The organism is Streptomyces sp. NPDC093598 (assembly GCF_044764825.1).
Classification (GTDB): domain Bacteria; phylum Actinomycetota; class Actinomycetes; order Streptomycetales; family Streptomycetaceae; genus Streptomyces.
This window is the reverse complement of record NZ_JBIWIV010000005.1, coordinates 95,528-210,095: the sequence shown is the minus strand read 5'-3', so window position 1 is coordinate 210,095 and position 114,568 is coordinate 95,528. Positions and strand designations below refer to the sequence as shown.

At 69.7% G+C, this 114,568-nt stretch carries 97 protein-coding genes and 5 pseudogenes (1 of these 102 only partly in view); 35 read left to right on the top strand and 67 right to left on the bottom strand.

Annotation, left to right across the window (positions count from 1 at the left end; all coding sequences use genetic code 11):
* Nucleotides 1–619: 619 nt before the first annotated feature.
* Complete coding sequence (locus ACIRDU_RS19565; RefSeq protein WP_403581254.1) at nt 620–2,374, top strand: S8 family peptidase; 1,755 nt, start codon at nt 620–622, stop codon at nt 2,372–2,374.
* A gap of 204 nt (nt 2,375–2,578) precedes the next feature.
* Here ACIRDU_RS19565 and ACIRDU_RS19560 read toward each other — a convergent pair whose 3' ends face one another.
* The 3 genes from ACIRDU_RS19560 to ACIRDU_RS19550 are packed head-to-tail and all read right to left on the bottom strand — an operon-like array spanning nt 2,579 to nt 6,314.
* A complete protein-coding gene (locus ACIRDU_RS19560) occupies nt 2,579–3,637 on the bottom strand; it encodes an ABC transporter ATP-binding protein (RefSeq protein WP_403581112.1) in 1,059 nt (352 codons plus the stop codon).
* Nucleotides 3,634–5,229 carry an ABC transporter permease gene (locus ACIRDU_RS19555; RefSeq protein WP_403581111.1) on the bottom strand — a complete coding sequence of 532 codons (1,596 nt, stop codon included), beginning with the start codon at nt 5,227–5,229 and terminating at the stop codon, nt 3,634–3,636. Before ACIRDU_RS19555 ends, ACIRDU_RS19560 begins: the two co-directional genes overlap by 4 nt.
* A 38-nt stretch (nt 5,230–5,267) precedes the next feature.
* On the bottom strand, nt 5,268–6,314 hold the full coding sequence (locus ACIRDU_RS19550) for an iron ABC transporter substrate-binding protein (protein WP_403581109.1): 1,047 nt from the start codon (nt 6,312–6,314) through the stop codon (nt 5,268–5,270).
* Between the two features lie 322 nt (nt 6,315–6,636).
* Between ACIRDU_RS19550 and ACIRDU_RS19545 the strand changes: the two genes are divergently transcribed.
* Both ACIRDU_RS19545 and ACIRDU_RS19540 read left to right on the top strand, forming a co-directional pair.
* Nucleotides 6,637–9,162: an AMP-binding protein gene (locus tag ACIRDU_RS19545; protein WP_403581107.1), complete on the top strand. Its 2,526-nt coding sequence runs from the start codon at nt 6,637–6,639 to the stop codon at nt 9,160–9,162.
* A gap of 150 nt (nt 9,163–9,312) precedes the next feature.
* Nucleotides 9,313–9,771 carry an SRPBCC family protein gene (locus tag ACIRDU_RS19540; protein WP_403581105.1) on the top strand — a complete coding sequence of 153 codons (459 nt, stop codon included), beginning with the start codon at nt 9,313–9,315 and terminating at the stop codon, nt 9,769–9,771.
* Between the two features lie 316 nt (nt 9,772–10,087).
* Here the strand turns inward: ACIRDU_RS19540 and ACIRDU_RS19535 are convergent, their stop codons facing one another.
* Both ACIRDU_RS19535 and ACIRDU_RS19530 read right to left on the bottom strand, forming a co-directional pair.
* Entirely contained in the window at nt 10,088–11,527 is a 1,440-nt protein-coding gene (locus ACIRDU_RS19535) for a serine/threonine-protein kinase (protein ID WP_403581103.1), read from the bottom strand.
* A 362-nt stretch (nt 11,528–11,889) separates the two neighbouring features.
* A complete protein-coding gene (locus ACIRDU_RS19530; protein WP_403581102.1) occupies nt 11,890–12,174 on the bottom strand; it encodes a hypothetical protein in 285 nt (94 codons plus the stop codon).
* Between the two features lie 289 nt (nt 12,175–12,463).
* Here ACIRDU_RS19530 and ACIRDU_RS19525 point away from each other — a divergent pair, with 289 nt between their 5' ends.
* Entirely contained in the window at nt 12,464–13,243 is a 780-nt protein-coding gene (locus ACIRDU_RS19525; RefSeq protein ID WP_403581099.1) for a helix-turn-helix domain-containing protein, read from the top strand.
* A 160-nt stretch (nt 13,244–13,403) separates the two neighbouring features.
* On the opposite strand, the gene ACIRDU_RS19520 is transcribed toward ACIRDU_RS19525, so the two are convergent.
* Both ACIRDU_RS19520 and ACIRDU_RS19515 read right to left on the bottom strand, forming a co-directional pair.
* Complete coding sequence (locus ACIRDU_RS19520) at nt 13,404–14,129, bottom strand: hypothetical protein (protein WP_403581097.1); 726 nt, start codon at nt 14,127–14,129, stop codon at nt 13,404–13,406.
* A 102-nt stretch (nt 14,130–14,231) separates the two neighbouring features.
* A complete protein-coding gene (locus ACIRDU_RS19515) occupies nt 14,232–17,075 on the bottom strand; it encodes a LuxR C-terminal-related transcriptional regulator (protein ID WP_403581094.1) in 2,844 nt (947 codons plus the stop codon).
* A gap of 675 nt (nt 17,076–17,750) precedes the next feature.
* Here ACIRDU_RS19515 and ACIRDU_RS19510 point away from each other — a divergent pair.
* Nucleotides 17,751–18,224 carry a hypothetical protein gene (locus ACIRDU_RS19510; RefSeq protein WP_403581092.1) on the top strand — a complete coding sequence of 158 codons (474 nt, stop codon included), beginning with the start codon at nt 17,751–17,753 and terminating at the stop codon, nt 18,222–18,224.
* A 353-nt stretch (nt 18,225–18,577) separates the two neighbouring features.
* Entirely contained in the window at nt 18,578–19,651 is a 1,074-nt protein-coding gene (locus tag ACIRDU_RS19505; protein WP_403581090.1) for an ABC transporter permease, read from the top strand.
* Nucleotides 19,652–19,846: 195 nt separating this feature from the next.
* On the opposite strand, the gene ACIRDU_RS19500 is transcribed toward ACIRDU_RS19505, so the two are convergent.
* The gene (locus ACIRDU_RS19500) at nt 19,847–20,197 is read right to left on the bottom strand and encodes an HGxxPAAW family protein (protein WP_403581088.1); all 351 of its coding nucleotides are present in this window, start codon (nt 20,195–20,197) and stop codon (nt 19,847–19,849) included.
* A gap of 218 nt (nt 20,198–20,415) precedes the next feature.
* On the opposite strand from ACIRDU_RS19500, the gene ACIRDU_RS19495 reads away from it, so the two are divergent.
* Nucleotides 20,416–21,090, top strand: a complete 675-nt coding sequence (locus ACIRDU_RS19495) for a CBS domain-containing protein (RefSeq protein WP_403581085.1) — start codon at nt 20,416–20,418, stop codon at nt 21,088–21,090.
* Between the two features lie 91 nt (nt 21,091–21,181).
* On the opposite strand, the gene ACIRDU_RS19490 is transcribed toward ACIRDU_RS19495, so the two are convergent.
* From ACIRDU_RS19490 to ACIRDU_RS19475, 4 genes are all read right to left on the bottom strand, one after another.
* Nucleotides 21,182–21,643, bottom strand: a complete 462-nt coding sequence (locus tag ACIRDU_RS19490) for an acyl-CoA thioesterase (protein WP_403581082.1) — start codon at nt 21,641–21,643, stop codon at nt 21,182–21,184.
* The gene (locus ACIRDU_RS19485) at nt 21,640–24,180 is read right to left on the bottom strand and encodes a LuxR C-terminal-related transcriptional regulator (RefSeq protein WP_403581080.1); all 2,541 of its coding nucleotides are present in this window, start codon (nt 24,178–24,180) and stop codon (nt 21,640–21,642) included. The genes ACIRDU_RS19490 and ACIRDU_RS19485 overlap by 4 nt, the downstream gene beginning before the upstream one ends.
* A 203-nt stretch (nt 24,181–24,383) precedes the next feature.
* Entirely contained in the window at nt 24,384–24,584 is a 201-nt protein-coding gene (locus ACIRDU_RS19480) for a hypothetical protein (protein WP_403581077.1), read from the bottom strand.
* 219 nt (nt 24,585–24,803) lie between these two features.
* Nucleotides 24,804–25,115, bottom strand: coding sequence for a WhiB family transcriptional regulator (locus tag ACIRDU_RS19475; protein WP_403581075.1), 312 nt, complete (start codon nt 25,113–25,115; stop codon nt 24,804–24,806).
* Nucleotides 25,116–25,500: 385 nt separating this feature from the next.
* Here ACIRDU_RS19475 and ACIRDU_RS19470 point away from each other — a divergent pair, with 385 nt between their 5' ends.
* On the top strand, nt 25,501–26,676 hold the full coding sequence (locus ACIRDU_RS19470; protein WP_403581072.1) for a spore photoproduct lyase family protein: 1,176 nt from the start codon (nt 25,501–25,503) through the stop codon (nt 26,674–26,676).
* 121 nt (nt 26,677–26,797) lie between these two features.
* Here the strand turns inward: ACIRDU_RS19470 and ACIRDU_RS19465 are convergent, their stop codons facing one another.
* Entirely contained in the window at nt 26,798–28,114 is a 1,317-nt protein-coding gene (locus ACIRDU_RS19465) for a phytase (RefSeq protein ID WP_403581069.1), read from the bottom strand.
* Nucleotides 28,115–28,290: 176 nt separating this feature from the next.
* On the opposite strand from ACIRDU_RS19465, the gene ACIRDU_RS19460 reads away from it, so the two are divergent.
* The gene (locus ACIRDU_RS19460) at nt 28,291–28,860 is read left to right on the top strand and encodes a DUF6328 family protein (RefSeq protein ID WP_403581066.1); all 570 of its coding nucleotides are present in this window, start codon (nt 28,291–28,293) and stop codon (nt 28,858–28,860) included.
* A gap of 96 nt (nt 28,861–28,956) precedes the next feature.
* Here the strand turns inward: ACIRDU_RS19460 and ACIRDU_RS19455 are convergent, their stop codons facing one another.
* Both ACIRDU_RS19455 and ACIRDU_RS19450 read right to left on the bottom strand, forming a co-directional pair.
* Nucleotides 28,957–29,859 carry an aminoglycoside phosphotransferase family protein gene (locus ACIRDU_RS19455; protein ID WP_403581062.1) on the bottom strand — a complete coding sequence of 301 codons (903 nt, stop codon included), beginning with the start codon at nt 29,857–29,859 and terminating at the stop codon, nt 28,957–28,959.
* Nucleotides 29,860–29,979: 120 nt separating this feature from the next.
* Nucleotides 29,980–30,222 carry a DUF5302 domain-containing protein gene (locus tag ACIRDU_RS19450; protein WP_403581059.1) on the bottom strand — a complete coding sequence of 81 codons (243 nt, stop codon included), beginning with the start codon at nt 30,220–30,222 and terminating at the stop codon, nt 29,980–29,982.
* A 184-nt stretch (nt 30,223–30,406) separates the two neighbouring features.
* Between ACIRDU_RS19450 and ACIRDU_RS19445 the strand changes: the two genes are divergently transcribed.
* On the top strand, nt 30,407–30,949 hold the full coding sequence (locus ACIRDU_RS19445; RefSeq protein WP_403581056.1) for a dihydrofolate reductase family protein: 543 nt from the start codon (nt 30,407–30,409) through the stop codon (nt 30,947–30,949).
* 114 nt (nt 30,950–31,063) lie between these two features.
* Nucleotides 31,064–32,311, top strand: a complete 1,248-nt coding sequence (locus tag ACIRDU_RS19440; RefSeq protein ID WP_403581053.1) for an ABC transporter substrate-binding protein — start codon at nt 31,064–31,066, stop codon at nt 32,309–32,311.
* Nucleotides 32,312–32,333: 22 nt separating this feature from the next.
* Here the strand turns inward: ACIRDU_RS19440 and ACIRDU_RS19435 are convergent, their stop codons facing one another.
* Genes ACIRDU_RS19435 through ACIRDU_RS19420 form a run of 4 tightly spaced genes read right to left on the bottom strand, consistent with a single transcriptional unit; the run spans nt 32,334 to nt 35,937 of the window.
* Nucleotides 32,334–33,074, bottom strand: coding sequence for an ABC transporter ATP-binding protein (locus ACIRDU_RS19435; protein WP_403581050.1), 741 nt, complete (start codon nt 33,072–33,074; stop codon nt 32,334–32,336).
* Between the two features lie 2 nt (nt 33,075–33,076).
* Entirely contained in the window at nt 33,077–33,949 is an 873-nt protein-coding gene (locus ACIRDU_RS19430) for an ABC transporter ATP-binding protein (protein ID WP_403581047.1), read from the bottom strand.
* Nucleotides 33,939–34,931, bottom strand: a complete 993-nt coding sequence (locus ACIRDU_RS19425) for a branched-chain amino acid ABC transporter permease (RefSeq protein WP_403581044.1) — start codon at nt 34,929–34,931, stop codon at nt 33,939–33,941. The genes ACIRDU_RS19430 and ACIRDU_RS19425 overlap by 11 nt, the downstream gene beginning before the upstream one ends.
* Nucleotides 34,932–34,941: 10 nt before the next feature.
* A complete protein-coding gene (locus ACIRDU_RS19420) occupies nt 34,942–35,937 on the bottom strand; it encodes a branched-chain amino acid ABC transporter permease (protein WP_403581041.1) in 996 nt (331 codons plus the stop codon).
* A 112-nt stretch (nt 35,938–36,049) separates the two neighbouring features.
* Here ACIRDU_RS19420 and ACIRDU_RS19415 point away from each other — a divergent pair, with 112 nt between their 5' ends.
* Nucleotides 36,050–36,943, top strand: a complete 894-nt coding sequence (locus ACIRDU_RS19415) for a class I SAM-dependent methyltransferase (protein WP_403581038.1) — start codon at nt 36,050–36,052, stop codon at nt 36,941–36,943.
* A 79-nt stretch (nt 36,944–37,022) separates the two neighbouring features.
* Here the strand turns inward: ACIRDU_RS19415 and ACIRDU_RS19410 are convergent, their stop codons facing one another.
* The 28 genes from ACIRDU_RS19410 to ACIRDU_RS19275 form a co-directional block, all read right to left on the bottom strand.
* Nucleotides 37,023–38,009 carry a BtrH N-terminal domain-containing protein gene (locus tag ACIRDU_RS19410; protein WP_403581035.1) on the bottom strand — a complete coding sequence of 329 codons (987 nt, stop codon included), beginning with the start codon at nt 38,007–38,009 and terminating at the stop codon, nt 37,023–37,025.
* 90 nt (nt 38,010–38,099) lie between these two features.
* On the bottom strand, nt 38,100–39,878 hold the full coding sequence (locus ACIRDU_RS19405) for a carbamoyltransferase (RefSeq protein ID WP_403581032.1): 1,779 nt from the start codon (nt 39,876–39,878) through the stop codon (nt 38,100–38,102).
* 15 nt (nt 39,879–39,893) lie between these two features.
* Nucleotides 39,894–40,289, bottom strand: a complete 396-nt coding sequence (locus tag ACIRDU_RS19400; RefSeq protein WP_403581029.1) for a pentapeptide repeat-containing protein — start codon at nt 40,287–40,289, stop codon at nt 39,894–39,896.
* A 15-nt stretch (nt 40,290–40,304) separates the two neighbouring features.
* Nucleotides 40,305–41,342 (bottom strand): DUF4872 domain-containing protein, encoded by a 1,038-nt coding sequence (locus tag ACIRDU_RS19395; protein ID WP_403581026.1) that lies wholly within the window; start codon nt 41,340–41,342, stop codon nt 40,305–40,307.
* Between the two features lie 4 nt (nt 41,343–41,346).
* Nucleotides 41,347–42,099, bottom strand: coding sequence for a DNA alkylation repair protein (locus tag ACIRDU_RS19390; RefSeq protein WP_403581023.1), 753 nt, complete (start codon nt 42,097–42,099; stop codon nt 41,347–41,349).
* Entirely contained in the window at nt 42,096–43,595 is a 1,500-nt protein-coding gene (locus ACIRDU_RS19385) for a B12-binding domain-containing radical SAM protein (protein ID WP_403581020.1), read from the bottom strand. The genes ACIRDU_RS19390 and ACIRDU_RS19385 overlap by 4 nt, the downstream gene beginning before the upstream one ends.
* A 15-nt stretch (nt 43,596–43,610) precedes the next feature.
* Nucleotides 43,611–44,444 (bottom strand): carbon-nitrogen hydrolase family protein, encoded by an 834-nt coding sequence (locus tag ACIRDU_RS19380; RefSeq protein WP_403581017.1) that lies wholly within the window; start codon nt 44,442–44,444, stop codon nt 43,611–43,613.
* Entirely contained in the window at nt 44,444–45,148 is a 705-nt protein-coding gene (locus ACIRDU_RS19375; protein WP_403581014.1) for a class I SAM-dependent methyltransferase, read from the bottom strand. The genes ACIRDU_RS19380 and ACIRDU_RS19375 overlap by 1 nt, the downstream gene beginning before the upstream one ends.
* On the bottom strand, nt 45,138–46,517 hold the full coding sequence (locus ACIRDU_RS19370; protein ID WP_403581011.1) for a coproporphyrinogen-III oxidase family protein: 1,380 nt from the start codon (nt 46,515–46,517) through the stop codon (nt 45,138–45,140). Before ACIRDU_RS19370 ends, ACIRDU_RS19375 begins: the two co-directional genes overlap by 11 nt.
* Nucleotides 46,514–47,488 (bottom strand): ABC transporter ATP-binding protein, encoded by a 975-nt coding sequence (locus ACIRDU_RS19365; protein WP_403581008.1) that lies wholly within the window; start codon nt 47,486–47,488, stop codon nt 46,514–46,516. Before ACIRDU_RS19365 ends, ACIRDU_RS19370 begins: the two co-directional genes overlap by 4 nt.
* On the bottom strand, nt 47,481–48,242 hold the full coding sequence (locus tag ACIRDU_RS19360; protein ID WP_403581005.1) for an ABC transporter permease: 762 nt from the start codon (nt 48,240–48,242) through the stop codon (nt 47,481–47,483). Before ACIRDU_RS19360 ends, ACIRDU_RS19365 begins: the two co-directional genes overlap by 8 nt.
* A gap of 14 nt (nt 48,243–48,256) precedes the next feature.
* On the bottom strand, nt 48,257–49,108 hold the full coding sequence (locus tag ACIRDU_RS19355) for a carbon-nitrogen hydrolase family protein (protein ID WP_403581002.1): 852 nt from the start codon (nt 49,106–49,108) through the stop codon (nt 48,257–48,259).
* A complete protein-coding gene (mfnA, locus tag ACIRDU_RS19350; protein WP_403581000.1) occupies nt 49,105–50,286 on the bottom strand; it encodes a tyrosine decarboxylase MfnA in 1,182 nt (393 codons plus the stop codon). Before mfnA ends, ACIRDU_RS19355 begins: the two co-directional genes overlap by 4 nt.
* Before the next feature lies 1 nt (nt 50,287).
* Nucleotides 50,288–51,076, bottom strand: coding sequence for a carbon-nitrogen hydrolase family protein (locus tag ACIRDU_RS19345; protein ID WP_403580996.1), 789 nt, complete (start codon nt 51,074–51,076; stop codon nt 50,288–50,290).
* Nucleotides 51,073–52,011, bottom strand: a complete 939-nt coding sequence (locus ACIRDU_RS19340; RefSeq protein ID WP_403580994.1) for a carbon-nitrogen hydrolase family protein — start codon at nt 52,009–52,011, stop codon at nt 51,073–51,075. Before ACIRDU_RS19340 ends, ACIRDU_RS19345 begins: the two co-directional genes overlap by 4 nt.
* Nucleotides 52,012–52,080: 69 nt before the next feature.
* Complete coding sequence (locus ACIRDU_RS19335) at nt 52,081–53,124, bottom strand: hypothetical protein (protein ID WP_403580991.1); 1,044 nt, start codon at nt 53,122–53,124, stop codon at nt 52,081–52,083.
* Nucleotides 53,121–56,156, bottom strand: a complete 3,036-nt coding sequence (locus ACIRDU_RS19330; RefSeq protein ID WP_403580988.1) for a flavin reductase — start codon at nt 56,154–56,156, stop codon at nt 53,121–53,123. Before ACIRDU_RS19330 ends, ACIRDU_RS19335 begins: the two co-directional genes overlap by 4 nt.
* Nucleotides 56,153–57,655 (bottom strand): 4-hydroxyphenylacetate 3-hydroxylase N-terminal domain-containing protein, encoded by a 1,503-nt coding sequence (locus tag ACIRDU_RS19325; RefSeq protein ID WP_403580986.1) that lies wholly within the window; start codon nt 57,653–57,655, stop codon nt 56,153–56,155. Before ACIRDU_RS19325 ends, ACIRDU_RS19330 begins: the two co-directional genes overlap by 4 nt.
* A gap of 11 nt (nt 57,656–57,666) precedes the next feature.
* Complete coding sequence (locus ACIRDU_RS19320; RefSeq protein WP_403580983.1) at nt 57,667–59,103, bottom strand: hypothetical protein; 1,437 nt, start codon at nt 59,101–59,103, stop codon at nt 57,667–57,669.
* A gap of 40 nt (nt 59,104–59,143) precedes the next feature.
* Nucleotides 59,144–59,392, bottom strand: coding sequence for a ferredoxin (locus ACIRDU_RS19315; protein ID WP_403580981.1), 249 nt, complete (start codon nt 59,390–59,392; stop codon nt 59,144–59,146).
* Nucleotides 59,382–60,761, bottom strand: coding sequence for a phenylacetate--CoA ligase family protein (locus ACIRDU_RS19310; RefSeq protein WP_403580978.1), 1,380 nt, complete (start codon nt 60,759–60,761; stop codon nt 59,382–59,384). The genes ACIRDU_RS19315 and ACIRDU_RS19310 overlap by 11 nt, the downstream gene beginning before the upstream one ends.
* On the bottom strand, nt 60,758–61,744 hold the full coding sequence (locus tag ACIRDU_RS19305) for a BtrH N-terminal domain-containing protein (RefSeq protein WP_403580975.1): 987 nt from the start codon (nt 61,742–61,744) through the stop codon (nt 60,758–60,760). The genes ACIRDU_RS19310 and ACIRDU_RS19305 overlap by 4 nt, the downstream gene beginning before the upstream one ends.
* Entirely contained in the window at nt 61,731–62,408 is a 678-nt protein-coding gene (locus tag ACIRDU_RS19300) for a hypothetical protein (RefSeq protein WP_403580973.1), read from the bottom strand. Before ACIRDU_RS19300 ends, ACIRDU_RS19305 begins: the two co-directional genes overlap by 14 nt.
* Entirely contained in the window at nt 62,405–63,094 is a 690-nt protein-coding gene (locus ACIRDU_RS19295) for a class I SAM-dependent methyltransferase (RefSeq protein ID WP_403580970.1), read from the bottom strand. Before ACIRDU_RS19295 ends, ACIRDU_RS19300 begins: the two co-directional genes overlap by 4 nt.
* Complete coding sequence (locus ACIRDU_RS19290) at nt 63,087–65,159, bottom strand: molybdopterin-dependent oxidoreductase (RefSeq protein ID WP_403580967.1); 2,073 nt, start codon at nt 65,157–65,159, stop codon at nt 63,087–63,089. The genes ACIRDU_RS19295 and ACIRDU_RS19290 overlap by 8 nt, the downstream gene beginning before the upstream one ends.
* Nucleotides 65,156–66,193, bottom strand: coding sequence for a BtrH N-terminal domain-containing protein (locus tag ACIRDU_RS19285; RefSeq protein WP_403580965.1), 1,038 nt, complete (start codon nt 66,191–66,193; stop codon nt 65,156–65,158). The genes ACIRDU_RS19290 and ACIRDU_RS19285 overlap by 4 nt, the downstream gene beginning before the upstream one ends.
* A gap of 48 nt (nt 66,194–66,241) precedes the next feature.
* Complete coding sequence (locus tag ACIRDU_RS19280) at nt 66,242–67,513, bottom strand: TrpB-like pyridoxal phosphate-dependent enzyme (RefSeq protein ID WP_403580963.1); 1,272 nt, start codon at nt 67,511–67,513, stop codon at nt 66,242–66,244.
* 316 nt (nt 67,514–67,829) lie between these two features.
* Nucleotides 67,830–68,873 (bottom strand): ParB N-terminal domain-containing protein, encoded by a 1,044-nt coding sequence (locus tag ACIRDU_RS19275; protein ID WP_403580960.1) that lies wholly within the window; start codon nt 68,871–68,873, stop codon nt 67,830–67,832.
* 1,039 nt (nt 68,874–69,912) lie between these two features.
* On the opposite strand from ACIRDU_RS19275, the pseudogene ACIRDU_RS19270 reads away from it, so the two are divergent.
* Together ACIRDU_RS19270 and ACIRDU_RS19265 are read left to right on the top strand one after the other, a co-directional pair.
* Nucleotides 69,913–70,175, top strand: a pseudogene (locus ACIRDU_RS19270) (xylosidase); the annotation flags it as partial.
* Between the two features lie 47 nt (nt 70,176–70,222).
* Nucleotides 70,223–72,241 carry a non-reducing end alpha-L-arabinofuranosidase family hydrolase gene (locus ACIRDU_RS19265; RefSeq protein WP_403580958.1) on the top strand — a complete coding sequence of 673 codons (2,019 nt, stop codon included), beginning with the start codon at nt 70,223–70,225 and terminating at the stop codon, nt 72,239–72,241.
* 59 nt (nt 72,242–72,300) lie between these two features.
* Here the strand turns inward: ACIRDU_RS19265 and ACIRDU_RS19260 are convergent, their stop codons facing one another.
* The gene (locus ACIRDU_RS19260) at nt 72,301–73,314 is read right to left on the bottom strand and encodes a LacI family DNA-binding transcriptional regulator (protein WP_403580955.1); all 1,014 of its coding nucleotides are present in this window, start codon (nt 73,312–73,314) and stop codon (nt 72,301–72,303) included.
* A 306-nt stretch (nt 73,315–73,620) separates the two neighbouring features.
* Here ACIRDU_RS19260 and ACIRDU_RS19255 point away from each other — a divergent pair, with 306 nt between their 5' ends.
* From ACIRDU_RS19255 to ACIRDU_RS19235, 5 genes and pseudogenes are all read left to right on the top strand, one after another.
* Nucleotides 73,621–74,586, top strand: coding sequence for a glycoside hydrolase family 6 protein (locus tag ACIRDU_RS19255; RefSeq protein ID WP_403580953.1), 966 nt, complete (start codon nt 73,621–73,623; stop codon nt 74,584–74,586).
* A 120-nt stretch (nt 74,587–74,706) separates the two neighbouring features.
* Nucleotides 74,707–75,234: pseudogene (locus tag ACIRDU_RS19250) on the top strand (non-reducing end alpha-L-arabinofuranosidase family hydrolase); the annotation flags it as partial.
* A 41-nt stretch (nt 75,235–75,275) separates the two neighbouring features.
* Entirely contained in the window at nt 75,276–75,473 is a 198-nt protein-coding gene (locus ACIRDU_RS19245; protein WP_403581252.1) for a hypothetical protein, read from the top strand.
* Nucleotides 75,445–75,885, top strand: a complete 441-nt coding sequence (locus ACIRDU_RS19240) for a non-reducing end alpha-L-arabinofuranosidase family hydrolase (RefSeq protein ID WP_403581251.1) — start codon at nt 75,445–75,447, stop codon at nt 75,883–75,885. Before ACIRDU_RS19245 ends, ACIRDU_RS19240 begins: the two co-directional genes overlap by 29 nt.
* A 284-nt stretch (nt 75,886–76,169) precedes the next feature.
* Nucleotides 76,170–78,599, top strand: a complete 2,430-nt coding sequence (locus ACIRDU_RS19235; RefSeq protein WP_403580950.1) for a SpoIIE family protein phosphatase — start codon at nt 76,170–76,172, stop codon at nt 78,597–78,599.
* 160 nt (nt 78,600–78,759) lie between these two features.
* Here the strand turns inward: ACIRDU_RS19235 and ACIRDU_RS19230 are convergent, their stop codons facing one another.
* Nucleotides 78,760–79,956, bottom strand: coding sequence for a cytochrome P450 (locus tag ACIRDU_RS19230; protein WP_403580947.1), 1,197 nt, complete (start codon nt 79,954–79,956; stop codon nt 78,760–78,762).
* Nucleotides 79,957–80,111: 155 nt separating this feature from the next.
* Here ACIRDU_RS19230 and ACIRDU_RS19225 point away from each other — a divergent pair, with 155 nt between their 5' ends.
* Nucleotides 80,112–81,614, top strand: coding sequence for an FAD-dependent oxidoreductase (locus ACIRDU_RS19225; RefSeq protein ID WP_403580944.1), 1,503 nt, complete (start codon nt 80,112–80,114; stop codon nt 81,612–81,614).
* Nucleotides 81,615–81,665: 51 nt separating this feature from the next.
* Here the strand turns inward: ACIRDU_RS19225 and ACIRDU_RS19220 are convergent, their stop codons facing one another.
* Nucleotides 81,666–82,961 carry an MFS transporter gene (locus ACIRDU_RS19220; protein WP_403580942.1) on the bottom strand — a complete coding sequence of 432 codons (1,296 nt, stop codon included), beginning with the start codon at nt 82,959–82,961 and terminating at the stop codon, nt 81,666–81,668.
* A 254-nt stretch (nt 82,962–83,215) separates the two neighbouring features.
* On the opposite strand from ACIRDU_RS19220, the gene ACIRDU_RS19215 reads away from it, so the two are divergent.
* Nucleotides 83,216–84,367 carry a S1 family peptidase gene (locus ACIRDU_RS19215; RefSeq protein ID WP_403580940.1) on the top strand — a complete coding sequence of 384 codons (1,152 nt, stop codon included), beginning with the start codon at nt 83,216–83,218 and terminating at the stop codon, nt 84,365–84,367.
* A 420-nt stretch (nt 84,368–84,787) separates the two neighbouring features.
* Here the strand turns inward: ACIRDU_RS19215 and ACIRDU_RS19210 are convergent, their stop codons facing one another.
* Nucleotides 84,788–84,997: a DUF2180 family protein gene (locus ACIRDU_RS19210; protein WP_403580937.1), complete on the bottom strand. Its 210-nt coding sequence runs from the start codon at nt 84,995–84,997 to the stop codon at nt 84,788–84,790.
* A gap of 195 nt (nt 84,998–85,192) precedes the next feature.
* Nucleotides 85,193–85,630 (bottom strand): Lrp/AsnC ligand binding domain-containing protein, encoded by a 438-nt coding sequence (locus ACIRDU_RS19205; protein WP_403581249.1) that lies wholly within the window; start codon nt 85,628–85,630, stop codon nt 85,193–85,195.
* On the opposite strand from ACIRDU_RS19205, the pseudogene ACIRDU_RS19200 reads away from it, so the two are divergent.
* Nucleotides 85,548–86,057: pseudogene (locus ACIRDU_RS19200) on the top strand (DinB family protein); the annotation flags it as partial. The gene ACIRDU_RS19205 and the pseudogene ACIRDU_RS19200 overlap by 83 nt on opposite strands.
* Nucleotides 86,058–86,253: 196 nt before the next feature.
* On the opposite strand, the pseudogene ACIRDU_RS19195 reads toward ACIRDU_RS19200, so the two are convergent.
* Nucleotides 86,254–87,180 (bottom strand): annotated as a pseudogene (locus ACIRDU_RS19195) (XdhC family protein); the annotation flags it as partial.
* Between the two features lie 221 nt (nt 87,181–87,401).
* On the opposite strand from ACIRDU_RS19195, the gene ACIRDU_RS19190 reads away from it, so the two are divergent.
* From ACIRDU_RS19190 to ACIRDU_RS19180, 3 genes are all read left to right on the top strand, one after another.
* Nucleotides 87,402–87,776, top strand: coding sequence for a hypothetical protein (locus ACIRDU_RS19190; RefSeq protein ID WP_403580934.1), 375 nt, complete (start codon nt 87,402–87,404; stop codon nt 87,774–87,776).
* The gene (locus ACIRDU_RS19185; RefSeq protein WP_403580931.1) at nt 87,773–87,898 is read left to right on the top strand and encodes a hypothetical protein; all 126 of its coding nucleotides are present in this window, start codon (nt 87,773–87,775) and stop codon (nt 87,896–87,898) included. Before ACIRDU_RS19190 ends, ACIRDU_RS19185 begins: the two co-directional genes overlap by 4 nt.
* Before the next feature lie 91 nt (nt 87,899–87,989).
* Nucleotides 87,990–88,856 (top strand): GNAT family N-acetyltransferase, encoded by an 867-nt coding sequence (locus tag ACIRDU_RS19180; protein WP_403580929.1) that lies wholly within the window; start codon nt 87,990–87,992, stop codon nt 88,854–88,856.
* A gap of 272 nt (nt 88,857–89,128) precedes the next feature.
* On the opposite strand, the gene ACIRDU_RS19175 is transcribed toward ACIRDU_RS19180, so the two are convergent.
* Entirely contained in the window at nt 89,129–89,569 is a 441-nt protein-coding gene (locus ACIRDU_RS19175) for a MarR family winged helix-turn-helix transcriptional regulator (RefSeq protein ID WP_403580926.1), read from the bottom strand.
* 106 nt (nt 89,570–89,675) lie between these two features.
* Here ACIRDU_RS19175 and ACIRDU_RS19170 point away from each other — a divergent pair, with 106 nt between their 5' ends.
* On the top strand, nt 89,676–90,191 hold the full coding sequence (locus ACIRDU_RS19170; protein WP_403580924.1) for a phenolic acid decarboxylase: 516 nt from the start codon (nt 89,676–89,678) through the stop codon (nt 90,189–90,191).
* Nucleotides 90,192–90,489: 298 nt separating this feature from the next.
* Nucleotides 90,490–91,530: a vWA domain-containing protein gene (locus ACIRDU_RS19165; RefSeq protein ID WP_403580922.1), complete on the top strand. Its 1,041-nt coding sequence runs from the start codon at nt 90,490–90,492 to the stop codon at nt 91,528–91,530.
* Nucleotides 91,531–91,772: 242 nt separating this feature from the next.
* Here ACIRDU_RS19165 and ACIRDU_RS19160 read toward each other — a convergent pair whose 3' ends face one another.
* Nucleotides 91,773–92,837, bottom strand: a complete 1,065-nt coding sequence (locus ACIRDU_RS19160; RefSeq protein ID WP_403580920.1) for an enoyl-CoA hydratase/isomerase family protein — start codon at nt 92,835–92,837, stop codon at nt 91,773–91,775.
* A 347-nt stretch (nt 92,838–93,184) separates the two neighbouring features.
* A pseudogene (locus tag ACIRDU_RS19155) lies at nt 93,185–93,677 on the bottom strand (2-phosphosulfolactate phosphatase); the annotation flags it as partial.
* A 174-nt stretch (nt 93,678–93,851) separates the two neighbouring features.
* Between ACIRDU_RS19155 and ACIRDU_RS19150 the strand changes: the two are divergent.
* The 4 genes from ACIRDU_RS19150 (at nt 93,852) to ACIRDU_RS19135 (ending at nt 98,237) form a co-directional block, all read left to right on the top strand.
* Nucleotides 93,852–94,274 (top strand): DUF350 domain-containing protein, encoded by a 423-nt coding sequence (locus ACIRDU_RS19150; protein ID WP_403580917.1) that lies wholly within the window; start codon nt 93,852–93,854, stop codon nt 94,272–94,274.
* A 210-nt stretch (nt 94,275–94,484) separates the two neighbouring features.
* Nucleotides 94,485–96,470 (top strand): protein-arginine deiminase domain-containing protein, encoded by a 1,986-nt coding sequence (locus ACIRDU_RS19145; protein WP_403580914.1) that lies wholly within the window; start codon nt 94,485–94,487, stop codon nt 96,468–96,470.
* 602 nt (nt 96,471–97,072) lie between these two features.
* Complete coding sequence (locus ACIRDU_RS19140; protein WP_403580911.1) at nt 97,073–97,420, top strand: antibiotic biosynthesis monooxygenase family protein; 348 nt, start codon at nt 97,073–97,075, stop codon at nt 97,418–97,420.
* A 70-nt stretch (nt 97,421–97,490) separates the two neighbouring features.
* Nucleotides 97,491–98,237 carry a dienelactone hydrolase family protein gene (locus ACIRDU_RS19135; RefSeq protein WP_403580909.1) on the top strand — a complete coding sequence of 249 codons (747 nt, stop codon included), beginning with the start codon at nt 97,491–97,493 and terminating at the stop codon, nt 98,235–98,237.
* Nucleotides 98,238–98,357: 120 nt separating this feature from the next.
* Here ACIRDU_RS19135 and ACIRDU_RS19130 read toward each other — a convergent pair whose 3' ends face one another.
* The 3 genes from ACIRDU_RS19130 to ACIRDU_RS19120 all read right to left on the bottom strand — a co-directional run bounded on the left by ACIRDU_RS19130 (nt 98,358) and on the right by ACIRDU_RS19120 (nt 102,416).
* On the bottom strand, nt 98,358–98,768 hold the full coding sequence (locus ACIRDU_RS19130; RefSeq protein ID WP_403580906.1) for an MmpS family transport accessory protein: 411 nt from the start codon (nt 98,766–98,768) through the stop codon (nt 98,358–98,360).
* A gap of 347 nt (nt 98,769–99,115) precedes the next feature.
* Nucleotides 99,116–99,967, bottom strand: a complete 852-nt coding sequence (locus ACIRDU_RS19125; RefSeq protein WP_403580904.1) for a phosphotransferase — start codon at nt 99,965–99,967, stop codon at nt 99,116–99,118.
* 367 nt (nt 99,968–100,334) lie between these two features.
* A complete protein-coding gene (locus ACIRDU_RS19120; protein WP_403580902.1) occupies nt 100,335–102,416 on the bottom strand; it encodes a SpoIIE family protein phosphatase in 2,082 nt (693 codons plus the stop codon).
* Between the two features lie 336 nt (nt 102,417–102,752).
* Here ACIRDU_RS19120 and ACIRDU_RS19115 point away from each other — a divergent pair, with 336 nt between their 5' ends.
* On the top strand, nt 102,753–103,856 hold the full coding sequence (locus ACIRDU_RS19115) for a nitrous oxide reductase family maturation protein NosD (protein WP_403580899.1): 1,104 nt from the start codon (nt 102,753–102,755) through the stop codon (nt 103,854–103,856).
* Nucleotides 103,857–103,945: 89 nt separating this feature from the next.
* A complete protein-coding gene (locus tag ACIRDU_RS19110; protein ID WP_403580895.1) occupies nt 103,946–104,974 on the top strand; it encodes a methyltransferase in 1,029 nt (342 codons plus the stop codon).
* A 67-nt stretch (nt 104,975–105,041) separates the two neighbouring features.
* Here ACIRDU_RS19110 and ACIRDU_RS19105 read toward each other — a convergent pair whose 3' ends face one another.
* The 8 genes from ACIRDU_RS19105 to ACIRDU_RS19070 all read right to left on the bottom strand — a co-directional run bounded on the left by ACIRDU_RS19105 (nt 105,042) and on the right by ACIRDU_RS19070 (nt 112,332).
* Nucleotides 105,042–105,374: a TcmI family type II polyketide cyclase gene (locus ACIRDU_RS19105; protein ID WP_403580892.1), complete on the bottom strand. Its 333-nt coding sequence runs from the start codon at nt 105,372–105,374 to the stop codon at nt 105,042–105,044.
* 20 nt (nt 105,375–105,394) lie between these two features.
* Nucleotides 105,395–105,874, bottom strand: coding sequence for an SRPBCC family protein (locus ACIRDU_RS19100; protein ID WP_403580890.1), 480 nt, complete (start codon nt 105,872–105,874; stop codon nt 105,395–105,397).
* Nucleotide 105,875: 1 nt separating this feature from the next.
* On the bottom strand, nt 105,876–106,130 hold the full coding sequence (locus tag ACIRDU_RS19095) for an acyl carrier protein (RefSeq protein ID WP_403580888.1): 255 nt from the start codon (nt 106,128–106,130) through the stop codon (nt 105,876–105,878).
* 34 nt (nt 106,131–106,164) lie between these two features.
* Nucleotides 106,165–107,415 (bottom strand): beta-ketoacyl synthase N-terminal-like domain-containing protein, encoded by a 1,251-nt coding sequence (locus ACIRDU_RS19090; RefSeq protein WP_403580885.1) that lies wholly within the window; start codon nt 107,413–107,415, stop codon nt 106,165–106,167.
* Nucleotides 107,412–108,680 carry a beta-ketoacyl-[acyl-carrier-protein] synthase family protein gene (locus ACIRDU_RS19085; RefSeq protein ID WP_403580883.1) on the bottom strand — a complete coding sequence of 423 codons (1,269 nt, stop codon included), beginning with the start codon at nt 108,678–108,680 and terminating at the stop codon, nt 107,412–107,414. The genes ACIRDU_RS19090 and ACIRDU_RS19085 overlap by 4 nt, the downstream gene beginning before the upstream one ends.
* Nucleotides 108,677–109,090, bottom strand: coding sequence for a cupin domain-containing protein (locus ACIRDU_RS19080; RefSeq protein ID WP_403580880.1), 414 nt, complete (start codon nt 109,088–109,090; stop codon nt 108,677–108,679). The genes ACIRDU_RS19085 and ACIRDU_RS19080 overlap by 4 nt, the downstream gene beginning before the upstream one ends.
* Before the next feature lie 99 nt (nt 109,091–109,189).
* Nucleotides 109,190–110,347: a SchA/CurD-like domain-containing protein gene (locus ACIRDU_RS19075; RefSeq protein WP_403580878.1), complete on the bottom strand. Its 1,158-nt coding sequence runs from the start codon at nt 110,345–110,347 to the stop codon at nt 109,190–109,192.
* Between the two features lie 326 nt (nt 110,348–110,673).
* On the bottom strand, nt 110,674–112,332 hold the full coding sequence (locus ACIRDU_RS19070) for an FAD-dependent oxidoreductase (RefSeq protein ID WP_403580875.1): 1,659 nt from the start codon (nt 112,330–112,332) through the stop codon (nt 110,674–110,676).
* A gap of 229 nt (nt 112,333–112,561) precedes the next feature.
* Here ACIRDU_RS19070 and ACIRDU_RS19065 point away from each other — a divergent pair, with 229 nt between their 5' ends.
* Nucleotides 112,562–113,527, top strand: coding sequence for an ABC transporter ATP-binding protein (locus tag ACIRDU_RS19065; protein ID WP_403580873.1), 966 nt, complete (start codon nt 112,562–112,564; stop codon nt 113,525–113,527).
* Nucleotides 113,524–114,568 carry the 5' portion of an ABC transporter permease gene (locus tag ACIRDU_RS19060; protein WP_403580870.1) on the top strand. Its footprint extends 362 nt past the window's final position, so only the first 1,045 of its 1,407 coding nucleotides appear in the window; its start codon is at nt 113,524–113,526; the stop codon falls past the right edge of the window. Before ACIRDU_RS19065 ends, ACIRDU_RS19060 begins: the two co-directional genes overlap by 4 nt.

Here is a 114,568-nt window from a genome sequence, read left to right as displayed (position 1 = left end):
CGTCGAGCGTCGCCGAGCCCCGATCTCGTGTCGCGCGCGTGACATCGCAGGGCCCGTTGGCATGCAGCCGCACGGGGCACCTCCGCCAGCAGGGCGGCTTCGACGGTGGTCCCTCCGGTAACAGCTTCCTTTCGGCTGAGGAGTAGTCGCGTCCTGCGGGGGCGCACAGGGCACGGAACTGTGGGGGCAGCTGCGGTAGCCACACGGGCTGGACTCGTTGCCCGCCTCGGAGCCAGACGGCGATCTGCCGGCCGAGGTGGCCACTTCGTCGAGCCCCGCTCGGGAGCTGTTCCCCGGGCCACCCTGGAGCCGCTCGTCACCGCCCGGTGACGGTCGGCCAAGGGCGCGTTCGGTTCACCAGCACGGTCGGCGTAGACGCGGTTCGCGCCCCCACACCGTGCCTCGCCCGTCGCAGATCCTGGATCCGGAGCGTGGTCAACTACTTGTCCTGCTGGGTCATTGATGTGCCGAGCCCTCTTCCCTTGTCATGCCCTCATCTGAAATCTTGCGTCGACCCGTTCGACCCACGGCCCGGTCGGCGCCATCCACTTGCCCCGGGCTCTCGGAGGATGCTGTGACCACCCCCCGCATATCCCAGCGCCGTCTCAGACGCTCGCTGCTGCCCGTCGCCGCTGTCGGAGCGGCCCTCGCTCTCGCCACGCCCGCCGGCGCGGCGGACGTGGACACCGGCCTTCCGCCGGGTCCGGCCGCGGCCCGCGCCGCCACGCCCGCCCAGGCCGCCGCCGGCACCCGCTCCTACCTCGTCATCACCGCTCCCGGCGACACCTCGGCCGTACGCAACGCCGTCGCGACGCACGGCGGTTCGGTCTTCGCGCACTACGACGCGATCGGCGTCGTGGTCGCACACTCCTCTTCGGCCGGTTTCGCCGCCACGATGCGCTCCGTCGCGGGGGTTCAGAAGGTGGGCGCGACCCGCACCTCGGACGTTCCCGCGGACGCCTACTCCCCCACCCTGCCGAGTGCTCCCGGGCAGTCGCCGACCACTCTCACGGAGACCGCGCGGTGGGACATGACCAGGATCAACGCGGACAAGGCCTGGGCCGTCAGCACCGGCTCGCCGTCCGTCACGGTGGGCGTGCTCGACACCGGAGTGGACGACCGGCACCAGGACATCGCGCCCAACTTCGACACGGCGGACTCCGTCTCCTGCGCCTACGGCAAGGCCGACACCCGAGCCGGCGCCTGGCGTGACGTCGGCACCCACGGCACACATGTGGCGGGCACCATCGCCGCCGCCAAGAACGGCAAGGGAGTGATCGGCGTCGCCCCGGGCGTGAAGATCGCCTCTGTGCGCATCGCCGAGCCGGGTACCAGCATGTTCTTCGCCGAGAACACCATCTGCGGCTTCATGTGGGCCGGTGACCACGGCTTCGACGTCACCAACAACAGCTATTACACGGACCCGTGGATGTTCAACTGTCCCGACGACCCGGACCAGGCGGCCATCATCGAAGGGGTGCGCCGAGCGCAGGAGTACGCGGAGGGCAAGGGCTCGCTCCAGGTCGCGGCAGCGGGCAACTCCAACTACGACCTGGCGAACAAGCGCACCGACAGCTCCAGCCCGAACGACTCCACCCCCGTCAACCGCACCATCACCAACGCCTGCGTCGACATCCCGACGGAGCTACCGGGCGTCGTGACCGTCGCGGCGATGGGCAACGGGAACATCAAGGCGTCCTACTCCAACTACGGCCGGGACGTCATCGATGTCGCAGCCCCGGGCGGCGACGGGGCCTACGGCGTCTACTCCACGCTCCCCGGCGGCAAGTACGGGAACATGAACGGCACATCGATGGCCTCGCCGCATGTGGCCGGTGTCGCCGCGCTGCTGAAGAGTGCCGATCCGGCCGCCACCCCCGCCGAACTCCGGGCGCGGCTGGGAACCCAGGCCACGGACACCGCGTGCCCGTCCGACAGCCGCTGCACCGGCACCACGGCGAAGAACGCCTTCTTCGGGGAGGGTCAGGTCGACGCGTTGAAGGCCATCGGCGGCAGCGCGCCGCAACCCGGACGGTACTTCGAGAACACCACCGACATCACCGTCGCCGACAACGCCACGGTCGAGTCAGCGATCACCGTGACCGATGTGCCGGGCAATGCCCCGGCCGCGCTGAAGGTCGGTGTGGACGTCAAGCACACGTACCGCGGCGACCTGGTGCTGTCGCTCGTCGCCCCTGACGGTTCGGTCTACTCTCTGGAGGACTTCGCCGACGGCGACAGCGCGGACGACGTGGTGAAGACCTACACGGTCGACGCCTCGTCGGAGACCGCGTCCGGTACGTGGAGACTTCGCGTGCGTGACATCGCGACACAGGACACCGGGCGGATCGACACCTGGAACCTCACCTTCTAGCAGCAAGGTTCCACCGAGTGCGGGTGCTCCTCGCGGCAGGGCGGCATCACCGCCCCACCGCGGGGAGCGAGGCCGCAGACCCGCGCCGTCGTACGGGACGCAGAGTTCATGCCGTCCGGCCGGAACGCTCCGAGGGGTCCGATGGCCGCCCTGGCACCGCCGACGGCGCTGCCCTGAGTCCGCGGAAGGCCGCCGGGGCAGGAACTACGGATGCAGTGTCGCCTCGCCGGTCACGCGGATCGCGGCCTCCTGGCCGGGGACCACCGACAGCGGCCCCGCGACACGAACGTCGACCGGGTCGTCAACGCCCTGTACGGCCAGGGTCACCTTGGCGTCGTGGCCGTAGTAGAAAACGTCCCTGACCGTGCCGCGCACGGCCTCTTCCGTGTCCGCGTCGGTCAGTTGCAGCTGCTCGGGGCGCAGGACGACCGTGCCCGTGCTCCGGCCTTGCGGTGGCGTCGTCAGTGCCACGGTCCCCAGCGGTGTGGTGGCCGTGGAGCCGCCCCCGTGCACCGTTCCGGGGACCAGCACCGCGTCGCCGACGAAGCCGGCGACCCAGGGGTCGGCAGGGCGCCGGTAGAGATCCTGGGGGGCATCGCACTGGGCGACACGGCCCTGCCGCACGACGGCGACGAGGTCGGCGGTGGACAGGGCTTCCTGCTGGTCGTGGGTGACCAGCAGGGCCGTGGCCCCGGTCGCTCGCAGGGCGGATCGCACGTCCGCCCGGACTCCGGCGCGCAGCGCGCTGTCGAGGGCGTTGAACGGTTCGTCCAGCAGGACGAGTGCGGGGCGCGGGGCCAGGGCCCGGGCCAGGGCTATGCGCTGCTGCTGTCCGCCGGACAGTTCATGCGGCATGCGGTCGCCGTACCCGGCGAGTCCGACGAGGTCGAGCATGTCCGCCGTCCTGCGGCGGCGCTCACCGCGGTCGAGACCGGTCAGCCCGAACGCCACGTTGCGGGCCACGGTCAAGTGCGGGAACAGGGCGCCTTCCTGCGGCACGATGCCGATGCGGCGCCGTTCCGGCGGCAGGTGAACCGCAGGGCCCACAAGGGTGCGTCCGTCGAGGGCGATCGTGCCCGCGTCCGCGCGCAGGAACCCGGCGATGATGCGGAGCAGGGTGGTCTTTCCGCAGCCGGAGGGGCCGAGCACAGCGGCAAGTTTCCCGCCCGGCACGGTGAGGTCCAGGCCCCGCAGGACGGGGGCTTGGGGGCCGTAGGACTTGGTGAGCCGCTCGATGCGGAGCTCATTGCCGTGGTCGGTCATGTGCGGTGCCTGCCCAGGAGGTAGGAGGGGACGGCGGCCAGAAGGATGAGGGCTGCGGCGTAGGGCGCGGCGGCCGCGAAGGAGCCGGATCCGGTCTCGGTCCACAGCCGGGTGGCCAGCGTGTCCACGTCGGTGGGGCGCAGCAGCAGCGTGGCGGGCAGTTCCTTCATGCAGACCACGAAGGTGAGAGCGGCACCGGCCGCGACACCCGGTGCGGCCAGCGGCACGGTCACCTCGCGCAGCACCCGCAAGGGCGAGCGGCCCAGCGAGCGGGCCACGTCCTCCAGCACGGGTGGCGCCTGCAGCACGGCGGCCCGGGTGGCGGCGACCGCGACCGGCAGGAACAGCACGGCGTAGGCGCCGATCAGCAGGGGCAGTTGCTGGTAGAGCGGGTAGGCGTAGCGCACCGCGAAGAAGACCAGAGAGAGCGCGACGGTGATGCCGGGCAGTGCGTGGCCGGCGTAGGCGGCCTGTTCCAGCAGCCGGGCTCCGCGTCCCCGGTGCCGTGCGGCGATCACTCCGACGGGCAGCGCCAGCAGCGTGGTCAGGGCGGCTCCCGCCGCGGCGACCCCGAGGGTGGTCCAGGCGGCCTCCGCGAGCGCGACCAGGTCCCACGTCGCCGAGTTGCCCACGGCCAGCCAGTAGCCGAGGGTACCGAGCGGGAACGCCACCGCCGCGGCCACCAGCGTGGTGCACCAGGCCAGGGCGGGGATCCGCCAGCGTCCGAGGGGCACCGGGACGGCCGGGCGGGCGGTACCTCCGCCGGTCCGGGCGTGGCCGGCGCGCCCCCGGGTGCGGGTCTCCGCGGCGACCAGCGCCACGGTCATCACCACCAGTACAACGCTGAGGGCGGCGGCGGGAGTGCGGTCGAAGGAGGCGCGGTAGGACGTGTGGATGGCCCGGGTGAACGTGTCGTAGCGCATCAGCGAGACGGCGCCGAAGTCGGAGAGCACGTACAGCGCGACGAGCAGCGCTCCGCCCGCGGCGGCCGGACGCAGCTGAGGCAGCGTGACCCCCAGGAAGGTGCGCATCGGTCCGTGTCCCAGGGAGCGGGCGGCTTCCTCCTGAGCCGGGTCGATACCGCGCAGTGCGGCGGCGACCGGGAGGTGGACGTAGGGGAAGCTGACCAGGGTCAGGGCGAGCGCGGCCCCGGTGAATCCGGCGGTCCGCGGCGCGGCGGCCAGCCAGGCGAAGGCGGCGACGTAGCTGGGCACGGCGAGCGGCAGGGTGACCAGCACCGACCAGGCGCGGGCCCCGGGCAGGGCCGTGCGTACGGTCAGCCAGGCCAGGGAGACTCCGAGCACCAGGCAGGCTGACACGACGACGGCCGTCAGACCGAGGCTGCGGGTGAGGAGTTGCAGCGTCCGCTCGTCGGCGACGACGTCCCAGGCGTAGCGCGGGCCGCGTTCGAAGGCGCGGACCGCGAGGTAGCCCAGGGGCAGCAAGGCGAACAGGGACGCGACGCAGGCGGGGACGAGCAGGACCCGCGGAGGTCTGCGGCCGGCGGATGCCCCGTCCGCCTTGCGGACGCGCCGGCGCCCGGCGGGAGCGGGTGCTCCGGCCGGGCGGCCTCCGGATGCCGTTGCGGTCACGTCGGGCTCAGGGTTTCTGCCGGTCTTCTCATGCTTCCTCAGACCAGTCCGACGTCCTGGAGCATGGCCAGCGTCTCCTGGAGGGACTCGAGCTCGCCCAGGTCGATGTCCGGGGACTCCAGGGAGTCGAACGACGGCAGGCCGTCGACGTTGCTGGTGACGCCCGCGGCCAGCGGGTACTCCTTGGTCGTGTCGGCGAAGTAGGTCTGCGCCTCCTTGGAGAGCAGGTAGTCGACGGCCTTCTGGGCGGTCCCGGCCTGGCCGCTGTCCTTGAGGATGCCGACGCCGGCGACGTTGATGAGCGCGCCGGGGTCCCCGCCGGGCAGGAACTTGAGCTCGGCGTCGACCTTGTCCTCGCCCTTCTCGGCGACCCGCTCGTACCAGTAGTAGTGGTTGACCAGGCCGAGGGAGACCTCGCCCGACTCGACGGCGTCGAGAGTGGCGAGGTTGTTGGTGTACACCTTGCCGTTGGCCTTCAGGCCCTTGAGCCACTCGCGGGTGGCGTCGTCGCCCTCCAGGACGCGCATGCCGGTGACGAAGGCCTGGAAGGAGGCGTTGGTGGGGGCGAAGCCGACCTTGCCCTTCCACTCGGGTTTCATCACGTCGACCACCCGGTCCGGGACCTTGTCCTCGGCGACCTTGTCCGGGTTGTAGGCGATGACGCGCACCCGCCCCGACAGGCCCACCCAGTCGCCCGCCCCGCCGCGGTAGGCCTCGTCCACCTCGTCGAGGCTCGACTGCGGCAGCTTCGCGAGCATGCCCTCCTTGGACAGGGCGCCCAGGGCGCCGGCGTCCTGCGAGAAGAACAGTCCGGCCTTGGTGCGGTCGCCTTCTTCCAGTATCTGTGCGGCCAGTTCGGCGCTGTCGCCGTAGCGCACCTCGACCTTGGCGCCGACGGCCTTCTCCAGCTTGTCCAGGATCGGCTTGACCAGCTTCTCGTTACGCCCGGAGTAGATGACGAGGGCGGAGTCGCCGCCCTCGGCGGAGCCGCCCTTGTCGTCGCCGGAGCCGCAGGCGGCGAGGACGGGCAGGAGCAGGCCGGCCGCGACGAGCGCGGTGATCCGGCGAGCCGAGGGGCGTCGCATGTGTGTGCCTTCCTTGGTGGCTCGCCGGTACGCCGCGGGGGTCGCGTCGTCGGATCAGCGAGCGGCGAAGCGATGCTTTCAAGCCAACTGTGAACATGCTATGAATAAGGTAAAGCTTGCCTAACCGTCAAGGGATCTGTGCTGATTGCGGACGCTGCCGCAGAAAGGTCGCGCGCCCGTGATCGACTTCCCCCGACCCCTCCAGGTCCCGTTGACCTCGCCACTTCCGCGCTTTGCCCCCAATTCGTCTCCACAGCCGCCCGCGCGCGGACTGGGGGTGCCGTTCGCGCGTGACCTCGCGGCGCACGGTGATCGCACCGCATTGATCACGCCATCGGGCGAGGTCACCTACCGGGCGCTCGCCGAACGGGTCGCCGCCACCGCCGAACGCCTCGGCCCCACGCGCCGCCTCGTACTGCTGGCCGGAGCCAACCGGGCCGACGCCCTCGTGGTCCACCTCGCGGCCCTCGCCTCCGGCCACCCCGTCCTGCTCGTCCCCGGCGACAGCACCGGCACCCTCGACGCCCTGACGGCCGCCTACGACCCGGACGTCATCGCACGCCCGGACGAGCACGGCACCTGGACCCTCGACGAGCGGCGCCGGACCAGCACCCACACCCTCCACCCCGATCTCGCGCTGCTGCTGAGCACCTCCGGTTCGACCGGCTCACCGAAGCTGGTCCGGCTCTCGCACGACAACCTCCAGGCCAACGCCGAGTCCATAGCCACCTACCTGGACATCCGTCAGACCGACCGCGCGGCCACGACCCTGCCCATGCACTACTGCTACGGCCTGTCCGTCATCCACAGCCATCTGCTGCGGGGCGCCGGACTGATCCTCACCGGGCGGTCGGTGGCCGACACCGCCTTCTGGGAGGAGTTCCGCGCGGCCCGCGGCACCTCGCTCGCCGGGGTGCCGTACACCTTCGACCTGCTCGACCGAGTCGGCTTCGCCCGCATGCGACTCCCCCACCTGCGCTGCGTGACCCAGGCCGGAGGCCGCCTGGCACCCGAACGAGTCGCTGCACTCGCCAAGTTGGGCCGACGGTCCGGCTGGGAGCTGTTCGTGATGTACGGGCAGACCGAGGCAACGGCCCGCATGGCCTATCTGCCCCCGGCGCTCGCCCGGGAGCGCCCGGAGGCCATCGGCGTACCGATCCCCGGAGGCTCCTTCCGGCTGCGGCCGGTCGACGGCATCGCATCGCCCGACACCGGGGAACTGGTCTACTCGGGCCCCAACGTCATGCTCGGTTACGCCGAGACCCCGGCGGACCTCGCCCTCGGCCGCACCCTGGAGGAGCTGCCCACCGGGGACATCGCCCGGCGCGCCCCCGACGGGCTGTACGAAATAGTGGGGCGGCGCAGCCGCTTCATCAAGATCCTCGGTCTGCGGATCGACCCGCACCGGGTCGAGGCAGTGCTGGAAAAGCACGGCATCCATGCCGCGTGCGCGGGTGATGACGACGCGTTGGCCGTCGTCGCGGCCCGCACGGCGGATGCCGACGCGGCGGCTGTCCGGCGGCTGGTGACCGAAGGCTGCGGTCTGCCGCCGCGCGCGATACGGGTGCGGCTGGTGTCCGAGCTTCCACGGCTCGCCTCCGGCAAGACCGACTACGAGGCCGTACGACGCCTGGCTCGCCGGGCGCCGTCCTCGCCACCGGCCGCGGGCAACGGCGACCTATGTGCCCTCTACGCCGAGATTCTCGACCGCACCGACGTCACCGAGGACAGCAGCTTCGTGAGTCTGGGCGGCGACTCCCTCTCGTACGTCGAGATGTCGCTGCGGCTGGAGCAAACCCTGGGCACGCTGCCCGACGGCTGGCACACCACGCCGATCCGCCGGCTGCGGGCCCCGGACACCGCACGGCGCACGCCCGAGGTCACCCCGCGGCGCGGGCTGCGGCGCAAACTGGAGACGGGCATCGCCCTGCGGGCGGCCGGCATCGTCCTCGTCGTCGGCTCGCACATCCCCGTCTTCCTCGTCCAAGGCGGCGCCCACGTACTGCTCGGCGTCGCCGGATACAACTTCGCACGCTTCCACCTCTCCGTCGGCGAACGCCGGGAGCGCCTGCGGAGGATGGGGCGGAGCATCGCGCGCATCGCCGTTCCGAGCATGGTGTGGATCGCCTTCGCACTGCTGCTGACCCGCGAATACGACCTGGCCAACGTCGTCCTGGCCAACAGCCTCTTCGAACAGGACAATTCGGACCCGGAGTGGCGCTACTGGTTCGTCGAAGCGCTGGTCTACTTCCTGACCGCGCTGGCGGTTCTGCTGATGATCCCCTGGCTGCACCGGACGGAGCGGCGCAACCCCTTCGGCTTCGCCCTGGCCTTGGTCGCCCTGGGACTCGTCGGCCGCTATGACCCCTGGGGCCTCGCGCATGTCCGCTTCCACCTGAGCCCCACCGTGGTCTTCTTCCTGTTCGCCCTGGGCTGGGCGGCGGCTCAGGCCCGCACGGCGGGACAGCGGCTGGGGCTGACCGCGGTCGCTCTGGTCACCGTGCCCGGCCTCTTCCCCGGGGAGCAGACCCTGCGGACATCGATCGTCCTCGGCGGCCTCGTCCTGCTGCTCTGGGTGCCGACTCTGCCCAGCATCGACCCGGTCAACCGGCTGGCGGGCGTCCTGGCGGGCAGCTCGCTCTACATCTACCTGACGCACTTCCACGTCTATCCCCACCTGCGGGACCACTCCCCGGTGTCGGCCCTGCTCGTCTCCCTGATATGCGGTGTGGCGTACGGAGCAGTGGCCACCCGCCTGGCGGCCAGGCTTCCTTCATCGCTGCAGGCCGTCATGAGGCCCTCCGCTCTCGGCGCGCCCCTCACCCCGGGAGCGGCACGGAACGGTTGAGACGTGGTCCGCCCACCTCGTCCACATCCTGGTGACCCTGCTTGTCGCCTCGCGGGATGTCCGGCGCTCCCGTAGGGTCTCGATGCCGCTATGGCAGGACGGACTGACGGCCCTTCGCGTCCGTGCGGACCAAGTGATCGAGGAGCGCTCATGTCAGGACAGTTCGAAGCGACCGTCGAGATCGACCGGCCCGTCGAGGCAGTGTTCGACTACCTCGCCGACGGGCGCAACGATCCACAGTTCAGCCCCCGTGTGCTGAGGATCGAGCGGGTTCCCGAGACCCCGACCGCCGTGGGAACGGTGTTCCGCAGCACGGTCAAGGACGCCGGGGTGAAGACAGCCAGGGAGTTCCGTATCACCGAACTCCAAGCCCCGGCGCGGATCCGGTGGACCGAGGTGTCCAAGAACAGCGTGGCGGTCGCCGAAGGCGGCTACGACCTGGAGCCGCTGGCCGACGGCAGGACGCGGGTCCGTCTCTACAACGTCCTGGAGGGCCACGGACTCGGCAAGCTGCTCGTCGGCCTGGCGCTCACCGCCGCCCGGAAGGATGCCCCTGCCTTCGGTGCCCGGATCAAGGCAGCGGCCGAAGCGGCGATCCAGCCGCGTTGATCGTACGCCTGACATGATCGCCAACATGTTCGAGCAGAAACTGAATCGTCACCAGCCGCGTGAATGCTGAGCGGTGGCGTTCGGTGCGCCGGCAGGGACCGGCCTGCCGGCGAAGGGCCAGTCGGCTTCGGCACCTGGTCGATGACCCTCACGTAGGGCCTGTGCGGCAGCCCGTGTGAACGAAGGCCGGTGATGGCGTCGGGCTCGTACTCGCTGCGGACGAGGTGGGCGGCGGCTTCTGCCACAGCCTGGCCTCGCGGGCGGTATCGAGGCTGAGCCGCCGAGCGACCTGATCGGCGTCGACCAAGTCCTCCCCCTACTTGGCATGTGCTTTCTGCTTGCCTTTCTGGTTCTTTCGCGCTTGGCCCAACGGTTGGTCGGGGCCCTTTGCCCTGTCTTTCGCGACTGCTTTGGCCGCGGCCCGCTCAGGGGTGCCGGGAGCAGAGGCGGGGTGGGTGGCGGGCTCTGCGCTGCCAGAGGGCGCTTGAACGTTGCGCGTTGGGACGGAATCACTCAGCGGGCGGCCAGAGGCGGAGGGGGTGCGCGAAGGCGGGGTCGCCGATGCGGAAGGCGTGTCGTCGTGGTGAGCGGCGGCGTCCGGGGAAGGGGCAGCCGGTTCGGGGGTGGACGGGGCCGCTTCCGGCGCCGCTTCGTCTGCGGCATCGTGGTGTGAGGAGCCGTCGGTGACCACCAGGCCGGCGGCGAGAAGGGCGGCCAACGCAGCCGCCGCCCCGCGCGTTCGGAGGCGGCCGCGTATCGAGGTGGACCGAGACGCCCCCTCAGGGAGGGCCGTTGAGGTGCTGGAGCTTCGAAGCGCTTTCGCGGCGGGCGTCCAGCTCCGGTGTGTGGTGTCGGGGTGGTCCGCGGCTGTGGGAGGTATGGCACTGAGCGCGGGCCGGGCAACGGACGCAGCAGGGTTCACTGCGCTCGTTCCGGAGAGAAGGGCCAGAGCTCGGACGCAGTCGCACGCCGTGGGGCGAGCTTGTTCTTCCAGGCTGGTCATCTCCCGAAGGAGGGTGGCGAAGCCGTCGGGCAGGAAGTCCGGGAGGGCGGGCCGGCGGTGCAGGCGCGCTATGGCGGCCTCCAAAGGGCCGCCGTCGTATTCGAGTCGACCGGTGAGGCTTTCGAGGAGGACCAAGCCGAGAGCGTAGATGTCGGCGGGCCGGCCGACGGGCCGACCCAGCACCTGTTCGGGGGAGAGATAGGCCGCGGTGCCGGTCAGGGTGCCGGTAGCGGTGCGGGTGGTCGCATCCAGCAGCCGGGAGATGCCGAAGTCCGTCAGATGGGGACGGCCGGAGGCGTCCAGGATGATGTTGGACGGTTTGACGTCCCGGTGGACGATCCCCTCCTCGTGGGCGTGGGCCAATGCCTCGGCCAATGCCGCGCCGAGCGCAGCCGCAGCCTCGCACGACAGGGGACCTTCGGCGATGCGAGATTTCAGGGTACGTCCGTCGATCAGCTGCATGACCAGGAAGGCATCGCCGTCATGGTGTCCGGCGTCGAAGGCGGTCACCAGTCCCGGATGCTGCAACCGGGCCAGGATCACGGCCTCCCTGCGGAAAGCCTCCTCCGTGTCGAAGCCGGTCCCGGCGCGGAAGACTTTCACGGCAACCGGCCGCCGCAGCCGCAGGTCGACACCGCGGTACACGTCAGCCGCGCCACCCGAACCGATCAGCGCATCCAGACGGTAGCGGCCCGCCAGAATCCGGGCACAGCCTCGAAAAGCCCGGGCGCCCCGCACCTCGCGCAATCCCACCCTGATCTCCCCACTCCGCACACTGGCACCGCTCAAAGGCCCGTCGTCGACGGGCCGCCGAACGCAGGTACCCACTCATCCGCCGCTTGCACAACGGTGGGGGGATGTCCTGCCTGACCCGGCCGGCCGGACGGTGAGCACCCGGTGGGACAACGTGTGGAGCTTTGGTCGGCGCCAGGCATCAGAGGGCGGCGGGTGCCGCGAGCGGTTCCGGCTCCTGTTGGGCGAGCGGCGGGCGCATGAGCGGTCCTGGACCTTCGGTGCGACTGCCGCCGAGCGGACGGCTCGGGCGACTTGGCGGCTTGGGCCGTCGGTGGCCTCGACCGGCGTGAGCGGAGGAGGCCACCGGCAGCGCTACGTTCTCAGCGGTTGGTCCACAGGTTCCACTTCCAGGGCCACATGTTGCCCTCGGCGCACTGATAGCGGTCCCAGTGACCGCGGTCGATGCCCTGCTGGCCGGCGGTCTGACAGCCGCTCAGGGTCATGTACTTGCCGCGGTGGATGTCGAGGCCGTCGGCCGCCTGGACAGCGGACACCCGGTGGGATGCCGCGGCGGGTGCGGCGACGGCCGGTGCTGCCGCGCCCAGGCTGCCCAGTCCGACCACGGCGATGGCTGCGAAGGCGGACAGTGCGGTGCGTACACGCATGGTGAAGATCCTTCCGTAGGGGTTGGAGGCGGTCCGTGCGAGATCCATCGGCACGGCCACGAGTGCCGGTGCGCTCACCCTCTGGGGTGATCCGCTCAGCCGGTATGCCGAGTTTGCGCAGGAAACTGCAGCCCTACAACCAGATCCCGGTTGCTTCACCGATGTCGGGATAAATACAGTCCTGACCTGCTGGGACATGCCCGTCCCGGGACATGGGACAGCTGGCGGGACGCTGTTCCCCCCTTGCGGAAAGGCTTGATCGATGACCGGCCGACCACCAGAGTCCCGCGTGGCAGCACGGAAGCTGGGAGACGCCCTGCGCAGCCTGCAGCGGCGATCCGGGCGCCCCCTGCGCAGCCTGGAGGCTCAGGTTCGGATCAGCGACTCGTCCCTCTCCCGCTACTTCCGTGGCGAAACGGTGCCGACCTGGCCCGTGGTGCGGGAGCTGTGCAGGGCGTTGGGGGCAGACCCTGCCGAGTACCGGGCCCTTTGGGAAGCGGCCAACCCCGCCCACCTAGAGACGCCGGCCGCCGCCGACAGCGTCGGAGCCGCCGGTCCCCAACCCCTCCCTCGCCGCGCCCTCTGGCACCGGCTGCACGGGCCGTGGTCCCGGCGTCGGGTCGTCACAGCGGCCGCTGCCGCTGTCGCCGCGGGCGCACTCGCGACGGGACTGCTGCTCCTCCTCCCCCTGCAAGACGGTCCCGGTGCCGTGCCCGCGCAGGGAGCGGCGGCCGGCGCGAGCTCGAGCGGCAGTGCCGGCGTCGTCGTCCACAACGTCGAGAAGGCATGCCAGAAACCCCGCACGCATACATGCGCCCTGTCACTGGCCTACAACCCCTACCGCCCCTACACCACGACCAACTCCGCCGGCCGCGTCTGGCACCGCGACCTCCTCCAAGCCCGCTGCACCATCGCCAACGGCGTCACCGTCACCGACGAGAACCACAAACACACCAGCATCTGGATCCAGGTCACACACAACGGACAGCGCCTCTGGCTCCCCGGAATCCGCGTCCACCCCGACCATCTGACCCAGCTCACCACCGTCCTGCCCTCGTGCGTCGCCTAGGCCCGGCCTCGGCGACAACCGTACGACCCTGCTAGCGCTAGCAGGGCGGCTGGACGGGGCTCTCTCAGGTAGCACCTCGCGTTCGGCTGCGGTGCAGTCGCGCCCTGCGGCGGCGCACAGGAGTCATGGTCCCCCCCCCACACCTTGGCCGGGCGCGGCGTCAGCGGCCGGGCCGGTGGTAGCGGAAGCGGAGCTCGAAGGTTCCCTCGAGCGAGCCGGTCGCCGGGTCGAAGCGTCGCAGGCCCGCGACTTCGATGCCGGTTCCGCGCACCCCCTTGAAGTCCCCGGTGCCGCCGATGATGACCCCCTTGCCGTCCGCCCGCGGCCCCGCCGTGGTCACGGCGTCGAGGGTGCCGGTCCACGGCTCGCCGCTGTCGAGGGCGGGCTTGAACACCTTGGTGGCGACTTCGGAGGAGTCCTCGATCTGGTCGAGGACGAGGGTGCCCCTGCCGGGGAAGAACAGCGTCCACACGGTGTGCGTGAGCAGCTTCCCCGACTCGAAGTCGGTCTCCGGGAGCACCTCCTCGATCTCGGTCGAGAATCCGACCACCTCACCGTGCTTGTCGCGGAGCTTGGCGCCCAGTGCGAAGGCGTTCTGCAAGCGCGGCTCGGTGAACTTGGCAATGCCCTCCGGGAAGACGGCCAACGGCAGGTCGCCGCGGTGCGTCTCGAAGACGCCGTCCTTGGGGACCTCGGCGAAGAAGGACTCCTCGACCCAGCCCCGTCCCGTTTCCTTCTTCCCCTCGTCCCGGCTGGGTGTCTGCGGCCGGGACGTTTCGGTCGCATGGGTCAACGCGGGGACCGTCACCATGACCAGCGCGGCACTCGCCACGCCGATGATGATGCGGCGCCCACGCCTGCGGGGTCGGCCACGCATCGCAGTCATGAACACTTCCTTCGAAGAATCGCTCTTACCGTGCGATCCGAGTGTTCTGGAGGCCCTGTCAGCCGCCGAGAGTGATCGCTACTCCCCTGTGTGGGGGCCCCGTCACGCCCCGGTCTTTTCGGTGAGGTCGGCGATGGACAGCTGACTGCGGTGGTTGATGCCCAACTTGCGGTAGACGGCCGACAAGTGCACTTCCACGGTCTTCGTCGTCACGAACAACTGCTGGGCGATCTGACGGTTGGTGAGCCCCGTCGCCGCCATGCGCGCCACCCTGGTCTCGCTGGGTGTCAACGCCTCGGGTCCTGTTCGCCGGGGCGTACGGGGGCGGGCGCCGGCGGCGCGCAGTTCGGTGCGGGCGTGTTCGACCAGGAGCGGGGCACCGCATCGGTGCGCGAGTTCCATGGCTTCGGCGAGCAGGGTACGTGCCTCGGACCGCTGGTTGGACCGGCGGACGGCTGCCCCGAGTGCCACCAGGGTCTTGGCGTGTTCGAGCCGTGCCGAGGACGGGCGCAGCAGTTGCTCGGCCTCCCGCAGCAGTTGGATCCCTTGGCGGCCGGGGGTGAGCAGGCCGACCGTCCGCAGGGCTCTGCCCTCTGCACGGGGTGAGGCCCATCTGCGTGCCTGGTCGAGTTCGCGTCGCGCGTGGCGGAGGCCTTCATCGGTACGGCCCAGTGCGTGCAGGCACGACGCGGCGAGCGAGCGCCACGGGAGGATGGCCGGGTTCTGTCCGCCGCTGCCGGTGAAGTCCGCGCCGGCCTCGAGGACCGCTTCGAGGGCCGCCTCTGCACTGCCGGCCGCGTACAGGACCGACGCATGGGCATACAGGAGGAACCCGTATGCCTGGTTCTCGCTGTCCTGGGAGGGCTGAAGTGCCTGTTCCACGACGGCTTCCGCCCGCGAGGCCAGCCCCTGTTCGAGCAGTGTCTCGGCGAGCCATGCGGTGACCGCGTACTGCTGCATGGGGGTGTGGGCCGTCATCGCCAGACTCAGCGCCTCCCTCAGGTCGTCGGCGGCCTCCGCGAGGTCCCCGCGCTGGAGCCAGGCCAGCCCTCTGAACCCCTGGAGGGCGGACAGCGACAGCAGCGAACCGGTGGTGCGGGCGTCGGCGACGAGCGCCTCGCACGCTGCCATGCCCTCGTCCGGGTCGTGCACCACCAAGGGGAAGGCCGCGTTCATGAAGAGGAAGGCGCCGCCGGCCGCCGCCTGGCGCACCCGTGGATCGGCGACGACCCGCCGGGAGATGTCCACGCAGCCCGGATCACCGGCGTAGGCGTCGCAGATGGCGATCATGCCGTCGAGAGCGAGGGAACCCAGAGTCCGACCGGGGGTCAGCGCCCGCAGCCGGGGCAGCTGCTCCAGCAGTTCCGTCCAGCCCGGGGTCACCAAGGGGACGGCCAGCAGGATCGCCTCCAGGGTCCTGCGCAGGTCGTCCTCCTCGTCCGGCAGGCCCTCCAGGGCTTCGTGCACACCTGCGACGGTGTGAGCGGGGTCCTGCATCCCCACCAGGTGGACGAGTTCGCGGATCGTGGCCAGCCGCCCCCGGGCCTGGGGGTCCCGGGCGAGCTCCGCCGCCTCGTCCAGGTAGCGCTTGGCGGTGGGCAGATCGGTGAGGAAGGCGGCGGTGCCGGCCTCGGTGAGCACGGCGATACGCTCCTGCCGCGGCGGGGGCTCGTCCAGGGCGCGGCGCAGATAGGTGAGGGCGGCTTCGGCGGCTCCGGTGCCGAGCGCGTGCCGGGCGGCAGCGCGCAGTGCGGTGACGGTCTCCGCGTCCTGAGTGGGAGGAACGTACAGCAGGTGTTCGGCGGCCTGTTCGGGTCTGGCGCCGGCCGCGGTGAGCAGGGCCGCCGCCTGCGCGTGGAGGTCGGCGCGCTGTGCGGGAGGAGTGGTGCGGTAGACGGTGGCGCGGACCAGGGGGTGCACGAAGTCGAGAGGTTCGGTGGGCTCGCTGCGCTGCGGCGGGGACAGCAGATGCGCGGCGTGCAGCTCAGCCAGGTACCGGCCCAGGAGCGCCGGTTCGAGACGCGCGAGCCGCGCCGCGTGTGCCGGGTGCGCCCCGGGACCGAGCACCGCCACGGCCCGGGCGAGGCGCACCGAGTCCGGCTGGAGGCGGCCGAGTTCCCGTGCCACCCGGCGTTGCAGGGCGCGGGAGCCCAGGTTCTCGACCTGGGGCACGGTGTCCGCCACGGGTGGCAGTCCCTCGGCGATCAGGGCGCGGGAGAGTTCGGCGAGGAGCAGCGGGTTGCCCCCGGTGGCCTCGTGGCACGCGCCGGTGAAGGCAGCGTCGGGTTCCCGGCCGAACCAGGCCGCAAGGGCGCGGGCGGCGGTTGCCGCGTTCAGGGGCGCGGGGTGCAGGAGCCTGCATTCCTGATCGGACAGAAGCAGATCGATCAGGTGCTGGGCGGCGCCGGACTCGTCGGGGCGCAATGCGGCGACGATCAGGAGTCTCAGGTCCGCCAGGCGCGGCAGCAGATAGGCAAGGAAGCGAAGGGAAGTCTCGTCGCCCCAGTGCAGGTCGTCCACGACCAGGGCGGCCGGACCGTCCTGGCAGAGGTTCGAGGTGAGCCAGAACAGCCCGTGCAGGACGGCGAACTCCCCCGACATCGCGCTCTCGTCGGTCCCGGGCGCGCCCAGGAGGGATCCGGCCGGTCGGGCAGCATCGGCGAGCCACCGCTCCCGGTCACGAGGGTCGCAGGAGTGCAGCAACGGTTCGTAGAGCTGTCGCACGACGCCCAGCGAGTACTCGCGTTCGAGTTCCGACCCCCTGGCCGACAGCACGCGCAGCCCCGCCTCGCGGGCCAGGGTTTCGGCCTCCTTCAGGAGTCGTGTCTTGCCCATCCCGGCCGGTGCCGAGATCGCGAAGAACCCGTGTCCGCCCGCCGCCGCGTCGCTCACGCCCTGTCGCAGCAGGGCCACGTCCTCGTCCCGGTCCAGCAGGACACCAGCCATGCGCCCATTATGGGCGGGAGCCGGGACCCGGGCTGGGTGGGGCCTTCTCGGGAGGTGGCGTCCTGTGCGATACGCCGCGCCGCGCCGGAACTCTTCGGGTCCTCACCTCGTCGCCCCGGCCGGGGCGACGAGGCTGGGCCACCGGGACGCGCATCTCAAGGGTGACGTCGACGCGAGACGCCTCTGGCCGGCAACTTCACACCTGCCCGCTCAGCCACTGCTCACGGTCCGAGTCGCGCAGCTCTACGACGCCGGCCGGAGCGGCTGGCGCTCGGCGCGCCGGATGGCCGGCCGCCGTCGGCCGCCGCACGTGCCCTGCCGGGACGGCGGCACGGGAAGTCGGCACGTTGAGTAACAGTTGCTGATTTGCCCCCGCTCCCCCGCACCTACGTTGGACTCGACGGACGACAGCCGCCTCGGTCTGGAAGCTCCCAGGCACACACGATTCGCGGCCGTCGGCACACCCGCGGTCCCACAGGAGCAACCCGATGGCCACACACCCCTCGGCATGGCGGAGCATCCCCCTGCCCCGGCGGCACGCCTGGAGCCGGAGGCAGATGTGGCTCACCGCCGCGACCGCCGCGCAGCTGCCCGATCTGGACGGCATGCGACACCGCCACTGCCTCGGCGGCGGCCGAGGCCTGCCTCGAGTGGGGTCCCACCCATGCCCTGGAGATGGGCGCCGACCTCACCTCGGCAGCGGCGGCACGCGGCTACGCCGGGCTCTGCGCCGCCATCGAGGTGACCCGAACCGGCATCACCCGGCTACGCGGAGTGGGCCTGCGGCCTGTCGTCGTCGACCTCGACCGCGTGCCGCTGAAGAACAACGTCCACAACCGGCACGCCGTGGGCATCAGCACCTGGCAGGCGTTCATGAGCCGCACCGACCTCACGCTGCACGGCAGCGTGGTGGTGGTCGTCGGTCACGGCGAGGTCGGTTCGGGCCTCGCGCGCGCCGCCACTTCCCTGGGCACCATCGTGCTCGTCGCGGAGGCATCCGCCGAGCGGCGCCTGATCGCCGCATACGATCGCGCTCGACGTACTCGGCACCGGCACCGAGGTGCTGCCCCGCATCACCAGCCACCGCCCCTTCGGCGGCGAGATCCTGCTCGTCTCCGGCGGCCACCTCGTCAACCTCGCGGCGCGTGACGGCGACAGCCTCAACTCCTTCGACCTGACGGCCGCTTGACGGTCTCCGCCGTCGGCTGGATGCACACCGACGGTGTCGCCCATCCGCCCGGCGTCCACGCCCTGCCGCCCGCCGCGTGGACGTCCTCGATCGAGAACCACTGACTTCGGCGACGGTCACGTCGGCCGGGCCGCGCCCCAGAGTGCAGGGTTGCGCCCGGCGCCGCTCGCATGCCCTTCCCGCTGTGCTGAGCGAAGCGGCTGCCGCGTAGGTGGGAGCAGCGCCTCACGGCGCTCGCCGCCCGCACCGTTCGCCCCTTGCTCCACCTTCCCCCTCCGCACCGGCGGAGGACGCACCACTCCTTGGAGGAACCATGCCCCCTTACGCACCCCTCTCCACGGGCGGCGGCCCCGCTGGGCCGGAGCCCGGTGCCCACGCCGGGAACGGCGACGGCGGCGCAGGCGCGCGGCGCGGCCACGGCCCGTCGGGCCTCAAGCTCGCCGTCGTCATCGCCTTCGCGCTCGCCGTCGTCCAGCTCGTCGTCGTCATCGCCTTCGCCTGGCCGAACGCGAGGACGGCGCCGCATGACGTCCCGGTGGTGCTCGCCGGCCAGAGCCAGGCCGTGGCAGCCGTCGACGACCACATGGCGAAGGCCAAGCCCGGCGCGTTCGACACGACCGTCCTCGAGGACGAGAAGGCCGCCCGGGAGGCCATCCTGGACCGCGACGCGTACGCCGCGATCGTCGCCGACCCGGCCGGACCCAAGGTTCTGGTCTCCTCGGCAGCAAGCGCCGCGGTGACGGCCGCCTTCACGCAGATCGCCGGTGAGATCGAGCAGCGGAGCGGAAAGCCCGTCACCGTCGACGACGTCCGGGCCGCCCCGGAGAGGGACCCGCGCGGCGCGGCCTTCTCCTCCTCGCTGCTGCCCCTGATCCTCACCGGCTTGATCGGCGGCATCCTCATCGCGCTGAAGGTCACCGGCCTGCGCAACCGGCTGGTGGCGGCCGCGACGTTCGCCGTGGCGGCGGGGCTGTGCACCACGGCCGTCGTGCACGGCTGGATCGGCGCCCTGGACGGCGACTACCTGGCCGAGGCGTCGGCCGTAGGCCTGGTCGTGTTCGCCATCACCGTCACCATGGCCGGGCTGGGCACGGCACTGGGTCACCGGGGCACAGGACTGGGCGTCGTCACCGTCCTCCTGCTGGGCAACCCGCTGTCCGGCGTGTCGACGGCACCGGAGATGCTGCCCGAGCCGTGGGGCGCCCTGGGCCAGTGGCTGCCCCCAGGCTCCGGTGCCTCACTGCTGCGGTCGACGAGCTTCTTCGACGGCGCCGGATCGACCGGCCCCCTGGCCGTGCTGCTTGCCTGGGCCTCCCTCGGGCTCACCCTGCTCGTGGTGGCCAACGCCCGGGCCGGGAGGGCGAAGCACCTCACCGCCGTCCGCTGAGCATCTCGTGCCTCCACCCGTGTGCCCGCGTCCGGCCCGGACGCGGGCACACCGCTGACCATGCCATCGCTGCTCCATCGACAGCCTGCTGGTCGTCCTGGCACACGACATGCACCGGCACCCACGAAACGATCGCCGCCCCGCCCGAGGAAAGTCCTCGTGCGGGGCGGCGACGTGTGACCGGGCCGGCGGTCGTCAGACTCGGGCGAGGGCCGATTCCTCGGCATCCGCGGCCGGCACCGGTGCGGCACGACGACGCCCCGCCATCCGGCAACCGAGGCAGTCGTGGTGCTGGGCCATGGAGTCCCTGACCCGCCAGTCCCACTCGGCCCGGGGGCGCGGCCCGGGGGGCTTGCCCCACCCCGTCAGATGCAGGATCCAGGTGAGGAACACGGAGAGCACGATGGTGCCCACACCGCCTCCCAGGACCACCGCCGAGCCCAGACACATGCCCGCGCCCGTGGCGGCACTTCCCAGCACTGCGAGGGCCGTGCCGGTCCATCCCGCGACCGTGTGACCCATGTCGACATCGCCGTGCGCGCTCATGCTCTCGTGCTCTCCTGCTCTGACACCGATTCCTGTACCGGTACACGACGGTTCCAGCCATGAGCGGGCGGTTCATGAGTAATCCGTGCTCTGCGGACGGCGGCTTCGCTCTGCGGCACGCCATGACGTCCGGCTAGGTTGAAGGAGGGGAGTCAGGGGCGTCACAAAGGCGCCCCCGAACACTTCCTTCTGCAACAGTGGTGAGAAAGGAACGCCCGATGAGCCACCAGAAGGTGCGCGATCTGATGAGCGACGCGGTCGTCCGGGTCCAGGGCGGTACGCCGTTCAAGGAGATCGCCCATCTGTTGCAGGAGTACGACATCACAGCTGTTCCCGTGGTGGACGACCAGGAGCGTCCGAGGGGCGTGGTGTCAGAGGCCGACCTCCTGCACAAGATGGGGGGCGGGCCGGAGGACGGCGCGGACGAGGTCGATGGGCTCCTGCGACCGGCCAAGGCCCGGGCCACCGACGCGGCCGGGCTGATGACGTCACCGGCTCTGTGCGCGCGGGAGGACTGGAGCGTGGTCGACGCGGCCCGGGTGATGGCACGGCACGGCGTCAAGCGGCTCCTCGTCGTCGACGACGAAGGCCGCCTGATCGGTGTGGTGAGCAGGAGCGACCTGCTACGGGTGTTCCTGCGCTCGGACCAGGCGATCCGTAGGGAGATCGTCGAGGAGGTCCTCGTCAAGGCGCTGGGCGAGGCTCCCTCCGCCGTGCAGGTGGACGTGACGAACGGCCACGTGGTGCTCAGTGGGCTCCTCTCCTCCCGGACCGAGGCCCCCGTTCTGGAGGAGATGTGCCGCGACGTCGACGGGGTCGTGGCCGTGGAGTTCCGGCCGCTACGAGCAGCTGGCCTCGACGGACCGCTGGAGCCGCCGGCCCGCTCCGCCTGAGCCCTGACGCCCCGGGGAAGATCGTGCAGGGGTCTGTTCCGTGCGGCGTGCGGACGGGCGCTCGCGCCGGTGAGTGCTCGTACCTGCGGCATCACACCCCGGGATCGAAGGCGGTGATCCTCTCACGGGCAGCCGTCAGGTGTTCCCCGGCCAGTGCCACCGCGTGCCTGGCCGTCGTGTCGAGGTGCACCCCGGTCACCACCGTGACCGCGCACACCTCGCCGCTGACGGCGTCCTCCATCACGTGGCAGAACCGCAGGGACGTGGTACCGGTGGACAGCACGCCGGAGCGGACCACGACGACGTCGCCCGCGTGCACCTCGCGCCGGTAGGAGATCCGCTGGTCCACGGCGGCCATCCCGCGTCGGCGCTCCCGGAGGTGGGCAGGGGTCAGGCCGATCCCGGCGAAGAGCTGCCAGGTGGCCTCGTCGAACTTCCCCACGTACCACATGACGTTCATGTGGCCCATGTGGTCGCAGTGCCACGGGTAGACGGTTCCCCGGTAGGTGATCTCCAGGTCGGACACGGTGGTGGACTCCTCGGGTTCGCTCACAGGGACAGCAGGCGACGCAGATGTCTGCGGTCGGAGGCGCCGACCTTCTGGTAGACGCGGTACAGGGTGTTGCTGACGGTGCGCGGCGAGACCACCAGCCGGTGGGCGATCTCCTTGTCGGTGAGCCCCTGCGCCGCCAGCCGCGCCACCGTCCGCTCCCTTGCCGACAGCCCCGCCGGGTCGTCGAGGAAGTGCAGAGCCGGCGTGCTCACGTCGCCGCAGTCGCGGAGCAGCGTGCGTGCCTGGACGGCGGAGGCGGTGGCCGCGCGGTTCTTCCCGGCTCGCCTGTGCAGCCGGGCGAGTTCGGCGTGTCCCTCGGCTGCGTACAGGTGCGCACCGGCGTCCGCCAGGGTCTCGCAGACCTCACCGAGCAGCTTGGCGTCGCCCGAGTCGACGGCCCGCGCGTAGTTCAGGCGGCTACGCAGGTACCCGCCCTGCACCGGCAGTTCCTCGCCGACGGCCGGGTGCGCCGGAAGGCCGAGCCGGGCGGTCTCGTGCAGGACGACGACGGCATCGCCGTGGCTGCCGGCCTCCAGCGCCGCGTCGACGGCGGTGTGCAACAGGAGGCGGGCCTGCTCCTGATCGCCGCGCCGGTGGGCCTGCCAGGCTCGCGCGACGGCGAGTTCGGCGGCGTACGGCCCCTTCGCCACGTCGTCCGGCAGGTCGGCCGAGCGGTCGTGCCAGGCGCCGGGCAGGCAGTGCGCCGCGATCGTGGTGTGGATGGCTGCCCTGATGTGCCACGGCTGCCAGCCCACTTGATAGGCCGGGGTGAAGGAGAAGTAGGACAGGGCCTCGCGGACCCGGCCGCGTTCGAGCAGGACGACGCCCAGGGTGAGGCCCCGCCGGGCGTCGACACCCAGGCGGTTGTTCCGGACTGCCGTACGGTACTCGCGCAGAAGGATGCCTTCGGCCTCGTCCAGGCGCCCGGCGTAGAGCCGGGCGAGCGCGTGGGCCTCCTCCACGGCGTCAGCCTCGAAGAAGCAGCAGGGCTCGTCACCGGGTCCGCATCCGCGGAGATCCTCGTACAGCTTCAGAGCGTCGTGGGGGCGCCCCATCCGGCCCAGGGAGCCCATCGCGAGCAGGGCGGACTCGGCACGGCAGGACGAAGCGGGGTCGCGCAGCACGCTGCGGGCATGGTCCAGCGCTTCGGCGAAACGTCCCCGGAAGGCCGCTGAGAGGGCGGCGAACGCGGAGCGCTGCGTGCCCGTCAGCCGCTGAGCGATGCTGTCCGCCCGTTCCTGCCGGCCCTCGAAGAGGAAGGCACGGGCCTGGATCGGCAGGAGGCGGTGGAGGTGCTCGGGACGGTCGGCCGCCACCTTCTCGACGAAGGCGTGCAGGTCGTCGATGGCGCCACCGGCGAACAGGGCGCGCGCGTGCAGTTCTGCCGCCCGGGAGGTGGGGTGGCCGTCCCACGCGGCCGCGGACAACCGAATCGCCGCGGGGACGTCGTGGTCGAGCAGCGCGCACCGCACACCGTCCCGCAGCAGGCCCTGCTCCGGAAGGTCCCCCACATCCAGGTGCCACTGGGCGAGCCGGACGCGTTCGGCGGGCGTCAGATTCTCCCGTGGCGCCCCCTGCGCCCAGATGCGCAGGTAATGCCTGCGCCGCAGAGGGCCGGCGTCCTGGCGCAACACCTGGCCGACGTAGGGATGGGCGACGGTGACCGAGCGGGCCGACGCCGTCACCGGTTCGATGCGAGGGTCGGAAACCACGACCGCTCCGGCGTCCTCCAGGCCCAGCAGGGTGTCGGCTGAGACGATCCTCTCCAGAACGTCGAGACGTGCCGGTTCGGCCAGTGCTATGAGCTCCAGAGCTCGGCGGTCGCCGTCCGGGAGGCCGGCGAGCTTCCGGGCGACCAGCTCCCGCAGCGAGTTCGAGACCGGCATTCCGCCGCCGAGCCGCCACCGCCGACCGTCGGGTGCGATCAGGTTCTGCGCGAGCGCGGCCTGCACGAGTTCCCGCAGCAGAAGCGGGTTGCCGTTCGACATGGCGGCCAGGCGCACCACACCCGGTTGCGTGAGCCGGTCCCCGAACAGTGCGCTCGTCAGGCGCCGCGTGGACAGCACGTCGAGCGGGCCGAGCTCCAGCCGCGCAAGGCGCTGGTCCTTCCACAGAGACTGCAGCCGCGCATGGCCCTCTGCGCTGTTCATGGCGAGGAGGACCTTGTGCTCGCGCTGATGGGTCAGCTCGCGCAGGCACTCGACGGCCTGGACGGACAGCAGGTGCGCGTCGTCGACCCACACGGTGCGCGGGCGGACCGAGCCGGGTCGCAGCAGGCGCTGCACACTCCTTGTCACCGCCGCCGGGGACAGACGCTGGACGGGCCGCGCCGAGCAGGCACCCGACCGGCCGGGCGGGCGGCCTTCCTCAGTGCCGGTGACGGAGGACAGGGCGGCCACGATCTCCTCCCCGAGGCGGGTCTTGCCGACGCCGGGTGCACCGACGATCAATACCCCGGCCGGCCCAGCGGCGGACCGCAGCACATGGAGCGCCGTGCGCAGCTCACGGTCGCGCCCCACGAGTGCGGGCGGGCTCATCAAGGTGAGCTCTTCGGGGCCTCCGGGGGCGCACGAGGCGGCGTGGGTGACTCGGTACGCGGGTGAGGCCATGGTGATTCCCCAAGCGTCGGATGGTGCTGAGCGTGTCTGGAGTCCGTACGGGCGCCTTCCATCGATGCTCCGGCTCCGGCCACGTCCTTCGCGTTGGGGCGGCACCCCAAGATTTTCCACTCATCGCCTGGTCAGGCGTGGGTCGCCTCGGTGCGCGAGGGCGGTTCGGCGTCGCTGATGCGGGCGGCGATATTGGTTTCGAGGCGTTCGAGGACGGCGAGGGTCTCGCCGCGTTCGGCGTCGGCGAGTTCGCCGGCGACGTAGTCCTCGAGGCGGGCCCAGAGGTCTTCGACCTGTCGGCGCAGGGCCTGGCTGGCGGCGGTGGGTTCCACCAGGACGGAACGCTTACGACCGCTTCCCTGCTGCTGGACTTGACCCCGGCCGGGGAACCGGCCGCGCTGGGCTCGCCGACGGTGGAGGTGGTCCCGGCCGAGCCCTGGCCCGGGTACATCGCAGGCGCGTGGAGCACGGCAAGCGCCGCTCGACGGATCCCTCGCGGTCACCGTGCGGCACGGCGTCGCTCACCACCCGAAGCCGTACGACAGCATCGGCTAGGGCTCCTTTCCCTTGCCGATGGCGCCGTGCATCTCCCGGCTGATGGCGCGGCGCTGTCTCGCTGTGGTCGCCCCCCAGATACCGGCGTCCTCGCCCTGCTCGATGGCCCAGGAGCGGCAGGCGAGCAGGGCGCGGCATCGGCGGCACACCGCGCGGGCCTGGGCAACCTGGGAATCGGTCTCCCGCTCGACCAAGGGGAAAAAGAGCTCCGGGTCCTCGCCGACGCAGGCGGCCTCCCGTAGCCATCCGCGGGCGCTGTTCAGGACGTCGGCGTCGACATGGCGGTGAAGGAAGTGATCATCGGGCACGGCGCACCTCCGCATGGTGCCGGCTGAGTCGGCACGTGGCTGCGGCATGACACGCCGCAGGCCCGGCAGAGGTTGCGGCATCCATGCTAGGTGTGCGGTGCCCGGATGGCGATCGGACGGTCGTGCCGGCGCTGCGCGGAGCCTGGCACTACCGTCCGTCGTAGCAGGTGAGGGGGACGATCGAACTGTCGGCCCAGGCATCCGCCGGCCCGACGGACGGAGTCACCGCGTGGCGAGCGGCCGCATCGCTCCGGCCGAGCCCCTCTCCCCGCGGTCCCTGCCACCCATCGCCCGGCACGCAAGGACGCAGCGGCGATGTGTGCTCCGTACAGTTGAGTGACGGGAACCCTCTCATCCCCTCTCACCGATCCGTACGGGAGCAGTCATGCACCACCCGTCCGGCAGCCCGGACGACGACTCCGACACACTGTTCGGGCTCGACGCCCTCGCCCCTCGACCCGTCGCGACCGACCGGCCCACGTCCTTCCGTGGCGCCGCCGTGGCCCGCCGGCTGCTGCCCGTGCGGGAGATCTACGCCGAGCCCGCGGCTGCCGCGTCCCCGCGCGGGAGGCAGATCAGCGCCCGGTTCCCCGACGCTCGGCTGACCATGGTGGAATCACACTGGCGCATCCCCGGGCTGCACGGCAACGAGGGCAACGTCGAGCGCTGGGTGCGTATCAAGGGGGAGACTCTGGTCCTGGGTGAGAAGAAGACCCTCACCACACGCCCCAACGGCCGGTCGGCGGACTGGATCGCTCCCGGCATCTCCAACGGCTGCGCCATGGCCTGCGCCTACTGCTACGTGCCCCGGCGCAAGGGGTACGCCAACCCCATCACCGTCTTCACCAACATCGACCGGATCATCGCCCACCTCGCCCGGCACGTGGCGCGGCAGGGGCGCAAGCCCGAGCCGAACCAGTGCGACCCCGAGGCATGGGTGTACGACATCGGGGAGAACGGCGACTGCTCGGTGGACGCACTGGTCTGCGACAACACCGCGGATCTGGTGCACGCCTTCCGGCAGTGGCCCACTGCCAAGGCGTCCTTCGCCACCAAGTTCGTCAACCCCGACCTGCTGGCCCTCGACCCGCGTGGCCGCACCCGCATCCGGTTCTCGCTGATGCCGCCGGACGACGCCCGGCTGCTCGACGTGCGCACCTCGCCCGTCGCCGAGCGTATCGACGCCGCCGCGGACTTCCTGGACGCCGGGTACGAGGTCCACTTCAACCTCTCCCCCGTGGTCCTTCGCCCCGGCTGGCAGGACGCCTGGGCCGAACTGCTCATCCGCCTCGACGACGTCCTGCCGCAGCGGGTGAAACAGCAGGCCGCCGCGGAAGTGATCATGCTCACCCACAACCAGGAGCTGCATGAGGTGAACCTCGGCTGGCATCCCCGGGCCGAGGAAGTCCTGTGGCGGCCGGAGCTCCAACAGGCGAAGCGCTCCGAGAACGGCGCCCTGAATGTCCGCTATCGCGACAGGGTCAAGGGAGAAGCGGTGCGGAACCTGCGCAGCCTGATCGACCGCCACGCGCCATGGCTGCGGGTGCGCTACGCCTTCTGAGCACGGGGACCGCGGCGTGGCCGCAGGGCCCGGCGCCGTCGGCAGGCCGCCGCCCGGACGGTGATCACCGTGCCGGCCCGGACGGCAGACCCGCAGCGTCTGCTTCTGCGCCGCGCAGGGCTTACAGGTCGGCGGCGTCCACCACGTCGCCGAGGTCGACGAACTTGAAGCCGGTCGCGGTGCGCGTGCCGCCCTCGCCGTCGGGGACCTCAGGGGTCTCGTGACCGTCCTGGACGACCAGCAGGCCGTTCGGGAAGCGGCTGCCGAGCGGTGCGTTCAGGACGGCGGCGCCGTCGCACTCCTCCGCCCCGTCGAGGGTCGCCGAGGCCGCGCCGACACGGAAGCCGCCCTCGTACTCGTTGTCCTCGCCGACCTCGCGGTCGTACAGGGCGAAGGTGTCGTCGCCCTGGCTGGAGGCGAAGAGGTAGCCGTCGCCGTCCCGCTCCTGGAACAGCGTCAGGCCCTCGACGTCCGCGGCCAGCCGCTCGCCGCCGTAGCCGGGGTCGGCTCCTGCCGTGCACTCCTCGGTCGCCTCGTCGTAGACCCCGGGGACGCCGTACTCGCGGACCTTGTCCACGAGGACCGGCTCGGTGGTGAGGTCGGCACGCATCCGCCAGATGCCGATGTCCTCCTGGCCGGCGTAGAGCGTGCCGGTGGCGGGGTCCACCACCATGCCCTCGACCTGCGGTAGCTCGCCGGGCTCCGCGCAGGGGGACCACGTGGTGCCGTCCGGGAGGCGGAAGGACGCGGGCAGGTCGAGGGTGCGGACCTTCTGGTACGTGACGGTGCCCCTCGCGGTCGGTTTCAGCTCGACCAGTGCGAGGCGGGTCCGCTCCCGCCGGCTGACGAGGGCGTAGGTGCGCCCGGTGGACCGGTCCTGCCAGGTGGCGAGGCCGTAAGCGGTGCGCTGTTCGTTGATCTCGGCCTGGCCGGTGGAGAAGACCGGGGCTGCTGCCGGGTCGGTGATGTCGGTCAGCGGGCCGCCGGGCTTCGACGGGTCGATGCGGTAGATGCGCAGCCGGTCGTTGCCGCGGTCGCTGACCACGGCGACGTCGGCCCGGCCGGTGGAGGTGCGCAAGCCGGTGACGAGGTCGACGTTGTTGTACCGGCCCGGGGCGTCGTCGTCGGCGGGCGGACGGGGCGCGGGCAGCGACTGCACCAGGCGGGCGCCCAGGTCGTACACGCGCAGTCCGCCTTCCTTGGCCGTCGCGATGACGAGGCTGCGTCCCGGGTCGGCCGTGTTGCGCCAGATCGCCGGATCGTCCGCGTCGGAGTTGCCGCCGGACTCGTCGTCGTGGAGGGCGGGGGTCTCGCTGACGGGCGTGACCGTCGGCAGGCTCCCGACATCAGCCCCGGCCTGGGCGGAGGTGAGGAAAACAAGCACGGCGGTGCCGAGGGTGAGGGCGGCGGTTCTGAACGGAGTGCGATGCGTTCTCACAAGCACTTCCTTGGTCGATGTTGAGGGCATGCCAATGATGCGGAGACAACTTTGCGCGCAAGAGGCCGTGATCTGTACCCGTCATGGCCGCCTCAGGTGTACTACGCGCTCGTTTCGCGGCTGCATGGAAGGTGCCCAGGCGGGGCAAGCGGTTCCTCTGAAATGGGGAGGATGCCATGACCATGACCGAGCAGTCCGTCGAGCCGGAAGGCAAGAGCACCGCTTGCTGCGCGCGGCACGACAGTCCGGATACCAGGCCCGGCGACGAGGCGCCCGAAACACCGCATGAACGGGTCAACCGGCGCTGGAACGAGATTCTCCAGGAGACGCGGGTCACCCAGACGGGCGTGCAGATTCTCTTCGGCTTTCTGCTCAGCGTGGCTTTCACGCCGATGTTCAGGGAGCTGGAGGCGCTGGACCGCGGCATCTACGTCGCCACCGTGGTGCTCGGTGCGGCGGCCACCGGATCACTCATAGCACCCGTCTCCATCCACCGGTTCCTGTCCGGTCAGCGCATGAAGGACGAGGTGGTGGAGACCGCCGGCCGCTTGATGATGTGCGGCATGGTCCTCCTCGCCCTGACCATCGGCTGCACGCTCCTGCTGATTCTCCGCTTCGTCGTTCCCGGCGTCCTCGCCGAAGTGCTCGTCGCCGGGGTCATGCTGTGGTTCGGCCTGTGCTGGTACGTGCTGCCGCTGCACCTGCGACGTCGTGCCGATCGGCGTTCCCGGACGCGCGACGCGTGATGCGCCGGGCCGCTGCGGTATGTCTCCGGCATCGCCCGACAGCCTGTCGCCCGGCAGGTACGACACCCACCAGCAGGAGTCGGTCCGTCTGCGGGCCTACGTCGGACCGCCGCTCAGCACACGATCGAGCGCTGCCCGGCCTGCGGGTCCCCATGTCGGCTTGCCGCCGGGAAGACCTCGGTCTCCGTTCTGGCCCATCAGCATGAGGAACAGGCTTTTCAGCGCAGCCAGCCCGCGGGCGCGCCGGATCGTCGCCTCGTCCGCACGCGCGTACACGTCGAAGAAGCGTGAGGCGGCGCCCGCGGGAAGGATCACCCATGCGGCCGCGAGGTCCCATGCCGGGTCGCCGGCGAACATGTCGCCGAAGTCGATCACGCCCGAGAGCGTTCCGTCCGAGACGACGACATTCGCGGGGTGAAGGTCACCGTGCACCCATACCGGCGGGCCCTCCCACTCAGGGGCCGCAACGGCCTCATCCCAGACAGCCCGGACCTCGTCGGCAATGCCGCCGGGGACAACGGCCTGGAAGAAGTGGTCGAAGCCGTCCGTGCACTTCTCGGGGTGCTCGCCACGGTCCGAACTGGTCGGCGCCTCGAGCGGCGCCTCCACATGGAGCGCCCTGAGGAAGTGCGCCAGAGTGTCGGCCGCGTGGGCGCCACGGCTGATCGTGGTGTGGTCCAGTGGCTCGCCGGGGACCCACGTCATGACGGTCCAGGGCCTCGGGAAGCGCGCTGACGGTTCACCGATCCGCACCGGGTTCGGGACCTGGAGCGGCAGGCGCGGGGCCAGGACGGGCAGCCACCGGCGCTCCTTGCGTTGGAGGTCCGGGGCGCGTTCCGTACGCGGCATACGCACGGCCAACTCGTCCCCGAGGCGCCACTGCTGGTTGTCCCATCCGCCCGCTACCTCGCGGATGGTCAGCCCTGCAAGGTCCGGATGCTGTTCCAGCAGCAGGGCGTGGACGAGGTCTGCGGTGATCTCCATGCCGGAGTCGGTCATGCGAAGCACAGTACTGGGGCAGGCGGAGCGGCTCTGGCGCTTCCCTCATCCCCCGTGCAGGACCCAGCTCGACTCATCAGTGACTGCCGAGCCGTGTCCTGCCCAGCGGCCGGCTTGGAGTCAGCCACCGCTCTTGCGTCGGAACGACCGCTGGTGCGCAGCCGGGCCATGCGCGCCGCGGACCTTCGACGTGTCGGTGTTCGCGGCGAGGTCGGCGGCGTCCGCCTGCATGGCACGCTTGCGCGCCAGGGCTTCCCGAAACTTGCGCTTCAGGTCGTACTGGCCGTCCTCGTCGGGCGAGAGGGCGGTGCTCTCGGCGTCAGCCGACTCCGAACCTTCTTGTGATGCGGACTCTGCGGCCATGGTGACCTCCTGGGCTCGGGCGCTGAAGAGCACAGCTTGTCATGCCGGGCACCGCATGAGGCGCCCGCGGCCGGAATCCGTCGAGTGGGGGGGTGTCTGACGGTGTGCCAGGGCGTGGTGGAGTGGGGTTCCGGCTGGGTGTTGGATTGGATGGCGAGGCCCCTTCGTTCCCGGGAGAAGACGCATGAGAGATGTGAGCATCGGCACCGGCAAAGTGGTCGTGAACAGGGCGATGTCGCTGGACGGGTTCATCGCCGGTCCTGGCCACGCGATGGACTGGATCTTCGAGTACCTGGCTGCGGATGCGTTCCCGGAGGTCATGGCGGCCACGGGCGCCATGCTCGTCGGCCGGGGTACCTACGAGGTCGCCCAGCGTATGGCGGACCAGGACACCGCCTACGACGGGGGAACACAGTTCGTCCTCACCCATCAGCCTCCTGACGAGCCCGACCCTGCCGTCACGTTCCTCACCTGTGACATCGAGGAAGCCGTTGCCACGGCACGCAGCGCGGCGGGCGGCAAGAACCTGGAGATCCTCGGTGCTGACGTGGCCGCCCAGTGCCTGAAGCGCGGGCTCGTCGACGAGATCCTGGTGTATGTCCTACCGGTGCTGCTCGGCGACGGTGTCCGCTTTTCGCCCCCAGGCCTCGACCGGATCGACCTGGAACCTCTCGGCAACACCCAGTCGGGCGCCGTCACGATGCTCCGCTTCCGCGTGAGGAAGTAGGAAAAGTGTACATTTCATGCTTTTGTGGACTGTAGATGAGATCTAATCTCAGTACAGATGGCGGGCGGATGGCCGGCCAGTAGACCACCGCCGCCTGTACGAGCGGAGGCGGAGATGAAAACGTCGATACGACGGTCCGCGATCTTCGCGAGCGCGGCCGCTCTCGTGATAGCCGTCTGCGGTACGACGGGCACCGCCCGGGCGGAGCCGGGCGATGGTGAGCTCCAGTTCGGTTACGTCCTGCCGGAGACGGGACAGCTGGCCTACCTCGGCCCGCCGCAGATCGAGTCCCTGAAGTTCGCCATACAGAAGATCAACGACGCCGGCGGGGTCCTGGGCAAGTCCGTGCCGACTGTGGTCTCCAGTGACGAGGCGGGCCAGGAGGCCGTTGCCGCTCAGTCGGCGGACCGGGTCCTCGCGGCAGGCGTGGACGCGATCGTCGGCGCCGCGGCTTCCGGCATGTCGCTGGCGTTCATCGACCGGGTGACCGGAGCGGGCGTCGTGCAGTGCTCGGGGTCGAACACCGCTCCCACCTTCACCGACTACGAGGACGACGGCTTCTACTTCCGTACCGTCCCGAGCGACGCGTTGCAGGGGCCGATCCTGGCGGATGTCGTCCGCGACGACGGCCACAACCGGGTGGCCCTCGTCGCACGGGCGGATGACTACGGGCGCGGCCTGATGGAGTCCACCCGGAAGACGCTGGAGGAGCGCGGCGCGACGGTGACGCTGGCCGAGACCTACGACCCGGAGGCGACCAACTTCGACCAGGTGGTCCAGCAGATGGAGAACTCCAGGCCGGACGCCGCCGTGGTGATCGCCTTCGAGGAAGGCACCCAGATCCTGCAAGGCATGATCGAGTCCGGACTCGGGCCCGACCGGATCGGCGTCTACGGCGCCGACGGACTGCGCAGCGAGGAGTTGCCCTCGCTGGTGGCCCCGGGCCAGCCCGAGAGGCTCTCCGGGATGAAGGGGACCGCTCCGGCATCGGCGTCGAACGAGCAGTACGTGAAGGACCTCGAAAAATTCGCCCCGGACCTCAAGGAGCTTCAGTTCGCACCGCAGGTGTTCGACTGTGTGACGACGATCGCGCTCGCCGCCGAGAAGGCGGAGTCCGACGATCCCGGCGAGTACGTGAAGGAGATGAACGGGATCACCAAGGACGGCGAGAAGTGCAACTCGTTCGCCGCCTGCAAGGAGCTGCTCGCCGACGGCAGGGACATCGACTACGACGGTGTGAGCGGTCCCCTCGACTTCACGGACAAGGGCGAACCCGGCCAGGCGTCGATCGAGGTGTACGGCTACGACGACGAGGGCAAGTTGCAGACCCTGCGTACCGAGACCAGCAGGGCCGAGGAGTGACCGGGAGGACGGACAGCGGGAGTCAACGGACGCGGGCGAGCGTGCCGAGGTAGAGCTCGATCACCTTCTCGTCGTGCAGCAGGGCCGTACCCGTGCCGGTGTACGCGTTGCGGCCCTGGTCGAGGACGTAGCCGCGGTCGCAGAACTGCAGGCACCTGCGGGCGTTCTGCTCGACCATGAGCACGGCGACGCCCGCGCTGTTGATCATTCGGCACCGGTCGAAGACGTGGTCCTGGTGGAGCGGTGACAGGCCGGCCGACGGCTCGTCGAGGAGCAGCAGCTGCGGTTCCATCATCAGGGCGCGGGCCATCGCGAGCATCTGGCGTTCGCCGCCGGACATCGCGCCGGCCTTCTGCTTGCGGCGGTCCGCCAGCACGGGGAAGAGCTCCTCGACCGCCGCGACCCGCCGCGCGTGGTGCTTGGGCCGCAGATACACGCCCATCCGCAGGTTCTCCTCGACGGTCAGCGTGGGGAACACGTTCTGCAGCTGCGGTACGTAGCCCACACCCCGCCGGACCAGTTCGTGCGCGGGCCGGCCGGTCATGTCCTCGCCGTGCAGCCGCACGGTTCCGCCGCGCACCGGCAGAAGCCCGAAGACGGCCTTGACCAGGGTCGACTTACCGGCGCCGTTGGGGCCGATCACGCCGACCACCTCGGCCTGCCGCACCTCGACGCTGCATCCGCGCAGCACATCGACGCCCGGGACGTAGCCGGCGACGATGTCGTCGGCCGCCAGCACCGGTGCCTGCTCCTCGGCGGACATCGCTACTCCTCCTCACCTTTGTCGTCGGTCGCCTCCGGCTCGTCGTGCCGCTTGCCCAGGTAGGCGTCCACCACGGCGGCGTTCCGCCCGATCGTGTGCGGTGGGCCTTCGGCCACCAGGCGGCCGTCGGCCATGACGGCCACCCAGTCGCTGATACCCATCACCACGTCCATGTCGTGCTCGACGAAGCACACCGTCAGCCCCTCGTCCCGCAACTGCGTGATGTGTCCGAGCAGCGACTGGGTCAGCGCGGGGTTCACCCCGGCCATCGGTTCGTCGAGCAGGAGCATGACCGGGCGGGTCATGAGCGCGCGGGCCAGCTCCAGCAGTTTGCGCTGACCGCCGGAGAGGGTGCCGGCATGGTCGTCACGCAGGGGCCCGAGCCGGAACCGGTCCAGCAGTTCGTCGGCCCGGCGCTCGAACTCCCGCTCCTGCCCGCGCCACAGCGGTCGCAGCAGCGCGGGCAGGACCCGCTCGCCGCGTTGCCCGGGCGCGGCGAGCAGCAGGTTCTCCAGCACCGTGAGCCGGGCGAGCGCTCTGGAGAGCTGGAACGTACGGACCAGTCCCCGCCGTGCCACCCGGTGTGCCGGGGAGCCGGTGAGCGGCTGTCCTTCGAACGACCATCGGCCGCCGTCGGCCCGGTCGAAGCCGCTCACCACGTTGAACAGCGTGGTCTTGCCGGCGCCGTTGGGCCCGATGAGCGCCGTGATGGCCCCGCGCTGCACCTCCAGGTGCTCGACCCGCACGGCGACGAGGCCGCCGAAGGTGCGGGTGACGTGGTCCAGGACCAGCAGGGGGTCGGGCTTGCGCACCCCCGGCTCGGGGTCGGTCCCGGAGAGCCGGCCCGGGTGGGGTACGACACGGTCAGCGGCCACTGAGCAGCATCTCCTTCCGGCTGCCGAGGATGCCCTGTGGCCGGAACGCGACCAACAGGATGAGGGCGACCCCGACCAGGGCGAAGCGCACCGCGCCGACCTCCGACGTGCTGATGAGGTCCGGCGAGATGTACTCGGCGTCGATGGCCTGGCGCAGGGCGCTGTCGAGGAAGCTGAGGACGAACCAGAACAGGATCGAGCCGAGAACCGGCCCGAGGATCCGCCCGGCGCCTCCGAGGACGAGCAGGGTGTACAGGAAGAACGTGACGCCCGGATCGTAGTTGTCCGGGTTCACGGACTGCACCTGGATCGCCTGCATCATGCCCGCGACCGCCCCGATGACGCCGCCGAGCACGAGGCTCTGCATCTTGTACGCGTAGACGTTCTTGCCGAGGCTGCGCGCGGCGACCTCGTCCTCACGGATCGACCGGATGACACGGCCCCACGGGCTGTGGATGAGCAGGGCGAGCACCATTCCGGTCACGAGCACCAGCACCCATGCGACGATCATCACCCAGAGGTCGCGGGAGCTGAACCTCACGAGCCACACGCCGTAGGTGCCGGCCTCGATGGGGCTGAGCGCGTAGAAGTCGTTCGCGAACCTCTGGAGCCCGAACACCCCACCGGTGACCGGCTCGGCCCAGCTGGAACGGTAGAACAGCCGTAGCGTCTCCCCCGCCGCGATCGTGGTGATCGCGAGGTAGTCGGAGCGCAGCCGGAGGGTGGGCAGGCCGAGCAGCAGGGCCAGCACGATCGCGGAGGCGATTCCGCCCAGGACGCCGAGCCACATCGGGCCGCCGTACGTCGACACCGTGATGGCGAGCCCGTAGCCGCCGACCAGCATGAAGCCGACCTGGCCGAAGTTCAGCAGCCCGGTGTATCCGAAGTGCAGGTTCAGCCCCATCGCGGCGAGCGCGTAGACGGCGGCGATCGGGCCGATTCCCGAGCGCAGGGCGTCGGAGACGATGGCCGAGAAGTCCATGGCGCACCCCTCACCCGACGCGTTCGGCCCGGCCGAGAATGCCCTGCGGCCGGACGAGGAGGACGAGGATGAGGACGAGCAGCGCCCACGCGTACTGGAGGTCGACCGGGAACCACAGGGTGGACATCTGGGCGACGACGCCGATGACGAGACTGCCGGCCATCGCCCCGTAGGCGGAGCCGAGGCCGCCCAGGATGATCCCCGCGAACATGAGCAGCAGGAGCTTGAAGCCCATGTCCCAGGTGACGATCTCGACGAGGCCGAAGAAGACCCCGCCGAGCGCGGCCAGCCCGCCGCCGAGCATCCAGACGAACAGCACCACTCGCTGCACGTCGATGCCCGACGCCTCCGCGAGGTCACGGTTGGCGGAGACGGCCCGGACAGCCGTGCCGATCCGCGTCTTCTGCAGGAGGGCGGCGGTGCCGAGCAGTACCAGCACGGAGAGCAGGGTGACGGTGAGGTCCCGCGGGGTGATGCCGGCCGGGCCCAGTTCGATCGCGCTCTGGATGTCGTACTGCGCGTAGGAGGCGGGCCGGGTTCCGTACAGCACGAGCACGACGTGGCGCAGCAGCAGCGAGAGCCCGATGGTGACGATGAACATGTTGATCAGCCCGGTGCCCCGAGCCCGCAGCGGGCGCCAGATGCCGCGCTCGACCGCCCCGCCCAGCAGGGCGCCGAACACCACCGCGGCGACGGCGGCGGGGATCAGGTGCCATCCCGGACCGGCCGCGGAGACGTTGAGGAAGAACGCGAAGGTGGCGCCGATCGTGACGAACTCACCGTGCGCGAAGTTGATCAGGTGGATGGTGCCGAAGACCAGCGAGAGTCCGACCGATGTGATCGCGATGATCACCCCGAACTGGATACCGTCGATCAGCGCCTGCAGAGCGCGCGCGGCGAACGTGGGGCCGCGCGGGACTTCCTCGCCCTGTGCCCACGCGGGGATCGCGGGCACCATGGCAAGGACCAGGGCGAGGACCGGTACGAGTATCCGCTGACGACGCATGGCGATTCCGGTACGTCACGAACATCCCTTATGGGCTCAGTGTAGGTACAGGTCGGGGCGGTGACACGGGCGGCGGGCCACAGACGTACCCACGGAAGGCAGGGGATGCGGGATGGGTGACAGCGGGAACCTCGCGAGCGCCTACGGCGACGACAGTGTGCTCTTCCGGGTGCTTCAGCACCTCGGCTGGGACAGCCTGGCCAACATCGGCTACTTCACGTTTCCCACCCTGCCGATCGCGGCCCTGGCCGGGCCGGTGCCCTTTCAGCGCCGTCTGGCCCGCCGGTCGCTGGCGTTGCTGGACGCCCGGCCCGGACAGCTCGTCCTGGATGCCGGATGCGGTCGCGGTGACACCACGGCGCGGCTGGGCGACGCCGGATGCCGGGCACTGGGGGTGGACATCCAGCCCTCGCAGATCCACCAGGCACGTCGCCGCTTCGGCAGTTGCTCCGGCGCGCGCTTCGCCGTCGCCGACGCCACCGCTCTGCCGCGGCAGGCAGCGGACGTCCCGCTGGCAGATGGTTCCTTCGATCGGGTGCACTGCCTGGAAGCCGCCTTCCACTTCGGCCGTGAGGGCCGCAGGTCATTCCTGAGCGAAAGCTTCCGACTGCTCCGCCCCGGTGGGCGGCTCGTCCTCGTGGATGTCACTTCTCGTACGGATCAGCCGATCGGGACCCTCGACCCGAACGGCCTCGTACGCCGGACCTGGCGCTTCGACGACGTCGAACCCTACGAGCGGTACCCGCTGCTGGCATCCGCCGCCGGCTTCACCACGCGCCGGACCCTCGACTGGAGCACCCCCGTACTCCACAGGGCGGCCCAGCTCTCCGCCCTGTTCGCCGGCGCCGCGTCCACCCGGGCCGGCCGGCAGGCCCTGTGCGTGCGGTGGCCAGGCCTGAGAGAACTCGACACCCGCGAGTGGGACGAGGTCATCGCCGTCGTCCGAGCTCACCAGGCCATCGGGCGCGTCACACGCTATGCGGCGTACGTCTTCGACAAGGGCTAGCAGCCGCCCTGCCGCTGTGTCTGATCGGCCCGCAGACCGGTTTCGTGGAACCGCCGGCCTGTCCGGAGTTGAGGGGCGGTCAGCTCGAGAGTTCCATGAGGCGATGCATCAGGCGCTGCTCCTTCTCGGCGGCCTCATGCACGATCTTTGACGCGCTGTGGAGGGATTCCCGGGACGACTCGACTCCCGCCTCGTGCAGAAGTCCGGCCACCTCGGTCCACTTCTTCGATACCTCACGGTACGCGTCCGAGATGTCTCGGAACTCGTCGATGCCGGTGATATCGGCGGTCTCCGCCAGGAACTCCGCCCACATCATGCGGAACAGGCCCCCGCCGGTTCCTGCATCCTCCATGATCGTGCAGATCTCGGGCAGGCTTTCGGCGGGCGAGTCGAGGTCGTCGAGCCACTGCGGCATCAGGTCGGCGACTTTGTGCATGCCCTTGTACCCGAAGTTGGAGATCGGCGGATTCAGAAAGTTCTCCGCCGCCGACTTGATGCCTTTGCGGGCGGCTTTCCCCAGATCAGGAAGGCCGCCCTTCGGGAGATCGAGAGTGAAGGCGCGGTTACGCGAGCTCATCGGGCCCCGGGCGTTTCGCGCGGTCGCGAGGGATTCGCCGGAAGCCCATTGCAGGCCGAGCGGCTGCGTCTCGACCAGAGCGAAACGGTCGTCGTCGTACCCGACGCAGGCGACATAGTGGGCCGCGAAATTGAAATCGTCGGTGGAGTAGTCGAGGAAGTATCGGTCGAGCTTGAGGCCGACGACCGTTCCGGAATCAAGCTCGGCCAGCAGGTGTTCCCTCGCCCGGTTCACCGACGACGTCTCGTGAACGGACAGCCGCAAGTTCAGGGCGTTCGCGAGATTTTCGGACAGCGTGTCGGGCTTGATACGGCCACCGACGAACGGCGTCGGCATCTGTTTCGTCCGCCAATAGATGAACGACAAACCACCGGCGAGCCCGAAGATGAGTGACTCCGACAAGTCGATCTCTCGCTGCCGCAACAGGTTCACGAGGGTGGTCGACTCGCAGTGGTTACCGACGTACGGATCTGCCTCTAAAAGCGACACTTGTTCTCGTCTCCCTTCCTTCGCGTAGAGCGTAGCGCAACCTCTCAAGTGCGATTGCGGGCTCCCCAGATCAGGGAGGCGATCACTCGCTCAGATTCGCGAAACCAGGAAGTTGCCGAGGAACAGATGATCCATCTCCGTCTTGAGGAAGCAGGACAGGGCATCCGCGGGCGAGCAGACGATGGGTTCGCCGGCGACGTTGAACGACGTGTTGATCAGACAGGGAATCCCGGTCAGCTCGTTGAACTCACGCAGCAGCCGGGCGAGCAGGGGATTGCTCTGGTCGGTGACCGTCTGGATCCGCGAGGTGCCGTCGACGTGGCAGGCGCCCTGGATCTTGTCCTGGTACTCGGGCCGCACCGGAACCACGAACGTCATGTAGGGCGAGGACTTCTTCTTTCCGAGCTCGAAGACCTCGGGCGCGAGGTGCTCCAGGACCACGGGGGCGAAGGGCCGGAACTGCTCGCGGTGCTTGATGCGTTCGTTGATGATGTCCTTGATGTCGGGGAACTTCGGGTTGGCCAGGATGCTGCGGTTGCCCAGGGCGCGCGGCCCGTACTCCATACGCCCCTGGAACCACCCGATGACGCATCGCTCCCGCATCAGGGTCGCGGCCTGCCGCGGCACGTCCGCCGGGTCCAGTTCGCGCCAGACGAGCCGGTCGGCGTACGGCTCGAGGGCCGCTTGGATCTCGTGGCCGTCATAGCTCGGGCCCAGGTACGGAGATGTGCTGATCCTCGGCGGTGTGCCGGCCTGCCCGCCGGCGAACAGAGCCGCTCCGATGGCCACGCCGACGTCACTGGCACCGAAGCTGACATCCATCTCGGTGAAGCGCGAACGCTCCAGCAGCTTGCTGTTGTTGACGCAGTTCAGGGCGAGTCCGCCCTCGAAAATGACGCGGGGGAGGTCGCTGCGGGCCTCCAGCGTCCGGATCTGGCCGGCGGTCACCGTTTCGAGCATGTGCTGTGCCGCACTGGCCACGCGTACGCGGTAGTCGAACTCTTCCCGGCATTGCTCGTCTCCGCCGAAGATGCGGTCGAAGAGTTCGTAGTAGGCGGGCACGGCGTTCGCCGGATAGGGAATCTTGTAGGTGCCGTCGACGCACACCTCGACCACGTGCTCGAGGAACGGGTTCGGCTCGGGCGGCGCGCCGTAGCCGGCCAGCCCCATCACCTTGTACTCGTCGTTGTTCGGGACGAATCCGAGGTAGCGCGTCACCACGGAGAAGAGCATCGCCAGTGAGTGCCGCGAGTCGATGGTCATGTCGTCGAAGATCTTCACCTCGCCGTCGCGCACTTCACCCATGATCGACGACAGCCATTCGGCGCGACCGTCACTGACCAGGAATGCCGCGTCTCCGCCGCCCGACAGGTGATAGCCCGTCATCAGATGCGCGATGTGGTGCGGGACCCGGACCAGCTTCTCCGGGTCCAGCCTGTGGCCCGTGTGTTCGAGGAAGTCGGCTCCGGCGGCGGCCTCGCTGAACATCGCCGCGTGCGTCTCCGCCAGGCGCTGCAGACGCGCGAACTTCTGCTCGACGGACGCCGCCGGGTCCTCGGTGATCTCCGCGATCATCTTGTTCACCACGTCCTGGGAGAACTGCCAGGAGAAGGCGAAGGTGTCGACGTCGTCGAAGGATATTCCGGCCGATTCCAGGCACCAGCGCATCGCGTTGACGGGGAAGCTCGACGTCTTCTTCTCCCGGTTGAGCCGTTCTTCCTCGACGGCGGCGACCAGTTCGCCGTCGATGACGAGGGCGGCGGACGAGTCGTGCCCGTACAGCAGGTGACGGTCGATGCCGGTGGCGCGAAAGAGGCGTCCGAAGATTTCCGCAGATTTGCCGAACCCGTTGTAGCCCAGAACGATCATGAGGAGCTCCTTTCGCTATGGCCAGATCGTGAGGTAGTCCGAGATCACGGCAGACCGCCGGAAGCCCGGGTCGAGGACCGCGCCGGTCAGGTCGGCGCCGCTGAGGTCCGCGCCGTCCAGGTTCGCGCCGACGAGGCGGCAACCGTTCAGCTCGGCCAATATGAGGTACGCCTCGCACAGATCGGCGCCTTCGAGATTCGCGCCCCTCAGATCCGCGGAGATCAGGTACGACTCGGTCAGCACGGCGTCGGTGAAGTCCGCGTCGGCGAGTTCGGCGCCCTGGAGGTCGGCGCCGTGCAGTACCGCCTTGCGCAGGTCGGGCCGGAAGGGGCCCTGCGCCCGGCACCGGCGGGCGTGCTCGTTCCAGCGTCGGGGACCCTGGAGCAGTACGGTCTCGTCCTCGGTGGGCATGTCTCGACCTCGCGTCTACAGAGGGGTGAGCGCGGTCAGCGCCCGCTTCTCGACGTCCATCGCGGACCGCGCCGTGTCCGCCACGGCGTCCACGAGCGCTTTGAGATCGCCGCGCGCGGTGACGGTCCCCGCTGCCAGCAGTGCGGATCCCAGGTTCGACCACAGCCGGCCGCTGTCGAGGAACTGCCCGGCCGCCTCGGCATAGCGTGCCTCGCCGGTGCTGTCGGCGACCCTCTCGAGGTAGCGGCCGATCATCGGGCGGAACAGCCCGCCGCCGGTGCCGAAGGACTCGATCTGCCGTCCCAGGTGCAGCAGTTGCCGCGCCAGGGCGTCGGTCCGCACCACGTGGCCGGCCAGGTCCACGTCCTCGACCTCACCGTGCTTGGACTGCGGCCAGGACGGCGCCGTCGTGGCCAGCAGCTTCATTCCGGGGATGCCCAGATTCCGGCTGCCCGGCTTGAGGACCTCGCGGCACAGGGTGCGCACGGCCACCGGACCGACGCGATCCAGCTGCGGAGTTCGCCGCGGCGCGCCGAAGACGTACACCTTCCAGTCCGGGTTCAGCGGCGGCGAGTTGCGGCTGGACCGGGCCGCCTGCAGCTCGGCCGCAGTCACGCAGACGGGTTCGTCGAATGCCGGATCCGACACCTCGAACGCGTCGGCCCCGAGGGGGCGCACGACGTTGACGAAGTACCCGCCGAAGGAGGAGCGCCCCTTCAGACCCCAGTACGGAAGCAGGCCGAGGTCCACGCGGGTCATCACGGCCGGCGCCGACTCGAGCAGCTTGGCCAGGCCCGCCCCGGACTTCGGCGTGTGGAGGACGACCTCGACGCCCATCAGCCGTGACGCCCGAAGGGGCATGACCGCCTGCTTGCCGACGACGATGTCCGGCGCGTTGCCGTTCGCCGGGAAGAACGAGAAGCCGAAACCCCCGTCCAGCCCGAACACGATCTCCTCGTCCACTTCGTATCCGCCGGCCGCGAGGACGGCGCATTGGCAGGCCGATTCACAGTGGATGCCGCGCCGGTGGACGTAGCGGCCGGTCGCGTTCATGACGTCACCCCTGTCCCAGTTCCATCAAGGACCGCCGCAGCCGCGGGTCCATCTTCTCCACCGCGTACCGGAACGTGTCGCGGGGCATCTCCTTGTGCCAGGTGCGCAGGAAGGCGGCCACCTCGTCGGGATGGACCTCGGCGGTGACCTTGAGCAGCCAGCCCGAGCCCTTCTGCACGTAGACGTCGCCGTCGTGCATCAGCCGGACGCAGTTGTCGAAGACGTGCGACGTCGGCAGCTCGAAGACCGTCCGGCCCACCTTGCGCCGCACGAACTTCACGACGGCCACGTTCGCCGCGCGCCTGGCCCACGGAGAGGCCGAGGCGACCCAGTCCCGGGTGCGCGGGATCAGCTCCAGGTGCCCGAGGAAGAACGGGTACAGCAGCTTCAGGCACATGTCGTCGCACTGAGCCCAGTTGGACACGTACGTCTCCAGCCAGTGCTCGCAGCGGTCGAGCAGTTCGCCGCCGAGCCCGGTCCTGGCGACCTTGTGCAGGACCGCGAAGCCCAGCAGCACCTCCTCGTGGTACTCGGCGCGCGCCAGCACTTCCTCCGCCAGGAGCAGCCGCGTCGCCGCGGGCGTGTCGCACCGCTCACGGAAGTAGCCGGTTGCGATCTCGACGACCGCGGCGTTGCTGACCCCCAGGGCCCGGATCTCGTGCGGGAAGTACCGCTGCATGCGCACCGCGAAGTCCGGGTCGGCCCTGGCCGCGAGCGTCTTCGCCAGGTCGTCGGCTGCGGTCGGAACATTGATCACGGGGTGCCGATCGTGAGTTTCAGCGGCTGGGTCGGCAGCGGCTTCGGTGCGCGTTCCAGCCGGGGCTTGCCTTGCATGACGTACTCGTACTCCTGTTGCATGTCGGCCACGGCCTGGACGGTGTCCCTCGAACGGTCCGTCAGGTTCTGCCCGCCCAGGCCCCACCACAGGTACCAGTTCTTGTGGCTCAGGTAGGCGTCGCGGACGAAGTCGAGCGTGTCCCGGTCGGCGAGGATCGCCGGCTCCACGTAGAAGGCGGGGACGAACGTGCCCTGGCCCTCGCGCAGGATCCCGGCCTTGACGGCCTGGCGCTGCAGTTTGGTGCCGCTGAGGATCCGGATGCCGAGGTTGGCGTAGATCTGGGCCGGATTCAGGAACCGCTCGGTGAAGCGGATCGACTCCCTCAGTGCCTGCGGGGTCTCCCCCGGCCCGCCGAGGAAGATGCAGTGGGTGTGCTCGATCGGGCTGGCCGTGAACAGGCGGTCGATCTCCAGGACCCGGGCCATGTCGAAGCCCTTCATCAGATCCGCCAGGGCCTCGTCGGTGAGCGCGTCGGTGCCGAGATCCACCCGGATGCAGCCGGCCGCATGCAGCAGCTTGACGAACTCCGGGGTGACCGCGTTCGGCGTCAACTGGCAGTACCAGGGCACGTCGAGTTTGGCGCGGATCATCTCCTCGCACACCTCGGCCGCGTACTCCATCGGGTAGTTGAAGGTCGCGTCGACGATCTCGAACTCCCGCACGGCCGGGTTCTCCGCCATGGCCCGCTGGATCTCGCCCACGACCTCGGCCGGGTCCTTGAACCGGTCGCCCTTGCCCTCGGTCTTGCGGATGATGCAGTAGGAGCAGAACAGCTTGCAGCCCCGCTTGGTCTGCAGGGTCTCGATGGCCGGCTGGTGATCGCGGGTGAGGTCGGAGGCCGCCGAGACGCCCTCCTCGAAGTACCGGGGGTCGTAGACGGACCGGTCGGGCTCCAGCGCGCCCAGGTCGAACGCCGAACTCGACTGGTTCTGGCAGAACCTCCCGTTCTCGTCGAGGTAGCAGAGTCCGGAGATCGACTCCAGTCGCCCTCCGGACTCCAGGTAGTCCAGCAACTGGACGATGCCGGCCTCGCCCTCACCCGCGATGCCGTAGTCCGGCTGGGCGTACTCGAAGAACGACAACGGCTCGACCGAGAAGCCCGATCCCCCGAGGACGACCTTGGCGCTGGTGTACTTGCGTACGCACTGGACGATCTTCTCGGTCATCGGGCCGAAGAAGACCGGGTCGATGAACGTCAGGTTGTCCAGGTTGCGCACGGCGATGCCGACCACGTCGTACGTCTCGGCGGTCAGCTTCTCCCGGACCGCCTTGAGCTCCCGGGACTCCCAGAGCAGGTCCAGGACGTCGACGTGGTGCCCGGCGTGCTTGAGCGCGGCGCTGATGTAGGCCATGCCGATGGGCAGCGCCGGCCGCGGTACCCGGATCTTGTTGGTGGAGATGAGCAGTACGCGCATGGGCCTTCACTCTCGTCAGGACTGCCAGTACGTCGCCGGCTGCAGATCGCCGCTCAGGGTGGCCTTGGTGCGGTAGCGGCGCATGCGGTCCAGGTCGACCTCGACGACGCCGACGCCGGGCTCCTTGCCGAGGTCCACCATCCGTTCGTCGCCGTCGACGAAGTCGAATCGTTCGGCCTCGAGGAACAGCGGGTCCGCCAGGATCTGACTGCGCCCCATGTAGCCGAATCCGGCGTACAGGTTGGTGCCGATGCCGGAGGCGAACGCGACGATGCATTCGGCGTCCACCGCCCTGACCGGCAGGCGCATGTTCGCCACGTACGCGAACATCTCCGGCACCAGCGCGGAGCAGACGATGATGTCGACTCCGCGGCGGCAGTACTCCCGCGCGACTTCCGGGAAGTTGATGTCGTAGCCCTGCATCAGGCCGATGCGCCCGAACTCGACGTCGAAGACGGGGTACTCGGATCCGCCGGCGAGGTAGCGGGCCTCCAGTTCGTGGCAGTGCACGCGCCGGTAGTGGCCGAGCATCGTTCCCTCGGGGCCGCACAGCACCGATGTGCTGTAGTACTTGCCGTCGCCGCCGCGCTCCAGCAGCCCGGCGACGATGTGGACGCCGGCCTGCTTCGCCTGCTCGCACAGGAACTCGGTCTCCGGCCCCGGGACGGGCACCGACACGTCCGCGACCTCGAGGATGTTGCCGGACGTGGAGAACGCCTCGGGCAGGCAGATCAGGTCGGCTCCCTGCTCGACGGCCTCACCGATGTAGTGCTCGGCGCGGCGCAGGTTCTGGGCCGGTTTGCCGAGCTTGGACTCCATCTGGACGACGGCGATCTTCGTCCCGGGCATCACGTGCTCACCGGTTCGAGGGGACGCGAGGAGATCACCAGGCCGAGATCCTCCTCGACCACCTGCCAGTCCGCGAGGCCGGCCTCCCTGAGCAGCTCGGCCGCCTCGTCCCGGGTGTAGGCGGCCTGCAGCGAGCGCATGAACTCGTCGCCGCCCTCCTTCACGAACTGCAGGATGAAGGTGATGTGCCCTTCCTCGGCGTGCCGGTTCATGTCCTCGATGATCACGACGCCGTCGGGCTTGCAGATGCGGGCGCATTCCTTCAGCGTCTCGACCGGCCGGCGCCAGCGGTGCAGCGAGGAGAACGAGAAGACGATGTCGGCGGAGTCGTCCGGGAAGGGCAGCCGGTTCAGCTTGGCCATCTCGAACTCCACGTCACCGGCGCTGTTCGCCCACACGGCCAGCGTCAGGTTGTCCTCGGCGACGTCCACGAGGTTCTGGTTCTCCTCCACCCCGGACACGGCCAGGTCCGGCAGCTTCCCGGCCACGTGCAGGGACAGCAGCCCGGTGTTGAAGCCGACCTCGACCAGGTCGGTCATCCCGTCGCGGACGTGGGCCAGGATGCGGTCGCTGGGCCGCTTGTACGCCATCAGCGCGGAGCGGCGCATGCCGAGGTCGTAGAAGCGCACCTTGTCGATGTCGTCGTGCGGTGACGCCTGCGGCACGCGCTCGCTCAGGTTCAGCAGTCGGGTCTCAGTGGTCACAGCCGGCCTCCTCGTCCTTGGGCCGCGTGGTGAGTTGCAGGGGGATCGGCCGACTCGAGATGAAGTTGGAGATGTCCGCTCCCAGGTGCTGCGGATAGCGCCGGTACTCCGGCGAGTAGAACGCCTTGGAGATGTTGTCCAGGTAGTACCAGCCCTTCGGGCCGGTCACCTCGATGCCGTTCTCGTCGGCGGTGATGAGTTCCTTCTCGATGAGGTCGTCGATCTCGGCGCGGAACATCTCCATGAAGTCGACGCCGTGGATCCGGCGGAAACGCTCCCGGTTGACCCGCCCGGCCTTGACGCCGAGGACCATCGAGCGTCGGATCGCCTCCGACTTGGTGATGTGCTTGCCCATGGAGATCGGCAGCCGGCCCTCCATCACCGTCTGGATGTAGCGGCCGACGTCGGGCTCGTTGAAGTACCAGTGGTCGCGCAGGTGCCCGGTGGCGGTGGGGCCGAGGGGGATGATGGGGATGTCCTCGCTCCACGACGTCTCGCCGTACTTCGGCTGGTAGCCGGGCTTGGCGAAGCAGTCGCCGTAGTAGCCCAGGAAGCCGTTCTTGGACAGCTTCTCCGCGGCGAACAGGAACATGTCGTCGACCACGGCCTTCTCCGGGACCGGCGGCAGTTTCCTGCGCTTGGTGGAGATCTGCGCGAACTCCATGTAGGTGTAGAACGAGATGCAGGTGACCCCGAGTTCGATGGCGACGTCGAGGCTGTGCTCCCAGCTCTCCATCGTCTGACCGTTGATGCCGTGCATCAGGTCGATGTTGATGTTCTCGAATCCGCACCGGCGCAGCAGCCGGATGCTCTCCTTGAGCATCTCCGGGTCGTTCGGCCGGCCGATGTTCTTGAGTTCCTCCGGAACGAAGGTCTGCACACCGAGGCTGATGCGCCGAATTCCGCGGTCCAGCAGGACGGTGGCCTTGCGCTCGGTGATGTCGACCGGGGTGGTCTCGATGGAGAAGTCCGCGCCCTCCTCGACGTTCAGGCTGCTGAACATGTGGCCCAGCAGGTCGTCGAGCTGGGGGGCGGTCAGCGCGGTCGGGGTGCCGCCGCCGATGTAGCCGAGGGTGATGACGTGGTCCTGGATGTAGGGCCGCTCGGCGTAGTTGGTGATCTCCGTCTTCAGCGCTTCCAGGTAGGTGCGGGTCAGGTCCCGGTCGGTCTGGTGCTTGATGTACGGGCAACTGAAGCAGAGCCGGTTGCAGAACGGGATGTGGACGTACACACCCATCGGCTTGCGGGCGAACACCTCGTCCTCGTTCACCGGCACGTGCTTCGTCGGGTACTGCCTCACCCACTCGCTGTCGCGCTCCGGGTACTCCTTCCAGAACGGCATGCTCGTGGTCGTGGTGGTGATGCTCATGCGATGTCCTCCGGTTCGACTTGGTCGACGATGGAACGGACGACGTCCGCCAGAGTGGGCTGGAAGTAGGACGCGGAGCGCAGTGCGAGGCCGGCGGCGTGGGCCCGGGCGACCACCTCGGCCAGGGTGCCTTGATGGTCACCGTCGGCGAGGTCGAGCCGCACCCCCTGGTCGGCGGTGCGCACGGAACGGATGAGGCCGCCGGCCTGCGCCTGCTGCCCGGCCCAGTCGTGCAGCCGCGCGAGGTGCGCGTCGGTGAAGGCCTCCAGGATCAGGCTGGAGCGCTCGCCCCACCGGGTGACGGCGTCGAGCGAGGCGTCCTTGATCTGCCGTCCCTGGTGGAGCACCACGACGGAGTCGGCCAGCGCGAGCAGTTCGTCGCGGTGATGGCTGGCGAACAACACGCCGACGCCGTCCTTCTTCAGGCTCCCCAGCAGCTCCAGCAGCGTTTCGCGTGCCGTGGGGTCCAGGCCTGTGGTCGGCTCGTCGAGGATCAGCAGGTCGGGCCGGTGGGCGACGGCGCAGATGACGTGCAGTTTGCGCTGGCTGCCGCCGGAGAGGCTGCGCACGTACTGGTGGCGGTACTGGTCCAGTTCGGCCAGGGCGATCAGCTCCTCGTACCGGCTGGGGTCGGCCCGCCGGAGCTTGAGCTGGTGCTTGACGTACGTCTCCACGCTGACGCCGTCCGGGAGGTCCTTGGCCTGCTGGACGTAGCCGATGTGGCGGCCGACCTGGCCCCAGCGGCGGGGCGGGGTGCCGCAGACGCGCACCTCGCCGCCGGACGGGCGCAGCATGCCGGCGACGAGCCGGATGAGCGTGGTCTTGCCGGCGCCGTTGGTGCCGATGATGGCCACGCCCTCGCCGGCGTGCACGGCGAAGGTGAGGGAGCGCAGGGCGAAGTCGGGGCTCACCCGGTGGTCGAGCCGGGAGACCGACAGGACCGGCGCTGCGGTGCTCGTGGTGTCAGCCATGGCCGATCCTCCTGCGGAAGGCCCATGCGGCGATACCGAGGGCCAGGAACGAGTAGGCCACCGCCAGCACCGACGCCCCGGTGGCCGAGACGTCCGGCGAGGTGGCGGCGCGGAAGATGTCGACGTGCACCGAGAGGGGGAGCTTGTCGAAGACGTCACCCAGCGCCCCGAGGTTGTCGAGGGGGAAGAAGATCCCGGCGAAGTACATGAGCGGGATGACGATGATGTTCACGACCGCCGGGAAGGAGATCTCGTTGGTGTACGTGGCGATGAGGATCCCGAGACCGGCGAAGGCCGTGCACGCGGTGAAGAAGCCCAGCACGAACAGCGGCACCGACTCGATCCGGGCGTCGAAGACCCCGACGCCGAGCAGGAGCACCAGCACGAACTGGAACAGGCACTTGAGCACGACGCCGACGATCCGGGCGAGCAGGAACCCCGAGTACGACAGGGGCGAGAGGATGAGGTCCTCGATGGTGCGGCGGTTGCGGTCGATGATGACCGTGTAGCCGACGGTGTAGGTGCAGCTGAACATGATGCCGGCGCCGATGATGCCGGGGAAGACGAAGCCGAAGTAGTTGGCGGCCGTCGGCGCGGGACTCACCATCTGGTCGGTCGCCGCCCCGAAGGCCAGCACCATCGACACCGACGTCAGCAGCGTCGACACCGCGAACAGACGGTTGTCGAAGAACTGCCGCATGTCCATGACGACAAGGCCGAGCACGTCGCCGAGCCACCCGGACTCCGGCTGCATACGCGTTGCCCTCATCAGGCGCGCCCCCCGTGGATCGTGGTCCAGGTCGAGCGCAGGTCGTCGTGGAACGGCAGCGCGGAGCGGGCCTTGCGCCGCTGCCGCCAGTGCACGTCCGCGTCGATCACCGCTTCCTGGCCGCCCGGGGCGGCCTCGGCGAGGATGTCCGCGTCCGGGTCCTGGCGGGCGTCCTGCACCAGACCGTCGACGATCATGCTGCGGCCGACGTAGGTCATGTTCGCGAAGCGGTTCTCGCCCACTCCGCTGGCGAACACCAGCGCGCACTCGTTGTCGGCGGCCCGCGCGCGGCACAGGGAGCGCAGCGGGTGCGAGAACGGCCCGAAGAGGTTCGCCACGCAGACGATGAGGTCGGCGTCCTGGGCGAGGTACTGCCGGCTCGCCTCCGGGAACCGCAGGTCGTAACTCACTTGCAGGCCGATCCGCCCGACGGGCGTGTCGATCACCTCGCCCGGCGAGCCGGTGGAGATGTACTCGGACTCGCCCGCCCACACGCAGGCGCGGTGGTACCAGCCGAGCGGGTCGCCGCCGGGGCCGATGAGCACGGCGGCGTCGAAGACGTCCCGCCCGGCCGACAGCAGCACGCCCGCGGCGATGTGCATCCCGAGGGTGCGGGCCTGCTCCGCGAGGAATGCGACGACCGGCCCGTCCTCGGCGGTGGCGTCGGTGCGCAGCGTGGGGAAGTTCAGGCCGGTGGCGAAGGTGGCCGGCAGGCACGCCAGGTCGGCCTCGCGTTCCCGCGCGGTGGACAGCAGCTTCGCGGCTCGCGCCAGGTTCTCGTCCCGCTGCCCGGGCTCGATCCGCATCTGCAGGGCGGCGAGCCGGGTCCGGGCGCCACGGAAGAGGCTCATCGCAGCGTCACCTCGGCAGCGACGTCCTGACAGGCCTGCTCCAATTCCGGGAGGAACTCGTCCAGCATCTTCGGTGTCACATGCCGGGTGACGACCAGCCGCAGGGTTTCGCCGAAGCGCTTCGAGGTGGAGACGATCCAGCCCCTCGACTCCAGCAGCTGTGAGATGCGGACCGCGTGCGGCATCTTGACCACCACGATGTTCAGCTGCGGTTCGGCGAACAGCTCGTGCCCGGCCGCGCGCAACCCGTCCACCAGGTACTTCGTCACCTCGAAATTGGTCCGGGTGAGGTCGCGGAAGCCGTCACGGCCGAGGTGCTCCAGTACCGCGTAGGTCGACACCGCGGCGGCGCCGGGGCGGGTGCCGAGCAGGGTGTTGTGCACCGGCGTGTCGATGAAGAACGAGTCGACCGCGAAGCGTCCGGCGTCCTGTGCGCCACGGAACAGGATCGCCCCGGCCGGGACATTGGCCAGTCCGTACTTGTGCGGGTCGATGGTGATCGAGTCGACGCCCTCGACCGTGAAGTCGAACTGCGGCAGATCGTGGCCGAGTTCACGGGCGAACGGGATGATGAAACCGCCGGTGGCCGCGTCCACGTGCAGGTGCACGCCCCGTCCCGCCACCACCGGTCCGATCTCGTCGACCGCGTCGACCACCCCGAACTCGCTGCTGCCCGCGGTCGCGACGACCGCGACGGTGTGCTCGCCGATACGCCGGGCCACCTCGTCGGCCGGCAACCGCAAGGAGTCGTCGACCGGCACCACGACCGGGGTCAGCCCCAGCAGGCCGAAGACCTTGGTGAAGGAGAAGTGCACGGTGCTGCTGACGACGACCTCGGGCCGGTCGGTCAGCCGCCCCCGGGCGCGCGCCGACTCGCGGGCCACCAGCATCGCGATCAGGTTCGCCTCGGTCCCTCCGGACACGAGACTCCCCGACCCGCCGGGGTTGCCCAGCAGATCGAGCAGCAGCTCGACGACCTTGCGCTCGATCCGCTTGGTGCCGCGGAAGATGCGCACGTCACCGAGGTTGGTGTGCGCCGCGGCGGACGCCATCTCCACGCCCAGCGGATGGGGTTCGGTGCAGATGGAATTGAGCACCCGGTTCCACGGCACGTCGTCTGCCATCTCCGTCGCGATCCGCCGTCGGACGTCGGAGGCGGGAGCACCGGCGTTGCGCATCTCAACTCACCTGCGCCGTCAGGTCCGTGTACAGCTCCGTCCGGCGCGCCCACAGCCCGAACCAGAGGGTCTGCTGGAAGCGCAGGTCGGGTTCGCGCAGATGCCGGATCCTCTCGACGTCCCAGGGCGCCTCGATGACGCCCTCGTCGGTGCCCGCCTCGGCGACGAACCCCTCGGGCACCGCCACGGCGCTGCCCCCGCCGCAGCGTTCGCTCAGCGAACCGGCGAAGGCGACCGCCACGGTGTTGAGGGTCGCGATGCCCCACACCGCGGCGCGCTGCGATGCCTGCTGCCTGCCGTCGAGGGACCCGGCGACCAGCAGCAGCTCCGCACCGGCCAGGCATGCGATGCGCGGCGGTTCGACCAGCCAGAAGTCGGGGCCGAGGAGCACCCCGACGTGGCCGAACGGCGTCTCGACGACCGGGAAGTCGTCGCCGGTACCGGTCGTCCCGTCGGCGAGGACGGGCCGTTCCACCCGGGCGCACTCCGATCCGCTCGGATCCAGCAACCTGGACACCTGCACCAGGGTGCCGCCGGGCCCCTCCTCCGCCCACGAGCCGGTGAGCACGTAGGTGCCTCGGGTCCGTGCCAGTGCCGTCAGTCGGTCCAGGCACCGCTCTCGCAGGGGCAGGGGCAGCGCCTGGACGTCGCCGCCGGTGGTGAACGCGTTCTCCGGCAGGACGACGAACGACGCCTCGTCGGTCACCCGGCTGTCCAGATCGTCGAGTACGGCGGAGGCCGTCGCCTCCGGTGTCGCCCGGCGGGCGTGCTGCGCTACGAAGACGGTCACGAGCGAGTCCCCTCACGTGTGCTGGTCGCGGCGACGGGCCGGCCCCGGTCCGGGCCGCCGCCCCCGGTCAGGCTCGCGCGCAGTTCGGCCGCGAGATCCCGGTCCGCTCCGACGTACGGAGTCAGCAGCGCCTGGTAGGCGTCGGGCCTGCGCAGTTGCTGCCAGCGGCGGCCGTCGCCGTCCGCGGGCTCTTCGATGTCGACGACGAGGGTCTCCGGCTCGTCGCTGCCGGCCTGCGCGATCACGCCTTCCGGGCTTGCGACCAGGCTGGTGCCGGCGAAGTGGATCTCCACGAGCCGGTCCCCGCGCTTGCCGCGGACGACGCCGACCGAACTGGCGTAGACGATGTTGACGTCGTTCAGGTACGCCGCCGTGCGCAAGGCGTTCACCATCAGCGGCTGGTTCTGCCCCAGCGTCCCGCCCGGTACGAAGACCGTTCGCGCGCCGGCCAGCGCCAGCAGCCGGACGACCTCGGGGATCCAGAAGTCCGAGCACACGGCGATGCCGATCTGCCCGAACTCCGTCGACAGCACGCCGAGCGAGTCCGTCTGGCGGCACACCACCATCTCGTTGCCGAAGGCGTGTGCCTTGACGGCGCGCCCGGTGATGACGCCCTGGCGGCCGATCAGCAGGGACGTGTTCCGGTACATGCCGTCCTGCATGTCCTCGACCAGCGACCCCAGCAGGATGTGCGTGTTGAGCTTGCGGGCCAGGGACTGGAAGCCGTCGACGATCGGCCCTGGGATCGGCGTGTCGGTTCGCCCTTTCAGGCCGTCCTGTCCTGGCATGTACCACGGCGGGCCGAGCAGGAACTCGGGAAAGCACACCAGGTCGATGTCGCCGGCACCGCAGACGTCCTCGATCGCCTGGTAGGCGTTGCGCAGGCCGTCTTCGTGATCGTCGACCCACTGGGTCTGTACTACCGCTACCCTCATGCGTCTTGTCTCCTCGAGATGCCACCGGTGGATCGGCCGCGGCGACTGCGTGCCGCGGCCGGATGCGGGTCATGACGTGGCGGTGCTCCAGTCCTTCACGCCGACGACCGTGACCTCGGCCTCGACCCCGAGCGCGTCGCCGATGCTGCTGCGGATCGCCCGCCGCATGGCGTCCTCGTCGACCGCCCGAGGGTCGGCCACGGCGCAGGTCACGTGGAAGGTGCCGTCCCGGACGGCGCAGGCGAAGTGCGGTGCGAGCCTCCTGTGGCCGAACACGCTCCGCTCCACGTCGAGCGCCGAGACCAGCCCGTCCGGTCCGCGTACCGCCGAGGCCGTGCTGCCGAGCGGCACCAGGACCCGGCTCGCGGAACCGCAGTCACAGCGGCGGTCCGCCGGCCACAGCTCGACGACCTCACCCGTCGGTGAGCCGTCCAGGAGCAGCTCGCCGCGCGACCCGCCGCGGACCTCGGCCCGCAGCCGGTGATCGCACAGGTGCAGTGCGCCGTACTCGCAGGCGACGGCCACCGTCGGCGTCGTCGGCGTCCCGTACAGGGTGGAGGTCTTCGCCGCCCAGGCGGCGCCGATGCGGTCGAGGCGCTCGGTGGAGCAGGCCTCCCCCACGCAGACGATCGTCCGGATCGTCGAGTCCGCCGGCCGCTTCCCGAGCGACACCGCGAGGCCCGCCAGCTCGGCGGCGAAGCTCGGCGCGCACACCAGGGCCGTCACCTCGTACTGCTCGATCAGCCCGAGCAGCCGCGGCATCGGGCAGATGGTCCCGCTCGTCCCGACGCTGATCACCGAGGCACCGACCATCTCGATCACGCGGTCCACCTCGGCGCCGATGAACGACAGTTCGTACGGCACGGCCGACACGACGACGTCGTCCTCGGTCAGCAGCCGGCCCAGCGCCAGCGTCAGGTCGATCTGGTTCAGGATCCACTCGTCGCGGGTCATCACGATCGGCTGGGATCCGCCCGAGGGGTCGACCCGTTCGCCGTACCGGGCGCTGACCGGGTCGCGGCCGTCGGCCGCGTTGCGGATGTCCGCCGTGTCGCGGGTGAGGAGTTGCAGGAACTGCTCGTAGTGCGTGGCGATGGACGTGGTCGTCGTCACCTGGCCTCCGCTTCCCGGGCGAATCGGCGCCACCCGTAGTCGTCGAGAGCGCTGTCGCCCCGTTCGGCGCGCAGCAGTGGCCGGCGGCCGGTGCCGGCCTCCATGTCGACGCTGACGACCGTCGCCAGGACGAACTCGTGGTCGCCGATCCGGTAGGACGACTTCAGGCTGCAGTCGAGGGTGCCGACGGCGCCCGACAAGCGCGGGCAGCCGTTGGCGGAGGGCGTCCACGCCAGGGCGTCGAAGCGGCTGTCCGGCCGCCCCTGCGAGAAGGCCTCCGAGACCTCGCGCTGGTCCTCGCCGAGGATGTTGACGCAGAACCGGCCGGTGTCCGCGATGGCGTTCCAGCTGGTGCTGCCGGAGCGCACCAGGAAGCCGATCAGGGCGAGTTCGTCGGAGACGACCGTGAGCGAGCCGATCACCAGTCCGTACGGTGTCGGCCCGTTCCGCTGGGACTGCCGTGCCGTGCCGGCGACCACCGTGACGGCCTGCGGCAGTAGCTCTCCGATGACCCCGAGGTCCGGCGCCGCACTCGACCGCCGGCCCTCCACAGGGGCGGGCTCCGGCGTCACCGCAGCGGGTTCGTCGCGCAGTCGGCGTACGAACCGGCCGGTCACGCTGGCCGGGTTGTCCGCGAGTTCCTCCGGCGTCCCGCTGTGCACCACCCGGCCGCCTTCGCGGCCCGCGCCGGGCCCCAGGTCGATCACCCAGTCGGCGATGGAGATCACCTTCACGTGGTGCTCGATGACCACGATGGTGTTGCCGGTGGAGATCAACCGCTCGAACAGGGCCAGAAGATGGCGGATGTCGGCGGTGTGCAGGCCGCGCGTCGGTTCGTCGAAGATGAACAGCGTGCGGCTGCGGCGCTGTTTGAGCAGCTCGCCGGCCAGGTTGAGCCGCTGCGCCTCGCCACCGGAGAGCGTGGTCGTCGAGCAGCCGAGTTGCAGGTAGCCCAGGCCGAACTCGCTGAGCACGCCGAGGGCCTGGACGACCTTGGGACTGTTTCCGGCGTCGAACCAGTCGAGGGCGTCCTCGACGGTCATCGACAGCACGTCGTGGATGTTCTTGTCGCCCAGCCGCACTTGCAGGACATGCTCCTGGAACCGGCGGCCCTCACACTCGGGGCAGACGATGAACTCGCTCTTGAACAGGGTCATCTCGATCTCGGCCAGCCCGAGTCCCTTGCAGGACTCGCACCGCCCCCCGGCGACGTTCGGGCTGAACTCGCCTCGGCCGAGTCCGCGCTCGACCGCCTCGGCACTGGCGGCGAAGGCGTCGCGGATGTGGTCGCTGATGCCGACGTAGGTGACGAGCGTGCTCCGGCTGGAGCGGCCGATCGGGCGCTGCTCGACGTAGATGACGTCGTCCAGGGCGTCGGCTCCCTCGATGCCGGTGCTCCGGTCCGCGGCGCCCGTCGACCGCTGGGCGATGGCCCGGGAGACCGATGCGTGGATGCCGGCCACCAGTGAGCTCTTGCCGGCGCCGGACACGCCGGAGACGCAGGTCAGTGCGCCGAGCGGGAACTTCGCCGCCTGGTCGACCACGTTGTTGCGGGTGATGCCGCGTACCTCGATCCAGGGCGCGCCGGCGAGGTCGGTCCTGGTGCGCGCCGGCCCGTCCGACGCCATCGCGGTCGCCGTCGGTGAGTCACCGGAGTTCAGCAGGTCGGCGAAGCGGCCCTCGAAGACGATCTCGCCGCCGCGGGATCCGGCCCCGGGACCGAGCTCGACGATCCAGTCGGCGGCACGGATCACCGACTCGTCGTGCTCGATGACGATGACCGTGTTGCCGAGATCGCGCAGCCGGCGCAGTGAGTCGAGGATCCTCCCGGTGTCGGCCTCGTGCAGACCGGCGGTCGGTTCGTCCAGGACGTACATGACCCCGGTCAGGTCGCTGGCCAGGTGCTGCGCCAGCAGGAGTCGCTGCAGCTCACCACCGGAGAGGGTGGTCACCGGCCGCCGCAGTTGCAGGTGCCCGAGGCCGACGTCCTCGATGTTCGTGCTCTGTTTGACGATCGCCGCGGCGAGCTCGCGGACCTGCGCCGGCACATCACCGGAGGAGAGTCCTTCGCGCAAGCGGGTGATCGAACGCGACAGTTCGTCGCTCTGGAAGTCGGGGAAGGTGTGCCCGGCCACCGTCGCCCTGAGCGATTCGGGGCGCAGCCTCCCGCCGTGGCAGGCGGGGCAGACTTCCCGTCCGAGGTAGTTGGTGAAGGCGTTCTTGCGGGCGGCGGACGACGCGTTGCGGTACGCCCGTTCCAGGAAGCCCAGGATGCCCTCGAAGCGGAAGTCGTTGGTGACCTTGCGGATCTTGAGCGTGTAGATCGTGTCCGAGCCGTGCAGCACGCGTTCGGTCTGCTCCGGGCTCAGCTTCTCGAACGGCACGTCGAGGTCGAGGCCGATGTCCGCGGCCATCGCCTCGAAGGCCTTGCGCACGTTGGGAACGGCGAACGTCCCGGGGTCGGCACCGTCCCAGATCTCGGTGAGCGTCTTCGACCGGTCCGGGATGATCTTGTCCAGGGAGAAGCCGACGAGTTCGCCGATGCCGTCGCACTGGAGGCACTTGCCTTCCTTGCGGTTGGGGCTGAAGTGCTTCGCGGAGTGCGGTTCGGCGAAACAGCCGCAGTCGTCACAGAACAGGTCCGCACCGGTCGGGCCGAGACAGGCCGGGCAGACCGGCCGCGAACCGGCGCCGAACAGCAGCCGGTACAGGCCGTCGAGTCCGGTGAGGGTCCCCACGGTCGAGCGGGGGTTGGAGTAGCCGCCGTCGCGCTGGCGCAGCGCCACCGGCGGCTGCGTCCCCGCGATCCGGTCGAACTGGTAGTCACCGTCGCCCATGTCGAGGGACTTGCTGGACAGGGCCCCCAGGTAGAGCGTCTTCGAGTGTTCGAAGAGGGTGTCGATGACCAGGGACGACTTGCCCGACCCCGAGACGCCCGCGGCGACGACCAGCTTTCCCTTGGGGAAGGAGACGTCGACCGACTTGAGGTTGTGGGTCGTGACTCCCTCGAGCCGAATGCTGTCGAGACTCATGTGGTGTCGTTCCGCCCTTCGGCCAGGTTTCGGGCCTGGGTTTCGCAGCGCTTCAGGTCGGGATACCGGGCGTAGAGCATCGAGCGGACCCGGGCGGGATCACCCCGGTTCCACGTCTCGTAGAGCTCCTGGCGCATTCCGAAACGGTCGACGGCCAGATCGGCGGCGAGCCGGAAGATCCGGGACTTCTCGTCCACGCCCATCTCGCGCCCGCACATGTACGTGTCCAGCACCGCGCGCAGCTCGGACGTGCCCAGATCGGCGTCCGAGGGCTGCATGATCAAACCGGACGCTCCGATCTGCCGGATGATCTCCGAGCCCCGCGTCGAGAAGCGGCCGGCGACGGCGTCGAGCGCGGCCGTGGAGCCGGGGGCGAGCAGACCCGAGGCGGTGGGCCGGCTCTCGGCGTCGATCGCGGCCAGGCCGAGCCGCACGATCTCGACATACGAGGTGAGTTCGCCGAGAAGGTCGCTGACCTGCCGGAACTTGTCGACTCCGATCGCCTGGGCCAGCAGCGACGCGACACCGAGCATGGTGCGCAGCCGGTGGTAGTAGCGCAGCTGGCCGGTGTAGAGCGACCACTTGTTCAGCTCGCCGAACCCTCGGACGGCCGTCTGGGAGTCGTCGAGCAGGAAGACCCGGTTCATCGGGATGAACACGTCGTCGAACACCAGCATGGCGTCCTGCTCGTCGTAGCGCGCGGAGAGGCCGCCGGAGCCGTCGGCGTACGACGTGCGGCACAGGACGCGAAGGCCCGGCGTCGCCAGTGGAGCGGCGAACCAGCAGACATAGCTGGGGTCTTCGCGCAGGTAGTTCGCGGGCGAGAGGTAGATGAGCACCTCGTGGGCGTACGGCGCCAGGGTGGCGATCTGCTTGGCTCCCCGGACGACGATGCCGTCGGCGCCGCGCCGCACCACCCTCAAGCCCAGTTCCGGCCGGTCGGCGGGCGTGGAGGAACGGTCGATCTGCGGGTCGCCCAGGCCGTGCGTCAGCGTCAGGTCGTTCTCGCGGCAGTAGTGGTAGTAGTTCTCCGCGTTGCGCCCGAACTCGGGGTCCACCTTGGCCAGTTCGAACCGGTAGTCGTACAGGCCGACCACGACGTTCGACATGAAGTCGGGGATCCGGGAGAGCTGGCCGTAGGAGGCCTGTGCCCACCGGTGGGAGTTGGCCCACTTGCGGCTGAGGTCGTCCCGGTCGGCCGGCGCCAGGTACGACAGGCTGACGAGGTTGCCGGAGGCCTCCGACCGGTAGAGCATCTCGTCCGTCCGGTCGGGCAGGTGCTGGGCGTCATGGAGACCGGCCAGCGTGGACAGCATGGGCCGGAAGCCCGGGTCGCCGGTCACGTCGACCCTGCGTCCGTCGGACCAGACTTCCCGCTCGTCCTTGAGGCTGGCGACGTACTCGGTCCCTCGCCAGGCTCCGCCGGAGGAGCCCGGCAGAAGGGCGATCTCGTCGGTGGGCATGGCGCTGTCAGAGGCTGTGGATCCTGTGGTGGTCACCGTCCGCGCTCCTACGGGTTCCGCTCGGCCGCACCGGACCGGAACGGCTGGTAGCTCTGCTCTTGCACCTGGGGGAAGTACTCACGTGTCGCCTCGCCCACCACCCGCATCAGCTCGGAGTCGAGGGAGCTGGGATCGGTGATGAGCTTGGCCAGCGGCGAGTCCGGCACGGCGTTCGTCAGGGGCGTGCGGCGTGCCCGGTGGATCGTCGCCAGGGAGTGCTGGGCGTTGGCCGCGTCCCGCATTTTGTAGACGGCCTGGGGCCCGTCCGGAATGCCGATCATGGACTTGGTGCCGCCGCTGCCCAGGCAGTTGCGGGGCATGTGCAGATGCTCGTGGCGCCACTGCTGATGGGCGGAGTGCAGTTTGAACGCCTGGTCGACCACGGTGTGCCGCAGCCATGCCTCCGGGTCGTCGTGGCGGCGTGCGTCGATGTCCCGGAGGGTCTCCTCGAGCGAGGACCTGCCGAGCGAGCGCAGCCAGGCCTCGAGGTCGTTCCACATGTGCTTGAACAGGTCACGGAACATGTGCTGTTTGATCGACAGCGAGTGGGTGCCGCTCGCGGGTCCCAGGTTGGTCCGGAACCCGTGGTACTCGCCGGTCGCCAGGTGTTCGGCCATCACCCGCTGCGCGTCGACCACCGGATCGAGCAGTTCCCGGCAGGCCGTCAGGTGCTGCGCCGCCCGGCTCAGGGACGAGGTGCGGATCGCCCGGATCGCGACCTCGAGGTGGTCGTTCGCCTCGGCGCAGAGAATCTCCGGGACCTGGTGCAGGGCGACGAACTCGCCGTGCAGGGTACCCGCGTCGAGCTCGGTCGCGGCGACCGCTCGCGCCAGGGTCTCGGCGGAGATCAGCTCGTCGGTGCTCCGGCTCACCCCGATGGGTACGGCGGTGAGGTCACTCTCCCACTTGGACGCGTCGTGGCAGCCGATCCGGATGCCGTGCAGCACGCGGTACAGCGAGTCGTCGATGCTCTTGGTGGCGATGGTGGAGCGGGTCAGCTCAGGTGCTCCTGCCAGCAGCGAACCCTTGGCGACGTCCTCCAGCTCCCGGAGCGCGTCGACGTAGGCCGCGTAGCCGGCGGACTCGGAGATGCTCACGGCCGTGGCCCCGGCGGACCCGCCGGCTCCGAAGACGCTGCGGGCCCCGAACGTCACCGTGCCGAGCCCGCGCAGCAACCGGTGGAAGCCGACGGCCCACTGCACGTAGCGGGAGGCGGCCGGAATGTCGTCGGCCAGCAGGCACGCCTGGGTCCTGCGCGCCAGCCGGGCCAGATTGAGCAGGCACACCTCCGACGCCTGGAGGACGGCGCACACCGTCGAGTCGTACGTGCCCTCCGGCACCCCTCGTGCGGCCCGCGCCTCGCCGAGCAGGTCGATGCGGTGCAGCTGGTCGTAGCTCTCGGCCACCGGTCCCAGTGCGGTCATCTGCCGTCGGCCGGCGCACATGTCGCCTTCTACTGGATCGTCCAGGCTTGACATTGCGCCATCACTCCCCGTCAGGTGCCGCTGAGTACCGGATCGATTCGGTGGGGCAGGATTCGAATGCGTCGAGGACCCGCTCGAGTTCGTCGGGCGTCTCGGGCTGTTTGCACACGTAGTGGACGTCGTTGTCGAGGTCTGCGTCGAAGTTGTCGGGCGCCAGGTCGTTGCAGAGCTTGCAGTCGATGCACGTGTCATCGATCTTGAAGCGCCCGTCGATCGGAATGCGCGTCGGAAGCGGCAGTTCAACCCTCACCGGCGGCCCCTCCTCCCCCGTAGGCACTGAAGTTGCGCATCGTCGGTTTGGCCGAGGTTCGCAGCGCCGTCTCGAACCGGTCGGTGTCCAGCCGGCCGAATCGGGTGGACGCTCCCAGACGGTCACGGACACCGGCCGCGATCGTTGCCCAGGTCGCCTCGTCGGCGCTCGACGGCGGCAGTGCGATCTCCAGGACATCCCCGTAGATGTCGAAGGCGAAGTAGTACGGCGCGGTGGTCATGGCGCTCAGGACGATGTCCTCGATCTCCAGCTGGGAGGTCCAGCGGTCACCGACCGGGATCCGGTCACCGATCCGGCCACGATGGTGCAGCCGGCGCAGCGGGGAACCGCAGCGGCACGGCGCCGGCTCGATCCGGCACACATCACCGGTGCGGTACCGCAGCAGCGGCATGGCCCGGCTCGCCAGCGTCGTCACGGCCAGCTCACCGACGGAGCCGTCCGGCAGCCGCTCGCCGGACTCCGGATCCACCACCTCGAAGAACGTCCGTGTCTCGACCAGGTGCAGCTCACGCTCGCGGCAGAACATGGCCAGCGTGTTGGTCTCGGTCATGCCGAACATCGAGTACGCGACGGCGCCCCACTGGTCGGCCAGGCGCCGCTTCTTGGCCGGCGACGCCCCCTCCCCCGCCATGAGGATCTTCGAGACGGCGAGGTCGCGCCGCGGGTCGATGCCACGGCGGCGGGCGATCTCGCCGAGGAACAGGGCGCGCGTTCCGGAGCACACCAGGGTGGTCGCACCCGAACGCAGCAGGGCATCGACCATCCGGTCCGGAGTGCAGGACGGTGAGGCCGCGCCGAGCGGCACGATCGTGCACCCGAGGATCTCGATCGCGCGGTCGAGGTCCTGGCCCACCCCGGCCAGCTCGTACGGGACGGCGATGGCCGCGACGTCCCGCTCGTCCAGCACGGCGGCCAGCAGCCCGGCGACGGTGAGATTGTTCTCCAGCCAGTCCGCCATCGTGAAGAACGCCGCGATGGGGCGCCCGTTGCCGGTGCCGGAGCTCTCGTCGAACCGGATCACCTCGCGCCGCGGCACGGCGAGCATGCCGAGCGGGTAGGCGGCGGAGAGATGGTCACGCGTCGTGAAGGGAATGGTCTCGAACGCGTGCGGACGGCCCTGCGCGGCCGCCCGGGCGACATCGGCCGGGACGACGTCGGCGTAGAACGGCGAGTTCCGGCAGGCGTGCTCCACGGTCGCGGCGAGCGCCTCCGCGGCCCATGCGTCGAGCGCCTGCCGGTCCAGTGAGGTGACCGCGGCGACCTTCCGCGCGATGTCGACGCGGGAGACGAGGGTGTCGCGCAGCCTGCTGCGCGGATCGTGGCCGGCCGGCCGGGTGAGCGTGGTCATCGGGACGCCTCCTCCAGCCGTGCCATCGCCGTCCGTTCCTCGGCCGCGAGGCTGTCGACGATCGACGCCGCCTCGTCGAGGGAGTGCCGGGCACCGGCGTCGTCGGCGTCGCGCAGCAGGTTCGCCACGTCCGTCCAGTGCCGGGCGATACGGCGGTACTCGACGGCGAGTTCGTCATAGGCCGCGATGCCGGTCAGCTCGTGCGCCTCCTCGAGGAACTGCGCCCACAGCGTCCGGAACAACCCGCCGCCGGTTCCGCCTTCCTCCATGCTGGCGCCGACGGCGGCCATCGCCTCGACGGGACGGTCGAGCCGGTCGGGCCATCCCCGCATGAGCGAGCCGGCCTTCGCGATGCCCTTGAATCCCATGTTGGTGATGGGCGGGGTCAGGAACTCCCGTGCGGTGGCCAGGATCGAGGTCTGGCAGGCCTTCGCGAGGATCGACTCGTCGTACCCGCGCGGGTCCACCCGGACCGACAGGTTGCGCGAGGACATCGGTCCCTTGGCGGAACGGGCCCGGGCGAGGCTCTCCCGTGATGTCGACTGAACACCGAGCGACCGGGTCTCGACGACGACGAACCTGTCGTCCTCGTATCCGATGCAGGCGACGTAGTGCGCGGCGAAGTGATGGTTCTCCCGCGCGTAGTCGAGGTGGTAGCGGTCGAGTTTGAGCCCCACCACATTGCCCTCGTCGAGGGCCTCGATCAGCGTGGCCTCGGCCTTCGCCGCCGAGGACGTCTCCTGGGTCCGCAACTCCAGGGAGAGCGCGTCCGCCACGTTGCGCATGAGGTGGTCGGGCTTGACCCGGCCGGCGAGGAACGGGTTCGGCATCTGTTTCGAGTGCCAGTACAGGAACGACAGTCCTTGTCCCAGCCCGAAGATCAGCGGCTCGCTCAGCTCGATGTCGTGGTTGCGGAGCATGTTGAGCAGCGCGGTGGATTCGCAGTGCTCACCGGAGTACGGCGAGATCTCAATGACCGCCATCGCCGTGCCCCGTTCCGCCGCGCGGCGCCTCGTAGACGATTTCGAGCACGGAGCCGCTGTCGTTGTTGCGCAGGTGCCCGTAGGTGTGGCCGAGTTCGTCCGCCTCGGTGAACGCGATGTTCTCGAGGTGGTCGACATCCCGGTCGAGGACGTCCAGGAGGTAGCGGACGTCGGCGTCGGTGTGCACGTCGATGGCGACGTGCGACATGAGGCGCCCGCGTTCGCCGGCCGGGCGGTCCGCCCAGGGGCCGAACCGGCGGCAGGCGAACATCTCGATGACACGTCCGTCGGAGAGCGCGATCGAGTTCCACCAGCCCGGCGTGCCGTACTGCCGGGGCGAGATGTACGACGGGCCCATCTCGACGGTGGTGATCAGCCCGGACGCCCGATGGTCGTTCAGGTAGGCGTTCCAGCCGAACACCTCGTCGTCGCTGTCGTAGTCGCCCATGTAGATGCCGACGTGGTTGACCCCGGCGAACTTCTCGACGACGTGGTCCGGCGCGTATCCGCACCAGGCCGACAGGTACTGCCCGCAGTCGAGGTCCCGCCACGTGCTCGACGTCTGGAGGATCTCGTCCCAGGTGCGGTCGAAGCCGGCGCGGTCGGGGAAGCGCCCGTCGCGCGTTGCGGTGATGGCCGGCGAACTTCCCGCGAGTGCGTTCATTGCGTTTCCTTCCTGCCCGTGATGACGATCCCCATCTGCACTTCCGTCACGACGGCCGTGTCGAGCGCGGTGCCTCGCAGCAGCTCCTCTACCTCGCTCTTGACGTACGAGGACCGGATCGAGGTGCGAAAGCCCGGGCGCATGTCGGCCGCGATGTTCGCCTTCATGAACTGGAACGTCGTCCGGTCGACGTCCCGGCGCAGGTCGGAGACGCAGTACCGGCCGCCCGGCCTGAGCACCCGGTGCATCTCCGACAGGGCGGTCACCGGATCCGCCCATTCGTGCAGCGAGGACGCGCTGATGACGTGGCCGAAGCGGTCGTCCTCGAACGGCAGGGCCAGCACGGTGCCGCATTCGTAGGCGCAGCGCTCGGCGACGCCGTACCCGTCCGCGTTGGCGCTCGCCCGCCGGAGCATGGCCGGTGAGATGTCGAGGCCGACGAGCCGGGCGGATTCCTCGGCCTGAGTGATCCATTCCAGTCCCAGGTAGCCCGGGCCGCAGCCCAGCTCCAGGACCTCACCGGAGGTGATGCCCGCCGCCAGGATGTCGTCGATCTTCTCCTGGAGCCAGCCGTTGTCCCGGATGTGGCGCTGCATCTCGTCGTACTTGAGGGCCAGTTCGTCGCCCTGCAGGCCCTCGTCGGTTTCCGGCACCCGGGCGGCGACGGTGCCCCGCGCGCTAGCCACGGTCCGGCTCCAGCCGCCGTATTCCCACTGCTACACCTCTCATCGTCGCGCTCCCCATGTGCACGTCGGAACGGTCGTTGCCCGTCAGGAGATTGACCGAGGATCTGAGCGACTCGTCGATTCCGGGCTCGCCCGGATACCACCAGCCGGCGTCCGCCATCACGACGTTCGGTGCGACGGAGTCGGAGATCTTGACCGTCATGCGCACCCCGCGCGCACCGGCCCGCGTGAAGAGGTCCACCTCTTCGCCGTCCGACAGCCCTTCCCGCTTCGCGGTGTCCGGATGGACGGTCACCCGTGCCGTCGTCTGGCCGCGCGAGGTGGTCGGCAGTTGGTGGAACTCGGTGTTGTAGAACTGGCGTGGATGGGCGCTGGTCATCACGTACGGCAGGGCGGGGTCCGCTGCCGGCGGGTGGCGGAAGACCGGGAAGGGCTCGTAACCCATGGCCCGCAGCCCGTGGTTCATCAGGTTCACGCGCCCGGACCGGGTACGGAATCCGCCCTCGCGGTACTTGCGGTACCGCTTCTCGTTCCGGATGTAGCCGATCTCCGTGAACTGTTCCCAGGTGAGCTCGATGCCGGCCAGCTTGGCGTCGAGAGCGGCTTCCAGCGAAGGGAAGAAGTGCCGGCTCAGGCCGAGCCGCTCGGCGAGTTCGAGGATGATCTCCTCGTCCGAGCGGCAGCCGTCGACCGTGGCGATCTTCTGCCGTGCCGCGATGTAGGAGTTGAACTCGACGACCTGGTCCCGCTCGAGCCAGCTGGAGGCCGGCAGAATCACGTCGGCGTACCGGGCGGTCGGCGTCATGAACAGGTCGCACACGACGACCAGGTCCAGCTTGCTGATCGCCTCGCGGACCAGCTCGGTGTTCTCGTGCGAGGCCAGGATGTTGCTGCCGAAGATCACCATCGAGGTGATCGGATACGGCGCCCCGGTCACGATGGCCTCGTGCAGGTCTCCCGGCGCGACCCAGCCGGACATCGAGAGGATCTTGTGCTTGTCGCCGCCGATCCGCTTCTTCGCCTGCTCCTCGGTCAGCAGATCCGACCGGGGGAAGGCACGCCGGCCCTCGATCGGCATCGGCTCCCAGATCACGTCGCCGCCGGGGGCGTCGATGTTTCCGCAGATCGCGGCGAGGAGGGCGATGGCGCGGTGGGTGTCGAAGGCGTTCTCGTTCTGCGACAGACCGGTTCCGGCCTCGATGCACGCCCGTGAGGCGAGGGCGTAGGAGCGGGTGGCTTCGTGGATGAGCTCGGGGGTGAGTCCGGTGGTCTGCGCGACCCGCTCGATGTCGTACGCCTTGACGTGCTCGGCGAGTTCGTCGAACCCGGAGGTGTGCGCGGCGACGAAGTCGCGGTCGTACCAGCCCTCGTCGATGACGATCTTGATCATGCCGAGTGCCAGTGCGCAGTCGGTTCCCGGCTGGATGGCCAGGTGGAGGCTGGACCGGGCGGCGGTCTGCGTCCGTCGTGGATCGACGGTGATGACGCGGCTGCCCCGTTCCACGGCTCGCAGCAGTTTCACGCCGATCACACCGTCGGAGTGGGTGCTCGGCTTGTTGCTGCCCCAGAGCAGGATGACCTCGGGATCGCCGTCGTAGTCGCAGAAGGTGAAGGCGCCGTACGTCATGATCGAGGCCATGACCCGCGGATAGAAGCAGACGTGAGCCGGGCCGACCACGTTCGGCGTCCCGATCGCGTTCGCGAGCCGGAACACCCATTCCTGGTAGTTGCGGTCGGTCCCTTGGCCGAGGACGACGGACTCGGGCCCGTGCCGGCTGATGGTCGCGGCGAGCTCGCCGGCGATCCGGTCGAGGGCGGCTTCCCAGCTGACCGGCTCGAAGGTCCCCGAGCCGCGCGGACCGGTCCGTACCAGTGGCGTCGTCAGCCGGTCCGGGCTGTGCAGGAGGTCCAGTGACGCCTTGCCCTTGATGCAGAAGTAGCCCTGGCTGGTGGGGTTGTCCGGGTCCCCGTGGATGTCGGTGGGGACGCCGTCCACGAGCTCGACGATGGCGCCGCATCCGCCGTGGCACATACGGCAGACGGACTTCACTCGGGTGACCGTCAAGCCGGCTCACCCGCCCGTTTGGCGGCCGAAACGAGCAACCCCTCGAAGAGGGCCTGTTCGGCGTCGGCGATCGCGTCCAGCCGCGCCGCGACGGCTTCCAGTTGCCTTCGCCCGTCGTCCGCACCGCCGTAGGCCATCAGCATGCCGATCGCCTGGTCCCATTGCCGCTGTACGTCGCCGAAGTCCTCGATGAACGGGTCGAGTTCGCAGTCGTCGTACCGCTGCCGGGCCTCCAGCAGGAACTCACGGTAGAGCTTGCGGAAATTCGCTCCCCCGGTTCCCGCGAAGCGCCAGAAGCGGCCGACGCCCGGCACCATCTCGTCGGCGGAGGCGAGTGTGTCGCTCCATCCGGCGATCTCGGAGGCGGCCCGTCGCATGGCGCGGATGCCGAATCGCGGTCCGCGGTCACCGGTCATCCGCTCCGCGGTCAGCCGGATGGCGTTCCAGATCTGCTCGCGCAGGACCGCGTCGGTGTCGGCGGTCAGCCGCGCCGATGGCCGCTCGACGTACAGGTGCAGATGGGGCGACGGCATGAATCCTTCGTCGGAGGCGCGGGCACGGCGCAGCGACTCAGCCGGAAGCGTCTGCGCCCCACCCTGCTGCTCGGTGTCGACGACGTGGGCGACGGAGTCGTCGAGCCCGTACAGCGCGATGTAGTGCGAGGCGAAATGGCTCCGGGACGAGAAGTAGTCGAGGTAGAAGATGTCGACGGACACTCCGACGACATGTCCCGCGTCCAGCAGCTCCGTCGCCGCTGCCCATGCCGATTCCGAGTCGGGCGCCCTTGATTCGCGCAGTTCCATACCCAGGGCCGAGCAGGCGTTGCGGGACAGCAGGGCGGGCTCGATCCGGCCGGTGAGCATCGGCGTACCGTCACCAGGAGCCGGTGCATCCCAGTATTGGAAGTCGATCCCCTGGCCGAGGCCGAACAGCATGGGTTCGGACAGGTCGATACCGGCATGGTGGATCATGTTGCGAAGAGTGGTCGTCTCGCAGTGAACGCCGAGCTGGGGCTGAAATGTCGCCAAGCGCATATGGCTTCCCAATCGCAAGGTGCGAAGATGCCGTGAACGATGGTGCGGCTATGCGTCGAGCAGAACGTCGTTGTAACCCTGCAGATCGAGGAAACCGGAGCCACTGGCCAGGACCACGATCACCGGTTCAAGGTTTTCCGCGTCGGCTTTGGCTACGACATCCAAGGCCGCGGCGACCGCGTGACCGGCCTCGGGGGCGAGCAACAGGCCCTCGGTCTGGAGCAGTAGCCGGCCGGCCTCGAGCGCCGTCCGCTGGTCGAAGGCGACGGCGTCCAGGACACCCTCGCGTCGTAGCAGGCTGACCAGGGCGGAGCTGTGATGGTTGCGCAGACCACCGACGTGGTTGGGCGGTGGGATGAAGCTCTCCCCCATCGTGTAGCCGAGCACCTCGGGGGTGAATCCGCCCAGGTCGGTGCGGCCGTACTCGTAGACACCCCGGGTGAGCCGGGGCGCCGCCGTGGATTCGGCGGCGAGGAAGCGAAGGTCCGCTCCGTCGGTCCTGGCCCGCAAGTGGGGGCCGATGAGACCGCAGAGATTGCTTCCGCCACCCGAGCACGCGATGAGGTGGTCGCCGCGCCCGTCGACGCCCAGGTCCTCGCCGTAGGTTTCCTTGAGCTGCTTCGCGACCTCGAGCCCGAGCAACGTCTGGTGGAGGTAGACGTGCGGCATTCCGCTGCCGGCGAGATACGCGGCGGAGGGGCTGCCCAGAGCATGCTCGATCGCGTCGCTGATCGCGGTGCCGAGACTGCCGGGGTGGTCCGGGACTTCCCCGAGGATCTTTCGTCCGATCGCCGTGTGAGTCGACGGCGACGGCCGGACTTGGGCTCCCAGGAGTTCCATGTAGTGACGCCGGTAGGGCTTCTGCTCGAGCGAGCACCTCACCATGAAGATCTCGGCCCGGAGACCGAACATCTTCGCCGCGAGCGCGACACTCATGCCCCATTGACCTGCCCCGGTCTCGGTGACGAGAGTGGTTCGCCCCTCCTCGGCCGCGTAATACGCCTGGGCTATCGCGGTGTTCAGCTTGAAGCTGCCGCTGGGAAGGACGTCTTCCCGCTTGAGGTAGATCCTCGCGCCCGTACCGAGATGCTTCTCGAGCCGGTGTGCCCGGTGCAGCGGTGTCGGCCGGCCGCATTGCCGCAGCCCCTCCACGACCGGTTCGGGTATCGCAACCCATTGCTCGTTCGGAGCGTTTTGCTCAATGAGAACTCGCGGCCGGACTTGTGCGGATATCTCCGCGGCGGTAGGGCTTCCGGAATCCCTGACCTCGGGCATGGGGCCGGGCAGATCATTCAGGAAGTTATACCAATGCGTTGGCATCCCCGGTAAAGTCACGTTCCCCCGCTCCCCCGCTCCAAAATTGTGAGAGTCACTGTACGAAGCGTTCGAGCGCCGCGCAACCGTTTGACCTCAGGTCGAAAATTCAACAATTACATCTCTCACCCTCGGCTGAGGGCCCGCGCCCGGTTGATCAGCTTCCGGAAACCACCAGGAGCAAAGGCCGTTGTGTTACCCCATCTGCGCGTCAGCGTTTCGCGGAAGAGTCCGCAATAGGTGAGGAGACGACGTCGGTGGAATCAACCGAAGGCGCCGAACCGAAGGCACCGGCAACGGCGCCTGCCGAACCGGCCGAACGCTATACGTCAGCGTCTCGGGAATTGATCCGTTCCGTCAAAGATTCCGCCAGGAGCTGCCAGCTCTCGGCCTGATGCCGTGCCAGCTCGGCGATCAATGGCGCGCAGTGGATGGGCAGGCTGCTCGCCATCGCCGCCCAGTCGTGCGGCTGCGTGGCCGAGGGATCCAGTGTCCGCAGCAGCTTTCGGCCCACCTCCGTGAAACGAAGCGAGGGATCGGCCCGCAACCGCAGGACCGCCAGTGACAGGTCCGCACTCGCCGGGTGCGCCCTGGGACGTTTCGCCATCGCGGGGTGGCCGGCCCCGCCCTCCCGGGCCGGCCCCTTGGGCGGCTGCACCGTCGTCTGCGGTTCTGCTCGAACTGCGCGCGCCCGCTTTCGCGCATCCTTCGCCGTGGTGAGCGAGATGCCCGCGGCGCGCGCCACCTCCTGTGCGGACGCGTCGGGATTGGCGGCGAGGTACACCAGCGCGCGACTGCGGCCTTCGGCCGCGGCGAGGGGGTAGGCCACTCCGTCACGCCCGAGTCGCACGGAGGTCGGGTGCGGAAGTTCCGCACCCGACCTCCGCCTGAGCGCTGCGATGGTCTTGTCCGACAGGCCGACGACCCCGGCCAGCCGCCGGTTGGACCACTCCGGGAAGTCGGCAAGCATGTGGAGGGCCGCGGCCTTGCGGTCGGCCAAGGAGAGCGGCAGTCCGTGATTGCTGTTCAGCTTGACCGCGAGCACGAAGGCTTCCCGCTCGTCACCGTTGAAGAGCACGGCACTTATGTGCGTGGCGCCGCTGTTCTCCACCGCCCTGAGCCGGTGCACACCGTCGATGACGCTCATCGTCTTCCGGTGAAGGACGATCGGCGGCAGTTCGGAGCACACTTCGGCGAGCGCATTGATGTGCCGTGGGTCCTCCCCGACCGTACGGAGTGAGCCCACGACCATGATGCGGCTTATCGGTACCCGGGTGATCTCTGATAAGAGTCCGCCGAGGTGCGGATCCGGGTGACGGAAGTGCTGTTGTATCGGCTTCTGTGCGGATGCAGAGATCTGGTCCATCACTCCTCTTCCTCAAGGAATTCCCAGCGGACTACCAGCTGTCGTGCGACTCATCCAGGTGCGGATGACGTCAGGCAGCGCGGCGAACCACGGGTCGAGGAAAGAAAGAGCTTTCATGGGTCATCGGAAAGATGTACAACATCGAGTCTCCCCCGTGACGCAATGCCGAGAACCGACTCACGAACACTGTCAGGAGGATCGAGTTGATGCAAGACCTCCGCCAAACGCCCCTGTTCCGGAAGCCGATCATTTCTTGATCATTGATCGAGTGACGGCGGAAGTGCAAAGCCCCCCTGCAGGCGGAATGATCGACTCCCCGCAGGCGGACACGGAATATCACCGCTGTTGTACACATGATCCGTCTTGGTCACCCGTACCGGACAGCCCGTTCTCTTGGCCGGCGTGAAGAGCAAAGACGAGGCCACGGAGCTCCGAAAGCGGACGATCGTGGATGTGGTCCACCTGAGAAGGCGCCTCGTGGATGCACCCGACTTACGGTTGAACCGTGAAATTCATTCCACCTTGGGCGCTCAGGGCGGTTGCCGACTGACCTGAGCGGCCAGCAGGGCACCGATCAAAGTGACGACGGCGTCGACAACCGGGTCCGACACGTGGCGGAGGGCCGCTCCTGAGCTCTGGGCCGCGTGGACCCGGTCGTCGGCACGGTGCGGAAGGTGGCACGATCGGCCCCGCCCTCATCGTGCCCGGTACCGCACGCAGCGGCTGCCGGCCGGGGCGCACCATGGCCCTGATCGTGTGCGCGACGCCGGCGATCACGGCCTACGTCGGCCTCTTCGTCGCACAGTCCGTACTGTCCCGGCCTGTACCCGGCGGGACCGGCACTCGGCGGTCCGGTCCGACTTCGAATGTTTCGGACAACCTGACGAATCATGCGAGAGGGATTGACGAGTCTCCCCGGAGCTCTACCATCCAGATTGCCCGGTCGATCGATCCGCGTTCGATATTTCGGAGGAAGTAGCCGCTCCACTCGATCGAAGGAGGGGGTAACCGCGCATGGATCTGTCATGCTCTCGTCAACGGCAGCGGCACCGAACTCGCGAGCGCGGCCCTTTCAGGCGGCCGGATCCGGCTGCGAGCCCGGGCGGACATCCGCCTCGGCCCTGCACGCCCCGGCACCTTCTCCTGCAGCACCGACGGCACCACCTTCACCCGCCTCGGCCCCGCTCCCTGGGCAACGACTGGCGGTTCTTCATGGGCTACCGATCAGCCCTCTTCAACCACGCCACGCAGGCGCTCGGCGGCGCGGTCCGCGTCACGCGGTTCGAACTGTCCAGGCCCTGAACGACGGCATGGATCGCACCACCCAACCCCCCAACCCGAGGAGAACCATGAACCCGCTGAAACGGCTCGGCCGTCGCCGAGCCGCGGTCTTAGCCCTGCTGGCCACAGCCGCGCTGGTGACGCCCGGGACCGCAACCGGCGTCCCCGACGACGCCCGGGCGAGCACTCTGGGTGCCCAAGCGGCCCAGTCCGGGCGGTACTTCGGAGCGGCCGTGGCCGCCGGAAGGCTCGGCGACGGCATGTACACCGGCATCCTGGACCGCGAGTTCAACTCGGTCACACCCGAGAACGAGATGAAGTGGGACGCGACCGAGCGGTCCCGCGGCTCGTTCACCTTCGGTCCCGCCGACCAGATCGTCAACCGCGCGGCGGCCCGAGGCCAGCGGGTGCGGGGCCACACCCTGGTGTGGCACTCCCAACTCCCCGGCTGGGTCAGCTCCATCAGGGACGCCAACACGCTGCGCGGCGTGATGAACAACCACATCACCACCGTGATGAACCGCTACAAGGGCCGGATCCACTCCTGGGACGTGGTCAACGAGGCCTTCGCCGACGGCGGCAGCGGTCAGATGCGCAGCTCGGTCTTCCGGGACGTCCTGGGCACCGGCTTCGTGGAGCAGGCGTTCCGCACCGCACGATCCGCCGACCCGGCGGCCAAGCTCTGCTACAACGACTACAACATCGAGAACTGGAACGACGCCAAGACCCAGGGTGTCTACCGCATGGTGCGCGACTTCAAGGCGCGCGGCGTCCCCATCGACTGCGTCGGCCTCCAGGCCCACTTCGGCACCGGCGGCCCGCCCGCCAGCTTCCAGACCACGCTGTCGAACTTCGCCGCCCTCGGCGTGGACGTCCAGATCACCGAACTCGACATCGCGCAGGCGCCGCCGACCGGATATGCCAGCACGGTGCGAGCGTGCATGAACGTGGCGCGCTGTACCGGCATCACCGTGTGGGGCATCCGCGACAGCGACTCCTGGCGGGCCTCGGAGAACCCGCTGCTGTTCGACCGCAACGGCAACAAGAAACCGGCCTACCCGCCGGTTCTCTCCGCGCTGGGCGGCTCAGCCGCGGTGCAGAAGGCTGACACCCGTTCGCCCCGGTCCGCAGCCGCGCTGCCCTCCCGTTTCTCCTGGAGCTCCAGCGGCACGCTGATCTCACCGAAGCCGGACGCGACCCACAAGGTCGCCGGGATCAAGGACCCGACGGTCGTCCACCACAACGGCAAGTACCACCTGTTCGCCAGCGTCGCCAGCTCCTCCGGGTACAACCTGGTGTACCTCAACTTCAGCGACTGGTCCCAGGCCGGTTCGGCCACGCACCACTATCTGGACCGCAGCGCCATCGGGCAGGGCTACCGGGCCGCGCCGCAAGTCTTCTACTACGCCCCGCAACGCCTGTGGTACCTCGTGTACCAGACGGGCAACGCCTCGTACTCCACCAACCCCGACATCAGCAACCCCAACGGGTGGAGCGCACCGCGCCACTTCTACTCGTCGATGCCGGACATCATCCGCCAGAACATCGGCAACGGCCACTGGGTCGACATGTGGGTGATCTGCGACAGCGCCAACTGCTACCTGTTCTCCTCCGACGACAACGGGCACCTGTACCGCTCGCAGACCACCGTCGGCCAGTTCCCGGGCGGATTCACCAACACCGTCATCGCGGCACGGGACTCCAAGTACGCCCTGTTCGAAGCGAGCAACGTCTACAAGGTGCAGGGCAGCAATCAGTACCTCCTGCTCGTCGAGGCCATCGGATCGGACGGCCGGCGCTACTTCCGCTCCTGGACGACAACCAGCCTGGCCGGCTCCTGGACGCCCCTGGCCGCGTCCGAGAGCAACCCGTTCGCGCGGGCCAACAACGTCACGTTCCCCTCGGGCGCCTGGACCCGGGACATCAGTCATGGCGAGATGATCCGTGCCGGTTACGACCAGACACTCACCATCCCCGCCTGCCGGCTCCAGTACCTCTACCAGGGCATGAACCCCAACGCGGGCGGCGACTACAACCTCCTCCCCTGGCGACTGGGGCTGCTCACCCAGACCAACTCCACCTGCTGACAGCGTGGGCCCCGCCGCTCGTGCGGGGCCCACGCCCCTCATGGCCGGAGGCGCTCGCCTCAGGCGCTCGAGCGGGTGACCAGGCGTGTGGGCAGGATCAACGGGGTGGGGTCCTGTCCGCTGATGACATTGACGAGCATGCGCGCCATCTCTCGTCCGAGGGCGGTGATGGGCTGATGGACGGTGGTGAGGGGCGGATCGGCGACCTGGGCAACGGTCAGGTCGTCGAAGCCGACCACAGCGACGTCGGCTGGGACCGCCCGGCCTGCCGATCGCAACGTACGCAGCGCCCCCGCCGCCATGTTGTCGTTGGCAGCGAACACTCCGTCCACGTCGGGGTGGTCGGCCAGCAGTACGGCCGTGGCGGCGGCTCCGCTGGGCTCGGTGAAGTCCCCCTCCTGCGGCGGCAACGGATCGAGGCCGGCCGCCAGCAAGGCGTCCCGGTAGCCGCGGTACCGGGCGCGCCCGGCCTCGGTGTCCAGACGCCCGCAGATCGCAGCCACGCGAGTCCGGCCGCGCGAAACCAGGTACTCGGTCGCCTCGCGTGCTCCGCCGACGTTGTCGACGTCCACATACCACCGGGGAGCCGGACCGACCGGGCGACCTCCGAACACGACCGGCATTCCCGCCTCTTGGGCCATACCGGGCAGCGGATCGTCCTCGCGCAGCGCCATCATCATGACGCCGTCCGCGCCCTTGGACCGGAAGAGTTCCTCCACCCGCTTGCGGCCCCGGGCGGAAGCGGCCAGGCACAGCATCAGATGGAGGTCGGCCTCATCAAGAGCCTGCGACGCCCCCACGATCACCTGGGCGAAGAACGGGTCCGCGAAGATCGACGGATCCTCTCCGGAGACGACCAGGGCTGCCGCTCCCGTCTGACGGGTGGCCAGAGCACGGGCGGTCGGATTGGGCACGTAGCCGAGTTGCCGGACAGCCCGTTCGACCGCATCCCGTTTGGCACGGCTGACATGCGGAGCGTTGTTGAGGGCACGGGAGGCCACGGAGCGGGAGACACCGGCGAGTTCGGCCACCGCGTCGAGCGTCGGCTGCCGACGCGGCACATCTTCTGCCATGAACCACGAGCCTTTCCCTCACGACCGGACGGGAAGCGTCTCACCCCGGCCCATGACCGTGCCACCCTCCGTCTTGGCCGATCATGGCTGGGAGCGCTTCCAGTCACGCAGCCCCGGAAGGTGTTCCCTCCGTGCGGACAGTCGGATGTGCACCTGCTCTTGACAGCTCAATTACCCCGCCACACCATACCGAGCACACCCCGACGATTTTCCAGTGCTGTCGGGACCGCTTCCAGTGGGAGCGCTCCCAGGTCATGCCGCATCACCGCGCTCGACACACCCCCACCAGGAAATCGAGGTTCAGTCATGCGCCGCAGACTCCACGCCTTGGCCGCGACTCTCTCCGCTGTGCCGCTCGTGCTCGCCGTCGCGCCGTCCGCGCACGCGGCCGACCCGACCACCATGACCAACGGGTTCTACGTGGACCCCGACTCCAGCGCGAAGAGGTGGGTGGCAGCCAACACCGGTGACGGCCGGGCCGCCGCGATCAACGCATCCATCGCCAACACCCCGATGGCCCGCTGGTTCGGCTCCTGGAGCGGCACCATCGGCACCGCCACGGGGGCATACGCGGGTGCGGCGGACCGCGTCGACAAGCTGCCCCTCCTCGTGGCCTACAACGTCTACAACCGTGACTACTGCGGCGGGCACTCCGCAGGCGGAGCCGCCTCGCCGTCCGCCTACGCCGACTGGATCGCGCGGTTCGCCGGCGGGATCGGCAACCGCCCGGCCATCGTCATCCTCGAACCGGACTCCCTCGGGGACTACGGCTGCATGACCCAGGCGCAGATCGACGAACGCGAGAGCATGCTCACCGGCGCACTCGCCCAGTTCAGCCGACAGGCCCCCAACACCTGGGTCTACATGGACGCCGGCAACCCGCGCTGGGCCGACGCGGCGACCATGGCCGGGCGCCTGCACGAAGCCGGCCTCCGGCAGGCCCACGGCTTCTCGCTCAATGTCTCCAACTACATCACCACCGCCGAGAACACCGCCTACGGCAACGCCGTCAACCGTGAACTCAGCGCCCGCTACGGCTACACCAAGCCGTTCGTCGTGGACACCAGCCGCAACGGCAACGGCTCCAACGGCCAGTGGTGCAACCCCTCAGGCCGTCGTATCGGCACCCCCACCCGGCTGGGCGGAGGCGCCGAGATGCTCTTGTGGATCAAGGTTCCGGGTGAGTCCGACGGCAACTGCGGCGTCGGAGGCGGCTCCTCGGCCGGGCAGTTCCTCCCCGAGGTGGCCTACAAGATGATCTACGGCTACTGATGCCGGACTCCCGTGGCCCGGTACGTCCGCGCCCCGCGACCGGGCCACGGACCCCGATCAACCAGAGCCCACCGAAGGAGGACGCCGGATGACGGGCCTTTACACGCCCTGTGCGCCTTGATGGAGACGCGGTCGACCACCCGTGGTGGTGACCATGGTGACCGCCTTGCTCGCGGCGCTCGTTCGGTGATCGGCACCGCCGGGACGGCGCAGGCCGCCACAGTGGACCCGAACGCGTGGTACGTGCTGGTCAACCGTGGCAGCGGCAAGGCCGTCGAGGTCCGGGGCGCCTCCACCGCGGACGGCGCCAAGGTCGTGCAGTACTCCGACTGGGGCGGAGCCAACCAGCAGTGGCAGCTGGTCCGCGTCGGCAGTGGTTCTGGCAGCGGATCCCTGCCGTCGACCTTCCGATGGTCCTCCAGCGGTGTCCTGGCCGGTCCCAAACCGGACACCCAGCACCCGCGCGCCCTGGCGATCAAGGACTTCTCCATCGTGCGCCACAACAACCAGTGGCTGACCTACGCGACGACCACCAGTCCCTCCGGCTGGGGACTGGTTCAGTTCAACTTCGACGACTGCTCCCGGGCCGCCTCCGCACCGCACACCTACCTCGACACCGCCTCGTCCACCGGCCCGGGCTACCGGGCCGCGCCCCAGGTGTTCTATTCGCACCGAAGAACCTCTGGTACATGGTCTACCAGACCGGTCCGCCCACCTACTCGCCCAGCACGAACCCCGCCGACCCACGCTCCTGGTCCGCACCGCGCGCCTTCATCGCCCAGGAGCCGCCGATCGTCACCCAGAACAAGAGGGACGGCACCTGGATCGACTTCTGGGTCATCTGCGACACGACGCAGCCTGGCGAACTTCTCCAACGGGTTCGGTGACACCCAGCTGGTGATGTCGGACAGCAAGAACAACCTCTTCGAGGCGACCAACGTCTACAAGGTCGCCGGCAGCAACCAGTACCTGCTCCTCCAGGAGGCCATCGGCAACACTTCGGGCCGGCGCTCCTTCCGCTCCTTCACCTCCACCAGCCTCACCGGCGGCTGGACCCCCCTCGCCGCCACGGAGAACTCACCCTTCGCCGGCCGCGACAACGTCACCTTCCCCGGCGGCACCCGGACCCACGACATCAGTCACGGCGAGCTGATCCGCGCAGGCAACGACCAGACACTGACCATCAACGGCTGCCGACTGCAGTACGTCTACCAGGGCATGGACCCCACTGCCGGAGGTGACCACCTCCGGCTGCCCTGGCGCATGGGCCTGCTCACCCAGACCGACTCCACCTGCTGAGCGATCTTCGCAGCGCAGGGCGTTCCGCCGACGGAACACCCGTCGGCGGGACGCGTCACCTGTGCGGGACGGGACGGCGAGCGGTGGCGCGGTACACGGGCCCGCCGTGGTTCCAGACGCACCAGGAACACCGGGCAGAGGACCCGTGCTCGACGCCCCCGCGCGCCGGACGCGCACGCCGAGCACGGCCGGGGCGCCGTGCAGCGGGGGTGGATCTAGGCTGAAATCAGCCGCTGGAAAGCAGCCCTGGCGGGCGCGGCGTCGGAAGGGAGTGGCGCGTGGACATGGCCGGCAAACAGGACTCCCCCACTGCCGCCGTCGTTGTGGACCCGGACGGCGTCGTCAGCGGCTGGAGCGAGGCAGGGCGGCTGCTCCTGGGCTGGACGGCAGAGGACACCGTCGGGCGCCCCGTGGCCGACCTGCTGGCCGATCCCCCACCAGCCGGCTTCCCCGGGAGCTACGGCACGGGCCCCGACCCCACGGGTTTCGTCCGCCTGCGTCACCGGGACGGTTTCACGGTGGATGCCGTGGTGGCGGCCCATCCGCTGTCCGGCTCCGACGGGCGGGCGACGGGCCACGTGGTGACCGTCCAGCGCTGGGGACGCCGTCCGGTGATCGCCGACCGGGCCTTCGAGCAGTGCCCCTTCGCCCTGGGCGTCTATGACCCTGAGCTGCGATTTCTCTGGGTCAATGCCTCCGCTTGCCGCGTGATGGCGCACTCCGAGGAGCAAGTGCTCGGTGAGAAGTACCGCGAGCTGTTCCCCGAGCTGGACGACATGGCCTACACCGACCAGCTCTCCGAAGTGGCGAGATCGGGCGTGCCCGCGCGTCTCATCACCGTCTTCCGCCCGCTCGGCAGTAACTACGCCAACGCCTGGGCCACCAGCATGTGGCCCGTCCGGGATGCCGAGGGCACGGTCCGCGCGGTCGCCAACTGGGGATTCGACATGAGCGCCGAGTACTGGGCCCGGCAGCGTCTGCTCATCCTCAATGAGGCCAGCGGCGGTATCGGCCGGACACTCGATGTCATCGGCACCGCCGGGGAACTGGCCAGGACACCGGTGCCTGGATTCGCCGACCTCGTCACCGTGGATCTCTTCGACGAAGTGCTGCGCGGAGAGGAACCACCCTCCTCACCCGCGCGCATCCCCGGCGACACCTTGACGCTCACGCGTGCCGCCCGGCACAGCGCCAAGGAGGACACCGGCCGGCCGCCCGGGCACCCGGTACCGGTCAGCCACGCTCCCGATTCCGTCGCCGCCCGCTGCATGGCGACCGGCAAATCCATGGTTCAGCTCGCCACCGAACCCGGCCAGGGCGGCGAATGGGCCTTCGGACCGGGGCTCGCCGCCGACCCGGCCCACTGGCCGCCCGGCAACCCGTTGATCGACGAGACCATCACCATGGAGGGGCTGACCGGCAGGATCACCGTCCCGCTCCGGGCGCGTGGCGCGCTGCTCGGCGTCGTCGCGTTCTCCCGCAGCGACCGGCCCGAGGCCTTCACCGCCGACGACCTGATCCTCGCCGAAGAGCTGACCGCCAAGGCGGCCGTGGCCATCGACAACGCGCGCCGGTACTCGCGCGAGCGCACGACGGCGCTGACCCTGCAACGCAGCCTCCTCCCGCAGCGACTGCCGAGCCAGGAGGCACTCGAGGTGGCATCCCGCTACCTGCCGGCCGGAACCGGCGCGGAAGTGGGCGGTGACTGGTTCGACGTCATTCCGCTGTCCGGCGCCCGGGTCGCCCTGGTCGTCGGCGATGTCGTCGGCCACGGACTGCACGCCTCGGCCAGCATGGGCCGGCTGCGTACGGCGGTGCGCACCCTCGCCGACGTGGACCTGCCACCGGACGAACTGCTGACCCACATGGACGACCTGGTCATCCACCTGGCCAGCGACCTCCAGCCCGAAAGCCACTTCCAGCCCAGCGGCGAGACCGGGGCCACCTGCCTGTACACCGTCTACGACCCGGTCTCCCGGCGCTGCACGCTCGCGAGTGCCGGACATCCGCTGCCGCTGATCATCTCCCCGGACGGGACCAGGACGCCGGTACCGGCACACCCGGGACCACCGCTCGGCATCGGTGGTCTGCCCTTCGAGGCGACCGAGCTCGAGCTGCCCGAGGGCAGCCTGCTCGCCCTCTACACCGACGGACTGGTGGGCGGTCGCGAGCGCGGCGCCGATGAGGGCGTCTCCGACCTGCTGCGGGTCCTGAACCGTGCGGCCACCTCGCTGGAGGCCCTCTGCGACACGGCGATGGAGACCGTGCTGCCCGGTCACCGCACCGACGACGCCGCCCTGCTGCTGGCGCGCACCCACGCGCTCGATCCCCACCACGTCGCCGACTGGGACGTCGAGCCCGACACCGCGCAGGTACCGCACGCCAGGAAGTTCGCCGTCGACCAGGTGGAATCCTGGGGCCTGGAGGAGGCGGCGTTCGTCACCGAACTGGTCGTCAGCGAGCTGGTCACCAACGCCATCAGATACGGCGAACCGCCGATCAGGCTGCGGCTGATCCGCGACACCTCCCTGATCTGCGAGGTCTCCGACGCCAGCGACACCGCCCCGCACCTGCGCCGCGCACGCGCCTTCGACGAAGGCGGCCGGGGCCTCCTGCTCGTCGCCCAGCTCACCCAGGGCTGGGGCACCCGGCACAGCACCACCGGCAAGACGATCTGGTGCGCGCAAACCCTTCAGGAGTCCGAGCCCCGGTGAGGCCTTGGGCCGCACGGAGATCGCAGGCGTGCCCGTCCGAGCACGCCTCTATTGATGTGCCTGCTGTTTTGATGATGTGCCTGCTGTTTTGATCAGCACTCGTCGCATGTGGATCCATGCCGTCGCGATCGGACCCGTTCGCGGCTCCCAACCTGCACCCTCACCACGTCACCGGCAGCTCCAGGGGAAAGCGCCGGATGGTCTGGGTGTCCCACGGCACGGCCTCGGCCGGTACCGCCAGGCGCAGACCGGGAAGGCGGGTGAACAGGACCTCGATGGCCGTGCTGAGTTCGGCGATGGCGAGTGAGCTGGCGATGCAGTGATGGCCGCCCCAGCCGAACGTCATATGGGGATGAGACGAACGGTGGACGTCGAGGACATCGGGGTCCGCAAACACAGCCGGGTCCCGGTTGGCCGCCAGATAGGAGACGTGGACGAAGTCACCCGCGCGGATCAGCACTCCTTCCAGTTCCACGTCCTCCAGCGCGACGCGCGGGATGCCGACGCCCTTGCGGAAGGGGATGTGCCGCAGGAGTTCGTCCAGCAGCCGGGGCAGTTCTTCCGGACGGCGCCGCAGCAGGGCGAGGAGCTCGGGGCGGGTGAGCAGGGTGTAGGCGATGTTGCTGATCTGACAGGTGGCCGTGTCGTTGCCGCTGAGGATGAGAGTCAGTGCCAGGACGGCCAGCTCGTCGTTGCTCAGGGGCTCCTCCCCCGGGTCGCTGGCCGCCATGGTGTTGATGAGGTCGCTGCCCTCTTCCGTCCGGCGTTCGGCGACGAGCGCGGTGAAGTAGTCGCGCAGGTGCTGCTTGGCCGCGGCCGCCGCCTGCCTGGCATCGGGTGCGGTGGCGAGCATCTGCTGTGTGTACCGCAGCATGAGGGGCCGGTCCGGGTCGGGTACGTCCAGCAGGGCGCAGATGGTGTGGTTGGGCAGCTGCGCGGACAGGTCACGGGCCAGGTCGGCCGGCGGGCCGTGCTCGACCATCTCGTCCACGAGCCGGTGGGCTACGTCCTCGATGGCCGGCGTCATGCGCTTCACGTTGCTCTGCGTGAAGGCCCGGGCGGCAGCATGACGTAGCCGGGTGCTCCGCGGCGGGTCCATGACGTTGAGCGACTCCGGGGAGACGATCGGCTCGGGAGTCATCCGAGGGAAATCACGGCCCACGATGGCGGCCCGGCTGAATCTCGGGTCGGTGGTCACCTGACGTACGCCGTCGAAGGTGGTGACCAGCCAGGCCTCGGCTTCGCCGTAGGGCAGTCGGACACGGCTGACGGGGCCGCCGGCCATGAGCTGTGCGAGGGACGGATCGAAGGCCAGCTGCTCGCTGAAATCGAAGGGGCAGGTGGCGGCGTGAGCCATGTGTACTCCTGAGCGGGTGCGGCGGTGCGGCCATGTGGGCGGAACCGGTCGGCACGGGACAGGGCCGCCCGGCCCACGGGGGACATTTCGCATAGTGCGGCAGAGCGCCGCTCCATGCACCCAGTGCCGGGTCAAACGGCAGAAAGCAGGGAGACGTGTCCGAACCCACTTCTCAGACACCGCCACCTGCCGTGGACGTGCTGGTCGTCGGCGGCGGACCGACCGGTCTCACTCTCGCCTGCGACCTGGCCAGGCGCGGGGTGCGTACCCATGTCATCGAGGCGGCCGACCAGCTGCTTACCGGTTCCCGCGGTAAGAGCCTGCAGTCACGCACGCTGGAGACGTTCGACGACCTCGGCGTCGCCGACGCGCTGCAGGCCGCCGGCGCCCCCTTCCCGCCCATGCAGACCTGGCGCAACGGCGAGCGCCAAGGCGAGTGGCGGCTGATCGAGCCGGACCCCGAGGCCCCGGTATCGCGTCACCCGCACCCGTTGTTGGTCCCTCAGTGGCGCACGCAGGACATCCTGCGCGATCGGCTGCTCGAGCTGGGCGGAACGCTGGAGTGCGGTGCCCGGCTCATCTCCCTTGCGCAGACGGACACGCACGTGACGGCCGAGGTGGAGCACTCCGACGGTGGCCGTCGTCTGATGTCGGTGGCGTACCTGGTGGGCGCCGACGGCAGCCACAGCACGGTGCGTGAGTCCTTGGGCGTCGCCATGAAGGGTGAGGAGAGCGGGCTGCGCTCGGCAGTGGTGGCGGACGTACGCGTCAAGGGACTGGATCGCGATCACTGGCACATCTGGCCCGACCCGGCGGGTGAGCTGCTGCTGTGCCCGCTGCCCGGAACAGCCGACTTCCAGTTGAACGCCAAGATCACCGGCGAGGAGTTCACCGCGACGCCCGACACCGTGCGCAGTCTGGTCGCCGCCCGTACCCACCTGCCCTCGGACGCCGTCACGGACGTGCGGTGGTTCTCGTTCTACCGGCCTCGCACCGCGATGGCCGAGCGCTTCCGCCAAGGGCGCGTCCTGCTCGCCGGGGACGCCGCGCACGTGCACCCGCCCGGCGGCGGCCAGGGGCTGAACATCGGCGTGCAGGATGCCTACAACCTCGGCTGGAAGCTCGGCCAAGTCGTCGGCTGCCATGCCCCGGACACGCTGCTGGACAGCTACGACGCCGAGCGCCGGGCCGCAGCAGCGGACATCCTGGACCTCAGCACCCGCTTGTACCGAACCGGCCGCAGACCTCAGGACGCCGGCGAGCAGGCACGCTACCGGGGGCGGGTCTGCCACCTGCTGTCGGCGCACTACCGCGACAGTGAGCTCTCGATCGACGTGCGCGAACGCCGTTCCGCGACCGGTTCTCGAGCCGGCGACCGCGCGCCCGACCTCCCGTGCGTCACCACCGACGGACCCTGCCGGAATCTCTTCGACCTGTTGCGGGGTCCCGACTTCACACTGCTCGCGGTCAACTGCGCACCACCTCCGGCGACACCGGGTGTCCGCACCCACCGGGTGACCGGCGGGCCGCTCGCACAGGAACTGGGCACCGGGCTGTTCCTCATCCGCCCGGACAACCACATCGGTCTGGCCGCTGACAGCCCTGAGCACCTCAGCCGTTACCTGGCCCGAATCGGTCTGCACAGCACCGAGATGTAGCCCACGCGTGCCCGTCCGGGACCACGTCACGGGTGCTCCGCCCTCCTGCTGTCACCCCTTGGCAAACGCCTGTTCTGGCTCCTGGGCCCGCGGAAGGTCGCGCTCCCGGCGGATCGGGCTCATGGCGAGGATGAGCCACGAGGGCGCGACGACAGCCGTCGTGATCCACATGGCGGGCCGGTACCCGACGGCGTCGCCGAGCACGCCGCCGAGCAGGGATCCGAGCGGGATGGTGCTGTGGTTGATCATCATGGTCGTCGCCACGACCCGGCCGAGCATGTGGGACGGGCAGTAGGCCTGCCGGAAGCTGCCGACCACGATGTTGGCCACGCAGATGCCGATCCCGACGAGGAAGGCTCCCGTAGCGAACAGCAGCAGCCCCGGCCCCGCCGTGGTCATCGGCAACAGCAGCGCGAACGGCGAGGTGACGGCTTGCAGGAGAAGCAGCCCCCGCGCCGTGCCGAACCGCCGGCTGACTCTGGAGGCCACCAGCGCACCCACGATGCCGCCGGTGCTGCCGGTGGCCAGCAGCAGCCCGACCGTGCCCGGGTGCAGCCCGACCGTACGGACCAGGAATACGACCTGGACCGACTGGTAGCCCATCAGCGCCATGTTGATCACGGCGCCCCACGTGACCATCGGCCGCAGGTACTGGTCCCGGGCCACGAAGCGGAGGCCTTCCATGATCTGCCGTCGGAGACGGGCGCGTTCGGCGTCGGGAGCGCTGTCCGGCTCGACCACGCTGATCCGCTTCAGGCAGACCGCGGAGATCAGGAACGTCACCGCGTCGGCCACGAGCGCGGTGACCGCGCCGAACACCTGGGCGAGAAACCCCGCCACCCCCGGCCCGGCGACCTGGGTGGCGGCCTCACTGCCCTGCAGCTTGGCGTTGCCTTCCAGAAGGTCGCGGCCGTCGAGCACGATACGGATGTACGAGTGGTAGGCGGTGTTGAAGCACACCGTCGCGATGCCGCAGGTCAACGCGACGACGACCAGGTGCTGAAAGGTGAGAGCGTCGAGCCAGGCCGCCAGTGGGACGCTCACCAGCGCCGCGGCCGCCACCAGATCGCACGCGACCATCAGTGGCCGCTTGCGCCTCCGGTCCACCCATGCGCCTACCGGCAGACCCATCAGCAGCCAGGGCAGCCACAGCGCCGCGGCGAGCAGGCCGACGGCGGTGGAACCGGCGTCCAGCGTCACGACCGCGATCAGCGGCAAGGCCACCACGGTGACGCTGTTGCCGAGCCCGCTCACGGTCTCACCTGTCCAGAGCAGGCGAAAATCCGGTCGGCCCAGTACTCCCCAGCGCGTTCGCGGCCGGTCAGGCGTGTCATTCACGGGGTCCATCCGAGGCATCATGCCGTGAGTACGCACAACCTGCCGTGCGAGGTGAGTAGTTCCGCCCGGTTCCCGGGCATCGTCCGGAAGTCGTCACCCGATCCACCGCAGCGGGAGGATCTCGTTCCCCGCCGCCCCATACGCCGGGGATAGGTGTAGACCTTTCCTTGATCACGGGCTAGGCTCTGCCGCGCGTATCCCGAGAGCGCTCTCAAGCACTGCCGTTCCACCCCCACCCTGATGGAACAACGAAGGGGCATCCCTTGAGACGCACCACACCCCTGCGCACCGGACTGTCCGTAGTTCTCCTGCTCGGCGCCTGGGCGACCGCGAGCGCCCTTCCCGCCTCCGCCGCGGACGCTCCCGCGCGCTCCACCGAAGCACCGGCCTCCCCCGAACTCCTCTCCGCGATGCAGCGTGACCTGGGGCTGACCCGGGACGAGGCCGAAGAACGCCTGGCCTCGGAGAAGAGCGCGACAGCCACCGAACGCAAGGCGCGCCGCGCCGCCGGTTCGGCCTTCGGCGGCTCCTGGTTCGACGCCGACAGTGGCAAGCTCACCGTCGCCGTCACCCGGGCCTCGCAGGCCGACGCCGTACGGGCGACCGGAGCGGTCGTACACCTCGCGCGGTACGACGCGCGGCAACTCGACGCGGCGAAGAAGAGCATCGACGCGCTGTCCGCGCCTGCCGGAGTCGCCAGTTGGCACGTGGATCCGAAGGCCAACAAGGTCGTCGTGAAGGTCGTCGCCGCGCACCGGGACGACAACGATGTCCGGGTCTTCCTCGAACGAGCCCGCAGGGCCGGGCCCGTAACGGTGCGGCAGACCCCCGCCGCACCGCGTACTTTCGCCGCCGGAACCGTGGGCGGTGACCCCTACTACACCGGCAACGTCCGCTGCTCCATAGGCTTCTCCGTGCGCGGCGGCTTCGTCACCGCCGGGCACTGCGGCTCGCCGAGCGCGGCCGTGTACGGCTGGGACCGTTCCTACATCGGCAACTTCCAGGGGTCGTCGTTCCCGGGCAATGACTACGCCTGGGTGAACGTGGGCAGCGGCTGGTGGACCGTACCGGTGGTGCTCGGCTGGGGCACGGTCCCCGACCAGCTCGTCCGCGGCTCCGCCGAGGCCCCGGTGGGAGCCTCCGTCTGCCGGTCCGGCTCCACCACACACTGGCACTGCGGCACCGTGCTGGCGAAGAACGAGACGGTGAACTACAGCCAGGGCGCCGTCCACCAGATGACGAAGACGAGCGTCTGCGCCGAGCCCGGTGACTCCGGCGGCTCCTTCATCAGCGGCGACCAGGCCCAGGGCGTCACCTCCGGCGGCTGGGGCAACTGCGGCAGCGGCGGCCAGACCTGGCACCAGCCCGTCAACGAGATCCTCAACCGGTACGGCCTGACACTGCACACGGCCTGACCCCCCGTCAGCACGACCGAGCGGGCCCGTCCGGCACCGGCCGACGGAGCCCGCTCGGACGAGCACAGCCCGAGCATCCCTGTCGCACACGGTCCGCAAGGGGAATCGGACCGGATATCGGCGGGAGCGGCGAGCTGCCCAGAACGCGGCCGGAGGCACCGAGTTCTCGGCGACGAGTCGGACCGACGCCGCCGTCGGGGACTCCAAGTGACGACGAGACTGGACGCGCTCGGCAGGAGGCACTCCCCGGTCCGTGCCGGTGACGGCCGTTGGGATCGTCCCGAGCCGTGACAACGACTGAGGCCCGGACGCCGCGCCGCTGATCCGGGACGGCGTCCGAGCAGGTCAAGAGCGCGCGCTCAGACGGACAGCGCGCATTCGGGAACCCGGGCACGCGACGTGATAACCGCACCGTGCGGGTCAGTGCGCCGTCTCGGCCACGTCGCAGGTGTGGCACAGCACCCTGCGCGCCGGGACACGGCCGTACGAAGCGCCCATGCCGATCTGGCGGGTGACCTGCACCTGACGTACGCGGGCGTGATTCTCGCAGGTAGCCAAGCCGCAGCGCGAGCACACGCCGATACCGGCGGTGTCGCTGCGCGCCTCCTGGAGGCAGTCGTAGCACCTCATGTCCAACTCCGATTTCAGTAGGGGCCAGGCGTGGCGGCCGACCAGCATGAACAAACCCACCCGGGCCGCACACCTGCTCAAGGGGCTTGTAAATTAGAGCCAAGATTAGACTTTGTCAAACTTAGGATTCGATCGATCAAGCGGACAGCACGGCGGCGGGCGTCTGCTTTCCGCTTGACCGAGGCACTCAGAGCATCAATCGGGCATGGGAAGGCGTGCCGGGGCCGTGTTGCTCACCTGCTGGAAGATGACCGAGGTGCGGAAGCCGGTGATCTCGCCGCGCTTGCTGAGCCGGTCGGTGAGGAAGGCGTGCAGGCGGTCCAGATCCTGAACGGCGACGTGAAGGAGGAAGTCATCCCCTCCGGCGAGCACGAAGACACACCTCGCTGCTGACGCAGCCCCCAGGGACGGCGAGATGAACGGAGTGGCGGCGTCAGCATGCGATACGCGACCGTGGCGGTCACGGCCGCGCGTAACAGCGCGCACAACGCGAACGGAAGGGCGGACATGAGCGACCCCACCAGAAGAGCCGAACTGTACCGGCGGCACCGACAATGATCGCCGGTTCACCGGGCCGACGACCGGCGACGAACGGCGGATACTCATCGATGTCCTGAGCGCCCAGCGCGCCACGCTGCGATTGAAGTGCGCGGGCCTGGGATCGGAGTTGTCGCTGCGGTCCGTGGAACCATCCACGCTCTCACTCCTCGGCCTGGTCCGGCACCTCGCCGATGTGGAACGCCGTTGGTTCCGGCGGGTCCTGGCCGCGCAGGACGCGCCGGCCCTCTTCTCCTCGACGGCGGACCCCGACGGGGACTTCGACGGCGCCACGGACGACCACGGGGTGGCCGCGGCGGCGTGAGAGGCGTGGCGGACCGAGGTGGCCTTCGCCGAGCAGTTCGTAGACAAGGCCCCCGACCTGGACGTTGAGGGAGAGGACTCCTGGCGCGGAACGGTGTCGCTGCGATGGGTCCTCATCCACATGATCGAGGAGTACGCCCGTCACAACGGCCACGCCGACCTGCTCCGGGAGCGCATCGACGGAGCGATTGGCGTGTGAAGCCGGGACCGGCCCCGGCCCGGTAGCTGACGTCGAGCGTCGTTCCGCACAGCCGGTCCACTGGCTCGACCGCGCCGACCCCTGCCACTCCGCACACCCGACCGACTCACCAAGCTGCTGCTGTCACACCTGCCTTGAAGCAGGGCTCCTCAAGACGGGATGCGGCCCCTGCTGTTCGCAGATCGACCGGCCGGCCTCAGTCACCCACGCCGGCGCGTGCCGTCACCTCGTCGGGGGTGCTCCGAGCGTCAGCCCGGCTTCGGGGCAGTGGTCGATGAACCGGCCCCGTGCCCTGGGACAGGGGAAGACCAGTGGCATGGTTGGCGCAGGAGATGATCTCCGCGGTGACCGGGAGGTCGAGGGCCAGGCGCAGCAGCGGGATGTCGAACTTGGCGTCGTGGGTGAGGACGCAGACGGCGGTACGGGTGTCCACTTCGGTGCGTTCCAGATAGCGGTGGGGCCAGTCCACGACGACCTCGTCCGCGAGTGGAATTCGGGCCTCGGTGGCGAAGACCGGTCGCGCGTCGCAGACAGTGACCCGGGAACCGAGAAAGGCGCCGGCCCGGCTGAGCGCGGCGGCGAAGTCGACCGCACCGAAGATCAGCATGCGCGGGCGGGCTGCATGGACATGGACGAGGACGGTCAGCGGCTCGGGGCAGCCGTCCCCGTTGCCGCCGACCGTGACGCGGGCAGTGCGGCCTGTCCGCAGCAAGGCCCGGGCTTCGTCCGCCATGAGCCGGTCCAACGTCCCGTCACCCGAAGTGCCGTAGGTCATGCTGCCGTCGGAGAGGACGCTCAAGGTGGCGCCGAGGAGGTGGTCGGGGCCGTCGACGACCTGTGCCACGGCCGCGGGCCGGCCTTCCACGACCTCGCTCAGGGCCGCCGCGAGGTGGGGCCCGTCGGACCGGTCGACGCGCTGCACGCATACGCCGAGCTCGCCGCCGCAGGTCAGCCCGACAGCGAAGGCGTCGTCGTCGGAGTACCCGAACCATGCCCGCTGGGGGGCGCCCCTGTCGTGGAGCACCTGCCGGCACAGCTCGTACACGGCACTTTCCACACAGCCGCCGGAGATGCTGCCGACCGCGTTGCCGGACGACGTCCGCGCCGGTGGTGCGGAAGAGGACGGCTCGCCCGCCTGACGCTGCTGAGCGGTTGTTCAGGTCCAGCGCGCCGCGCCTTGGCGACGGCAGCGGCAGCGGCAGCGGCAGCGGCAGCGGCAGCGGCCAAGGCGAGCACCATCTGGGCACGGCAATCCGGTTGATCGTGCCAGCCGAATGGTCACAGTCGGGCGCCTTTCCGGCCCCGCACGGTGCTGAACTTGCCGTTCCGTGGTGCAGTCGGGACATGGTCTCACCGCCTCCAGACGACCAGGGCACCCCGGCCCCGCCCCACACCCGCGAGCGCCCTTCGCGGCTGATCGACGTCGTGGTCGCCCTGTTGCTCCTGGTCGCGGACGCGGTCATCATCGTCACCGCCGCGATACTGTTCGTCGTGGTCGGTATGGGCAGCGCAGAGTCGGCGCACTCCCCCGCCACCATGCACACCCGCGACGTCCCCGTTCTGACGTGGCTCGTCATCTGGGGCATTCCGGCCGTGGCGGCGACCGGCGCCGTCGTGCATGCCCGTCTGCGGATGCCGGTCACCGCCGTTGTGCAGAGCCTGTTCACGCTCACCTGCGCGCTTATGGCCGTGATGTGGACGCGCATGCTGCTGTCGTGACGCCTCGCGTCGATGCCGCCCACCGGTCGTGGATCGCGGACGGCACGGTCGTCCCGGCCGCGACGCTCGGTCGTGGCCACGGCTCGCCCGGCCCCGGCAGGATGGCCGAGGTGCCCATGTAGGGCGCGACTCCGGCCTGCCGGAGCAGCTCACCCGAGCCGGCCGGTCGGAAAGTGGGTGCGGGCCGACGTTGCCGGGGTGTGTGATCGGAGTATGGGAATCGCGTTGAGCAGACCGGGAGTTGACGGGCTGAGCGAGGTTGTGGGCGTGCTGCGGGAGTGGCAGTACGACGAGGCGCCGATGCAACTGCACCCGGGGGACCTGGGCTGGTTCTGGCGCTCAGGTGCGGAAGCGACGGCAGCGGCGGTCAGGACATGGAGCCGGGACGGACAGATCCTCGCCGTCGGCCTGCTGGACGGTCCCGGGCTGTTGCGGCTGACGATCGCGCCGGACGCTCACCGGGACGAGGGCCTGGCTCAGCAGTTGGTCGAGGACGTGACCGAGCCGGAGCGCGGCGTGCTGCCCGAAGGGAAGGCGAACGTCGAGGCGCCGATGGGTGCATTGGTCCAGGAGCTGCTGTCCGAGGACGGCTGGAACGCCGACGAGCCGTGGACGCCGCTGCGACGCGACCTCGCGAAGCCGGTGAAGGACCCGGGCGTGCGGATCGAGGTGGTCGGCCCGGGGCAGGCGCATGTGTTTGCCGCCGTGCACCGGGCCGCGTTCACCGGGTCGAGGTTCACGGGTGAGCGCTGGCAGGCGATGGCGGCCGGTTTGCCGTTCGCCGACGCCCGGTCTCTGCTCGCGTACGACGACCATGGCAACGCGGTGGCGGCGGTGACGGTGTGGTCGGCCGGTCCGGGGAAGCCCGGGCTGCTCGAGCCGATGGGTGTGCACCGGGAACACCGCCGTCGCGGCTACGGCGAGGCGATCAGCGTCGCCGCGGCGGCGGCGCTGAGGGAGCTGGGCTCGTCGAGCGCGATCGTCTGCACCCCGAGCTCCAATGTCGGCGCAGTCGCCGCCTACACATCGTCCGGCTTCCAGCAACGCCCCGAGGTACGGGATCGATACCGGGACGCATAGCGCCTTGTCTTCTCGATCAGGATCGGGGCCGGACGTCGAGTGCGGCAGTGGGGACGGTGCCGGGACGAAGGCGGGCAGACCTTGACGGTGGACGAGGCATGGGGAAGGGCCGCTTCGACCTCCCCAGGTGTCGCAGCCCTTCCCGTCCAGCAGCAAGCGATTACCCCGACATGCGGATCCCACGCCTCCCCCGCCGAGGGGTGGACCGGCAGGGAGTCCCCCGCCCCGCCACCCGTGCGTCCCCCTCGTTTCCCGCATACAGAACCCTTGCGTCAGTCCTGCTGAACCTCCAGCGCACCGATCAACTCGGTGAGCGCCGGCAGCGCCTCCTCGATGGCCCGGCGACTGTCCGGCGTGAGGGCAGTCAAGGCGTGCCGCAGTGTCTCCGTGCTCACGCGGTCGTACCGGCTGAGCAGATCGAGAGCATGAGGAGAGGCCACGAGGGTCACCGTGCGCAGGTCGGTCGATGACGGCTTGCGCTCGACGAGGCCGGATGCGGTCATGGCGCGGACCAGGTTGCTGACCGTCGAGGGAGCAACTCGTAGGCGGGTCGCAACCTCGCGGGGGGCGAGGGCCCCGGCGTCGGACAGGACTCTCAGAAGCTCGATCTGCGCCTCGGGAAGATCCGGCAAGTCCGCCGCGCGGCGGGTGCGAAGCAGCACGGCTCGCCGGAGGGGCCCGATGAGGCGGCCGAGATCAGTCGCGGTGTCCATGCGTTCATGATGCCCTCGATGTCATTTTGCTGCAAAATAGTTTTGTGACAAAATAGATCTTCATCGCAGTGACGCCATCGCAGTGAGCGACGAGGAGGTACCCCGCATGGTCAGCCACGGAGCGCACGAAACCACCGTCCAGAACCCCGTACCACCGCAGCGGCTCTCCGGGATCGTCGGCCACCGGTTCATCTACACCTACGCCAACGGCTGGCAGTACGAGATGTACGTGAAGAACCCGACCACCATCGACTACCGGATCCACTCCGGCATGGTGGGCGGCCGCTGGGTCAAGGGCCAGGAGGTCGACCTGGTCCAACTGGACGACGACCACTACAAGGTCTCCTGGAACGAGCCCACCGGTACATCGGTCTGCGTGAACGTGATGCCCGTCTTCTTCCCGCACTGGGTCGAGGAGCACGGCGAGCGCACTGTGCTCTACCAGAACGACCACCTCGACGAGATGCGCAGGTACCGCGACGAGGGCCCTACGTACCCGATCTACGTGGTTCCGGAATTCGCCGAGATCACCCTTTACGAGTTCGTCGGTCCCGACGACGACACCATCATCTCCACGGCCCCGGGCGACCTCCCGCCGGGCTGGTCCGATCGCACCAACTGACGTCCCGGCCACCCATCCGCAACGGCTCGGCTCGTCTTCCCCTCGTCCGGCGCTCCGGGTGGACGCCCGGCCTTCCTGACTCGACACACCCTCCTGTGTCACCGATGCACCTCATGGTGTGCGGTTCAGCCGCCCATCGAGAATGGTGTGCGGTTCAGCCGCCCATCGAGAGCGGCGGCGAACCTCGCGGACCGGCAACGCGGAACGTACCGAGCCTCGTCGGCGCCAGGAGCCAAGATCGATTGTCAGTGGTGGGTGAGAAGGTAGGAACATCAAGCCGGAACAAGGGGGAGCTGTGATGTCCGAAAGCCAGAATTACATCAATCACGTCGCTCTAGTGCTGGATGCAAGCTCGTCCATGTCGCACCTGAGCCGCAAGGTCGTCGAAGTCGCCGACCAGCAGATCGCCTATCTGGCCCGCCGGTCGAGGGAACTGGACCAGGAAACCCGCGTCACGGTGTACGTCTTCGCCGACAAGGTGGAGTGCGTCATCTACGACAAGGATGTGCTGCGCATGCCCTCGCTGAAGCAGCTGTACCGGACCGGTGGAATGACGGCCCTCCTGGCAGCCGCACTGAAGTCACAGCGCGAGCTGGCTCAGACGGCGCAACTGTACGGTGACCACAGCTTCTTGACGTTCGTGCTGACCGACGGGCAGGAGAACGCGAGCCACCGCTGCGAGGACTCCCCTGCCAGGGACCCACGTCAACTGGTCCGGGCCGTGGCCCAGATGATCGAGACACAGCAGGACAACTGGACGCTGGCTGTCCTGGTGCCCGACCAGATGGGCAAGCGCGAGGCCATGCAGTGCGGTTTCCCCAAAGACAACATCGCCATATGGGACGCCACCAGCACGCAGGGCCTGGAGGAGGCCGGGCAGGTCATCCGGCAGGCCACCGAGAACTTCATGATGGGCCGCACCCAGGGCATCCGGGGATCGCGCGCGGTGTTCTCCACCGGCGCGGAAGCGGTCAACGAAGACACCATCAAGGCAGCCGGCCTCACCCCGGTCGATCCATCGAAGTACCAGCTGATCCCGGTGGCTCGCGATGCGGCGATCAGGGAGTGGGTCACCGAATGCGGGCACACCTACCGGACCGGTGGGGCGTTCTACCAGCTGAGCAAGTCGGAGAAGATCCAGGCGCAAAAGCAGATCGCGGTGTTGGAAAAGAAGACGGACCGTGTATTCACGGGACCCGAAGCCCGAGCCCTGCTCGGGCTGCCCCATACGGAAGTCCGCGTCAAGCCCGACCACAACGACCACTTCACCATATTCGTGCAGAGCACCAGTGTGAACCGGAAGCTCGTGCCCAACACGCGGCTGCTGCTCATGTTCTGACGTGCCGTAAACCGATGGGGTGCCGGGGGCTTCGCCGCCCCTTGCGCCCCACCCCGGCGACACATTCGTCGACCACGGGCGAGGGCCAAGAGAACGCGCCGCGGAATGCGGCCGCCTTCTGTCCCCACCCCGGCTTCGCTCCGGCGCCGAAACGGGCCACCGTCGGGAGGCCTGGCCGGCGCCTGCCTCCCGGAAGGGCCGTCTGATGCCCGTCACGCCCGAAGCCCCACGTCCACATTCCTTCAGCACATGAGCGGCGACAGACCGAGTTCGCGCTCGCCGAGCGGGGTGAAGAAGCGCTCGACATCGGCGTCGGTGACGTCGGCCAGGGTCTTCGGCGACCAGCGTGGCCGGCGGTCCTTGTCGACGACCTGGGCGCGGATTCCCTCCACCAGATCGCGTGTGCCCAGTGCGGCGCAGGAGACGCGGTACTCCTGGTTGAGGACTGGCTCCAGCGAGCCGAGCTCCCGGGCGCGGCGCAGGGAGGCGAGGGTGACCTTGAGGGCGGTCGGCGACTTGGCGAGCAGCGTCTCCGCGGCCTCTTCGGCGACTGGGTCACCGTGCGCGAGCAGCCGGCGCACGATCTCCTCGACGGTGTCGGCGGCGTAGCAGACGTCGATCCAGTCGCGCTGGGCGGCCAAGACCCCCTTCGGGGGTGTCCGCACATGACCGGCCAAGGCGTCCTCCGCGGGCTGCTCGGCCAGGGCGTCGAGGAGGTCCGGCATCGAGGCCACCGGCACATAGTGGTCGGCGAGCCCGCACAGCAGCGCGTCAGCGGCGCCGGTCTGAGCACCGGTCAGTGCGAGGTGGGTGCCCAACTCTCCGGGGGCCAGGGCGAGCAGGTAGGTACCACCCACATCCGGCACGAAACCGATGCCGGTCTCCGGCATGGCGACCCGCGACCGCTCGGTGACGACACGGACGCTGCCGTGCGCCGAGACACCGACACCGCCGCCCATCACGATGCCGTCCATCACGGCGACATACGGCTTGGAGTAGCGGGCGATGCGGGCGTTGAGGCGGTATTCGTCCCGCCAGAACCCGGCGGAGGCAGTGCCGTCGCCGTCGCGGGCGTCGTCGTGGATGGCGCGGATGTCACCACCGGCACACAAGCCGCGCTCCCCCGCGCCGGTGAGGACGACAGTCTCCACGGCGGGGTCCCGCTCCCACTGGAGGAGCGCCTCGTCGATGCGGCGGACCATGGTGTGCGTGAGAGCGTTGAGGGCACGAGGCCGGTTGAGCGTGATGCGGGCGGCGCGCCCGCGGGTATGGAAGAGGACGGGTTCCGATTCCTCGGCTCCGCTCATCGGAACGCCTCCCCCAGGCCGTGGGCCACCATGACGCGCATGTCTCGTCGATTCCTTCCCATCCGGGTGGAGGACCCGTCGTCCGCCACTGCCGGCGACGAACCACCTCGCCACCGCGGACCCTACGGTGCCTGATGACCTACCCGAACGACCCGGTGGGGGGGCGGAGTGGGTGCTGCCCGGATTCCGGACTCGGACCGAGCGAGGCGGCCTGGCACCCGGTCGGCACCGGCGAAGGAGGACGGGCGGGACTGAGGGCTCTGCGGCCCCCGCTCCGGAGTTCGCCGATGTCCAGCCGGTCTTCGAACGGTACGCCGGACTCACCGTCCATGAGGAATTCTCCGGGCACCTGCGCTGCCGCTTCGGCGAGCGCGGGCGATGTACTGAGCGCACGCCAGATCTTCGTCGGCCTGCTCACCCTCGCCGGTGACCACGAACGTGACACGGTCACCACCGCGAGTCCGCAAGAGCCGAGCCGTTGCCTCCGCCACCACGAAGCCGGCGCACAGCACCAGCGACGCCTCCTTGACCGCGAGGGCACCGACGGTCCCTGCCGTGGTTTTCTGCACATCGGTCCGTCCGCCAAAGTCAAGAGACCGCAGTAGCCCGGCGAGTTGACCGTGTCGAACCCGGGCGCGGGCGGACCGTCTTTGAGCGCCAGCCAATCCGGTGGCGAGCCTTGAGGGCCAGGGCCTCGTCCAGCGACTCGGCGAGGACGATTCTTCTCCGCGCCTCCGGCAAAGGCCCAGGCAGCCACCGTGAAAGCACGCATGACTCGACTACGACCGCCACGGACGAGGCTTCGACCAGCTCAGCGATGCCGGGGAAACGAGCCTCCATCCGGTCATGATCGCGCATGTCCGCGACCCGAATCACCCAGCCAGCGATGCGCCTCGCATCGACGGGCTCGACCGAGGGCCGGGCGCCGTTCAGCGGGCAGCGCGTGTGCGCTACATTTTGCCTCTCCTTGACCGCGATCAGTCATGATCTCTACGCTTCGGAGTTGCCAACCCCATGAGCGACATCGTCAACGGACTCGGGCGGGCCACTGCCTACGGCGGCCTGGGACTCGTTCTGTTGGTCCTCGGCATCGTCCTGGTCGACGTGCTGACGCCTGGAAAGCTCGGCCGGCAGATCTGGGAACAGCGCAATCGCAACGCCGCCACAGTCCTCAGCTCCGCACTGCTCGGTATCGGCGGCATCGTGTTCACGTCCATCTGGACGACGTACGAGGACTTCGGCAAGGGACTGCTCTCCACCGCGGCGTTCGGGCTGCTGGGGCTGGTGATGATGGCGGTGGCGTTCTGGGTGGTGGACCTGGTCACGCCGGGGCGCCTGGGTGCGACGCTGGTCGAGGCAGAGCCTCATCCTGCGGTCTGGGTGACGGCCTCCTGCAACCTCGCGGTCTCCGCCGTCATTTCGGCGTCCATCGCCTGAACCGCTGTTCCTGAGGATCACCCACCAAGGCATCTTGAGAGACCTCGCCCCTTCCGCCGGCGGTAACCGAGACGTCCGACCAGCCGGAGCCGACAAGGAGCCCAGGAGCTGTCAGCAGCTTCGTACGATGTAACTCCCGCCGCACAGTGAACGCACAGCCGCTGTCCCTCCTCTTGCAGGGCGAAGCCCCCCAACTGAGAGGAACATGCTGTGCGTTCACGTAGACGTATACGTTCGCGCCTGTACCCGGCCGGGTCGGTGGTCCTGGCCGTCGCTGCCGCGGGATCCGTGCTGGCAGGGCCGAGCGGCTCCGCCTTCGCCGCCGAGGCGGTCGGGCGCGCCGATCTGCGGGCCGATGTCAACCGCGACGGGCGCGTCGATGTCACCGGTGGCAGCGACAGGAACGGTGAGGACAGCTGGTCGGTCGAGCGTGGAGCTGTGTATCTGCCCAACATCGATGACGACGCCGAGCGGTGTCCGGTGACCGGGCCCGGTGGCGCACCACTGTCCGACGCCAAGTTGGCCGCGTGCAACGACGGTTCCGACACGAAGGTCAACGGCGCTGCGGACGCCGCCGACCTCGCCCGTGTCCGTTCCGTGCCCCTCCCCGGCCTCCCTGCGGACGCCAAGGGCAGTCTGAAGATCGCCACGGGAGGCACGCACGCGCACCTCTTCCTCAAGCGTGACGGGAAGTGGATCCTCGTGACGTCCGGGACCCGACTGACGGCCGCCGAGTTGCGCTCCGGTGTGGAGTTCGGTGTCGAGGCCACCGACGTCGTCCGGGACAATGCGAAGTGGGACGGCCGTGTGGTGGTGCGGCTGACGGTGACGTCCGGGCAGAAGTCCACGTCCGACGCCGTGACCCTGCGCGTCGCACCGTTGCTGACACAGCATCACCTGCAGAACACCGAGCAGGTGATGGTGTCCGAGGTCCAGGGTGAGGGCCCGGACAGCCGCCTTCAGCGGGAGTTCGTCGCCGCGCTCGAGAAGGAGGTCAGGAAGGCCGGGATCACTACCCCGCTGGTCACCTTCGAGATGTACGCCGACCGCTGGGCGCAGGACTTCGTCGAACCGGCCTACGTCAGCATGAGCGGGCCGGATGGTCAGCGGCAGGTGATGCGTGTGATGCTGCGTTCCGCTCAGCCGGACCGGGACGCGGGTCGGGAGCTGTTCGAGAGGGTGCGCGGCCGGGACGTCGGTGTCGTGCAGGTGACCGACCGGGCGGAGCCCGACGACTGGTCGCTCAACTCCATGGGGAACCTGGAGACCATCCCGCCCCACGCGCACGGCGGGCGCTCCTTCCCCGCCGGGCGGATCATCATGGGCGAGCGCAAGGACAGCGGGGCGCGTCCGTCGAAGGTGATGCGGACGCTGCTCGAGTCGCAGGGGTTGCAGGACCCGCTGCTGCTGGACACGTCCTGGCTGAGCGTCGGGCACGTCGACGAGTTCGTGCAGTTCCTGCCCGCGGACACCCCGCGCGGCTGGCGCATCGGCGTCGCCGACCCGGAGGCAGGACTGCGGCTCCTGCGCGACGCCAAGCGCGACGGCCACGGCAGGACCAAGATGTTCTCCGTCCCCGGTCGCAGTGACACTCCGGCGCCCAAGGAGACCATCGACCAGGCGCTCGCCTCCCGTCACCTGGTGGCCGACAACGAGATGGCGGCGCGTCGCATCGCGGCCAACCTGGAGATCCTCAAGCGCGAGACGGGCGTCACCGACGCGGAGATCGTGCGGGTGCCCGCGCTGTACACGCGTGACTCGGAGGCTTTGACCGCCGAGGGTCAGGAGATTCCCGTGCCGCGTCTGACGCGCATGGGCGCCGGCTCCGACCTCGTGGACAGTCTCGGGAAGCACGGTCAGCAGAAGTGGCTCGCCGAGAACCCGGCCGCCCGGCGTGAGGCGGCTCTCGCGACGGTGACCACCAGCGCATACGTCCCCGGTGCGGTGAACGGCGTACTCCTGGGGCGCGACCGCTACCTCGCCCCGCGCCAGTGGGGGCCCGTCATCGGCGGCAAGGACATCTTCACGGAAGCCGTCACCGCCGCTTACCAGCGGGTCGGCCTGAAGGTGTCGTACATCGACGACTGGTACACGTACCACCTCGGTATGGGTGAAGTGCACTGCGGCACCAACACCCTGCGCGACGCGACAGCCGCGTGGTGGCAACGTCCGGTGGCGAGCCGCAACGGGGCGTAGGCAGCGCGTTCTTCCAGCAGAAGCAGTTCGGGCATGTGGTCCGAGTCGACGATCGTGCCCATCTCATCATCACTCACCCTCGAGGTCGAACACGGCGAAGTGCTGGGACCACCTCCACCGCAGCCATGCCTCACTATCGCCGGCCTGGACCCGACCGGGGCGGCCAGGCCGGCCTCGGACTTCACCACAGTGCTCGGTGAGTCCGAGGCCGCCTATGGGGGCTGCCCGCCATGCCAGGAGGAAGACGACTTGCCGGACGACGCCGTACGGACAGCGCAAGCGTGTCGCGCCCGGCCACCTGACAACGCCGCTTCACCGTCCGACGCGAACCAGTGGGCGGCGAGCACCAAGCGGACGTTCCGCTGCTCCGTGCGGCTCTCTGCGTCAGGGCGCCGCCCACCTGTCGCGCGACGGCAAGGACGAGAGACCCAGCGGCCAGAGTCAGGTAACCGCCAGGAAAGGCGATGTTGTCATACACGCGAGCCCGGGTGTGTGCTCATGGCAAGAGCAGGACTCGTGGAGCGGAGCAGTCTTGTGCGTGCGACTGCGTGCGCGAGATCGTTTGAGGCGATACTGCCGGTGTCGTCTCTTGGAGGACCTCCGTGACCGATCCTGCGCCCGCGTCGCTACCCGCCCCGCCCTACTACGCCGTGGTGTTCACCGCCGTGCGGACCGCTGGCGACAACGGCTATGCGGAGACAGACGAGCGGTTGATGAAACTGGCTGCCGACCAGCCAGGATTCCTCGGTGTCGATTCCGCTCGCGGTGCGGATGGACTGGGGATCACGGTGTCGTACTGGAGGGACGAGGCCTCGATCGCCGCTTGGCGGGATCACGCGGAGCACGCCCTGGCCCGTGCGCACGGACGCGAGCACTGGTATGCCTCGTTCTCGCTCCACGTGGCCAAGGTCGAGCGCGCTTACCGGTTCACCCGCCCGGTAGATGTGTAGGTGCCACCGCCGCCCCTTCTCGTGGTCAGTTCGACTGACGTAGCCGGGTGAACTCCAAGGAAGGAAGATCTTGCCCACCAGGACACTGCGGATCCCCACCAAGGACGGCCAGGCCGACGCCCTCGCCGCCTTTCCCGACCACGGCGAGCGGCACCCTGGGGTGCTCATGTACGCGGACGGCTTCGGCATCCGGCCCGTGCTGCGGGACATGGCCCGCGAACTCGCCGGGCACGGGTACTACGTGCTCGTCCCCAACCTCTTCTACCGCCACGGCCCGGCACCGGTGATAGAACTTCCGGAGCACATCGGGGAAGAGGCTCGGCCCGCGGTCATGGCCCAGCTGATGCCCTTGATCGAGGCGCACACCACCGAACGCATCCTGAGCGACGCCGACGCCTACCTCCGGTTCCTCACCGCCCAGCCTGAGGTCGGCGCCGGACCGGTCGCGGTGACCGGCTACTGCATAGGCGGCCTTCTGGCGATGCGCACCGCCGCGGCTCACCCCGGCCGAGTGGCCGCCGTGGCCTCATTCCACGGCCCCGTGGGTGCCGACGGGCCCGACAGTCTGCACCGCCTTCTCTCTCAGCTCACCGCCCGGGTCCACCTCGGCCACGCCGAAACCGACATGACGCCGGAGGCCCTCGGTGAGCTCAACCGCGCGCTGGATGCCGCAGGTGTCGACTACACCTCCGAGATCTACCCCGGCACCGTCCACGGCTTCACCATGTCCGACACCGACGCCTTCGACCCCTCGGCACTACAGCGCCACTGGGACCGCCTGCTCCCCCTCCTCGACCGCACCCTGGCCGACAGCTGACCTTCCGACTGGGAAACGAGCGCTGTGACAACCGTCTTGCGGCTCTCGGTCTGAGCGTCCGGGCCTCAGGACGACATCGCAGCGCGTTCGGACTCGCTACGCAGGACGGGCCGTCGAGGGCTACTCCGTGATCGGGGATGCTGCGGTGCACCCGCCGGCGGTCACCAGCCCCTTGGCGCTCTGTTCGTCGAGCACTTTGCCCTCGTGGGTGATCTTGCAGGCGACCTGGGAACCTTCGGGGTCCGCGGCGACCGGCATGACAGCCGCCGGCATGATGCCCCGCAGCGTAACCGTCTTCTTCCAGGGCAGCTTGGGCTTCGACACCGAATCGACTTTCGGCTTCATGGCCTTGCCACCGCCGCCGTGGAATTCGATCGAGTCGATGTTCTTCCCCGTCACCTCGTAGGTGACCTCATACGTCGTGTCCACCGCCTTGTCGACCTCGTCGACCGCTGCGGAACAGGAGCTGAGGCCGAGCGCGAGACCGGCGACGGCGATGGTGTGGACGGCGGCACGGATCGTGCGGCTCATATGGATCCCCCCGGATCATGAAAGGTCGAGTCCGCAGCCAATCGCAAAGAGAAAGCAAGGTCAAGCGATATGCGCCGCGCCCGAGGCTCGCTCGCACGGCCCGAAGGAGATCAGTCCGATCGTTCGGTCTCGCGCTCACGGAGCACGTCGGAGCCCACGAACTCGAACAGCTGGGTGCCGTTGTACTTGTCGTGCCAGGCGCTCCGGTCCATCGCCGCACCCTACGGCTGACCAGGAGCCGCAGACGATCCGATTTCGAGCACCGCAGGGCACCCGTCGCGGTGCGCAAGATGAGCCCCGGTCCTCGACATCAACAGCCAGCGGGCTCCGTCCTGGAAGGTCCGCCATCAGCCATGTGTGGTCCAGCCGTTGCGATCGCGTGCTGCCCGGATCTGGCTGAGCCACTCCGTGCCGAGCCGGCGGCCGTTCGGGAACTGGTCGCCTCGATCCCAGCGCCACGTCGTGACGATCGCCAGCACGACCATGCGGCACTCGCGCAGCAAGTCTTGATCGACACCCGGATAGTGGGCGCTGACCTCTTCAGGCGCATGGGCGAGGTCGAATTCGACGGGGCCACGGCAACACGTCTCAAGATCTACGAACAACAACCCGTCCTTCGTGGTGAGCACGTTGCCAGGGTGCGGCTCGCCGTGCAGCAGCTGCTCGGCGCCGCCGCGCTCACCAATCCTTCGCTTCAGGCTTCGTAACGTGTCGCCGAGCAGCTCCCGGTCCGCGTCGGCAAGCGCCGGAGTGTCATCGCGGCTCGCCACGAGTCGTTGAGCCTGCTCAACCCGATCCGTGAATCGCGGCGTGGCGACATCGAGCGTGCGCATGCCCGAGTGCAGGCGCTCCAGCGCCTCGGCATAGTCGGCTGGTGAGACTCCTCGCGAGGTCACGGAGTCGTAGTAGGTCCAGAACGTGACCACGAAGTCATCACGCTCGTAGACACGTGGCTCCACTCGTGGCTCGAGAGCAGCCACCGGGCACCCGGCCTCGCCGAGCCGCTGAGCAAGCTCGACTTCGAACTGTGCGACCTGTTGCGCCACGGGTGCCACTCGGGCCAGGACGTCACAAGGCAGCAGACGCAGGGTGAGCTTGTTCGAGTCATGTAGAACGATCGCGTCGTCGGCTGTCAGGCCAAGTGCTGAGGCGGTCGACTTGGCCGCGGCCACCGCACGCGGGACCTCTGACACCTGCATGGTCGCCCGGCCCCTCTCCCCGTGTGCGCCGCCATGCTTCTCCGAGCGGGGCAACTTGCGCACCCTACCAAGTCGTTCCAGGAGCGCGGTTGCGCGACGGAGAGGGCGTGACTGAAGCGTTCTGCCACGGCAAGGTTTGTGAGGAAAACGCTCCCGGGCCATTCGCTGCCGGTCATCGGACCTCGCCGCCTCGTCGTCTTCCTGCTCACCACCACCGGGCCCGGCCCAGCCGCATGATCGGATGCCGAGCTCACCCAGGCGGCTGCCGGTCCGGCCGGATCCCGCCGAGCGGTGACGGACACGACGCGCTGCTCGATGGGACACGGCTGTGCCCCCTGCGCGAATGCGCCCGGGGCTCATCCCTCACTCAGAGCGTCGTCAGGGGCTCCGCCCGGGCGATGAGCAGCGCGACGTCGTCATGGTCGGCGGGACTCCGGAGCTGCTGGAGCAGCCGGTCGCAAGTCTCCTCCGCCGAGCGGTACGGCGGTGACAGCAGGCGCAGGAGGGCGTCCAGACGCTTGTCGATGGGGTCGTCGCGGGTCTCTACCAGTCCGTCGGTGTACAGGACGAGTTGATCGCCGGGGTTCATCTCGAGCTCGGAGGTCTCGAAGAAGCCACCGCCCACTCCCAGCGGGGTGCCGGTGGGCAGGTCGAGCAGCTCCGGTGGTCTGCCGGCCCGCACCAGAACCGGGGGCAGATGTCCGGCGCAGGCCACTTGCAAGCGCCGGTGCTGTGGGTCGTAGACCGCGTAAACGCAGGTGGCGAGGTAGGGGTCCAGGCCCTGTGTGATCTTGTCGAGGTGAGTGAGGATCCGGCTCGGGGCGAGGTCGAGGTCGGCGAGGGTGGAGGTGGCGGTACGCAGCCGGCCCATGGCGGTGGCGGCGGGGATACCGCTGCCCATGACGTCGCCCACTGCCAGGGCGGTTCGGTCACCGTTGAGGGGGATGATGTCGTACCAGTCGCCGCCGACCTCGCTGAAGGCCTGCGCGGGCCGGTACCGGGCAGCGATCTCCAGGCCGGGGCGGCGAGGCGAGGGCTGGGGCAGCAGGCTGCGTTGCAGGGTTTCGGCGGCGCTGCGAATGTGCTGGTGGAGGACGGCGTTGTCGATGCTCAGCGCGGCGGACGAGGCCAGCTCGCAGGCGAGGGTGAGATCGTCCTCGTCGAAGGGCTGCGGGTTGCGGGCGCGGGCCAGGCCCATCACGCCGATGATCTGTCCGCGGGCGATGAGAGGGACGGCCATGTCGGTATGGACGCCGGCCTGGGCGAGCAGACCGGCGGCGGCGTCGTCGGCAGCGATACGGCTGAGCTCGCCGCTGTCCAAGTGGGTGATCAGCAGGGGCTTGCCGGTGCGGAGGCAGTGGGCTGCCGGATGGTCGGCGTGATAGGTGGTGAGATGGCCGGGCGCAATGATCGCCTGGGAGGCATCGGTGGGGTAGGCGGTCTTCACCGCCAGGGCGCGGAACAGCGCCGGGCCCCCTCCGACGTCCGGGCGGCCCTTCTGCAGGACGGAGTCCAGGATGTCCACGGCGACCATGTCGGCCAGGTCGGGCACCAGGACGTCCGCCAGCTCCTCGGCGGTCCGCTCCACCTCCAGGGTGGTTCCGATGCGAGCTGAGCCGTCGGCCATCAGGCGCAGGCGCTGCTGGGCCCGGTCGGCTGCCTTGGCGGCCCGGTACCGGTCGGTGACGTCGACCACCACGCTGGCGATCCCCAGCACGTGCCCGCTGTGGTCCTCCAGTCGGTAGAGCGACACGGCCCAGGCGTGGTCGTTGTCCGGGTCGGCGCGGGTACGGCCCACCACCTGCTGGTCCACCAGGGGCCGACCTGTCCGCAGGACCTCCCGCATCTGGTTCTCCGTGGTCGTGAAGGGCGCGCCGGGCAGGATCTCGCGGAAGGGGCGGCCCACGTGGTCGGCCTCGGGAACGCCGTGCATCGAGGCCATGGCCCCGTTGACGGCCACGTACCGCATCTCGGTGTCCATGACGGACAGCCCGATCGGCGCCTGGGTGACGAGCTGGCTGGACAGGGCCACCTTGCGCTCCACCTGCCGCACCGTGGCCCTGTCGGTGGCCAGCCCCAGCGCGTAGTGGTCTCCGAGGTTGTCCGTCAGCCGCATGTTGCGGAACTCGACCGTCCGGGTGCTGCCGTCCTTGTGCCGGACGGGAAACGATCCGGCCCAGCCCCGGCCGGTCTCCATCACCTCGGCGAACAGTGCGATCCCCGCCTCCCGGTGTTCCGGGTGGAGAAGCAGGGTGGCCGCGTACTGCCCGGCCGCTTCGTCACCGGTGTAGCCGAAGAGCTCCTCGGCCTGCGGACTCCACATGTCGATCCGGCCGTCGGCCTCCATCAGCACCGCGGCGACCCCCAGCAGTTCCATCAAGCCGCTGGGACCGGATTCCGCCTCCTCCAGATCACCCGCCTGCTCCGCATGCTGATCGGCTCGGCTCATCACATTCGCCCCTCAGGCCTGTCGATCTCTCCGGCGCACCCGCCTGCCTCGGCAGCCCCTACGGCAGTCCCCTTGCAGGTCAGCAGCCCGTTCAGCGGACAGCCCGGGCGACCAGTACAAGATCCACACCGTGCCCAGCTCCCTGGGTCAGTCGTCACCTCACGTCCACCCTTCCACACACCGACGGCCCATGACGGACGCCGTCGCTGCCCGCGCTCACCGTGGCCGGCCCGGCCTGACTCACCCGGTGGTGAGTCGCGGCGGCTGGGTGGGAGCCACGCCGCCGGATGGCCCATCCCACTGGTTCATGACCTTTGTGCCCATAACCTGCCAAATATGAAGAAAGCCAATATCGCACATCTGGCATGCATGGCGGCGCTGCTCGGCACGGGCCTCGGCGCCGCTCCGCCGACCGCCGCCCACAGGGTCCATCTGGTGAAACCCGGGGAATCGATCCAGAAGGCGGTGGACAGCGCCCGGCCGGGCGACACCGTCTTGCTGGAGTCCGGCACCCACCGCGAGAGCGTCAACGTGACCACGCCCGGGCTCACCCTGCTCGGCATGGGCCGCGGCACGGTGCTCGAGCCGGCGGCGGGCACGGGCACCGCAACCACCGCCCCGGGCGCCGGATCGGGCGCCGTCAAGGCCGCCAACAGCTGCGCCGCGGCCGGTAACGGCATCTGCGTGGTGGGCACGAAGGACCGGAACGTCGACGGTGTCACCATCGCTTCCCTGACGGTGGCCGGTTTCGGCAAGACCGGCGTCTATGCCGATGAGGCCGACAGGCTGACCGTGCGGAACGTCACCGCGGTCAGGAACGGGGTGTGGGGCATCGCCACGGAGCGCTCGGTCCGCGGTGTGTTCCGCTACAACACCGCCCGGGACAACGGTGACGCGGGCCTGTTCCTCGCCAACACGGTGAAGGAGGAGCAGGGTGCCACGGACACCGAGGGAACCGTGGTGGAGCACAACCGGCTGGAGGGCAACCGGATCGGCGTCACCGTCCGCCGCCTGCGCAACCTGACGGTCGCGGGCAACCGCCTCACGGGCAACTGCGCGGCGGTTTTCGTCGTCGGCGACGAGAACAAGCCGAAGGCCGGCTTGGTGACCGTGCGCGAGAACCTCATCGAGCGCAACAACAAGTTCTGCCCGAAGACCGCGCGGCTGGACGCCCTGCAGGGATCCGGCATCGTCCTGACGGGCGCCGACGACAACCTGGTCATCCACAACGTGATCAGGGACAACGTCGGCAAGTCCCCGCTGTCGGGCGGCATCGTCGTGTTCAAGAGCCTCGTGGGCACGACCAGTGAGCGGAACCGGATCAGCGACAACCTGCTGAAGGGCAACTCGCCGGCAGACCTGGTCAACACGGAACCCGGTAAGGGCAACACGTTCCAGGGCAACTCCTGCCGGTCGTCCCAGCCCGCCGGCCTGTGCTGACCGTCCGCCGTTGCCCTGCCTGAACACAGGAAACCCACGAAGGTCCGGTGACCCTCGTGCTTCACGCGACACTAGAAGAAAGGCGGCACATGACGACCGCTCAGCCTGCCCCTCCGCCGTCCATGCGGCTGCGGGAACTCGCCTTCGGGGCGGCATGTGCCGCCGCCCTTCGCGCGGCCGCCCGGCTGGGCGTCGCCGACGCCCTCGGTGACGACCCCATGGCCGTGGAGGACATCGCGGCCGCGGTGAAGACCGAACCCCGCCCGTTGCGGCGGCTCCTGCGGGCCCTGTCCTGCTACGGCGTCTTCGCCGAACGCCCGGACGGGACGTTCGCGCACACCGATGTCTCCCGGCTGCTGCGCGAGGACGACCCCAACAGCCTGCGCGCCATCACGCTGTGGTGCACCGAGCCGTGGACCTGGGACGTCTGGCCGATGCTGGACGAGGCGGTGCGCACCGGCCGCAACGTGGTGGAGGACCTGTACGGCAAGGAGTTCTTCCCCTACCTCAACGAGGACGCCCCGGAGTCGGCCGACGTCTTCAACCGCGCCATGACGACCTCCAGCGTGCAGTCGGCGCGCGACGTCGCGGAATTCCTCGACCTCACGGGGAGCGCCTCGGTCGCGGACATCGGCGGCGGCCAAGGGCACGTGGTGGCGAGCCTGCTGGACAAGTACCCCGCGATGCACGGGACGCTGCTCGACCTTCCCCGGGTGGTGGAGAACGCCGTGCCGAGGCTGCGGGCGGGCGGCGACCTCGCGGACCGCGCGCAGGTGGTGCCCGGCGACGTCCGGACGGCCGTCCCGGTGAAGGCCGACGTCTACGTCATCAAGAACATCCTGGAGTGGGACGACGAGAGCACTGCCCGCACGCTGCGCAACGTCCGCGAGGCCGGCGGCCCCGGGACGCGGGTGGTGGTCATCGAGAACCTCGTCGACGACTCGCCCTCGATGCGGTTCAGCACCGCGATGGACCTGCTGCTGCTCCTCAACGTCGGCGGGGCGAAGCACACCACCCAGAGCATGGTGGACCGGCTGACGGAGGCGGGCCTGGTCATCGACGACATCAGCCCGGTCAACCCGTATCTGCACGCGTTCGACTGCCACGTCCCCGGCTGATCCGCGGACCACCGGTCGCCCGGCCCGCGGCGTCGCGGACCCGGCGACCGGTGACGGCCGACGGCGGTCAGCCGACCGGCTCGCGCTCCCAGAGGTAGAAGCGCTGCGCCATGGCGTCCTTCGGGGAACGCCAGGTCTGGGGGTCGTACGCGCTGACGTAGGCGGCCAGCCGCTTGCTGACGTCCTGGAACTCGGGATGCCCGGTGACCTCGGCGATGGCGGGCCCGGGCTCACGCTCGGACTCGATCAGGTGCATGTACACATCGCCGAACTGGAAAAGGCTGCGCCGGGTGACTCCGACGAGCCGCGGCAGCTCCCCGCGGTCGGACTCCTCGAAGACCTTGGCGATGTCGGGTGCCGATCCCGGGGCCATCCGGGCGACGATCAGAGCTTGGTGCATGGGGCTGTCCTCCGTCCGGCTCAGTCGGTCAGACCGCTGCTCGCACCGCGCTCAGCGGCGATCTTCTCGATGCGGTCGCGGATCAGGCTCAGCTGGATCGCGGAGTTCCGGTTGATGTTGTCCGTCATCCACGCGTCGTCGACCGGCGCCTCCGGCTTCATCGCGAAGTCCTGCGTCCAGACCATCCGGGTGCCGGCCGGTACCTCCTCGTACCGCCAGTGGATGTCCATGTGCGCGAAGGGCCCCGTCTCGACCCGGCGGGCCTTCACGGTGAGCGTGTCGCGGTCCGGTTCGCGCTCGGAGACCCAGCTCCACACGGTGCCGTTCTCGTCCGGGTGCATGGTCAGCCGGAAGGTCGTCTTGCGGCCCTCCCGGGAGAGGATCTCGACGGAGGCGTACTCGCTGAACAACCGCGGCCAGTTCTCGAGGTCGTTGGTCACCTCCCAGACCAGGTCCACAGGCGCCGCGATGGTGATCTCGTTCTGCGTGTGTCCGGTCATCTCACGCTCCTGTCATGAGGGCGCTGTTGACGAGGTCGAGGAACTGCCCGGGCGTCTTGGAGCGTTCGGCGTCGGGTGGCATCGGCGTGCCGTACCGGTTCTCCAGCTCGCCCACGATGCCCAGCAGGCCCAGCGAGTCGACGCCCAGGGCCTCGAAGACCGTTCCCTCGCGGCGGAGTTCCTCCGGGCTGACGGTGGCACCGGCGCACTTCTTCATGAGTTCGGCCAGCTCTTCCACAGTGATGCGGTCAGTCATGCCGTTCCTTTCTCTCCTGCTCCGCGACGCCTCACTACGAGGCGTCGGTGGCGCCGTGCCGCAGCACCAGCGCCGAGTTGGACCCCATGAGACCCCGGCTCAGAACGAGCGCCGTGCGTACCTCGGCGGCACGGGCCCGGCCGGTCACGAGGTCGAGGTCGTGGCAGATGTCGAAGACGTTGGGGGTGGGCGGGATCAGGCCGTGCTCCATCGAGAGCACCGCCGCCGCGGCGTCCGTCAGCGGCGCCGCGCAGTAGCCCCGGCCGATCCCGGTCTTCGGCGCGGTGACGGGCACACGGGTGCCATGGGCTCCGAACACGTCGGCGATGGCCAGGGCCTCCGCGCGGTCCGCCTCCGGAACGCCGAGGGCGTCGGCGAACACCACGTCGATCTCCTCGGGGGCGCAGTCGGCCTCCGCCAGGGCTCCCCGGACGGCCTGGGCCAGACCTTCCCTGGACTCCTCCCAACGGGAGGCTCCCGTGAAGGTCGCCGCATGCCCGGCCAGGTGGGCCCGCACGCGCGCGCCCCGCGCCCGGGCCCCGTCCGCCGCCTCCACCACGACCATGGCGCCACCCTCCGCGGGCACGAACCCGCAGGCCGCGGACGTGAACGGGCGGTAGGCGCGGGTCGGGTCGTCGGCCGTGCTGAGCTCCTGATAGCCGAGTTGGCAGACCACCGAGTACGGCGCGATCGGCGCCTCGGTCGCCCCGGCCACGATCACATCGGTGCCGCGCCGCACGGCCCGCGCCGCGTGGGCGAGGGCGTCCAGGCCGCCGGCCTCGTCGGCGGCGACGACCGAGCAGGGCCCCTTGAAACCGCGGCGGATGGAGATCTGGCCGGTGCTGGCGGCGTAGAACCAGGCGATGGACTGGTACGGGCCGACGAAGCGGCTGCCCTTGCCCCACAGTTGCTGGAGTTCGCGCTGTCCGAACTCGCCGCCGCCGGAACCGGCCGCGGTGACCACACCCACGGAGAACGGCGCGCCGTCGGTCTCGGGCCGGTGAAGCTGGGCGTCGTCGAGCGCGAGGTCGGCCGCGGCCATCGCGAAGTGCGTGAACCGGTCGGTCTGAACCAGGAGGCGCTCCTCGATCGCTGCCGACGGGTCGAAGTCGCGCACCAGGCCCGCCACCCGCAGTGGCAGATGTTCGCAGCCCTCTCGGGTCACCCGGTCCAGGACGCTGATGCCCTCCCTGGTGGACTTCCAGAAGGTCTCGGTGCCGGCTCCGTTGGGCGCGATCACACCGATTCCCGTGACGACCGCGCGCCGCGGACGGGGTTCGCTCATCGTGATTTCTCCCTCGGCCGGTTCATGACCACCGCGGACTGGAAGCCGCCGAAGCCGCTGCCCACCGAGAGCACGCCGGCGAGCTTGCGCTCGCGGGCGACGCGTGGGACGTAGTCCAGGTCGCACTCGGGATCGGGTGTCTCGTAGTTCGCGGTAGGCGGTACCACCTGGTGGGTCAGGGCCAGCACACAGGCGACGAGTTCGATGGCTCCGATCGCGCCCAGGGAGTGACCCACCATCGACTTGATGGAACTCATGGGGGTGTCGTAGGCGTGCGGGCCCAGCACCCGTTTGACCGCGGCGGTCTCATGGCGGTCGTTCTGCTTGGTGCCCGAGCCGTGCGCGTTGACGTAGTCGATCGCGGTCGGGTCGAGCCGTGCGTGGTCGAGGGCGTCCTCGATGGCGCGGGCCATTTCCAGACCCTCGCTGGTCAGGCCGGTCATGTGGTAGGCGTTGCCGAACGTGGCGTATCCGCCGAGCTCGCAGTACACGTGGGCGCCGCGGGCCCTGGCGTGCTCGAGCTCCTCCAGGACCAGTACGGCGCCACCCTCGCCCATGACGAATCCGTCGCGGTCGGCGTCGAAGGGACGCGAGGCGCGGGCCGGGTCGTCGTTGTTCGGGGAGGTTGCCTTGATGGCGTCGAAGCAGGCCATGGTGATCGGGGAGATCGGCGAGTCCGAGGCGCCGGCGATGCACACGTCGGCCCGGCCCTCCTGCACGGTGTGGAAGGCGTATCCGACCGCGTCCAGCCCGGAGGTGCAGCCCGTGGAGACGGTCTGCACCGGGCCACGCGCCCCGAACCGCTCCGCCACCGTCGAGGCGAGCGTGCTGGGCGTGAAGGCGCGGTGCAGGTCCGGGCCCGCCTCCCGGTGGTCCACATCCCAGCGCTGCCCGCCGTGGCTGACCAGGACGTAGTCGTTCTCCAGCCGGGTGGTGCCGCCGACCGCGGTGCCCAGCGAGACGCCGATGCGCCACGGATCCTCGGCGTCGAGGTCGAGACCGGCGTCCCGTACCGCTTCGTCCCCCGCGACCAGGGCGAACTGGATGTAGCGGTCGCATCGTTCCACCTCCCGCGCGTCCAGGCCGTGGGCGGCGGGGTCGAAGTCGCACTCGGCGGCGATCCGCGAACGCAGTCCGGACGGGTCGAAGAAGGTGATGGCCCGTGTCGCCGTACGCCCGGCTGCCAGGAGGTCCCAGAACGCCGGTATGCCTACGCCGCCGGGAGCGACGACGCCTATGCCGGTGACCGCCACGCGTCTCGTCATGACCGGACCTGACGTCGGTCGGCCGCCTCCGCCCCCACCGCTGCGGTCTCGGCGCCGGTTTCCTCGGTGTCGACGTGCCCCAGGGGCGGGCTCGGGGCCAGTGGGCCGAGGTGGAAGACCATCCGGGCCTCCACGTCTCCGACGTTGCGGAAGCGGTGGCGCATGTTGATGGGGATCAGCAGTCCCTGCTCGGGCTGGAGCGGGTGCGGCTCGCCGTCCAGGTCCACCTCCATCTGCCCGCACACCACGTACACGAACTCCTCGGAGTACGGGTGGTAGTGCTCACCGATCCGGTCACCGGGCTGGATGAGGGCCACTCCCATGAATCCGCTGGTAGAGCCCACCGTGGCTGGAGTGAGCATGGCGCGCAGGTCACCGCCTCGTCGGCGGTTGGGCTCGACCTCGCTCATGCTCACGATTCTGGGACGAGATGTGATCACGGGTTCCTCCGTTGATGTGCTGCATCCGATGTGGGAGAGCCAGGAAGGGCTCTCCCACGGGATGACGAATCAGGCGTCGGGCGCCCGGCGGTCGGTGACGAGATCCATGCGCGCCAGCTCGAGCAGGCGCGTGAAGCTGCCGTCCCTCGACGCGGACGCGTCCGTGCTCGCGGCGTCGTCCAGGAGCGTCGTCAGCTCGGCCACCTGCCCTGGTTCGGGCAGACCGAGAATCAGGACGGGGTCGGCGGCCTCGAGTTGGCCGCGCACGTCGATCAGCCGTACGACGACGTCGTCGCGCTGGAAGATCGTGCTGCGCAGGACCGGGCTGCGCGGGTCGTCCGCCGCCGCCTCGTCCTGACGGGCGAGGAGTTCGGCCAGCTCCATACCGCGCTCCGGCCGGGCCGGGTAGTACAGGGCGTGCCGCTCGGCTTGCGGGTGCTGCCGCTCCGCCGTCACATGGTGGACGGCCGGCAGCGCGGCCCTGGTGAAGAAGACCCGGGCGGACTCGGGGTCGTTGAGGTCCCGGTCCTGCTCCAGATGGGGGTTGATGGCCTCCTCGACAGCCCGCACCTCGGGCTGCCGGGCGACGTGGCGCAGTGCGGCCAGCAGGTCGCCCCGCACCTCGACGGCTCGCACCACCCGGTTGCCGTGCATGAACAGCGAGGTGCGGCACAGCCGGGTGGTGTCGTCGACCCGCGGATCCGGCGAGGCGTAGTCGGCGAGGATCTTGGCGACGATCTCCTCGCTGCCCGGCTTGACGGTGAAGGTGAGCGCGTGCCGGATCACACCGTCACCGATCCTGGGCGCCGCCTGGAGCCGGCGCTCCGCCTGATCGGTGCCCGTCGCCGGGCCTCCGGTCTCGCGGACGACGTGGAAGCGCAAGGAGCGGGTGTCGCGCACGCAGCTGTGCAGCGGCTGCACCATCCGCACATGCTCCTCGCTGTTGACCCAGGCGAGGAACGGCGGGGCGCTCTCCCACTCGCTGGTGATGAGCCACTGGGAGGGGTTCTCGATCGACTGGCACAGCTGGTCGCTCACATGCCCGGGGACGGACGCGACCTGGTTGCACAGCTGTTCGTAGGCTTCGAGGAACTCCTGCTGGGCCCCGTCGTGGACGTCGACCAGGAGGACGACTCGGAGCCGGGAACCGTCGAACACGGACTGGGAGACATGGTGCGACGCCTGTCGCGCCCGCGAGCCTGCAACCCGTTCGGAGGTGGTGGTCATCCTGCGCACATCTCCTTCGCGGAGGGGAAAGTGAACGTTTGGCCGCAGTAATGCGACGTCAGCGCTTCTCGATCCTGTGCCCGTCCCCCACATCGCGCGACTCGGATGTAGTACGTGAGTGACTGGGCGCGTGGCGGTCGCACGAGGAGAGCGACGGCGGCCGGGCCGTCCGCGCAGTCCTCGGCCTGCCCGACGCAGTCCCCCGCACGGGTGATGAGCGCGTCCGGGCCTCGGTGGGGTCGCCGTACACCCGCCGGCTGAGAAGCTCGGCCTGGTCGAAGCTCTCCGCCGTGCCGGCCCAGAAGCACTCCGAGGCTCGCGATGATTCAGGCGACTGCCAGCGCGGTCCTCAAGACCTGGCGCAGCACCGCCTCGGCATCCGCGTCCGGACCCGGCGACCGCCAGAGGACGAACCCGTCGGGCCGGACGAGTACGGCGCCCCCTGGGCCGGTGCCGTGGCGCTCCGCCCAGTCGACGGCGTCCTCCGGCACCAGGTCGGCCCCAGGTCCGGTGCCCACCCGGTACGACTCGAGCGGGAGGGACGAGTCGTCGGCGACGCGGATGGCGGCCTCGTGCCATGCGTTCGGCTCAGCGGCGTCACTGAGCAGCACGAGGGACCGCTCGTAGAGGTCGAGCGTCGAGATCCGTTCGTCACCGCGCAGCACCCACAGGTGAGGCGCCCTGGTGCCGGGTGCGCCGGTCAGGTCGAGGCCCTCCGGCACCACCGGGGCCGCGGGATCGGCGCCGACGACGGCGCCCTGCGGGTAGCGGTAGCCGAGGGCGACGTTCAGGATGCCTTGCCGGGGGCCACCGCTGCCCGCTCCGGGCGGCGGGGCGAATCCGGGATGGCTGTGCTCGGCAGACCGGGCCGCGGCCCGCGCGCTGGTGGCCTCGGCCACGGGACGGCGCTCGGCGTCGTAGGTGTCCAGCAATGACTCCCCCGCCCAGCCGTCGAGCACGGCGGCCAGCTTCCAGGCGAGGTTGTGCGCGTCCTGGATACCGGTGTTGGAACCGAAGGCCCCGGTGGGGGACATCTCGTGAGCCGAGTCACCGGCCAGGAACACACGTCCCGACCGATAGCTGCGGGCGACCCGCTGGGCGGCGTGCCAGGGGGCCTTGCCGGTGATCTCCACATCGAGGTCGGCGACCCCGACCGCCCGGCGGATGTGGTCGGCGCACCACTCGTCCGTGAACTCCTCCAGGGTCTGCCCGTGCTCGGGGTGCCAGGGGGCGTGGAAGACCCAGTTCTCGCGGTTGTCCACCGGCAGCAAGGCACCGTCGGCCTCCGGACTCGTCAGGTAGCAGACGATGAAGTGCCGGTCACCCACGACGTCGGCGAGACGGCGGGAGCGGAAGGTGAGGCTGACGTTGTGGAACAGGTCGCCGGGCCCGCTCTGGGCGATGCCCAGTCGCTCACGCACGGGACTGCGCGGGCCGTCCGCGGCGACGAGATAGTCGGCGCGGACGGTGGTGTGCTCACCGGTCTCGCGGCTCTTGACCACCGCGGTCACACCGGTGGGGTCGCTGTCGAACGACATCAGCTCGGTGGAGAAGCGCAGGTCTCCTCCGTATCTGCGGGCGTGGTCGAGCAGGACCGGCTCGAGGTCGTTCTGGCTGCACAGGCACCAGGCGCTGGGGCTGAAGCGGGCCAGTCCGCCGCCCGGGTCGATGTCTTTGAACAGCCATTCGCCGGCGTCGCCGACCAGGGTGGGAGCCTGGAGGATGCCGTGGTTGACGGCCAGGGTGGCGGCCGCTTCCTGGATCGCCTTCTCCACACCCGCCACCCGGAACAGTTCCATCGTGCGGACGTTGTTGCCGCGGCCTCGCGGGTGGATGGAGGTGCCCGCGTGACGCTCCACCAGCAGGTGCGGCACTCCCAGCCGTCCCAGGAACAGCGAGGTCGCGAGGCCGACCAGGGAGCCGCCCACGATGAGGACCGGGACGCTGATGGTGTGGGCGCCCGTCCGTCCGGCTCGTTCGTTCATCACTCTCGCCTCCAGCGCATCGATGCCGCCGACCCAGCCGGATACGGCGGAGATCCTCATGCATGCCCCGGCGAGGTGACACCGGCTCAGGCTTCACCCGCCTGCTGCGGTACGCAGGCCTGTATTGACTCCCGTTTGGGGTTACGTTCCCGAACCGTTCAACCGGTGATCCCCGTCAGCGCCGTGTGCGCTTCCTAGGGTCCATGAGGCTCTCCGAAAGAAGGGGCTCATGGACTCACACCTCGCGATCCGGGCTCGCGGCATCACCAAGTGCTTCGGTGATGTCGTCGCGCTCGACGGCGTCGACCTGGATGTGGCGCAGGGACAGATCCACGGCCTGGTCGGTCCGAACGGCGCCGGCAAGACGACGCTGCTCGGCCTCCTCCTCGGCCTGGCCGTGGCCGACAGCGGAAGTCTGGAGATCCTCGGCACGCCGGTGGGCCGGGCGTTCGAGGCGCCCGGCGGTGTCGCGGGGTTCCTGGACGGGCCGGGGCTGTACCCCTCGCTCACCGCCCGGCAGAACCTCGCCGCGCTCGCCGCTCTGCGGGGCGACGACACGCCGTCGGCCGGCATCGACGACGCACTCGGACAGGTGGGGCTCACGGACGTCGCCGACGACCGCACCCGCGGTTTCTCCCTGGGCATGCGCCAACGGCTCGGCCTCGCCGCGGCCCTGCTCACCAAGCCGCGGCTGCTCGTACTGGACGAGCCCTCCAACGGCCTGGATCCGGCTGGAAAGAGGCACGTCCACGGTGTTCTCACCCGGCTCACGCGGGAGGGAACGAGCGTCGTCCTCTCCAGCCACCGCATGGACGACCTGGAGGCCCTGTGTTCGGAGGTCACCATCCTCGCGACCGGGCGGATCGTCTTCTCCGGGCCGCTGGGCAAGCTGGCCGCCGAGAACGGTGAACTCGACTACCGGCTGACCACGCCCGACCCGGAGCGCGCCCGCCGGCTGGCCGCCGTCACGCCGGGAATCCGCCTGGCCGACGACACCACGGGACGCCGGGGCGGGGAAGGGCTCGTGGTGCGCGCGCTGGTGCCCGCCCTCGACGATCTGGTGGTGCGGCTCGTCCACGAGGGCATCGCTCTGCGCGAACTGGCCCCGGTCGTCTCCCCGTTGGAGGCGGCGTTCCTGGCCCTGACCGAGCGGCAGCAAAAGACCGACGCCCAGCAGCAGGAGACCGGTCGATGACCGCAACCACACCCCCGAGCGCAGGCCCCGGCCTTACCGCCGTACCCACCGCGCAAGCGCACCGCACCGCATCGGGCCGCGTCACAGTTGCCCGGGGCTACCGCTTCGAAGTCGTCAAGCTCCTCTCCCAGTGGCGGATCCGCCTCCTGCTTCTCGCGTGCTGGATCGCGCCGGCGCTCTTCGTGGCCGGGGTGAGCACGCAGAGCACGCTCCCCACGGACACCCTCTTCGGCCGCTGGATGCACGCCACCGGGTGGGCCGGGCCGCTGGTGACGCTCGGTTTCGCCGGCACCTGGGCGCTTCCGCTGCTCACCTCCGTCGTCGCCGGCGACGTGTTCGCCTCCGAGGACCGACTCGGCACCTGGCGCCACCTCCTCGTCGCCGTCCGCTCACCCCGGCGGATCTTCGCGGCGAAGGCACTGGCCGGTCTCACCGTCATCCTGCTGCTCGTGGCCGGACTGGCCGTCTCCAGCACGGTCGGCGGGCTGGTGGCCGTCGGCAACCAGCAGTTGGTCGGCCTCGACGGCCATCTGCTCGCGCCGGGCGACGCCGCCGGCCTGGTCCTGCTCGCCTGGGCCTGTGTGCTCGCCCCCACGCTGGCCCTCGCCGGAATCGGGCTCCTGGGGTCGGTCGTACTCGGGCGCTCCCCGATGGGCCTGCTGCTGCCGGCGATCGTCGCGCCGGCGATGCAGCTCGCCCAGATGCTGCCGCTCCCGGTCGCCGTACGCCTCGCCCTGCCCGGCGACGTCTTCCTCACCTGGAACGGCCTGTTCACCAGCCCGGCGCAGCTCACCCCGCTCCTCATCGGCATCGCTGTCAGCCTCCTGTGGGCAGTGACGGCGACGGCGCTGGCCTATGTCCTCTTCCTGCGGCGCGACTTCACCAACCCCACCGACGACGGCTCGGCGCGCCGCGCGGTCACCATGGCCGCCCTGCCGCTCGCGGGGCTGCTCGGCGTGACGGTCGCGGTCGTGGCGGCGACGACGACGGCCACCGGCTCCGGGATCGAGCAGGCCGAGGTGCAACGCTCGCTCGCCACCG

Coding starts and splice junctions, on each gene's coding strand:
- ACIRDU_RS19560 (WP_403581112.1), bottom strand. CDS start 3,637: ATGACCGACCACGGCAATGAGCTCCGCATCGAGCGGCTCACCAAGTCC.
- ACIRDU_RS19550 (WP_403581109.1), bottom strand. CDS start 6,314: ATGCGACGCCCCTCGGCTCGCCGGATCACCGCGCTCGTCGCGGCCGGC.
- ACIRDU_RS19540 (WP_403581105.1), top strand. CDS start 9,313: ATGTCAGGACAGTTCGAAGCGACCGTCGAGATCGACCGGCCCGTCGAG.
- ACIRDU_RS19530 (WP_403581102.1), bottom strand. CDS start 12,174: ATGCGTGTACGCACCGCACTGTCCGCCTTCGCAGCCATCGCCGTGGTC.
- ACIRDU_RS19520 (WP_403581097.1), bottom strand. CDS start 14,129: ATGACTGCGATGCGTGGCCGACCCCGCAGGCGTGGGCGCCGCATCATC.
- ACIRDU_RS19515 (WP_403581094.1), bottom strand. CDS start 17,075: ATGGCTGGTGTCCTGCTGGACCGGGACGAGGACGTGGCCCTGCTGCGA.
- ACIRDU_RS19510 (WP_403581092.1), top strand. CDS start 17,751: ATGGGCGCCGACCTCACCTCGGCAGCGGCGGCACGCGGCTACGCCGGG.
- ACIRDU_RS19505 (WP_403581090.1), top strand. CDS start 18,578: ATGCCCCCTTACGCACCCCTCTCCACGGGCGGCGGCCCCGCTGGGCCG.
- ACIRDU_RS19500 (WP_403581088.1), bottom strand. CDS start 20,197: ATGAGCGCGCACGGCGATGTCGACATGGGTCACACGGTCGCGGGATGG.
- ACIRDU_RS19495 (WP_403581085.1), top strand. CDS start 20,416: ATGAGCCACCAGAAGGTGCGCGATCTGATGAGCGACGCGGTCGTCCGG.
- ACIRDU_RS19485 (WP_403581080.1), bottom strand. CDS start 24,180: ATGAGCCCGCCCGCACTCGTGGGGCGCGACCGTGAGCTGCGCACGGCG.
- ACIRDU_RS19470 (WP_403581072.1), top strand. CDS start 25,501: ATGCACCACCCGTCCGGCAGCCCGGACGACGACTCCGACACACTGTTC.
- ACIRDU_RS19460 (WP_403581066.1), top strand. CDS start 28,291: ATGACCATGACCGAGCAGTCCGTCGAGCCGGAAGGCAAGAGCACCGCT.
- ACIRDU_RS19455 (WP_403581062.1), bottom strand. CDS start 29,859: ATGACCGACTCCGGCATGGAGATCACCGCAGACCTCGTCCACGCCCTG.
- ACIRDU_RS19450 (WP_403581059.1), bottom strand. CDS start 30,222: ATGGCCGCAGAGTCCGCATCACAAGAAGGTTCGGAGTCGGCTGACGCC.
- ACIRDU_RS19445 (WP_403581056.1), top strand. CDS start 30,407: ATGAGAGATGTGAGCATCGGCACCGGCAAAGTGGTCGTGAACAGGGCG.
- ACIRDU_RS19440 (WP_403581053.1), top strand. CDS start 31,064: ATGAAAACGTCGATACGACGGTCCGCGATCTTCGCGAGCGCGGCCGCT.
- ACIRDU_RS19435 (WP_403581050.1), bottom strand. CDS start 33,074: ATGTCCGCCGAGGAGCAGGCACCGGTGCTGGCGGCCGACGACATCGTC.
- ACIRDU_RS19425 (WP_403581044.1), bottom strand. CDS start 34,931: ATGGACTTCTCGGCCATCGTCTCCGACGCCCTGCGCTCGGGAATCGGC.
- ACIRDU_RS19420 (WP_403581041.1), bottom strand. CDS start 35,937: ATGCGTCGTCAGCGGATACTCGTACCGGTCCTCGCCCTGGTCCTTGCC.
- ACIRDU_RS19415 (WP_403581038.1), top strand. CDS start 36,050: ATGGGTGACAGCGGGAACCTCGCGAGCGCCTACGGCGACGACAGTGTG.
- ACIRDU_RS19405 (WP_403581032.1), bottom strand. CDS start 39,878: ATGATCGTTCTGGGCTACAACGGGTTCGGCAAATCTGCGGAAATCTTC.
- ACIRDU_RS19400 (WP_403581029.1), bottom strand. CDS start 40,289: ATGCCCACCGAGGACGAGACCGTACTGCTCCAGGGTCCCCGACGCTGG.
- ACIRDU_RS19395 (WP_403581026.1), bottom strand. CDS start 41,342: ATGAACGCGACCGGCCGCTACGTCCACCGGCGCGGCATCCACTGTGAA.
- ACIRDU_RS19385 (WP_403581020.1), bottom strand. CDS start 43,595: ATGCGCGTACTGCTCATCTCCACCAACAAGATCCGGGTACCGCGGCCG.
- ACIRDU_RS19380 (WP_403581017.1), bottom strand. CDS start 44,444: ATGCCCGGGACGAAGATCGCCGTCGTCCAGATGGAGTCCAAGCTCGGC.
- ACIRDU_RS19370 (WP_403581011.1), bottom strand. CDS start 46,517: ATGAGCATCACCACCACGACCACGAGCATGCCGTTCTGGAAGGAGTAC.
- ACIRDU_RS19365 (WP_403581008.1), bottom strand. CDS start 47,488: ATGGCTGACACCACGAGCACCGCAGCGCCGGTCCTGTCGGTCTCCCGG.
- ACIRDU_RS19360 (WP_403581005.1), bottom strand. CDS start 48,242: ATGCAGCCGGAGTCCGGGTGGCTCGGCGACGTGCTCGGCCTTGTCGTC.
- ACIRDU_RS19355 (WP_403581002.1), bottom strand. CDS start 49,108: ATGAGCCTCTTCCGTGGCGCCCGGACCCGGCTCGCCGCCCTGCAGATG.
- mfnA (WP_403581000.1), bottom strand. CDS start 50,286: ATGCGCAACGCCGGTGCTCCCGCCTCCGACGTCCGACGGCGGATCGCG.
- ACIRDU_RS19340 (WP_403580994.1), bottom strand. CDS start 52,011: ATGAGGGTAGCGGTAGTACAGACCCAGTGGGTCGACGATCACGAAGAC.
- ACIRDU_RS19330 (WP_403580988.1), bottom strand. CDS start 56,156: ATGAGTCTCGACAGCATTCGGCTCGAGGGAGTCACGACCCACAACCTC.
- ACIRDU_RS19320 (WP_403580983.1), bottom strand. CDS start 59,103: ATGTGCGCCGGCCGACGGCAGATGACCGCACTGGGACCGGTGGCCGAG.
- ACIRDU_RS19310 (WP_403580978.1), bottom strand. CDS start 60,761: ATGACCACGCTCACCCGGCCGGCCGGCCACGATCCGCGCAGCAGGCTG.
- ACIRDU_RS19305 (WP_403580975.1), bottom strand. CDS start 61,744: ATGGCGGTCATTGAGATCTCGCCGTACTCCGGTGAGCACTGCGAATCC.
- ACIRDU_RS19300 (WP_403580973.1), bottom strand. CDS start 62,408: ATGAACGCACTCGCGGGAAGTTCGCCGGCCATCACCGCAACGCGCGAC.
- ACIRDU_RS19285 (WP_403580965.1), bottom strand. CDS start 66,193: ATGCGCTTGGCGACATTTCAGCCCCAGCTCGGCGTTCACTGCGAGACG.
- ACIRDU_RS19280 (WP_403580963.1), bottom strand. CDS start 67,513: ATGCCAACGCATTGGTATAACTTCCTGAATGATCTGCCCGGCCCCATG.
- ACIRDU_RS19275 (WP_403580960.1), bottom strand. CDS start 68,873: ATGGACCAGATCTCTGCATCCGCACAGAAGCCGATACAACAGCACTTC.
- ACIRDU_RS19265 (WP_403580958.1), top strand. CDS start 70,223: ATGAACCCGCTGAAACGGCTCGGCCGTCGCCGAGCCGCGGTCTTAGCC.
- ACIRDU_RS19260 (WP_403580955.1), bottom strand. CDS start 73,314: ATGGCAGAAGATGTGCCGCGTCGGCAGCCGACGCTCGACGCGGTGGCC.
- ACIRDU_RS19255 (WP_403580953.1), top strand. CDS start 73,621: ATGCGCCGCAGACTCCACGCCTTGGCCGCGACTCTCTCCGCTGTGCCG.
- ACIRDU_RS19245 (WP_403581252.1), top strand. CDS start 75,276: ATGGTCTACCAGACCGGTCCGCCCACCTACTCGCCCAGCACGAACCCC.
- ACIRDU_RS19235 (WP_403580950.1), top strand. CDS start 76,170: ATGGCCGGCAAACAGGACTCCCCCACTGCCGCCGTCGTTGTGGACCCG.
- ACIRDU_RS19230 (WP_403580947.1), bottom strand. CDS start 79,956: ATGGCTCACGCCGCCACCTGCCCCTTCGATTTCAGCGAGCAGCTGGCC.
- ACIRDU_RS19220 (WP_403580942.1), bottom strand. CDS start 82,961: ATGGACCCCGTGAATGACACGCCTGACCGGCCGCGAACGCGCTGGGGA.
- ACIRDU_RS19210 (WP_403580937.1), bottom strand. CDS start 84,997: ATGAGGTGCTACGACTGCCTCCAGGAGGCGCGCAGCGACACCGCCGGT.
- ACIRDU_RS19190 (WP_403580934.1), top strand. CDS start 87,402: ATGGTCTCACCGCCTCCAGACGACCAGGGCACCCCGGCCCCGCCCCAC.
- ACIRDU_RS19180 (WP_403580929.1), top strand. CDS start 87,990: ATGGGAATCGCGTTGAGCAGACCGGGAGTTGACGGGCTGAGCGAGGTT.
- ACIRDU_RS19175 (WP_403580926.1), bottom strand. CDS start 89,569: ATGGACACCGCGACTGATCTCGGCCGCCTCATCGGGCCCCTCCGGCGA.
- ACIRDU_RS19170 (WP_403580924.1), top strand. CDS start 89,676: ATGGTCAGCCACGGAGCGCACGAAACCACCGTCCAGAACCCCGTACCA.
- ACIRDU_RS19165 (WP_403580922.1), top strand. CDS start 90,490: ATGTCCGAAAGCCAGAATTACATCAATCACGTCGCTCTAGTGCTGGAT.
- ACIRDU_RS19160 (WP_403580920.1), bottom strand. CDS start 92,837: ATGAGCGGAGCCGAGGAATCGGAACCCGTCCTCTTCCATACCCGCGGG.
- ACIRDU_RS19150 (WP_403580917.1), top strand. CDS start 93,852: ATGAGCGACATCGTCAACGGACTCGGGCGGGCCACTGCCTACGGCGGC.
- ACIRDU_RS19130 (WP_403580906.1), bottom strand. CDS start 98,768: ATGAGCCGCACGATCCGTGCCGCCGTCCACACCATCGCCGTCGCCGGT.
- ACIRDU_RS19125 (WP_403580904.1), bottom strand. CDS start 99,967: ATGCAGGTGTCAGAGGTCCCGCGTGCGGTGGCCGCGGCCAAGTCGACC.
- ACIRDU_RS19120 (WP_403580902.1), bottom strand. CDS start 102,416: ATGAGCCGAGCCGATCAGCATGCGGAGCAGGCGGGTGATCTGGAGGAG.
- ACIRDU_RS19115 (WP_403580899.1), top strand. CDS start 102,753: ATGAAGAAAGCCAATATCGCACATCTGGCATGCATGGCGGCGCTGCTC.
- ACIRDU_RS19110 (WP_403580895.1), top strand. CDS start 103,946: ATGACGACCGCTCAGCCTGCCCCTCCGCCGTCCATGCGGCTGCGGGAA.
- ACIRDU_RS19105 (WP_403580892.1), bottom strand. CDS start 105,374: ATGCACCAAGCTCTGATCGTCGCCCGGATGGCCCCGGGATCGGCACCC.
- ACIRDU_RS19100 (WP_403580890.1), bottom strand. CDS start 105,874: ATGACCGGACACACGCAGAACGAGATCACCATCGCGGCGCCTGTGGAC.
- ACIRDU_RS19095 (WP_403580888.1), bottom strand. CDS start 106,130: ATGACTGACCGCATCACTGTGGAAGAGCTGGCCGAACTCATGAAGAAG.
- ACIRDU_RS19090 (WP_403580885.1), bottom strand. CDS start 107,415: ATGAGCGAACCCCGTCCGCGGCGCGCGGTCGTCACGGGAATCGGTGTG.
- ACIRDU_RS19085 (WP_403580883.1), bottom strand. CDS start 108,680: ATGACGAGACGCGTGGCGGTCACCGGCATAGGCGTCGTCGCTCCCGGC.
- ACIRDU_RS19080 (WP_403580880.1), bottom strand. CDS start 109,090: ATGAGCGAGGTCGAGCCCAACCGCCGACGAGGCGGTGACCTGCGCGCC.
- ACIRDU_RS19075 (WP_403580878.1), bottom strand. CDS start 110,347: ATGACCACCACCTCCGAACGGGTTGCAGGCTCGCGGGCGCGACAGGCG.
- ACIRDU_RS19070 (WP_403580875.1), bottom strand. CDS start 112,332: ATGAACGAACGAGCCGGACGGACGGGCGCCCACACCATCAGCGTCCCG.
- ACIRDU_RS19065 (WP_403580873.1), top strand. CDS start 112,562: ATGGACTCACACCTCGCGATCCGGGCTCGCGGCATCACCAAGTGCTTC.